The 115,343-nt window shown below is 65.3% G+C and carries 106 protein-coding genes (2 of these 106 cut by a window edge); 45 read left to right on the top strand and 61 right to left on the bottom strand.

Annotated features, from left to right (window positions below; all coding sequences use genetic code 11):
- On the bottom strand, positions 1-1,152 hold the 5' portion of the coding sequence (locus ACZY1G_RS11970; RefSeq protein ID WP_463822493.1) for an APC family permease. 324 nt of this gene lie to the left of the window's left edge; 1,152 of the gene's 1,476 nt are visible here — the first part of the coding sequence; the start codon lies at positions 1,150-1,152; its stop codon lies beyond the left edge, outside the window.
- A 78-nt stretch (positions 1,153-1,230) separates the two neighbouring features.
- Here ACZY1G_RS11970 and ACZY1G_RS11965 point away from each other — a divergent pair, with 78 nt between their 5' ends.
- On the top strand, positions 1,231-2,604 hold the full coding sequence (locus ACZY1G_RS11965; protein ID WP_463822492.1) for an FAD-dependent oxidoreductase: 1,374 nt from the start codon (positions 1,231-1,233) through the stop codon (positions 2,602-2,604).
- On the opposite strand, the gene manA is transcribed toward ACZY1G_RS11965, so the two are convergent.
- The 4 genes from manA to ACZY1G_RS11945 form a co-directional block, all read right to left on the bottom strand.
- Entirely contained in the window at positions 2,549-3,775 is a 1,227-nt protein-coding gene (gene manA / locus ACZY1G_RS11960; protein ID WP_463814502.1) for a mannose-6-phosphate isomerase, class I, read from the bottom strand. The two genes, ACZY1G_RS11965 and manA, sit on opposite strands and share 56 nt — an antisense overlap.
- Before the next feature lie 5 nt (positions 3,776-3,780).
- Positions 3,781-4,884 (bottom strand): TobH protein, encoded by a 1,104-nt coding sequence (locus ACZY1G_RS11955; RefSeq protein ID WP_463822491.1) that lies wholly within the window; start codon positions 4,882-4,884, stop codon positions 3,781-3,783.
- Positions 4,881-6,266 (bottom strand): phosphomannomutase/phosphoglucomutase, encoded by a 1,386-nt coding sequence (locus ACZY1G_RS11950; RefSeq protein WP_463814500.1) that lies wholly within the window; start codon positions 6,264-6,266, stop codon positions 4,881-4,883. Before ACZY1G_RS11950 ends, ACZY1G_RS11955 begins: the two co-directional genes overlap by 4 nt.
- A gap of 87 nt (positions 6,267-6,353) precedes the next feature.
- Positions 6,354-6,773 carry a DUF3499 domain-containing protein gene (locus ACZY1G_RS11945; RefSeq protein WP_463814498.1) on the bottom strand — a complete coding sequence of 140 codons (420 nt, stop codon included), beginning with the start codon at positions 6,771-6,773 and terminating at the stop codon, positions 6,354-6,356.
- 130 nt (positions 6,774-6,903) lie between these two features.
- Between ACZY1G_RS11945 and ACZY1G_RS11940 the strand changes: the two genes are divergently transcribed.
- Positions 6,904-7,326 (top strand): metallopeptidase family protein, encoded by a 423-nt coding sequence (locus ACZY1G_RS11940; protein ID WP_335329349.1) that lies wholly within the window; start codon positions 6,904-6,906, stop codon positions 7,324-7,326.
- Positions 7,327-7,332: 6 nt separating this feature from the next.
- Here ACZY1G_RS11940 and ACZY1G_RS11935 read toward each other — a convergent pair whose 3' ends face one another.
- Positions 7,333-7,596, bottom strand: a complete 264-nt coding sequence (locus tag ACZY1G_RS11935; RefSeq protein WP_463814878.1) for a WhiB family transcriptional regulator — start codon at positions 7,594-7,596, stop codon at positions 7,333-7,335.
- 430 nt (positions 7,597-8,026) lie between these two features.
- On the opposite strand from ACZY1G_RS11935, the gene cofD reads away from it, so the two are divergent.
- The 3 genes from cofD to ACZY1G_RS11920 are packed head-to-tail and all read left to right on the top strand — an operon-like array spanning position 8,027 to position 10,892.
- Positions 8,027-9,013 carry a 2-phospho-L-lactate transferase gene (gene cofD / locus ACZY1G_RS11930; protein WP_463814497.1) on the top strand — a complete coding sequence of 329 codons (987 nt, stop codon included), beginning with the start codon at positions 8,027-8,029 and terminating at the stop codon, positions 9,011-9,013.
- Complete coding sequence (locus tag ACZY1G_RS11925) at positions 9,010-10,353, top strand: coenzyme F420-0:L-glutamate ligase (RefSeq protein ID WP_463822490.1); 1,344 nt, start codon at positions 9,010-9,012, stop codon at positions 10,351-10,353. Before cofD ends, ACZY1G_RS11925 begins: the two co-directional genes overlap by 4 nt.
- Positions 10,350-10,892, top strand: coding sequence for an NUDIX hydrolase (locus ACZY1G_RS11920; RefSeq protein ID WP_463822489.1), 543 nt, complete (start codon positions 10,350-10,352; stop codon positions 10,890-10,892). The genes ACZY1G_RS11925 and ACZY1G_RS11920 overlap by 4 nt, the downstream gene beginning before the upstream one ends.
- On the opposite strand, the gene ACZY1G_RS11915 is transcribed toward ACZY1G_RS11920, so the two are convergent.
- The 5 genes from ACZY1G_RS11915 to rfbD form a co-directional block, all read right to left on the bottom strand.
- On the bottom strand, positions 10,893-11,762 hold the full coding sequence (locus ACZY1G_RS11915; RefSeq protein WP_463822488.1) for a hypothetical protein: 870 nt from the start codon (positions 11,760-11,762) through the stop codon (positions 10,893-10,895).
- Positions 11,763-11,903: 141 nt separating this feature from the next.
- On the bottom strand, positions 11,904-12,980 hold the full coding sequence (gene manB / locus ACZY1G_RS11910; protein ID WP_463814877.1) for a mannose-1-phosphate guanylyltransferase: 1,077 nt from the start codon (positions 12,978-12,980) through the stop codon (positions 11,904-11,906).
- Between the two features lie 16 nt (positions 12,981-12,996).
- Positions 12,997-13,872, bottom strand: coding sequence for a glycosyltransferase family 2 protein (locus ACZY1G_RS11905; protein ID WP_463822487.1), 876 nt, complete (start codon positions 13,870-13,872; stop codon positions 12,997-12,999).
- 49 nt (positions 13,873-13,921) lie between these two features.
- Positions 13,922-16,243: an EAL domain-containing protein gene (locus tag ACZY1G_RS11900; protein WP_463822486.1), complete on the bottom strand. Its 2,322-nt coding sequence runs from the start codon at positions 16,241-16,243 to the stop codon at positions 13,922-13,924.
- Positions 16,244-16,303: 60 nt separating this feature from the next.
- A complete protein-coding gene (gene rfbD, locus ACZY1G_RS11895) occupies positions 16,304-17,158 on the bottom strand; it encodes a dTDP-4-dehydrorhamnose reductase (protein WP_463822485.1) in 855 nt (284 codons plus the stop codon).
- A gap of 68 nt (positions 17,159-17,226) precedes the next feature.
- On the opposite strand from rfbD, the gene ACZY1G_RS11890 reads away from it, so the two are divergent.
- The 4 genes from ACZY1G_RS11890 (at position 17,227) to ACZY1G_RS11875 (ending at position 20,889) form a co-directional block, all read left to right on the top strand.
- On the top strand, positions 17,227-18,696 hold the full coding sequence (locus ACZY1G_RS11890; protein ID WP_463822484.1) for an LCP family protein: 1,470 nt from the start codon (positions 17,227-17,229) through the stop codon (positions 18,694-18,696).
- Positions 18,696-19,406 carry a TIGR03089 family protein gene (locus tag ACZY1G_RS11885; RefSeq protein WP_463822619.1) on the top strand — a complete coding sequence of 237 codons (711 nt, stop codon included), beginning with the start codon at positions 18,696-18,698 and terminating at the stop codon, positions 19,404-19,406. Before ACZY1G_RS11890 ends, ACZY1G_RS11885 begins: the two co-directional genes overlap by 1 nt.
- A 212-nt stretch (positions 19,407-19,618) precedes the next feature.
- Positions 19,619-19,945, top strand: a complete 327-nt coding sequence (locus ACZY1G_RS11880; RefSeq protein WP_463822483.1) for a hypothetical protein — start codon at positions 19,619-19,621, stop codon at positions 19,943-19,945.
- A gap of 146 nt (positions 19,946-20,091) precedes the next feature.
- A complete protein-coding gene (locus tag ACZY1G_RS11875) occupies positions 20,092-20,889 on the top strand; it encodes a biotin--[acetyl-CoA-carboxylase] ligase (protein ID WP_463822482.1) in 798 nt (265 codons plus the stop codon).
- A 62-nt stretch (positions 20,890-20,951) separates the two neighbouring features.
- Here ACZY1G_RS11875 and ACZY1G_RS11870 read toward each other — a convergent pair whose 3' ends face one another.
- The gene (locus tag ACZY1G_RS11870; protein ID WP_463814472.1) at positions 20,952-22,121 is read right to left on the bottom strand and encodes an acyl-CoA dehydrogenase; all 1,170 of its coding nucleotides are present in this window, start codon (positions 22,119-22,121) and stop codon (positions 20,952-20,954) included.
- 606 nt (positions 22,122-22,727) lie between these two features.
- Here ACZY1G_RS11870 and ACZY1G_RS11865 point away from each other — a divergent pair.
- Both ACZY1G_RS11865 and ACZY1G_RS11860 read left to right on the top strand, forming a co-directional pair.
- Entirely contained in the window at positions 22,728-25,532 is a 2,805-nt protein-coding gene (locus ACZY1G_RS11865; protein ID WP_463822481.1) for a helix-turn-helix transcriptional regulator, read from the top strand.
- Positions 25,533-25,542: 10 nt separating this feature from the next.
- A complete protein-coding gene (locus ACZY1G_RS11860) occupies positions 25,543-25,830 on the top strand; it encodes a hypothetical protein (protein WP_463822480.1) in 288 nt (95 codons plus the stop codon).
- Here the strand turns inward: ACZY1G_RS11860 and purE are convergent.
- Both purE and ACZY1G_RS11850 read right to left on the bottom strand, forming a co-directional pair.
- Positions 25,816-26,316: a 5-(carboxyamino)imidazole ribonucleotide mutase gene (purE, locus tag ACZY1G_RS11855; protein ID WP_463822618.1), complete on the bottom strand. Its 501-nt coding sequence runs from the start codon at positions 26,314-26,316 to the stop codon at positions 25,816-25,818. The genes ACZY1G_RS11860 and purE overlap by 15 nt on opposite strands.
- Positions 26,313-27,467 carry a 5-(carboxyamino)imidazole ribonucleotide synthase gene (locus ACZY1G_RS11850; protein ID WP_463822617.1) on the bottom strand — a complete coding sequence of 385 codons (1,155 nt, stop codon included), beginning with the start codon at positions 27,465-27,467 and terminating at the stop codon, positions 26,313-26,315. Before ACZY1G_RS11850 ends, purE begins: the two co-directional genes overlap by 4 nt.
- A 130-nt stretch (positions 27,468-27,597) precedes the next feature.
- Here ACZY1G_RS11850 and ACZY1G_RS11845 point away from each other — a divergent pair, with 130 nt between their 5' ends.
- Positions 27,598-28,212: a GtrA family protein gene (locus ACZY1G_RS11845; RefSeq protein ID WP_463814468.1), complete on the top strand. Its 615-nt coding sequence runs from the start codon at positions 27,598-27,600 to the stop codon at positions 28,210-28,212.
- A gap of 4 nt (positions 28,213-28,216) precedes the next feature.
- Here the strand turns inward: ACZY1G_RS11845 and ACZY1G_RS11840 are convergent, their stop codons facing one another.
- From ACZY1G_RS11840 to ACZY1G_RS11825, 4 genes are all read right to left on the bottom strand, one after another.
- Positions 28,217-29,605 (bottom strand): FAD-dependent oxidoreductase, encoded by a 1,389-nt coding sequence (locus ACZY1G_RS11840; RefSeq protein WP_463822479.1) that lies wholly within the window; start codon positions 29,603-29,605, stop codon positions 28,217-28,219.
- A gap of 2 nt (positions 29,606-29,607) precedes the next feature.
- A complete protein-coding gene (locus ACZY1G_RS11835) occupies positions 29,608-30,261 on the bottom strand; it encodes an undecaprenyl diphosphate synthase family protein (RefSeq protein WP_463822478.1) in 654 nt (217 codons plus the stop codon).
- Positions 30,262-30,340: 79 nt separating this feature from the next.
- Positions 30,341-31,876: a sugar transferase gene (locus ACZY1G_RS11830; protein WP_463822477.1), complete on the bottom strand. Its 1,536-nt coding sequence runs from the start codon at positions 31,874-31,876 to the stop codon at positions 30,341-30,343.
- Between the two features lie 131 nt (positions 31,877-32,007).
- The gene (locus ACZY1G_RS11825; protein WP_463822476.1) at positions 32,008-32,727 is read right to left on the bottom strand and encodes a GAF domain-containing protein; all 720 of its coding nucleotides are present in this window, start codon (positions 32,725-32,727) and stop codon (positions 32,008-32,010) included.
- A 124-nt stretch (positions 32,728-32,851) separates the two neighbouring features.
- On the opposite strand from ACZY1G_RS11825, the gene ACZY1G_RS11820 reads away from it, so the two are divergent.
- Positions 32,852-33,220, top strand: a complete 369-nt coding sequence (locus ACZY1G_RS11820; RefSeq protein ID WP_463822475.1) for a chromosome condensation protein CrcB — start codon at positions 32,852-32,854, stop codon at positions 33,218-33,220.
- The gene (locus tag ACZY1G_RS11815) at positions 33,217-33,588 is read left to right on the top strand and encodes a hypothetical protein (protein WP_463822474.1); all 372 of its coding nucleotides are present in this window, start codon (positions 33,217-33,219) and stop codon (positions 33,586-33,588) included. Before ACZY1G_RS11820 ends, ACZY1G_RS11815 begins: the two co-directional genes overlap by 4 nt.
- Here the strand turns inward: ACZY1G_RS11815 and ACZY1G_RS11810 are convergent.
- The 4 genes from ACZY1G_RS11810 to ACZY1G_RS11795 all read right to left on the bottom strand — a co-directional run bounded on the left by ACZY1G_RS11810 (position 33,581) and on the right by ACZY1G_RS11795 (position 37,231).
- A complete protein-coding gene (locus ACZY1G_RS11810) occupies positions 33,581-34,174 on the bottom strand; it encodes a YdcF family protein (RefSeq protein ID WP_463822473.1) in 594 nt (197 codons plus the stop codon). The two genes, ACZY1G_RS11815 and ACZY1G_RS11810, sit on opposite strands and share 8 nt — an antisense overlap.
- Positions 34,175-34,216: 42 nt before the next feature.
- On the bottom strand, positions 34,217-34,735 hold the full coding sequence (locus ACZY1G_RS11805) for a PH domain-containing protein (RefSeq protein ID WP_463822472.1): 519 nt from the start codon (positions 34,733-34,735) through the stop codon (positions 34,217-34,219).
- A 336-nt stretch (positions 34,736-35,071) separates the two neighbouring features.
- Entirely contained in the window at positions 35,072-36,568 is a 1,497-nt protein-coding gene (locus tag ACZY1G_RS11800) for a sugar transferase (RefSeq protein ID WP_463822471.1), read from the bottom strand.
- Positions 36,569-36,760: 192 nt separating this feature from the next.
- Positions 36,761-37,231: an arsenate reductase/protein-tyrosine-phosphatase family protein gene (locus ACZY1G_RS11795; protein WP_463822470.1), complete on the bottom strand. Its 471-nt coding sequence runs from the start codon at positions 37,229-37,231 to the stop codon at positions 36,761-36,763.
- A 419-nt stretch (positions 37,232-37,650) separates the two neighbouring features.
- Here ACZY1G_RS11795 and ACZY1G_RS11790 point away from each other — a divergent pair, with 419 nt between their 5' ends.
- The 6 genes from ACZY1G_RS11790 to ACZY1G_RS11765 all read left to right on the top strand — a co-directional run bounded on the left by ACZY1G_RS11790 (position 37,651) and on the right by ACZY1G_RS11765 (position 45,596).
- Positions 37,651-38,976 (top strand): UDP-glucose dehydrogenase family protein, encoded by a 1,326-nt coding sequence (locus ACZY1G_RS11790; RefSeq protein WP_463822616.1) that lies wholly within the window; start codon positions 37,651-37,653, stop codon positions 38,974-38,976.
- Between the two features lie 98 nt (positions 38,977-39,074).
- Positions 39,075-40,490: a hypothetical protein gene (locus tag ACZY1G_RS11785; RefSeq protein ID WP_463822469.1), complete on the top strand. Its 1,416-nt coding sequence runs from the start codon at positions 39,075-39,077 to the stop codon at positions 40,488-40,490.
- Between the two features lie 173 nt (positions 40,491-40,663).
- Positions 40,664-41,974, top strand: a complete 1,311-nt coding sequence (locus ACZY1G_RS11780; RefSeq protein ID WP_463822468.1) for a nucleotide sugar dehydrogenase — start codon at positions 40,664-40,666, stop codon at positions 41,972-41,974.
- Positions 41,965-43,218 (top strand): glycosyltransferase family 4 protein, encoded by a 1,254-nt coding sequence (locus ACZY1G_RS11775; RefSeq protein WP_463822467.1) that lies wholly within the window; start codon positions 41,965-41,967, stop codon positions 43,216-43,218. Before ACZY1G_RS11780 ends, ACZY1G_RS11775 begins: the two co-directional genes overlap by 10 nt.
- A 156-nt stretch (positions 43,219-43,374) precedes the next feature.
- Positions 43,375-44,814 carry a lipopolysaccharide biosynthesis protein gene (locus ACZY1G_RS11770; RefSeq protein ID WP_463822466.1) on the top strand — a complete coding sequence of 480 codons (1,440 nt, stop codon included), beginning with the start codon at positions 43,375-43,377 and terminating at the stop codon, positions 44,812-44,814.
- A 128-nt stretch (positions 44,815-44,942) separates the two neighbouring features.
- The gene (locus tag ACZY1G_RS11765; RefSeq protein ID WP_463822465.1) at positions 44,943-45,596 is read left to right on the top strand and encodes a hypothetical protein; all 654 of its coding nucleotides are present in this window, start codon (positions 44,943-44,945) and stop codon (positions 45,594-45,596) included.
- An 832-nt stretch (positions 45,597-46,428) separates the two neighbouring features.
- On the opposite strand, the gene ACZY1G_RS11760 is transcribed toward ACZY1G_RS11765, so the two are convergent.
- The 8 genes from ACZY1G_RS11760 to ACZY1G_RS11725 all read right to left on the bottom strand — a co-directional run bounded on the left by ACZY1G_RS11760 (position 46,429) and on the right by ACZY1G_RS11725 (position 56,589).
- The gene (locus ACZY1G_RS11760; RefSeq protein ID WP_463822464.1) at positions 46,429-47,307 is read right to left on the bottom strand and encodes a glycosyltransferase family 2 protein; all 879 of its coding nucleotides are present in this window, start codon (positions 47,305-47,307) and stop codon (positions 46,429-46,431) included.
- Between the two features lie 14 nt (positions 47,308-47,321).
- On the bottom strand, positions 47,322-48,620 hold the full coding sequence (locus ACZY1G_RS11755; protein WP_463822463.1) for an O-antigen ligase family protein: 1,299 nt from the start codon (positions 48,618-48,620) through the stop codon (positions 47,322-47,324).
- 50 nt (positions 48,621-48,670) lie between these two features.
- Positions 48,671-49,621, bottom strand: coding sequence for an NAD-dependent epimerase/dehydratase family protein (locus ACZY1G_RS11750; RefSeq protein WP_463822462.1), 951 nt, complete (start codon positions 49,619-49,621; stop codon positions 48,671-48,673).
- Between the two features lie 78 nt (positions 49,622-49,699).
- Positions 49,700-50,500 (bottom strand): glycosyltransferase family 4 protein, encoded by an 801-nt coding sequence (locus ACZY1G_RS11745; protein ID WP_463822615.1) that lies wholly within the window; start codon positions 50,498-50,500, stop codon positions 49,700-49,702.
- Between the two features lie 456 nt (positions 50,501-50,956).
- Positions 50,957-52,339, bottom strand: a complete 1,383-nt coding sequence (locus tag ACZY1G_RS11740; RefSeq protein WP_463822461.1) for a right-handed parallel beta-helix repeat-containing protein — start codon at positions 52,337-52,339, stop codon at positions 50,957-50,959.
- Between the two features lie 160 nt (positions 52,340-52,499).
- Positions 52,500-54,005 (bottom strand): tyrosine-protein kinase domain-containing protein, encoded by a 1,506-nt coding sequence (locus tag ACZY1G_RS11735; protein ID WP_463822460.1) that lies wholly within the window; start codon positions 54,003-54,005, stop codon positions 52,500-52,502.
- 250 nt (positions 54,006-54,255) lie between these two features.
- Entirely contained in the window at positions 54,256-56,085 is a 1,830-nt protein-coding gene (locus ACZY1G_RS11730; RefSeq protein ID WP_463822459.1) for a DUF4012 domain-containing protein, read from the bottom strand.
- 84 nt (positions 56,086-56,169) lie between these two features.
- A complete protein-coding gene (locus ACZY1G_RS11725; RefSeq protein WP_463822458.1) occupies positions 56,170-56,589 on the bottom strand; it encodes a hypothetical protein in 420 nt (139 codons plus the stop codon).
- Positions 56,590-56,998: 409 nt separating this feature from the next.
- Between ACZY1G_RS11725 and ACZY1G_RS11720 the strand changes: the two genes are divergently transcribed.
- The 3 genes from ACZY1G_RS11720 to ACZY1G_RS11710 are packed head-to-tail and all read left to right on the top strand — an operon-like array spanning position 56,999 to position 59,570.
- Entirely contained in the window at positions 56,999-58,624 is a 1,626-nt protein-coding gene (locus ACZY1G_RS11720; protein WP_463822457.1) for an acyl-CoA carboxylase subunit beta, read from the top strand.
- 32 nt (positions 58,625-58,656) lie between these two features.
- On the top strand, positions 58,657-58,938 hold the full coding sequence (locus ACZY1G_RS11715; protein ID WP_463822456.1) for an acyl-CoA carboxylase subunit epsilon: 282 nt from the start codon (positions 58,657-58,659) through the stop codon (positions 58,936-58,938).
- Positions 58,935-59,570 carry a nucleoside triphosphate pyrophosphatase gene (locus ACZY1G_RS11710; protein WP_463822614.1) on the top strand — a complete coding sequence of 212 codons (636 nt, stop codon included), beginning with the start codon at positions 58,935-58,937 and terminating at the stop codon, positions 59,568-59,570. The genes ACZY1G_RS11715 and ACZY1G_RS11710 overlap by 4 nt, the downstream gene beginning before the upstream one ends.
- On the opposite strand, the gene ACZY1G_RS11705 is transcribed toward ACZY1G_RS11710, so the two are convergent.
- Entirely contained in the window at positions 59,567-59,890 is a 324-nt protein-coding gene (locus ACZY1G_RS11705; RefSeq protein WP_463822455.1) for a hypothetical protein, read from the bottom strand. The genes ACZY1G_RS11710 and ACZY1G_RS11705 overlap by 4 nt on opposite strands.
- A gap of 325 nt (positions 59,891-60,215) precedes the next feature.
- On the opposite strand from ACZY1G_RS11705, the gene ACZY1G_RS11700 reads away from it, so the two are divergent.
- Positions 60,216-61,418, top strand: a complete 1,203-nt coding sequence (locus ACZY1G_RS11700; RefSeq protein ID WP_463822454.1) for an acyltransferase family protein — start codon at positions 60,216-60,218, stop codon at positions 61,416-61,418.
- On the opposite strand, the gene ACZY1G_RS11695 is transcribed toward ACZY1G_RS11700, so the two are convergent.
- Genes ACZY1G_RS11695 through ACZY1G_RS11685 form a run of 3 tightly spaced genes read right to left on the bottom strand, consistent with a single transcriptional unit; the run spans position 61,415 to position 64,580 of the window.
- Positions 61,415-62,527, bottom strand: coding sequence for a glycosyltransferase family 4 protein (locus ACZY1G_RS11695; protein ID WP_463822453.1), 1,113 nt, complete (start codon positions 62,525-62,527; stop codon positions 61,415-61,417). The two genes, ACZY1G_RS11700 and ACZY1G_RS11695, sit on opposite strands and share 4 nt — an antisense overlap.
- Positions 62,524-63,477: an NAD-dependent epimerase/dehydratase family protein gene (locus tag ACZY1G_RS11690; protein ID WP_463814426.1), complete on the bottom strand. Its 954-nt coding sequence runs from the start codon at positions 63,475-63,477 to the stop codon at positions 62,524-62,526. Before ACZY1G_RS11690 ends, ACZY1G_RS11695 begins: the two co-directional genes overlap by 4 nt.
- Positions 63,478-63,482: 5 nt before the next feature.
- Positions 63,483-64,580, bottom strand: a complete 1,098-nt coding sequence (locus ACZY1G_RS11685) for a glycosyltransferase family 4 protein (protein ID WP_463822452.1) — start codon at positions 64,578-64,580, stop codon at positions 63,483-63,485.
- A gap of 169 nt (positions 64,581-64,749) precedes the next feature.
- On the opposite strand from ACZY1G_RS11685, the gene ACZY1G_RS11680 reads away from it, so the two are divergent.
- Positions 64,750-65,637, top strand: coding sequence for a glycosyltransferase family 2 protein (locus ACZY1G_RS11680; protein WP_463822451.1), 888 nt, complete (start codon positions 64,750-64,752; stop codon positions 65,635-65,637).
- Positions 65,621-66,661, top strand: coding sequence for a cellulase family glycosylhydrolase (locus ACZY1G_RS11675; protein ID WP_463822450.1), 1,041 nt, complete (start codon positions 65,621-65,623; stop codon positions 66,659-66,661). Before ACZY1G_RS11680 ends, ACZY1G_RS11675 begins: the two co-directional genes overlap by 17 nt.
- 6 nt (positions 66,662-66,667) lie before the next feature.
- Here ACZY1G_RS11675 and ACZY1G_RS11670 read toward each other — a convergent pair whose 3' ends face one another.
- Genes ACZY1G_RS11670 through ACZY1G_RS11655 form a run of 4 tightly spaced genes read right to left on the bottom strand, consistent with a single transcriptional unit; the run spans position 66,668 to position 71,724 of the window.
- Entirely contained in the window at positions 66,668-68,182 is a 1,515-nt protein-coding gene (locus ACZY1G_RS11670; RefSeq protein ID WP_463822449.1) for an oligosaccharide flippase family protein, read from the bottom strand.
- Entirely contained in the window at positions 68,182-69,078 is an 897-nt protein-coding gene (locus tag ACZY1G_RS11665; protein ID WP_463814421.1) for a glycosyltransferase family 2 protein, read from the bottom strand. The genes ACZY1G_RS11670 and ACZY1G_RS11665 overlap by 1 nt, the downstream gene beginning before the upstream one ends.
- A complete protein-coding gene (locus ACZY1G_RS11660; protein ID WP_463822448.1) occupies positions 69,075-70,349 on the bottom strand; it encodes an O-antigen ligase family protein in 1,275 nt (424 codons plus the stop codon). Before ACZY1G_RS11660 ends, ACZY1G_RS11665 begins: the two co-directional genes overlap by 4 nt.
- A gap of 13 nt (positions 70,350-70,362) precedes the next feature.
- Positions 70,363-71,724 carry a tyrosine-protein kinase domain-containing protein gene (locus tag ACZY1G_RS11655; RefSeq protein ID WP_463822447.1) on the bottom strand — a complete coding sequence of 454 codons (1,362 nt, stop codon included), beginning with the start codon at positions 71,722-71,724 and terminating at the stop codon, positions 70,363-70,365.
- Between the two features lie 343 nt (positions 71,725-72,067).
- On the opposite strand from ACZY1G_RS11655, the gene ACZY1G_RS11650 reads away from it, so the two are divergent.
- Positions 72,068-74,035: a hypothetical protein gene (locus ACZY1G_RS11650; protein ID WP_463822446.1), complete on the top strand. Its 1,968-nt coding sequence runs from the start codon at positions 72,068-72,070 to the stop codon at positions 74,033-74,035.
- Between the two features lie 81 nt (positions 74,036-74,116).
- Positions 74,117-75,337, top strand: coding sequence for a sensor domain-containing phosphodiesterase (locus ACZY1G_RS11645; protein WP_463814417.1), 1,221 nt, complete (start codon positions 74,117-74,119; stop codon positions 75,335-75,337).
- Positions 75,338-75,401: 64 nt separating this feature from the next.
- Here ACZY1G_RS11645 and ACZY1G_RS11640 read toward each other — a convergent pair whose 3' ends face one another.
- Positions 75,402-77,024, bottom strand: coding sequence for a diguanylate cyclase domain-containing protein (locus tag ACZY1G_RS11640; RefSeq protein ID WP_463822445.1), 1,623 nt, complete (start codon positions 77,022-77,024; stop codon positions 75,402-75,404).
- A 180-nt stretch (positions 77,025-77,204) separates the two neighbouring features.
- On the opposite strand from ACZY1G_RS11640, the gene ACZY1G_RS11635 reads away from it, so the two are divergent.
- From ACZY1G_RS11635 to ACZY1G_RS11610, 6 genes are all read left to right on the top strand, one after another.
- The gene (locus tag ACZY1G_RS11635; RefSeq protein ID WP_463822444.1) at positions 77,205-78,365 is read left to right on the top strand and encodes a beta-ketoacyl synthase N-terminal-like domain-containing protein; all 1,161 of its coding nucleotides are present in this window, start codon (positions 77,205-77,207) and stop codon (positions 78,363-78,365) included.
- Between the two features lie 35 nt (positions 78,366-78,400).
- The gene (locus ACZY1G_RS11630) at positions 78,401-79,288 is read left to right on the top strand and encodes a sulfurtransferase (RefSeq protein WP_463822443.1); all 888 of its coding nucleotides are present in this window, start codon (positions 78,401-78,403) and stop codon (positions 79,286-79,288) included.
- Positions 79,289-79,310: 22 nt separating this feature from the next.
- Entirely contained in the window at positions 79,311-79,724 is a 414-nt protein-coding gene (locus ACZY1G_RS11625) for a SufE family protein (protein WP_463814412.1), read from the top strand.
- Between the two features lie 135 nt (positions 79,725-79,859).
- On the top strand, positions 79,860-82,337 hold the full coding sequence (locus ACZY1G_RS11620; protein WP_463822442.1) for an Ig-like domain-containing protein: 2,478 nt from the start codon (positions 79,860-79,862) through the stop codon (positions 82,335-82,337).
- 133 nt (positions 82,338-82,470) lie between these two features.
- Positions 82,471-83,931 carry a GGDEF domain-containing protein gene (locus ACZY1G_RS11615; RefSeq protein WP_463822441.1) on the top strand — a complete coding sequence of 487 codons (1,461 nt, stop codon included), beginning with the start codon at positions 82,471-82,473 and terminating at the stop codon, positions 83,929-83,931.
- Positions 83,932-84,012: 81 nt separating this feature from the next.
- The gene (locus tag ACZY1G_RS11610) at positions 84,013-84,810 is read left to right on the top strand and encodes an ABC transporter permease (RefSeq protein ID WP_463814409.1); all 798 of its coding nucleotides are present in this window, start codon (positions 84,013-84,015) and stop codon (positions 84,808-84,810) included.
- A 3-nt stretch (positions 84,811-84,813) separates the two neighbouring features.
- On the opposite strand, the gene ACZY1G_RS11605 is transcribed toward ACZY1G_RS11610, so the two are convergent.
- Together ACZY1G_RS11605 and efeU are read right to left on the bottom strand one after the other, a co-directional pair.
- Positions 84,814-86,049, bottom strand: a complete 1,236-nt coding sequence (locus ACZY1G_RS11605; RefSeq protein WP_463822440.1) for a COG4705 family protein — start codon at positions 86,047-86,049, stop codon at positions 84,814-84,816.
- Between the two features lie 10 nt (positions 86,050-86,059).
- Positions 86,060-86,974 (bottom strand): iron uptake transporter permease EfeU, encoded by a 915-nt coding sequence (gene efeU / locus ACZY1G_RS11600; RefSeq protein WP_463822439.1) that lies wholly within the window; start codon positions 86,972-86,974, stop codon positions 86,060-86,062.
- 180 nt (positions 86,975-87,154) lie between these two features.
- On the opposite strand from efeU, the gene ACZY1G_RS11595 reads away from it, so the two are divergent.
- Complete coding sequence (locus tag ACZY1G_RS11595; RefSeq protein WP_463822438.1) at positions 87,155-87,871, top strand: phosphatase PAP2 family protein; 717 nt, start codon at positions 87,155-87,157, stop codon at positions 87,869-87,871.
- Positions 87,872-87,948: 77 nt separating this feature from the next.
- A complete protein-coding gene (locus ACZY1G_RS11590; protein ID WP_463822437.1) occupies positions 87,949-89,394 on the top strand; it encodes a HAMP domain-containing sensor histidine kinase in 1,446 nt (481 codons plus the stop codon).
- On the opposite strand, the gene ACZY1G_RS11585 is transcribed toward ACZY1G_RS11590, so the two are convergent.
- On the bottom strand, positions 89,355-90,044 hold the full coding sequence (locus ACZY1G_RS11585) for a response regulator transcription factor (RefSeq protein WP_463814873.1): 690 nt from the start codon (positions 90,042-90,044) through the stop codon (positions 89,355-89,357). The genes ACZY1G_RS11590 and ACZY1G_RS11585 overlap by 40 nt on opposite strands.
- A 228-nt stretch (positions 90,045-90,272) precedes the next feature.
- On the opposite strand from ACZY1G_RS11585, the gene ACZY1G_RS11580 reads away from it, so the two are divergent.
- Positions 90,273-90,569: a hypothetical protein gene (locus tag ACZY1G_RS11580; protein ID WP_463814404.1), complete on the top strand. Its 297-nt coding sequence runs from the start codon at positions 90,273-90,275 to the stop codon at positions 90,567-90,569.
- A 6-nt stretch (positions 90,570-90,575) separates the two neighbouring features.
- Here ACZY1G_RS11580 and ACZY1G_RS11575 read toward each other — a convergent pair whose 3' ends face one another.
- From ACZY1G_RS11575 to ACZY1G_RS11530, 10 genes are read right to left on the bottom strand one after another with little or no spacing between them, the layout of a single operon-like run.
- Entirely contained in the window at positions 90,576-91,640 is a 1,065-nt protein-coding gene (locus ACZY1G_RS11575; protein ID WP_463822436.1) for an ABC transporter ATP-binding protein, read from the bottom strand.
- A 4-nt stretch (positions 91,641-91,644) separates the two neighbouring features.
- Positions 91,645-92,523 carry a carbohydrate ABC transporter permease gene (locus tag ACZY1G_RS11570; protein WP_463822435.1) on the bottom strand — a complete coding sequence of 293 codons (879 nt, stop codon included), beginning with the start codon at positions 92,521-92,523 and terminating at the stop codon, positions 91,645-91,647.
- Positions 92,520-93,476: a carbohydrate ABC transporter permease gene (locus ACZY1G_RS11565; protein WP_463822434.1), complete on the bottom strand. Its 957-nt coding sequence runs from the start codon at positions 93,474-93,476 to the stop codon at positions 92,520-92,522. Before ACZY1G_RS11565 ends, ACZY1G_RS11570 begins: the two co-directional genes overlap by 4 nt.
- Positions 93,477-93,482: 6 nt before the next feature.
- Positions 93,483-94,763 carry an ABC transporter substrate-binding protein gene (locus ACZY1G_RS11560; RefSeq protein ID WP_463822433.1) on the bottom strand — a complete coding sequence of 427 codons (1,281 nt, stop codon included), beginning with the start codon at positions 94,761-94,763 and terminating at the stop codon, positions 93,483-93,485.
- A 12-nt stretch (positions 94,764-94,775) separates the two neighbouring features.
- Positions 94,776-96,080: an alpha-galactosidase gene (gene melA / locus ACZY1G_RS11555; RefSeq protein WP_463822432.1), complete on the bottom strand. Its 1,305-nt coding sequence runs from the start codon at positions 96,078-96,080 to the stop codon at positions 94,776-94,778.
- On the bottom strand, positions 96,077-97,033 hold the full coding sequence (locus ACZY1G_RS11550) for a DMT family transporter (protein WP_463814397.1): 957 nt from the start codon (positions 97,031-97,033) through the stop codon (positions 96,077-96,079). Before ACZY1G_RS11550 ends, melA begins: the two co-directional genes overlap by 4 nt.
- Positions 97,030-98,025 carry an N-acetylglucosamine kinase gene (locus ACZY1G_RS11545; protein ID WP_463822431.1) on the bottom strand — a complete coding sequence of 332 codons (996 nt, stop codon included), beginning with the start codon at positions 98,023-98,025 and terminating at the stop codon, positions 97,030-97,032. The genes ACZY1G_RS11550 and ACZY1G_RS11545 overlap by 4 nt, the downstream gene beginning before the upstream one ends.
- Positions 98,025-99,158, bottom strand: a complete 1,134-nt coding sequence (locus tag ACZY1G_RS11540) for an SIS domain-containing protein (RefSeq protein ID WP_463822430.1) — start codon at positions 99,156-99,158, stop codon at positions 98,025-98,027. The genes ACZY1G_RS11545 and ACZY1G_RS11540 overlap by 1 nt, the downstream gene beginning before the upstream one ends.
- Positions 99,155-100,480, bottom strand: coding sequence for a D-tagatose-bisphosphate aldolase, class II, non-catalytic subunit (locus ACZY1G_RS11535; protein WP_463822613.1), 1,326 nt, complete (start codon positions 100,478-100,480; stop codon positions 99,155-99,157). The genes ACZY1G_RS11540 and ACZY1G_RS11535 overlap by 4 nt, the downstream gene beginning before the upstream one ends.
- Positions 100,480-101,355, bottom strand: coding sequence for a class II fructose-bisphosphate aldolase (locus tag ACZY1G_RS11530; protein ID WP_463822429.1), 876 nt, complete (start codon positions 101,353-101,355; stop codon positions 100,480-100,482). Before ACZY1G_RS11530 ends, ACZY1G_RS11535 begins: the two co-directional genes overlap by 1 nt.
- A gap of 135 nt (positions 101,356-101,490) precedes the next feature.
- On the opposite strand from ACZY1G_RS11530, the gene ACZY1G_RS11525 reads away from it, so the two are divergent.
- From ACZY1G_RS11525 to ACZY1G_RS11510, 4 genes are all read left to right on the top strand, one after another.
- Positions 101,491-102,270: a DeoR/GlpR family DNA-binding transcription regulator gene (locus tag ACZY1G_RS11525; RefSeq protein ID WP_463822428.1), complete on the top strand. Its 780-nt coding sequence runs from the start codon at positions 101,491-101,493 to the stop codon at positions 102,268-102,270.
- A 13-nt stretch (positions 102,271-102,283) separates the two neighbouring features.
- A complete protein-coding gene (locus ACZY1G_RS11520) occupies positions 102,284-103,372 on the top strand; it encodes a GGDEF domain-containing protein (RefSeq protein WP_463822427.1) in 1,089 nt (362 codons plus the stop codon).
- Between the two features lie 119 nt (positions 103,373-103,491).
- On the top strand, positions 103,492-105,291 hold the full coding sequence (locus ACZY1G_RS11515; protein WP_463814390.1) for an acetyl/propionyl/methylcrotonyl-CoA carboxylase subunit alpha: 1,800 nt from the start codon (positions 103,492-103,494) through the stop codon (positions 105,289-105,291).
- Positions 105,292-105,368: 77 nt separating this feature from the next.
- Positions 105,369-105,686 (top strand): hypothetical protein, encoded by a 318-nt coding sequence (locus ACZY1G_RS11510; protein WP_463814389.1) that lies wholly within the window; start codon positions 105,369-105,371, stop codon positions 105,684-105,686.
- On the opposite strand, the gene ACZY1G_RS11505 is transcribed toward ACZY1G_RS11510, so the two are convergent.
- From ACZY1G_RS11505 to ACZY1G_RS11490, 4 genes are all read right to left on the bottom strand, one after another.
- Entirely contained in the window at positions 105,679-107,163 is a 1,485-nt protein-coding gene (locus ACZY1G_RS11505) for an Ig-like domain-containing protein (RefSeq protein WP_463822426.1), read from the bottom strand. The genes ACZY1G_RS11510 and ACZY1G_RS11505 overlap by 8 nt on opposite strands.
- Before the next feature lie 20 nt (positions 107,164-107,183).
- Positions 107,184-108,731: an Ig-like domain-containing protein gene (locus ACZY1G_RS11500; RefSeq protein ID WP_463822425.1), complete on the bottom strand. Its 1,548-nt coding sequence runs from the start codon at positions 108,729-108,731 to the stop codon at positions 107,184-107,186.
- Positions 108,732-109,035: 304 nt separating this feature from the next.
- Positions 109,036-109,281, bottom strand: coding sequence for a hypothetical protein (locus tag ACZY1G_RS11495; protein ID WP_463814386.1), 246 nt, complete (start codon positions 109,279-109,281; stop codon positions 109,036-109,038).
- A gap of 112 nt (positions 109,282-109,393) precedes the next feature.
- Positions 109,394-109,948 (bottom strand): nucleotidyltransferase family protein, encoded by a 555-nt coding sequence (locus ACZY1G_RS11490; protein ID WP_463822424.1) that lies wholly within the window; start codon positions 109,946-109,948, stop codon positions 109,394-109,396.
- Between the two features lie 234 nt (positions 109,949-110,182).
- Between ACZY1G_RS11490 and ACZY1G_RS11485 the strand changes: the two genes are divergently transcribed.
- Positions 110,183-110,626, top strand: coding sequence for an STAS domain-containing protein (locus ACZY1G_RS11485; protein ID WP_463822423.1), 444 nt, complete (start codon positions 110,183-110,185; stop codon positions 110,624-110,626).
- Here ACZY1G_RS11485 and ACZY1G_RS11480 read toward each other — a convergent pair.
- Together ACZY1G_RS11480 and ACZY1G_RS11475 are read right to left on the bottom strand one after the other, a co-directional pair.
- Positions 110,597-111,322, bottom strand: a complete 726-nt coding sequence (locus ACZY1G_RS11480) for an RNA polymerase sigma factor SigF (protein ID WP_463814383.1) — start codon at positions 111,320-111,322, stop codon at positions 110,597-110,599. The two genes, ACZY1G_RS11485 and ACZY1G_RS11480, sit on opposite strands and share 30 nt — an antisense overlap.
- Positions 111,323-111,384: 62 nt before the next feature.
- Positions 111,385-111,816, bottom strand: a complete 432-nt coding sequence (locus ACZY1G_RS11475; RefSeq protein WP_463814382.1) for an ATP-binding protein — start codon at positions 111,814-111,816, stop codon at positions 111,385-111,387.
- Between the two features lie 315 nt (positions 111,817-112,131).
- Here ACZY1G_RS11475 and mbp1 point away from each other — a divergent pair, with 315 nt between their 5' ends.
- Positions 112,132-112,368 carry a microaggregate-binding protein 1 gene (gene mbp1, locus ACZY1G_RS11470; protein WP_335329323.1) on the top strand — a complete coding sequence of 79 codons (237 nt, stop codon included), beginning with the start codon at positions 112,132-112,134 and terminating at the stop codon, positions 112,366-112,368.
- A gap of 104 nt (positions 112,369-112,472) precedes the next feature.
- Here the strand turns inward: mbp1 and ACZY1G_RS11465 are convergent, their stop codons facing one another.
- Both ACZY1G_RS11465 and ACZY1G_RS11460 read right to left on the bottom strand, forming a co-directional pair.
- The gene (locus ACZY1G_RS11465; RefSeq protein WP_463822422.1) at positions 112,473-112,709 is read right to left on the bottom strand and encodes a hypothetical protein; all 237 of its coding nucleotides are present in this window, start codon (positions 112,707-112,709) and stop codon (positions 112,473-112,475) included.
- A gap of 196 nt (positions 112,710-112,905) precedes the next feature.
- Entirely contained in the window at positions 112,906-113,256 is a 351-nt protein-coding gene (locus tag ACZY1G_RS11460) for a helix-turn-helix transcriptional regulator (protein WP_463814380.1), read from the bottom strand.
- A gap of 169 nt (positions 113,257-113,425) precedes the next feature.
- Between ACZY1G_RS11460 and ACZY1G_RS11455 the strand changes: the two genes are divergently transcribed.
- The gene (locus ACZY1G_RS11455) at positions 113,426-114,763 is read left to right on the top strand and encodes a proton-conducting transporter transmembrane domain-containing protein (RefSeq protein WP_463822421.1); all 1,338 of its coding nucleotides are present in this window, start codon (positions 113,426-113,428) and stop codon (positions 114,761-114,763) included.
- Complete coding sequence (locus ACZY1G_RS11450) at positions 114,760-114,975, top strand: hypothetical protein (RefSeq protein ID WP_463822420.1); 216 nt, start codon at positions 114,760-114,762, stop codon at positions 114,973-114,975. The genes ACZY1G_RS11455 and ACZY1G_RS11450 overlap by 4 nt, the downstream gene beginning before the upstream one ends.
- A 25-nt stretch (positions 114,976-115,000) precedes the next feature.
- On the opposite strand, the gene ACZY1G_RS11445 is transcribed toward ACZY1G_RS11450, so the two are convergent.
- On the bottom strand, positions 115,001-115,343 hold the 3' portion of the coding sequence (locus ACZY1G_RS11445) for a hypothetical protein (RefSeq protein WP_463822419.1). The gene runs 17 nt beyond the window's last position; 343 of the gene's 360 nt are visible here — the last part of the coding sequence; its start codon lies off the right edge, out of view; its stop codon occupies positions 115,001-115,003.

The following is a 115,343-nucleotide window of genomic DNA, read 5'->3' as shown; positions in this document are numbered from 1 at the left end:
CAGCGTGATCCGCACCGGCGTGCCGTGCTTGCCGGTCTTGGCCATTCCCCGGGGCAGCAGGCCGTCGCGCGACATCGCGAAGAGCACGCGGGTCTGCCCCAGCACCAGCACGATCACCACGGTCGTGAGCCCGGCCAGCGCTCCGATCGAAATCACCTTGGCCGCCCAGTCCACGCCGTTCAACGAGAACGCGGTCGCCAGGTTCTGCGTCTCGGCGTCGCGTAGCTCCTTGTAGCTGACCATGCCGGACACGACGACGGTGACGGCGACGTAGAGGACGGTGACGATGCCGAGGGAGGCGAGGATGCCGCGCGGCACGTCGCGCTGCGGGTTCTTGGTCTCTTCGGCCGTGGTGGCGACGATGTCGAACCCGATGAACGCGAAGAACACGATCGAGGCGCCCGCGAGCACGCCGTACAGGCCGTAGTGGCTGCCTTCGGCGCCGGTCAGCAACGAGAACAGCGACTGCTCGGTGCCGGACCCGCCCTCGCCGGCTTCGGTCGGCGGGATGAACGGTGTGTAGTTCTGGGTCTTGATGTAGAACGCGCCGACCATGACGACGAGCAGGACGACCGCGACTTTGATGGCGGTGATCGCGAGACTGACGCCGGCCGAGAGTTTCGTGCCGTAGGCGAGGATCGCGGTGACGAACGCGATGATCAGCAGCGCGCCCCAGTCCACGTCGAACCCGCCGATATCGGCGACGCCGCCTCCGAAGCCGAACACGGTGCCCAGGTAGCTCGACCAGCCCTTGGCGACGACGGCGGCCGCCACCGCGAACTCGAGGATCAGGTCCCAGCCGATGATCCACGCGACGAACTCGCCGAACGTCGCGTAGGAGAACGTGTAGGCGCTGCCCGCCACGGGCACCGTCGAGGCGAATTCGGCGTAGCAGAGCGCCGCGAGCCCGCACGCGACGGCGGCGATGATGAACGACACCGAGATCGCCGGGCCGGTCAGGTTGGCCGCGGTGGACGCGGTGATCGTGAAGATGCCGGCGCCGATGACGACCGAGACGCCGAAGACGGTGAGATCCCACCAGGTCAGGTCCTTGCGAAGCCGGGTGTCGGGCTCGTCGGTGTCGGCAATCGACTGTTCCACCGACTTGATCCGGCGCCTGTTCGTCGTCCGCGCCGCCGACTCCTGCGTCATCAACGTCCTCGTTTCGTCATCGCTTCTGCGGGAATGTACCCATAACCCCTCATAAAATGACCCTCAATGGCACCTCTCATGACACGAACCCGTGCGATCGTCATCGGCGCCAGCCTCGGCGGGCTGTGCGCGGCAAAGGTGCTCTCCGAAGAATTCGAGCGAGTCACCCTTTTCGAGCGCGACGTCCTGCCTGACGGCCCCGCGAACCGACCGGCCGTTCCGCAGGGCCGCCACGTGCATCTGCTCATGGCGCGCGGCGCCAACGAGTTCGAGGCGCTGTTTCCCGGGTTGCTCGACGACATGGTCGCGGCCGGCGTGCCGATCCTCGAGAACCGACCGGACTGCATCCACTTCGGCGCGGCCGGGCACGTCCTCGGCACCCAGCACACGCTGCAGAACGAATTCACCGCCTACGTCCCGAGCCGGCCGCACCTGGAGTGGCAGATCCGCCGCCGCGTGCTCGAGCTGCCGAACGTCACGTTGGTCAACGACAGCGTCGACGAACCCGTCTACGACGGGCACCGGGTCACCGGGGTGACGGTGGGGGGCGACACGTTCGACGCCGATCTGGTGGTCGACGCCACCGGGCGCGGCACCCGGCTGCCGGTCTGGTTGGCGCAGTGGGGGTTCGAACGTCCCCCCGAGGACACCGTCGAGGTGGGCATCGGGTACGCCACCCACCAGGTGCGAATTCCCGACGGTCTCATCGCCGAGAAGGTCGTGGTGGCCGGCGCTTCCCGGGAGCAGCCACTGGGTCTGGGCATGCTCTACTACGAGGACGGCAACTGGGGGCTGACCACGTTCGGCATCGCAAAAGTGCCGCCGCCCAAGGACTTCGAAGGGATGTGCGCGCTCGCCGATGAGATCCTCCCGGCGCACGTGAGCGCCGCGCTGCGCCAGGGCGAGCCGATCGGCGAGGTGGCCTTCCACAAGTATCCGACCAGCCGCTGGCGGCGCTATGACAAACTCGACCGCTTCCCCGACGGCATCATGCCGTTCGGCGATGCGGTGGCGAGCTTCAACCCGACGTTCGGGCAGGGCATGACGATGACGTCGCTGCAAGCGGGTCATCTGCAACGCGCCCTGGCCGAACCGGGTGAGAATCTGGGTCTGACGTTCGCCAAGGCCACCCAGAAGACGACGTGGCCGGTGTGGACGATGAACGCGGTGGGTGACCTGGTGTTGCACCGGGCGGAGGGGCCGATGCCGTGGTGGTACCGGCCGGTCGGATCGTTGTTCGACCAGTTTCTCGGCGCGGCCGAAACGGATCCTGTTCTGGCCGAATGGTTCCTGCGCAGGTTCAGTCTGCTCGACAACCTCTACATGGTGCCGTCGGCGAAGCTGGTGGGCCGCACGGTGCGTCACAACATGCGGTTGTGGGCGGCCGAGAGGAAGACTAGAGGCCGACGGTCACGCGAAACAGCCGCGTCGGCTCCTGCGCCATCAGCCTGATCGGCCCGTCGTCGGCGGCCACCCACGCCGCCGCCCCTCGCTGCAATGTCACTGCCGACGCCTTGGCATGCACCGTTGCGCAGCCCTGCGTGCACAGCAGGATCTGAGGCCCATCGTGAAGGGTGGGCGCGTCGATCTCGTGACCGAGGTGCTCACCGTCGACGGCGAGCACCGACACCGCGAATTCTGGTGCGGGCGTGGGGTAGACGAGCTCCGCGCCGTCGCGGACGGGTTCGGGTGAGACGATGACGTCGACGGCCGGGGCGAAGTCGAGGACCCGCAACAGCTCGGGGACGTCGACGTGCTTGGGCGTCAGACCGCCGCGAAGAACGTTGTCGGAGTTGGCCATCACTTCCACGCCGACTCCCTGCAGGTAGGCGTGCAGGTTGCCGGCAGGCAGGTAGATCGCCTCGCCGGGCTGCAGCGTGAGTCGGTTCAGCAGCATCGAGGCCAGCACCCCGGCATCACCGGGATAGCGCTCACCGAGTTCGAGCACCGTCTTGGCTTCGCGCGCGAATTCCTGTTCACCCGAACGCAGATAGCCGATGGCACCGTCGAGCACGGCGGGCACCAGGACGTCGAGGTCAGGCTGAGGGAACGTGATCCAGGTGGTGAACAGCGCCCGCAGGCCGTCGGCGTCGGACTGCCCGGACAGCAGGTTGATGAACGGGTCGAGTTCGGCGACACCGAGTGCGCGCATCAACCTGACCGATCGCGCCGCCGGAGCGAAGCCGGCCAGCGCCTCGAACGGGCTGAGCGCGACGATGATCTCGGGTTTGTGGCTGCGATCTCGATAGTTGCGGGTGGGTGCATTGACCGGAAGTCCCATCCGATCCTCGCGCGCGAAACCCTCGATCGCCTGCTCGGTGCTGGGGTGCGCCTGCAGCGAGAGCGGTTCGTCGGCGGCGAGCACCTTGACCAGGAACGGTAGCGAGTCGCCGAACCGGCCCCGAACCACCTGTCCCAGTTCACCTTCGGGATCGGCGCGCAGCGCGTCGAGGAGCGAGCGGTCGCCGTCGTCGGTCTGCAGGTGAGCCGGGTCGCCGGGATGGGCGCCGAACCACAGTTCGGCCTCCGGGTGGGGGGTGGGGCTGGGCGCCCCGGTGAATTCAGCTATCGCAGTCCGCGAACCCCACGCATAGGTCCGCACCGCGCCCCTGAGCAGATGCACTCGCCTCAACCTCGAATCAGACGCTGATAGACGGCCGCCATCTCCAAGCGGACCGCCATCAGCGCCAGTTGTTGCTCGGGTCGGCTGATGCCGGGCGTCTTTGTTGAGCCCAGCACCTCCTCCCCGACTCCCCCGAGTTCCGGTACGTCGTTCGCATTGAGCACGGACACGTCGTCGAAACCGCGTAGCCGCGTCGACACTCCCGCCCTGTCCTCGTCCGAGGTCAGCACGATGGTGCGCGCACGTTGCGGCAGCGGGCCGTCGAGTTCCTCGTCATGGAAGATCGACAGCTCCTCGAAACCGGACGAGGTGCGCCCCCATCCTGAGCCCAGCGCCACCAGCACGTCGGCCAGTTCCGCGGCGGCCACGGTCTGCTGGGCCACCCGTAACATCACGGTGCAGGCATGCCGGGCCAGTGTCAGCGTGGCCGGGGTGTCGCCGGCGATCACGACGTCGCGGTCGAGCATGCGCTGGCTCAGCTCTTTGGCGGGGTTGGTGAAAACCTCACGCGCAGCGCTGTTTCGGAATGCTTCGGCGTCGAGGTCGTCGGCGAGGGTGGCGAGGTTCACCCGGACACCCGGTGTGACCGCCTCGAGCGCGGCGAGGCCGGCGGCAAGGTAGCGGGCCAGCGTGAAGTCGTCGGGCACGGGTAGCCGCGGCGGCAGCGCCACCGAGCGTCCGGCGGTCGCGTCGCGCAGGGGTCCCTCGTACGGGGCGACGACGATGACGCGGGCCCCGCGGCGCACTCCCATCGCGGCCGCGGTCACCAGCGCGGGATCGCCGGGGTCGTCACCGGCGATGATCAGGACGTCGAGCGCGCCGATCCACGGTGGCGCCTCGGTGGCGACCACGATCGGGGCGGGCAGGGAACCGCCGAGCACGGCGGCGAGCATCGAGCCCGCGGTCGACGCGGTGCCGCGGCCGGATATCCAGATCACGGTGCGGGGCGGCGCATCGGAGCGCACCGAATCGAGTTCCCCTTCGGACAGCGCCGCCGCGGTGGCCCGCACCTGCGCACCGGCCATCGATGCGGCGCGCAGCAGCCCGTGCCGATCCGCGGCCAGCAGGCCTTCGGTGTCGTCGAGGTCCACCACGACGGTCGCTGTCACGTGAATTCCCCTGCTCCCGCGGTGATCAGCGCACCGATCTCGTCGATCAGCGCGGCCACCTCCTCGGGGGTGCGGGCCTCGGCGTTGAGCCGCAGCAGCGGCTCGGTGTTCGACATGCGCAGGTTGAACCAGCTGCCGTCACCGAGGTCGACGGTGACGCCGTCGAGGTGATCCATGGCGTGCACCCGGGACCCGAACGCGGCGAGTACGGCGTCGACGACGGCGGGGGCGTCGGTGACGGTGTAGTTGATCTCGCCGGAGGCTTCGTAGCGTTCGTAGTCGGCCATGATCTCCGACAGCGGGCGGTCCTGTTCGCCGAGCGCGGCCAGCACGTGCAGCGCGGCGAGCATGCCGGAGTCGGCACCCCAGAAGTCGCGGAAGTAGTAGTGCGCGGAGTGTTCGCCGCCGAAGATCGCGCCGGTCTCGGCCATCAGCGCCTTGATGTAGGAGTGCCCGACCCGCGAACGCACGGGTGTGCCGCCGCGCTCGGTGACCAGCTCGGGCACGGCGCGGGAGGTGATCAGATTGTGGATCACCGTCGCGCCGATCTCGCGGGTCAGTTCGCGCGCGGCGACCAGCGCCGTGACCGCCGACGGGGAGACCGCCTGGCCGCGTTCGTCGACGACGAAGCAGCGGTCGGCGTCGCCGTCGAAGGCCAGCCCGATGTCCGCACCTGTCTCGAGGACGAAGCTCTGCAGGTCGACGAGGTTGGCCGGGTCCAGCGGGTTCGCCTCGTGATTGGGGAACGTGCCGTCGAGTTCGAAGTACAGCGGCGACAGCGAGATCGACGAGATCGGGCCCAGCACCCCGGGGGTGGTGTGGCCGGCCATCCCGTTACCGGCATCGACGGCGACCTTGAGCGGACGCAGCGCGCTGACGTCGACCAGCGAGCGCAGGAAATCGCCGTAGTCGGCGAGCACGTCGCGGTCGGAGATCGTGCCGCGCGGCCCGTCGTGGTCGGGGACGCCGTCGATCACCTCTTGAGCGACGGTGGCCAACCCTGTTTCGCGCCCGACGGGTTTGGCTCCGGCGCGGCAGAGTTTGATGCCGTTGTAGGCGGCCGGATTGTGGCTCGCGGTGAACATCGCCCCGGGGCAGTCCATCAGTCCGGACGCGAAGTAGAGCTGATCGGTGGAGGCCAAACCGATGCGCACGACGTCGAGTCCCTGCGCCATGACGCCCTCGGCGAACGCGCCCGACAGTACCGGCGAACTCTCCCGCATGTCGTAGCCGATGACGACCTGCGTCGCAGTGTCGCGGACCAGGCGGGCGAATGCCGCGCCGACCTCGGCGACGAACTGCTCGTCGATCTGTTCACCCACGAGTCCGCGCACGTCGTAGGCCTTGATGACGCGCTGTACTGCCTCGGCGGGCCGGGACATGGGGCTCCTCACGCTGACGTGCTGACCGGTGGTGCCAGCCTAGCTGCCGGGAGCCGCGTGCAGGGCCTGCACGGCGTCTCTGCGACGTCAGTCCGGCGGGTCGGGAAGAACCCGCAGATGCCCGCGTCGGCGACCGTTGGCCTCGGGCCGGCGCACGGGTGGGGCCATCAGTGCGCCGCTCTGGGTGCCGGTGACGGGGTCGGTGAAGCCGGTGAAGGCAGCAACCGGCCCAGCCGGCGCGTCCCGGCCTTCGCGCACCGCGTCGGCGAGCGCCACGAGGTCGTCGTCGTCGGGGTGGGACGGCAGCGGTCCGGCGTGGCGGACCAGTTCCCAACCGCGTGGGGCGGTGATGCGTCCGGCGTGCATGACGCACAGATCCCAGGAGTGCGGCTCGGAGACAGTGGCCAGAGGGCCGACGACGGCGGTCGAGTCCGAGTAGACGAACGTGAGCGTCGCGACCGCGTAGTGCGGGCAGCCTGGACGGCAGCAGCGACGGGGAACATTCACGAACGGAAGGTTATCGTCTGTGTTCGTCCGCGCCGCGCGGACACGCGAGCCGCGAGGGGCCCGAAGCCCAACCGTTACGATCTTTTTCGTGACCGGGCAGAACCACCGAGGGTCCCGGCGTGGCCGTGGGATGCGAGGGCCGCTGCTGCCCCCCACCGTTCCGGGCTGGCGCACCCGCGCTGAGCGCTTCGACATGGCGGTGCTCGAGGCCTATGAGCCGATCGAGCGGCGGTGGCAGGAGCGGGTCGCGTCGTTGGATGTCGCGGTCGACGAGATCCCGCGGCTGGCCCCCAAGGACCCGGACAGTGTGCAGTGGCCGCCCGAGGTCGTCGCCGACGGGCCGATCGCGCTTGCGCGCCTGATCCCCGCCGGGGTCGATGTTCGCGGCAACTCGACGAGAGCGCGAATTGTGTTGTTCCGCAAGCCGATCGAGCGACGAGCCAAAGACACCGTCGAGCTGACCGACCTTCTGCATGAGCTTCTGGTGGCGCAGGTGGCCACTTATCTGGGCGTCGAGCCGTCCGTCATCGATCCGACGATCGACGAGGACTAGCTGCGCCTAGATGATGCCGCGCTTGATGCGACGGCGTTCGCGCTCAGACAGTCCACCCCAGATGCCGAAGCGCTCGTCATTGGCCAGCGCGTACTCCAGGCAGGCGTCCTTCACTTCGCAGCCCTGGCAGATGCGCTTGGCTTCCCGAGTCGAGCCACCCTTCTCCGGGAAGAAGGCCTCGGGGTCGGTCTGCGCGCACAGCGCGCGCTCCTGCCACTGGTCCTCGTCGGTTGCCAGCTCGTCGTCGATCGGGTCGGGCACCACACTCAATTGCGGGCGTCCCCCGATGCTTGCAGCCATCGGATCGGTCTGGATGTGCGGTGCACTTCCCACCGAGCCGAGGAGCCTGCTGTCGAAATGAACCGAGTTGCCGAAATCGGCCTGTTCAAAAGCCATGTTCCCCTCCTCCACAGGTCTCGTAGATCCGTTGTAGCCAGCCCCACTATTTGCTCTGTGTGGCCACCCAATTCGAACAAGTGATCGAATCTCGGTCTGCGACACCGGAACCGGCCGGAGAACCGCGAATGACACTGCTGTGATTACACACGCGTTAGCTGTCTCGGTCAAGCGCTGGAACAGGAATTCATACCATTCCGTGACTCGATTTCGGCGCGTCGCGTTGTGGCGTGTCTGTCACGTTGCCGATCCGGGCCACCTCCGGGGCACGGTCCGCGGCGGTGTGCGCCTAGTCTCGGTCGGTGTGAAGGTCACTGTTCTGGTCGGCGGCGTGGGTGGCGCTCGCTTCCTCCTGGGTGTTCAACATCTATTGGGGTTGGGGCAGTTCAGTACTCACGATACCGATGAGCACGAAGTGACTGCTGTGGTCAATGTTGGCGATGACGCCTGGATGTTCGGCGTGCGCATCTGCCCCGACCTCGACACCTGCATGTACACATTGGGCGGCGGTATCGACCCCGAGCGCGGCTGGGGGCACCGAAACGAAACCTGGCACGCCAAGGAGGAACTCGCGGCCTATGGCGTGCAGCCCGATTGGTTCGGTCTGGGCGACCGCGATCTGGCCACGCACCTGGTGCGCAGCCAGATGTTGCGCGCGGGCTACCCGCTCTCCCAGGTCACCGAGGCGCTGTGCGCGCGCTGGAACCCCGGCGCCCGGCTGCTGCCGGCCAGCGATGACCGCAGTGAAACCCACGTCGTCATCACCGATCCCGAGGACCACGAGAAGAAGGCCGTCCACTTCCAGGAGTGGTGGGTCAGGTATCGCGCCCAGGTGCCCACCGAGAGCTTCGCGTTCGTCGGCGCCGACAAGGCCACTGCCGCACCGGGTGTCACCGAGGCGATCGAGGGTGCCGACATCGTGCTGATCGCACCGTCGAACCCGGTCGTCAGCATCGGCTCGATCCTGCGGGTCGGCGGTATCCGCGCCGCGCTGCGCGCCACGTCGGCGCCGGTGATCGGGTACAGCCCCATCGTGGCGGGAAAGCCGTTGCGCGGCATGGCTGATGCGTGCCTGTCGGTGATCGGTGTGGACAGCACCTCCGAGGCGGTCGGCGCGCTCTACGGCGCCCGTTCGGGCACCGGCATCCTGGACGGCTGGCTGGTGCACACAGGCGACGACGCGGTGATCGACGGTGTGACGGTGCGGTCGGCGCCTCTGCTGATGAGCGAGCCGGCGGTCACCGCGGAGATGGTGCGCGCCGGTCTGGATCTGGCAGGGGTGAATCTGTGAGAGACCACGGAACGTCGGCTCCCCTGGAACTGCTGCCGGTACCGGGACTTCCGGAGTTCCGGCCGGGCGACGACCTCGGGGCTGCGATCGCCGAGGCCGCCCCCTGGCTGCGCGACGACGACGTGGTGGTCGTCACCAGCAAGGTGCTCTCGAAATGCGAGGGCCGCATGGTCGACGCGCCCGCCGACCCCGAGCTGCGAGACACTCTGCGCCGCAAGTTGATCGACGGTGAGGCGGTGCGAGTGTTGGCCCGCAAGGGGCGCACGCTGATCACCGAGAACGCGCTCGGGTTGGTGCAGGCGGCCGCGGGTGTGGACGGGTCGAACGTCGATTCCCACGAACTCGCACTGCTCCCCGTCGATCCCGACGGCAGCGCGGCCGCGTTGGTGCAGGCGTTGCGGGAGCGGCTCGGCGTGCGCGTCGGCGTCGTCGTCACCGACACGATGGGCCGGGCGTGGCGTACGGGACAGACCGACGTCGCGATCGGCGCCGCCGGCCTGGAGGTGCTGCACGCCTATGCCGGGGAACACGACCAGCACGGCAACGAGTTGATCGTCACCGAGATCGCGGTCGCCGACGAGATCGCCGCCGCCGCCGACCTCGTGAAGGGCAAGCTGACCGCGGTCCCGGTCGCGGTGGTGCGCGGGCTGACGCTGCGTGACGACGGGTCGACGGCGCGCAACCTGGTGCGCGCCGGCGAGGAAGACCTGTTCTGGCTCGGCACCGAAGAAGCCATCGCGCTGGGGCGCTCGCAGGCGCAGCTGCTGCGGCGGTCGGTGCGCAGCTTCAGTGCCGACCCGGTGCCGTCCGAGCTGGTCGAGTCCGCCGTCGCGGAGGCGCTCACCGCGCCTGCGCCGCACCACACTCGGCCGGTGCGCTTCGTGTGGGTGCGCGACATGTCGGTGCGGATCCGGCTGCTCGACGCGATGAAGGAGTCGTGGCGGGCGGATCTGCTGGGCGACGGGCGTGACCCCGCCGCGGTGGAGCGCCGGGTGTCGCGCGGCCAGATCCTCTATGACGCACCTGAATTGGTGATCCCGTTCATGGTGCCCGACGGTGCGCACAGCTATCCCGACGAGCACCGCACCGCGGCCGAGCACACGATGTTCACCGTGGCCGTCGGTGCGGCGGTGCAGGGTCTGCTGGTGGGGCTCGCGGTGCGCGGAGTGGGCAGCTGCTGGATCGGGTCGACGATCTTCGCGCCCGATCTGGTGCGCGCCGAGCTGGATCTGCCCGCGGACTGGGAGCCGTTGGGGGCCGTCGCGATCGGCTACGCGGCCGACGGGCCGGCCGCGCCGCGGGAGCCGGTGCCCACCGACGGCGTGCTGGTCATCCGGTGAGCCTGCACCAGTCGGCCATCGACACGCTCACGCGGTGGCAGCCGGCCGATCAGGGCCAGGAGTCGATGCGGCATGCCGTGCTGGCGTTCCTCGACGCCAATCCGAAGGCATGCCTGCGGGAGTCGGTGTCCGGGCACATCACGGGGTCGGCGCTGGTGCTCAATCACGAGGGCACGCATGCGCTTCTGACGTTGCATCCGCGGTTCGGCCGCTGGTTGCAGCTCGGCGGGCACTGCGAGCCCGAGGATCCCACGCTGGTCGCGGCGGCGTTGCGGGAAGCCACCGAGGAGTCGGGTATCGAGGGGTTGACCATCGACGAGTTGCCGACGGCGATCCACGTGCACCCGGTGACGTGTTCGCTGGGTGTGCCGACGCGGCATCTCGACGTGCAGTTCGTGGTGCGTACGCCACGCGGAGCGCACGCCGAGATCAGCGATGAGTCCCTCGATCTTCGGTGGTGGCCGCTGGACGACCTGCCGGGCGGCAGCGACTTCGGCCTGCGCCACCTAGCGGCCCTCGCGAAAGTGCAGCCACGGTAGTCACCGCGCGCTCGCAGCTACCGTGAGCGCACTTTCGCGAATGCGCCACGCCGCGGCGACCCTCTCGACAATGTCGTCCTCGGTGTCTTCGCTGATCACCTTGATGTGCAGCCACTCCCGAGCGCGGATCAGCCGCAGCCGCTGCTCGTCCCAGACGTACTGATTCCGGTCCTTGCGGTGGTGGTCGCCGTCGTATTCCACCGCGATCTTGGCGTCCTTCCACCCCATGTCGAGAAACGCGAACGGCTTGCCGCGGCTGTTCAGTAGTGGGATCTGCGTCGCGGGCCGCGGAAAGCCACGCCGCACCAGAAGCATCCGCAGCCAGGTCTCCTTCGGCGATTGCGCTCCCCCATCCATGTGCCCCACCGCGGTGCGCAGCTTCTTCACCCCCCGAGCGCCGGGATACACGTCGGCGAGAGCGAGGATCTGCCCAGCAGTGACGTGCGCCGCGTTGGCAAGCGCATCGAGATGCTCGACGGCGCGAGCGAGTGGTAAGTGACGCCCGAGGTCGAGCGCCGTACGGGCACGCGAGCTCACCGACATGCCTCCGATGCGAACCACTTCTTCGGCGGTGATGCGCTCGCTTCGCGAGACGATCCCTGGCGGAGGACGTTTGCAGTCATAGATCAGCTCGATCGGGACGCGGTCGTCGACCCAGCGGGCGCCGTGCAGTGCGGCCGCCGCTCTGCCCGCGATCACCGCACGCCGCTGAGACCACAGCCACGCACCGACGGTGCGGTCGGCGAGAGAGGCTTCGGCATCGCGAGCGATGTAGACGTTGGGGTACAGGCGTCGAAAGCCGTAGCGCAATTCACCGGGAGTCAGCACTCCAGCGGCAATCGCCTCGCTACCGAGAAACACCGTCTGCATGTGCCGAGCGTTCCTGCGCCGTCCGACAGGACACACACCTCGGAGAGGGGTTATCCACAGCCCGTCTTCCGCGAAAGTGCGCTGACGGTAGCTCGGAGACGCTCGGCGCTACCGTGAGAGCACTCTCGCGGCAGACAAGCCTTAGATGTCCGTCGAGAAGCGGATGCCGCCGTCGGGAATCGTGATCCCCGGCCACACCCGTGCCCCACGCAGCAGCTCACAGCGCGCCCCGACGTCGGCGCCGTCGCCGATCACGCCGTCGCGGATCAACGCCCGCGGCCCGATGTGCGCGCCGAAGCCGATGATCGACCGCTCGATCACCGCGCCCGCACCCACTTTCGCGCCGTCGAAGATCACCGCGCCGTCCAACCGCGCCCCGCCGGCGATCTCGGCGCCGCGACCGATCACGGTGCCGCCGATCAACAGCGCGCCCGGCGCGACCGACGCCCCGTCGTGCACCAGCGATTCGCCGCGATGCCCGCCCAGAGCCGGCGACGGCGCGATGCCACGCACCAGATCCGCCGAGCCGCGCACGAAGTCCTCCGGCGTGCCCATGTCACGCCAGTAGGTCGAATCCACGTAGCCGCAGACCTTTCGGCCGTCGGCGAGCAGTCCGGGAAAGACCTCGCGCTCCACGGACAGCGCGCGGCCGGTCGGGATCTGCTCGATGATCGACCGCTTGAACACGTAGCAGCCGGCGTTGATCTGGTCGGTCGGCGGGTCTTGCGTCTTCTCCAGGAAGGCCGTCACGGTGCCGTCGGATTCGGTTGGCACGCAACCGAATGCGCGGGGATCACCGACGCGCACCAGGTGCAGCGTGACGTCGGCCTGGTTCTCGGAGTGCGAATTCAGCAGTGCGCGCAGGTCGCATCCGCTCAGCACGTCGCCGTTGAAGACGACGGCAGTGTCGTGGCGCAGTTTGGATGCGACGTTGGCGATTCCGCCGCCGGTGCCCAACGGCTCGTCCTCGACGACGTAGTCGATCTGCAGGCCGAGTTTCGAGCCGTCGCCGAATTCGGCTTCGAACACGCCCGCCTTGTAGGAGGTTCCGAGCACCACGTGTTCGATGCCGGCGTCGGCGATCCGTGACAGCAGGTGGGTCAGGAACGGCAACCCGGCGGTGGGCAACATCGGCTTGGGGGCCGACAAGGTCAGTGGGCGCAGGCGTGTGCCCATGCCGCCGACAAGGACGACCGCATCGACATCGGCTGGATTCACCGTCACCCCTGCCCTTTCAGCTGCCCCCTCGGGCTTTCAGAGAACTTCGCACCACCAGGCGTGATCGCGCCCCCAGTGCCGCCCGGAACGCCCACCGTAGCGGAGCGTGCCGTCGCTTCGGGTAACGATCCGCGAGAAAAGTGTAAGTGCTCGCGTGGTGGGCGGCGAGGTTGCGGGCGGGATCGCGGCCAGTCGAGTGACCTTTGGCGTGCAGCACCTCCGCTGAGGGGACGTAGACGTTCTGCCACCCGGTGCGGCCGAGCCGATCGCCGAGGTCGACGTCCTCCATGTACATGAAGTAGCGCTCGTCGAAGCCGGCGATCTCGGCGTAGGCGGCGCTGCGCATCAGCAGGCAGGATCCGGAGAGCCAGCCGACGGCGCGTTCGCTGGGGTCCTCTCTCTCCTGGCGGTAGACGGCGGTCCACGGGTTCGACGGCCAGATCGGTCCGACGACGGCGTGCATGCCGCCCCGGATGATCGACGGCAGGTGCCGCGCCGAGGGGTACACCGACCCATCGGGGTCGCGGATCAGCGGGCCCAGAGCGCCGGCCCGGGGCCACCGGCCGGCGGCTTCCAACAGCAGGTCGATGCTGCCGGGTCCCCATTGCACGTCGGGGTTGGCGACGACGAACATGTCGGTGGTCGTGGACAGTCCGTATTCGGTGACGGCCCGGTTGATCGCCGAGCCGTAGCCGAGGTTCGCCCCGGTGCGGAGCAGGCGGGCGTTGGGGTACCGCGCGATCGCTTCCTCGGGTGTGCCGTCGTCGGAGCCGTTGTCGGCCATGATCACGGTCACGGGCCGTTCGGTGGCGTGGGCCAGCGACGCGAGGAACCGATCCAGATGCGGCCCCGGTGAGTAGGTCACCGTGACGACAAAGAGTTCGTCGCTCACGCGGGGACCATCCATCTCACGGCGTCGAGGGTATCGGGCGCGGGCGGCGTCACCCCACCCGGCTGAGGAGACTGCGGGCCACCAGCGTCACGAGCAGACGATCGTGCGTGGCAGCGGCGGCGAACCAGCGTTCGCCGTCGGTTCCCCGCCGCCGCCCGTGGTCCTCGCGGGCGACCATCGCGGTGGCCGTGTCCGGCCCGAGGACGAGGACCACCCATTCGGCGGTCAGGGGGTCCTGCGGGTCGAGAGGCACGCCGCGCAGGGTCCCGAGATCGGCGGGCAGTTTCTCACCGAAGACGACGACCAGCGGCGACACCGCGCCGATGCGCTGGTAGATCCGTCGGGTGCCGGGTGTGAAGTGCTCGGCGCGCTGCAGGGCGGCGAGCACGATGGGCGGGTTGGCCGCCGCGAGTGCAAGGGTCTCGATGTAACGGGACAGGGCGACGAGGGTGTCTCTGCGTTCCACGCGCACGGCGGCGGCGTCGGCGACGATCTCGAACGGGGTCGCCGATCCCAGCGGGGGTAGTTGGTCCATCGGCTCGGGCGCCCACGCGGTGGTGGTGGTGGAGCGCAGGGGGTCCAGGGGCGCCGGCCGGCCGAACCGGTAGCCCTGGCCCAGCTCCGCGCCGATCGCGCGGGCGCGCTCGAGTTGAGCGGTGGTCTCGATGCCTTCCACCAGAATGGTCGCCCCGGTTCGTCGGCGGTGGGCGAGCACCGCGGCAAGGGTGCGCACCGCCTCGTTGTCGGCGCCCTGCTGGATCACACCGGGCTCCAGCTTGATCACCTCCGGACACACGATGTCCAGCAGAGCCAACGAATCCGGTTGCACGCCAACGTCGTCGAGGGCGATGGCGTAGCCCTGCGCGCGCAGCACATCCACTTTGCGCAGCAGCGCACCGGGGTGTTCGAGCAGTCGCCGCTCGGTGAGTTCCACGATCAGCTTCTGGCCGTCGATCGCTGCGATCGCGCTCGCGGACGGTTCGGTGTTGATGAACAACCAGTTGTCGCGGCCCACCCCGGCGTCGAGCGCGCTGCGCAGCGCCGACTCCGTGCAGTGACCCTCCAGTTCCTCGGTGCGCCCGGTCTCGTCGGCCCGCGCGAAGACGTCAGTGGGGAGCGGATCGTCGAGTTCCGGCCAGCGGGTGAGCACTTCGTAGCCGATCACGGTTTCGTCGCTGAGCGACACGATGGGCTGGAAGACCGACGTCAGCCCGATGCCGTCGACGGCGGCATCGAGTCGTCGCGCCGCCGCGTCGACGGGCGTGTCGGCCATCAACTGCGTGGACCGCTGCAGCCACACGTCGAAGGAGTAGTCATCGGGGCCCAGCGGTCCGGTCGGGCAGTGTTGAACCTGGTTGCCGCCCCGGCGTTTCGCCGCATACATCGCACTGTCGGCGCGAATCATCAGCGTGTCGACGCCCTTGGCCTCCGCGCCGAGACCGATGGCGCGCAGCCCGATGCTGGACCATCCGATGCTGGCGGTGAAGGGCACCCGCGACGGGATCGCGGCCAGTCGACGGCACAGCTGCTCGGCGAGTTCGGCGGCCTGCTCGTCGCCGAGAATGCCGGCGACGGCGAATTCCTCACCGCCCCAACGTGCGATGACCGCGCTCGGCGGCGCCTGATCGCGAAGAGTGTCGGCGATCGCGATCAGCGCCTGATCTCCGGCGGCGTGCCCGGCGGTGTCGTTGAGACGTTTGAAGTCGTCGATGTCGATCATCGCGATGATCAGACGTGCGTCCGGGCCGGCCGGCGTGCCGGTGAGCTGAGCGACTTTCCGCAGGAACGCGCGGCGGTGGTAGAGCCCGGTCAGCGCGTCGCACTCGGCTTCCTGCAGGTCCATTCGCACGGTGCGGGCGATGGCGGTGACGGCCAGAGGCAGTCCGATGTTGAGCGCGCTCACCACCGCCACGGCACCGATCGCGAGCACCGGATCGTCGGCGTGGTGGGCCAGTTGGACGCTGAGGACTGCGGTCGCTCCCATCGCGATCGCGATGACGCCGACGACGCCGCGCGTCGAGTGCATCAGAGCGCCGAAGCTGTTGAGCACCGCGATCAGAACGCATCCGGCGAGGCCGAGCAGCGCGTGGGACTGGCTGAGGCTCCCGACGGCCAGCACCGCGGCGCTGAGGACGCCGACCATGTCGGAGTGTGGACGCGCGACCCACATCGTCCCGAGGAGCAAGCAGCCGGCCGACGCCGCGACGGCGAGGACGGTGGCGGCCCCCGGGTCGGGCCCGCGGGAGCTGGACAGGGAGGCGAGGAGGCCGGCGCCGCCCAGCACGAGCACTCCCGCGACCACGTACCGCGCGAGACCCTGTCGGCGCCCGGGTGCCATCGCCGATGGCACCCGGGTACCTCCGACTTTCACCTGTGCTGCGCCCTCATCACCGCAGCTTCCCACCAATCGAGGGACGTTATCGCCGAGTCTTCACATTGGCCGGTCGGCGGAAAGCGCGTCCGCGAGCGCTTCCCGCCACCCGCGCAGGGGTGTGAGGCCTGCCCGCACGGATCCGGCCGCCGACAGCGCCGAATAGGACGGCCGCGGCGCCGGGCGCGGGTGGCGGTCGCTGTCGACGGGTCGGACCCGCGACGGGTCGGCGCCGAGCTCCGAGAACACGGCCTGCGCCTGGTCGAACCGGCTGGCTTCGCCGGCGTTGGAGGCGTGCAGGATCGGCCCGCGCACTCCCCCGTCGGCGATCTGCAGCAGCGCAGCGCACAGGTCGCCCACGTAGGTCGGTGAGCCGATCTGGTCGGCGACGACGTCGACGGTGTCCGATCCGGCGGCTGTGCGGCGCATCGCGGCGACGAAGTCGGTGCCGTCGGCACCTTCGTAGACCCAGGAGGTGCGTACGACGTACGCCGCTGGCAGTGCCGCCAGCACCGCGTGCTCGCCGGCGAGCTTGGTCCGCCCGTACACCGACAGTGGCCCGGTGTCGTCGTCGATGTCGTAGGGCGCGCGCGCCCCGGACGCGCCGAAGACGTAGTCGGTGGAGATGTGGATGAGTGAGGCCCCGGCCCGGGCGCAGGCCGCGGCGACGTTGCCGGCGCCGGTGGCGTTGACGGCGTGTGCGCGGTCGGGGTCGGCCTCGGCCTGATCGACCTGGGTGAAGGCGGCGCAGTTGACGACGACGTCGCCGGCGCGCAGTTCACCGGGGTCATCTCCGGTGATGTCCCACTCGGCCGAGGTGAACCCGAGGACCTCGCGGCCTCGGGCGGCGGCCTGACCTGCGAGAAAGCGTCCGACCATGCCGCCGGCTCCAGTGATCACGATTCGGTCAGCCATAGGTAGCGAGTGTGGCACGCCGAGGACGGCTCCCCCGTCTCGCGCCCGCCCGCCAGTAGCCTGGGCGGATGCCTGCAGCTCAGATGACCCGTGTCATCTCCGTCATCGTGACGTTGGCGATCGTCGTCGGCACCGGCGTCGCGTGGGGCAAGATCCGGTCCTTCGAGTCGGGCATCAACCACGTCAGCCCGGTCGCGCTCGGCGAGGGCGGCGAGGACGGCGCGATCGACATCCTGCTGGTCGGCATGGACAGCCGCACCGATGCGCACGGCAATCCGCTGAGCGCCGAGGAGCTGGCCACGCTGCGCGCCGGTGACGACGTGTCCACCAACACCGACACGATCATCTTGATCCGCATCCCGAACAACGGGCGCTCGGCGACGGCGATCTCGATTCCCCGCGACTCCTACGTCGAGGCGCCGGGCATCGGGAAGATGAAGATCAACGGCGTCTACGGCTCGGTGCATCTGGAGAAGATGAAGCAGCTCGTCGAGCAGGAGGGCGAGGACCCGAAGGTCGCGGAGAAAGAGGCGACCGAGGCGGGCCGCGAGGAGCTGATCAAGACGGTCGCCAATCTCACCGGCGTGACGGTCGATCACTACGCCGAGGTCGGCCTGCTGGGCTTCGCATTGATCACCGATGCCTTGGGCGGGGTCAACGTCTGCCTCAAAAATGCTGTTTACGAACCTCTTTCGGGCGCCGACTTCCCCGCCGGGTGGCAGAAGCTGAGCGGCCCGCAGGCGCTGAGTTTCGTGCGGCAGCGCCATGACCTGCCGCGCGGGGATCTGGACCGGGTGACCCGCCAGCAGGCGTTCATGGCGTCGTTGGCGCATGAGGTGATCTCGAGCAAGACGCTGTCGAGCCCCGCCACGCTGAACCGGCTCGAGGACGCGGTGCAGCGCTCCGTCGTCCTCTCCGACGGCTGGAGCATCATGGATTTCGCCGACCAGCTGAGCAAGCTCTCGGGCGGCAACATCGCGTTCGCCACGATCCCGATCGTCGAAGAGGCGGGCTGGAGCGACGACGGTATGCAGTCGGTGGTGCGGGTGAACCCCCCTGAGGTGAAGGAGTGGGTGAGCAGCCTCCTGCACGACCAGGAGGAGGGAAAGACCGACGAGCTCGCCTACAGCCCTGACAAGACCACGGTCGACGTGATCAACGACAGCGATGTGAACGGCTTGGCCGCGGCGGTGTCGCAGGTGTTGACGGTTAAGGGCTTCGTCGCCGGCAACGTCGGCAACAACGAGGGAACCAAGGTCACGAACAGCCAGGTCCAGGCGGCCTCGAGCGACGACAGGGGCGCCCAGGAGGTGGCCACGCAGCTGGGTGGCCTGCCGGTCATCGAGGACGCGTCGGTGCCCCAGGGTGCGGTGCGGGTGGTGCTGGCGGCTGACTACACCGGTCCCGGTTCGGGTCTGGACGGCACGGACGTCACGCTGTCGGCCCCGGTGGCCAACGCGTCTGGCGGCGGCGAGGCACTGCCGACCGCGTCGCCGATCATCACGGCGGGGTCGAACGACCCGCAGTGCGTCAACTGATGGCGATCAACCTCTCCTCGGCGATTCTCGATCCGCTGCTGGCACGCAATCCGGCTGGGCCGCGTATCACCTATTACGACGACGCGACCGGTGAGCGCATCGAATGTTCGACGGTGACGTTGGCGAACTGGGCGGCCAAGACCGCCAACCTGCTGCGCGATGAGATGGGGGCCGGCCCGGGCAGCCGGGTGGCGGTGTTGCTGCCGGCTCACTGGCAGACGGCGGCGGTGCTGCTCGGCATCTGGTGGATTGGAGCGGAGGCCGTCCTCGGCGACGGTGACGCCGACCTCGCGCTGTGCGCCGAGGGCCGGCTCGATGACGCGGACGCCGCGGTCAGCGGTGGTGAGGTCGCGGTGCTGTCGTTGGACCCGTTCGGCCGCCCGGTGGCGAATCTCCCTGTGGGAGTTACCGATTACGCGACGGCTGTGCGGGTGCACGGTGACCAGATCGTCGCGGAGCGGAACCCGGGTCCGGCGTTGAATGGCCGCTCAGGCGATGACGTTCTCGCCGCGGCTCGTGCCGCTGCCGACGCGCAGGGCTTGAGCGCCGATGATCGGGTGCTGTCCAGCGCACCCTGGGACACCGCCGACGATGTGGTTGCTCATCTGGTCGCGCCCTATGCGGTGGGTGCGTCCCTCGTCTATGTCGCGCATCCGGACGCCTCCGCGCTGGAGCGTCGGCGAGCTACGGAGAAGATCACGCGCGGCTGAGCGCGGAAACCACGTCGAGATCCTTTTGTGACACGGACGTGCCGTTCTGGCGAAGTCGGAAGCCACTGTTACCGAAAGCGGCTTCGAACCCGACATAATTGACAGAATCGTTACTGTGACCTTAATGTTCCCGTAACCACATGCTGTTCACAGGTTGATCGCGCACACTGATCAACGACCGACAGCGGCAGATCTGGCAAAGGACGGCGCCGATGGACACAACCATCACCGCACTGGCAGTCCTGGTGGCGCTCACGCTGTGGCACCTCCGCAACCGCCGGCACGCCGGCTGGTTGGCCAGCGCTGACGGCCGGTTCTTCGTGTTCTGCGGGTATGCGCTGGTCGCGATCGCCGCGTACTGGCTCGAGTCGGCACCCACCGCAACCACCTGGGAATGGGTGTTCGGGAACCTGTGGGCGCTCGCCGCGATGGTCGCCTTCGTGATCGGCTTCGGGCATCTCAACCGGGCGACCACCGAGCATGCGTGGGCGGCGCAGCAGGTCGAGACCATCGAACACTCGGACGCCGCAGCGAAGTAGTTCAGTACGTCGAGCGAAACCACCCGTCATTCGCGGGTCGTTTTCGCGTTCCTGGGGGCGAGTTCCGCCACTCACGGCCAGCAAAGCAGTTGGTGCATAGCCGGCACCCCGGGCCAGCGAGGTCAGGGTGCCTATAGCCTCGATCAATGCCGTCACCTGAACGCGTTGCCCTGAATCGCGAAGTCCTGCACGCCGCGCTCGACGGAACGGGGTGGCGTCGCGTCGACGTCGTCGAGGACACGGGATCGACGAACGCCGACCTGGTCGCTCGTGCTGCCGACGGTGAGGACATCGGCGGGGCGGTGCTGCTGGCCGAGCATCAGTCGGCCGGGCGCGGCCGGCACGGGCGCCGATGGTCGGCTCCCCCGCGCACGCAGATCTCGATGTCCGTCGGCGTCGACACCACGGGCGTCGCGCCGGAGAGCTGGGGCTGGCTGCCGCTGTTGACCGGCCTCGCCGTCGCGACGACGGTGCAATCGTATGGCGTGGACGCGACGGTGAAGTGGCCCAACGACGTTCTGGTCGGCAGCGGAAAGTTGGCTGGCATCCTCGCCGAGGTGGCGGCTCCCGTCGTCGTGGTGGGTGTCGGGCTCAACGTGAGCTTCGACGCGAGCGATGTGCCCGACCCCAATGCCGTGTCGATGACGATGCTCGGTCACGATGTCGACCGCACCGAGCTCGCGGCCGCGCTGCTGCACACTCTCAGCGAGCGGATCCAGCAGTGGCGCGCCGCTGATGCCAGTCTTGCCGCGGACTATCGCGGGATCAGCTCGACGATCGGCACCCGGGTGCGCGCTCTGCTGCCGGGAGACGACGAAATCATAGGTGTCGCAACGGCTGTCGACGACGGCGGACGCTTGATCATCGATCGCGACGGCTCGCTCGTCACGGTCTCAGCAGCCGACATCACTCACCTGCGGCCGGCCGAACCACCCGCGGAATAGCACTCCAGGTTGTGAAAATCGCCCGCCCGGCAGCGACCAGGAATGCTATTCCGCGGCGAAGCTCACTTCAGCAGCGCGCGACTCATCACGACGCGCTGGATCTGGTTGGTGCCCTCGTAGATCTGCGTGATCTTGGCGTCACGCATCATGCGCTCGACGGGGAAGTCGATGGTGTAGCCAGCCCCGCCGAACAGCTGCACGGCGTCGGTGGTGACCTCCATCGCGACATCGGAGGCCAGGCACTTCGAGGCCGCGGAGATGAAGCCGAGGTTGCCCTCGCCACGCTCGGCCCGAGCGGCGGCGCTGTAGACCATCAGCCGTGCGGCCTCGACCTTCATCGCCATGTCGGCGAGCATGAACTGCACCGCCTGGAAGTCCGAGATGCTCTTGCCGAACTGCTTGCGATCCTTGGTGTATTCGATCGCCGCGTCGAGCGCCCCCTGCGCGATGCCGACGGCCTGCGCACCGATGGTCGGGCGGGTGTGGTCCAGCGTGGCCAGGGCGGTCTTGAAGCCGGTGCCGGGGTCGCCGATGATGCGGTCGCCCGGGATGCGGCAGTTCTCGAAGTACAGCTCGGTGGTCGGTGAGCCCTTGATGCCGAGCTTGCGCTCCTTGGGTCCGATCGTGAAGCCCTCGTCGTCGATGTGGACCATGAACGCCGAGATGCCGTTGGCGCCCTTGTCGGGATCGGTGACGGCCATGACGGTGTACCAGGAGGACTTGCCGCCGTTGGTGATCCAGCATTTGGTGCCGTTGAGAATCCAGTCGTCGCCGTCGGCCTTGGCGCGGGTGCGCATCGCGGCGGCGTCGCTGCCGGCCTCGCGCTCGGACAGCGCATAGGACGCCATCGCCTCACCGGAGGCGATCGACGGCAGCACCTTCTTCTTCAGCTCGTCGGAGCCGCGAAGGATCAGCCCCATGGTGCCGAGCTTGTTGACGGCCGGGATCAGCGACGCCGAGGCGTCGACCCGGGCCACTTCTTCGATGACGATGCACGCCGCCACCGAGTCGGCGCCCTGCCCGTCGTACTCCTCGGGCACGTGCACGGCGTTGAAGCCGTTGGACACCAGCGCGTCGAGTGCCTCCTGCGGGAACCGCGAGTTCTCGTCGACGTCCGCCGCGTACGGAGCGATCTCCTTTTCCGCCAGCGCGCGGATCGCCTCGCGGAGCTCTTGGTGCTCCTCGGGCAACTGGAAAAGATCGAACGAGGGATTTCCGCCCCAACCAGCCATCATCATCTCCTTGCTACTCGCCGGTAACTTTACCGTGCTCGCGCGTCGGCGCGAAGTCCGCATGCCCGCGCTCTCAGCCGAACCTCAGCACTAGACGTGGTTAATTCACAACTTGCCTGGCTACTCTCCGAAACATGCAGGTCTTCATCGACGGTCCCGCTTTCCGACGTACCGCTCACTGCGAGTGCGGGTGGAACGGCACTCCCCATGTTCTGCGCGCTTCTGCTGTCGTTGACGCTGGTATGCACGCGGCGCAGACGGGTCACATCCAGGTCGCTGCTCCTGTGCAGAGCGCCGAACCGATCGTCGTGCTCCGCGCATCCTGATCCAGACCCTCCAGCGCAGTGTGTGACCAACATCACACCACAGTATCCGTCGCTCAAAATCAGCGCCGCCGAGCGCGCCTCGGCGAGTTTGCTAAGCAAAACGATGCTTCTCCCACTGACGCCCCCGTCAGCAAACCCTGACATGCAGCATTAGAGGCTCTGACCAAGCACTTCCCCAGCAGCTCCCGCACACGGCGAATATGCCTCCGATTGCTGTCCCGGAAGGCTTGCGCACGCGGCCTATTGTTGGTTCACCACGGTGACCATTCAGGGGAGAACAATGCCGGGCCACGACATCGAAAGCCCGCGCGCGGTCTTTCGTGAGGCCGAAGCCCAGGCGCTCGATGCCCTGTTGACCGCCGCCGCATCTGGTCCGGTCGGGCTGGTCGTCGACGGCGAAGCCGGCATCGGGAAGACGACGTTCACGCTGGAGGCGAGCGACACCGCAACGGCGCGGGGGTTCCGGGTCCTGCTCACCCGAGGCAGTCCGAGCGAGGTCACGCTGGGTTTCGCCGGGTTGGCAGACCTCCTGACCGACGTCGACGAGGCGGTGATCGACCGGCTTGCCGGTGTGCAACGGGACGCATTGAACCGGGTCCTCCTGCGCGGTCACGAGCTTCCCGCGGCCGACGAACGCGCAGCCGGCGCCGCATTGCACTCGGTGTTGCAGCACCTCGCGGCCCGCACCCCCCTGCTGGTGATCATCGACGACCTCCAGTGGCTCGACGCGTCCAGCGCCACCGCCGTTCGTTACGCGTTGCGACGGGTGACTCAGCCGTTCGGAGTGCTCGTCACCGCGCGCACCGGCGAGCGCGACGTACTCGACATGCTGCCGTGGCTGGAGCTCGGGATTCCGGGCGCGGTGCGCCGGATGACGATGTCTCCGTTGACACTCGGCGGGTTGCATATGCTTCTGGCATCTCATTTCGGTCGGGTGCCACCTCGCCCCGTCATGCGCAGGATTCACGACATCTCCGGTGGAAACCCCTTCTACGCATTGGAATTGGCGCGCGCGGTCGATGACGGCGTGCCGATCGATCGCCGCTTGCCCGAATCTCTTGCGGCACTGGTCGAGCAACGGATCAAGCACATCGGTCCCGACGCCGCGGAGGTGCTGCTGGCGGTGGCGAGTACGCCTTTGCCGACGGTGGATGTGGTCGCACGAGCCGTCAGACGGCGCCCGGATCAGGTGATCGATCTGATCGAACGTGACGGCGCGGCTCGCATCGTGGTGCTCACCGGACAGTCGATCCGCTTCGCCCATCCTCTGCTGTCCAGTGGGGTGTACGCCGCGGCGGAACCCGGCCGACGACGGGAAATACACCGCCGCCTCGCCGAGGTGGTCGATCCCCCCGAACTGAAGGCCCGGCATCTGGCCTCGGCGGCCACGAGCGGTGACGAGACCACGCTGACGGCACTCGACGTGGCGTCGTCAGTGGCCCGCGGCCAGGGCGCGCCGGCCACGGCGGCCGAATTGCTGGAACTGGCAATCACTCTCGGTGGTGATACCCCGGTTCGTCGTCTGCTCGCCGCGCGGTATCACTTCGAGGCGGGTGCGATCGACGCGGCACGTCAGCACGCCGAGAAGGCGGACGCCGATCTGGCCCCGGGCGTGATCCGGGGTTCGGTGAGGATGCTCCGAGGAGCGATCGACGGATACGACGGGACGTTCACCGCTGCGGTCGAGGGTCTGTCGGCGGGTGTCGCCGAAGCCGCGGATGTGCCGAGCCTGCGGCTGCAGGGCCTGATGCTGCTCAGCTCCGCGTTCGCAGTCGCCGGCCGGCCCCACGAGGGTGTCGAGTGTGCGCGCCAGGCGGTGGAGTGCGCCGACGGGATCGGCGAGGCTGCCGCCAAGAGTCAGGCACGCTCGGTGTGGGTGATGCTGTCGTTCATGTACGGCAGTGGCCTCGACGCCACAGCACTCGACGAGGCCATTGCCTTGCAGGGCGACAACGGAGCACCGTTCGTGAACATGCGCGCCGATGCTGTTGCTGCCGTGATCAACTCGTGGACCGGCAAGCTCGACGCGGCGACATCGCAGTTCGCCGAACTGCGCGCTATCTGTCTCGAGCGCGGGAGCGAGCTGGATGCGATCTGGGTGAACCAGCACACCACGATGGCGAATGTGTGGGCCGGGGACTATCGCGCCGCTGGGCAGGCAGCTGCCGAGATCGCCGTGCGGGCAGAGCAGATCGGCGGCCATCACGCGCAGCACTTCTCGTTGACCGCCCGGGCCGTCGTTGCCGCACATACCGGCGATGTCGAGGTGACCAGGACGTTGGCGCGCGCGGCAACCGAGTTGGCTGAGCGCACTGGAGGAATCGGGCTGACGGTCACCCCGCGCGCCTGCCTCGCGCACCTGGAGGTCTCGCTCGGTGACTACGGCGCCGCGCTCGCCGCGTGCGAACCTCTGCTGAACGACTTCGATCCCACGTGCGGGACCGAGATCCTGCTTGCCAGTTGGATGCCGGAAGCTATCGAGGCATTGACCGCGGTGCAGCGCGTCGACGAGGCCGAGAAGCTCGTAGACATTCTCTGGGACAACGGACCCCGGACCGATCGAGCGTGGATGCTCGCGTCAGCGGCCCGCGGTCGTGCGCTGATCCACGCGGTTCGGGGCGATCTCGAGCGCGCCGAGGAGGAGGCGATCACCGCGCTGACGTTCCATGAGCGGTTGCCGATGCCGCTGGAGAAGGCTCGCACGCAATTGGTTCTGGGCCAGCTGCAGCGGCGGCAGCGCCGCCGACAGGCGGCCGCCACGACGGTGGAAGAGGCGCTGCGCACCTTCGAGGACCTCGGTGCGCGGCTGTGGCAGCGCCGGGCCGAAGCCGAGCTGAGGCGGCTCACCGGGGCCAGGGAGAGCACGTCGGTGCTCACGCCGGCCGAGATGCGTGTCGCACAGCATGCCGCCGCGGGCCTGTCGAACAAGGAGATCGCGACGGAGTTGTTCCTGTCGCCGAAGACCGTGGAGATGAACCTGAGCAAGGTCTACCGGAAGCTCGGCATCCGGTCCCGCGCCCAACTACACAGGCGACTGCAAGACGGCAGGGAAAACCCTGATTCACAGACGGCGGACGGTCGATAGCGTCGTCTGTGTGGCCAGTCTGGGCGCATCGCGACCGTGCTTTCTCACCGAGTGGTATCAGCCGGTCCCGTCGGATGTCGACGGGATCGTGGCGGCGCTTGTGGCGGTGTGCGCGCAGATGCGGGCCGACGGACGCGCCGTCGACCTCCTCGCTGTGATCGCTGCCGCGGCCGAGGAGGTTCTCTATGGCGTGTTCGCGGCGGATTCCGCGACGGCGGTGACGCTGGCCTGCCGTCTGGCGGGCCGGCCGGTCGACCGCGTCATCGAGGGCGTGCAGGCCCGCCTACTCCCCCAATAGCTTTCGCCGCAGCGCCTCGTCCTTCTCCAGCACCATCTTCTCGAGCCCGGCCTGGAACGCCGACATGCGTTCGCGCAGTCCGGGATCGGAGGCGCCGAGGATGCGCACGGCCAACAGCCCGGCATTGCGTGCCCCGCCGATCGACACCGTCGCCACCGGGACACCGGCCGGCATCTGCACGATCGACAGCAGGGAGTCCATGCCGTCGAGCCGCGCCAGCGGCACCGGCACCCCGATCACCGGCAGCGGCGTGGCCGAGGCGACCATGCCCGGCAGGTGTGCCGCGCCGCCGGCACCGGCGATGATCACCTCTATGCCGCGCCCGGCGGCCTCCTGGGCGTAGGTCAGCATCCGAGCGGGCGTGCGGTGCGCGGAGACGACGCCGACCTCGAACGGCACCTCGAACTCGGCGAGCGCGTCGGCGGCGTCTGACATCACCGGCCAGTCGCTGTCGCTGCCCATGATCAAGCCCACCCGAGGCGTCATGCGTGAGGGTCCCATCCGTCGGTCCATTCGGCGTGCGAGAGCCAGTGTGCCGCCCGCTCGGCGCGCTCGCGCAACGACTCCCAGTCCTCGCCGACGATGTTGACGTGCCCGATCTTGCGACCAGGCCGCTCCTCCTTGCCGTAGAGGTGCACCTTGGCCTCGGGCATCCGGGCGAACAGGTGGTGCACGCGTTCGTCCATCGACATCTCCGGCAGCACCGGCGCTCCGATCACGTTGCCCATCACCGTGTAGGGCGTCAGCGGCGAGGTGTCACCGAGCGGATAGTCCAGCACCGCCCGGATGTGCTGTTCGAACTGTGAGGTGCGGGAGCCGTCCATGGTCCAGTGCCCAGAGTTGTGCGGACGCATCGCCAACTCGTTGACCAGCAGGGAGCCGTCCACGGTCTCGAACAGCTCGACGGCCAACACCCCCACCACCCCGAGCGAGGAAGCCAGCCCCAGCGCCAATTCGGTTGCTGCAGAACCCAACTCCCCGAGAGACGGGGCCGGTGCGATCACGGTCACGCAGATGCCGTCCTCCTGCACGGTCTCGACCACCGGCCATGCCGCCCCCTGCCCGAACGGTGAGCGGGCCACCAGGGCGGCCAGTTCGCGGCGCATGGCCACCTTCTCCTCGACCATGACGGGCACTCCGTCGGCCAGGTAGCGGCCGACGATCTCGCGGGCATCGTCGGGTGAGTCGGCCATGATCACGCCGCGGCCGTCGTAGCCGCCGCGCACGGTCTTGATGACCACCGGCCCGCCCACCTCCATCGCGAAGGCCTCGGCATCGTCAGCGGAGGTCACCTCGGAGAAGCGCGGCACGGGCGCGCCGAGCTCCGACAGCCGCCGGCGCATCACCAGCTTGTCCTGGGCGTGCACCAGCGCCTCGGGCGGCGGGTAGACGGCGACACCGTCGGCGACGAGCTTCTCGAGCAGTTCGGTGGGCACGTGCTCGTGGTCGAACGTGAGGGCGGTCGCGCCCTCGGCGACCCGGCGGAGCGCGTCGTAGTCGGTGTGGTGACCGAGGAGGACGTCGGGTGTCACCTGGGCGGCGGACTCGTCGTCGCGGATCGCGAGCACCCTCAGGGTCTGACCGAGCGCGATAGCCGCCTGATGGGTCATCCGGGCGAGTTGTCCGCCGCCGACCATGGCGACGACGGGACGTGACGTAGCGGTTCGTGGCACGGCATCTATCGTGTCATGACGTAGACCACATCGTTGACCTGCGGTTACCTTGCGCTTGGGTGTTTGGCGGGATGGTTACGTAGACTCGCTCCTTGTGTCCTTTGCCGATGCGACGATCAAGCGTCTCCCCGGGCCGCTCCGTCCCTACGCCGAGCGGCACCACGAGCTGATCAAGTTCGCCATCGTCGGTGCGACGACGTTCGTCATCGACTCCGCGATCTTCTTCACGCTCAAGCTGACCATTCTCGAGCCCAAGCCGGTGACGGCGAAGATCATCGCCGGCATCGTCGCGGTGATCGCCTCCTACATCCTCAATCGGGAGTGGAGCTTCCGCGACCGCGGTGGTCGCGAGAAGCACCATGAGGCGCTGCTGTTCTTCGGGGTCAGCGCCGTGGGCGTGGTGCTGAGCATGGCCCCGTTGTGGTTCTCGAGCTACGTGTTGATGCTGCGGGTGCCGATGGTGTCGCTGTTCACCGAGAACATCGCCGACTTCGTGTCCGCCTACGTCATCGGGAACCTGCTGCAGATGGCGTTCCGTTTCTGGGCGTTCCGCCGCTTCGTCTTCCCCGACGAGTTCGCGCGCAATCCGGAGAAGGCACTGGAGTCGACGCTGACCGGCGGCGGTATCGCCGAGGCACTGGAAGACGAGTACGAGCTGCGGCACGCCACAAAGGCGACGGTCAGGCCTACTCGGTCGTTCCGCCGCTAGCTTCTCAGCGGCGCAGCCCCTGCTCGTGGTAGCTCAGGTCCGTGTTGACCTGCCAGGGGTCGACGTTCTCCCCGAAGCTCTTGCCCACGCTGCGGATCGCGCTGAGCATCGCGTGGTCCTGGTTGTCGTAGTGATGCATGCCGTTGCGCCCGACGGGGTGCAGCGTCGGGTAGTACTCGCGCAGATAGTCGCGAATGCGCACCACGCTGCGGTCGCGGACCGGGTCGTGGATGGGGTAGGCGAACTTGGACCGGGTGATCATCACCTTCTCGATCTCCGGTTTGGCGAAGCCCAGCTGTGCCAGGTCGTGCTCCACGATGGTGCTGAGGCTGTGGGCGTCAGCGAGCCACAGATCCTGGTCGGGCAGCAGGAAGTACTCGAACCCGAGGAACGTGCCGTTCCAGCCTTTCGGGACCAGATCCTGCGACCAGCGTCGGTAGTTCTGGATGCGGCCGGCGTGAAAGTTGGGGCCGGGGGTGTACACCCAGTTGTAGGGAATGTCGTAGTTCCGTGACAGCGCGACCGCCACGGTGATCAGGGACCGGTGCCGCAGGTTCGACGCCACGGTCTGGATGTATTCCGGTGGAGCCGGCCGGAGCGCGTTCACGAGGGTGCGCAGCGGCATGCTGGAGAACAGCGCGTCCCCGGTGACGACGTCGCCGCGGTCCGTCGTCAAGGTCCACGTACCGCGGCGGTACGTGGCGCGCGTGACCATCGCGTTGAGGCGCAGGTCGGCTCCGCCGGCACGTAGTTGATCCGCGGCGGCGTCCCACACCTGTCCGGGTCCGTGGCGGGGGTAGCGGAAGACGTCCTGATCGGCGGTCTTCTCGTGGGACGAGAGCCGCCACCCGATCGGCTTGATGCGCTGGTTGGCCCAGTCGCTGGCGATGTTCTCGGGGTCGGCGAGCCAGGTCTTGCGAACGTAACCGTCGAAGAACAGCTCGTACCAGCGGCGGCCGAACTCCATCCGGCCCCACTCTTTGAAACTTGTCTGCCGCGGCTCGATCTGCGCCTGCCGGCGGAGCCGGGCCCAGGCGTAACTGCCGGCCCCGTACACGCCGTCGCGGAGGCTGAGTTGCCGGAGGAGGTCGCGCCCCATCAGCGGGTAGCGCACGAAGCGGTCGTGCACCAGCATGGCCGAGCTGCGGGGCACCACCAACCACTGGTCTTCCGGGAGCAGGGAGCGCCAGATCTCCGACACTTCCTCGCTGCGGGTGAAGAAGCGGTGCCCACCGGGGTCGATGCGCCAGTCCCCGTCGGTGTGGGTGCGGGCCAATCCGCCGACCCCGCCGGAGGATTCCAGGATCGTCGGCGTGACGCCCCGCCGCAGGAGTTCCAGTCCGGCGGACAGACCGGCCGGTCCCGCGCCGATGATCAGGGGGTGTCGCGTCATGGTCAGCGCCCCCGCAGTTGCGGGACGCCGCGATAGCGCGCGATGAGCTCGCTGACGTGGTCCATCGTCAGATCGTTGAGCGGTGTGGTGAGGAAGTAGAGCTGCGCGTATTGGCTTTGCAGCGGCAGGAATCCGCTCAGTAACGGTTCGGCGGTGGTGCGGATGACGAGGTCGACGTCGCCGATCTCGAAGCACGAGGCGATGTCGCTACCGGTCTGCTGGGCGCGCTGCTGCGCGTCACGCAGTTCGTCGTACGCGTCGTAGGCGGCGAGCAGGTTGATGCGGAACTCGGTGCCGATCATCGCGACCTCGAGATCGTGGGCGGCAGCGACATAGTTGTCGGGCAACGCTTTTCGGTCCCCGTGCAGGCGCAGGCTGCAGGCGTTCGCATCGAATGCCGCCGGGATCAGCGTGGTGAGGAACTGCAGCGACGCCTGATACACCGCGTCCAGTTCCTCGTCGGTGCGCCCGAGGTTCGCTCGGCTGAGGTTGTAGACGGTGACGGTCTGAACGCCGTGACTCTGCAGGCTCAGCAGGATGTCGACGACCTGATGCGCCCCGCGTAGGTAAGCATCGGCCAGCGTGGTTCCGTGAGCCTTGGCCCAACGTCGCAACCCATCGGGTATCAGTCCGACGTGGTTCGGCCCGTGTTCCACACCTCCCCCAACCTTTGCTTCTCTCCCCCAGCAAAGACTATTACAGAACGTGCCGTTGCGAATTCGAATGGCGGAAACACTATTCGGCGCTCTTGAGCACGGCGAGCACAGTCAGCACCAGGATCTTCATGTCGAGCAGGATCGACCAGTTCTCGATGTAGAAGTTGTCGAATTCGGCGCGGTCGGCGATGGAGGTCTGTCCACGCAGACCGTGCACCTGCGCCCAGCCGGTCATGCCGGCCTTGACGCGGTGCCGGTCGCCGTAGCGGCGGATTTGCATCTCGAACAGCTCGACGAATTCGGGGCGTTCGGGACGCGGACCCACCAGGCTCATCTCGCCCTTGACCACGTTGAGCAGTTGCGGGAGTTCGTCCATGGAGGTCTTGCGCATGATCTTGCCGATCCAGGTGCGCCTGTCCTCGCCCTCGACACCACCGGGCGCCGCCCCGTCCTTGACGGTGAACGCTGCGGCGGTGGGATCCGCAGGTCGCATGCTGCGGAACTTCAGGCACTGGAACACCTTGCCGTCACGGCCAATTCGATCCTGCCCGAAGAAGATCGGCCCGGGTGAGCTGAGCCGGACGAGGAGGATGAGCGTCAGGAACACCGGCGAGATCATGACCAAGCCGATCGCGGCGAGCGAGCGGTCCAGCGCATGCTTGACGGCGAACTGCCACCCGGTCGGGTCGGCGTGCGAGAGCGTCATCAACGGGATGCCGCCCATGTGCTCGATGCTGGCTCCGACGCCGACGACGTCCATCATGCGAGGCACCACCCGGACCTTCATCCCTAGGTGGTGCGCGCGCTGGGCCAGCGCCGCGAGTCTCTCGTCGGGCACCGCCGAGTGAGCGATGATCAGCTTCTCCGCACCGGTCTGGACGACGGCGCGCTCGAGATTGTCGGTGGTGCCCAGATACGGCATGCCCTCGGCCTCGATGTTCGCCGGGCGTGAATCGTCGATGATGCCCACGGGACGCAGGCCGTAGTCGGGCACCTGCCGCATCCGCGTGATCAGTTGGTGGGCGATGGGCCCCGCGCCGATGATGATCGTCTTCTTGCCAAAGCGGTACTTGCGCCTGAGATAGCGCTGCGCCAGGGATCGACAGAAGCGGACTGCCGGAACCAGTACGGCGGCGTACATCCAGATGTGCACCATCACGTCGCTAGGGCGGATGTACTCGGGAACCACTGTGCCGGGCGTGAAGGCTGGCACGGCGTACATGATGATCGCGAGTGCCAGAAGCGCCGCCACGGCGACCGACGTTTCGACCGGTTCGAACTCGTCGAGGAACCGATCACCGAGCTTGCGTTTGTAAAGCGACCTGCCGGCCATGAGCACGACCATGAACGGAATGAACAGCCACGTATACGGCAAGACGCCCAGCGCATCGTTGCGGTCAAGCGCCCAATGCGCCAGCTGGACCGCCCAAAACGCGGCCCACACGTCTAGGGACACGGTGAGTGCTACATGGCCGCCCTCGTTACGCACATACTCGAGGACGCGCTGCCGCACAGTGGGTTTGGCGACAACCAAAGGCGGGGGGAGGGCGCGCAGCAGAGGGGTCGTCGGACGAGCGCTCGGCGTCTGTATCGCCTGTTTCGTGCCGAACTGCATGAGGGACCCCCGAAACGCCTCCTGAGAGTCTCACTGTATGTGTGCTGAGAGCCGCGCGCAGTCTATTTGCCATCACGTAATGGCATTTGCCGCCGTGTAACAGCTCACAGTGGCGTCTGGGATAACTGGGCTCAGTACGTGTGGCCGTTGCCCGGCCCGAAGATACGTTCTGAAGCGATGCCGGCCAGGTCGCTGAGCACCTGCACGTGGCCGGTGCCCCACAGGCGCGGCTTGTCGTCATAAACACACAGCGTGCCGATGGAATTGCCATCGTGATCCATCAGTGGGATGCCGAGGTAGGCGACGACGGTGCCGTCTTGCACGGCGGGATGGTTCTTGAACACCGGGTCGAGCCGGGCATCCTCGAGTACGAGCGCTTGGCCATTTGCCACGGCGTACTGGCACATTGAGCGCTCCAGTGGCGTCTGTCGTTCCTCCGGCGTGGAGAGATCCATCCCGGCGGCGCTTTTGAAAAATTGCCGGTCGACGTCCACCAACGACACCAACGCGTGCGGAGCATCCAGCGCATCGGCCGCCGCCCGGGTGATCCGGTCGTAGAGCTCCTCGGGCGGCGAATCCAGCAGCCCGGTGGCGTAGAGCGCCCGCAAGCGGTCGGGGTCGGCGATCACCGTGGACACACTCGGCATATCGGTACCGGCGAACACACCCGATTCCGAGAGGTGCTCCATGATCTGCTCGACGGCCTGGCCGTCGGCCAGACGCCGATCGGCCACCATTTTCGACGCCACCGCGCGGGCAACGTAGGTGTTGACGTCTTCACCGGCATCGCGCGCACACTGCTCGAGCTCTCGGTTCAGCCACTCGTCAAAACGCTTCAGGGAGCCGGTCACCATACAACGGTATCTGACATCGGCGTCAGCGGATGCCGAAGCACCTGAAAGCTGCCAGCACGCCATGGCAACGTCACATTCGCTCACCGCAACGATGTTCTTCCCGCCGCATAGCCTGGGACGCATGCCCGGCCGCCATGCCTCCGACCGCTCTCATGTGGTCGCCCTCGCTGTGGGCGGCACCGCCGGTGCGCTGGTGCGGTACGCGACGGCGACGGCGTGGCCGCTGCCGAAGCAACTGTGGGTGTCGACGACCGTGACTGCGGCACTCGCATTCGCGGTGGCGGGATTCATCGTCGCGAGCGGGACGATGTCGACGGTGCGGGCCGGGCTGTTCGGAATATGTGCCAGCGCAGCGAGTCTCAGCGCATGGTCGGTGCTGACCATCAGCCAGCCGCCGAGACTCTCGATCGCGTTTCTGATCGGCGTGCCGGCGGCCGCACTGGCCGGTCTGCTGTGCGGATTGCTGGCCGCGCGAGTGGCGGCGCGATGACGTGGGTGTTGGTCGCACTCGGCGGTGCGGTGGGGTCGACGATCGGCGCGCTGCTACTCCGCCAGCCGTCCTCCGCGCGGTTGGTGACGGCGACGGCGGTGGTGTGCGGCCTGGCGGGAATGATGTCGGCACTACATGTTTCGTCGAAGGTGACGGCAGTGCTGGGGTACGGCGCGCTGGGTTCGGCGGCGAGTATGGTCGCCTTCGCGTTGGCGTCACCGATGTGGGTGGGTGGGGACGTACCGGTGCGCAGCACGGTGTCGGCCGGCAAGAAGGTGGCGATGTACTGCGCAGTCGGGGTGACGTTCGCTCTCCTGGGTTATCTCTCGGTGCGTGGTGGCGCAACGCTGTACCGCAAGCTCACGTAGGCGAATTGCAGGAGCCCTGGACCTCGGCCTTGACGAAGCCGCCGTACTGATAGAGGAACGTGTACTGCCACTGCGCGACCGAGAACGGGTAGGTGCGGGGCACATCGCGCATGATCACGGAGCGGCCGGGCGCCGCGAAGCAGGTGTCGAAGATCCGCCGGGCGCGGGGCAGGTGGTAGCGCCAGCTGATGACGATCACCGAACGCCAGCCGCGCTGCTCGGCGAGGGCGCGAGTCATCAGTGCCTCACCGCGGGTGGTGCCCGGCACGGGGGGTCGGCAGATGACTTCGATGTCGGCCTGGCGCCGGCAGTAGCGCTTCATCACCGGGTCACGGGGTCCGTAGGGGTCGGACATCAGCACGGTGGGCGCGTAACCCTGCTGGGCGAGTTTCAGTCCGTAGGCTTCGCGACCGTCGTGTTCGCCGCCAAGGACGACGATGGCGTCGGCTTTGGCGAGAGGGTCTGGGCGGGCATGGGCGAAGAACAGCGTGCCAGTCACGCCATTGAGGAAGAGCACCGCGATCAGGGCGTAGACGGCAGCCGGAAGAGGTCCTGCTCGTACGCCGGAGCGTCGCCTCTCCCCCATGCCGTGCACGGTATTGCAGGGGCGCCCGACGTGCAGTCCGGGTCAGCTCGGGGATTCCTCCGAGCCGAGGGTGTCGAACACCTCGTGGTAGAGCAGCGAGTGAACGCGCTCGACCTGCGGAATGTCCTGGAACTCCAGGGGATCCTGGGATGCGGACTCGATGATCAGCGTGCCGGTGCGCAGGATCCGGTCGAGGAGACCGTGCCGGAACTCGACGCTGTTGATGCGGGCGAGCGGGATGTCGATCCCGGAGCGAGTGATCAGGCCATGGCGATACATGACGCGCCGGTCGGTGATGACGAAATGGGTGGTCCACCAGTTGAGGAACGGCCACACCGAGAGCCAGCCGATGAGGATGAGCCAGACGGCCGCGATGACGAGGAAGACAATCCTCTTGGCACTCGGCTCCCATGTAAGGGAATTGACGTAGCCGGCAATGAACGCGGCGGCGGCACTCGCCAGGATGAGCACAAGTGCCGGCACGAGAAGACGCCCCCAGTGCGGATGGCGATGCAGGACGACCTGTTCGTCTCTGGCCAGCACGTTCTCTGGATAGCCCACGGGAGGACTGTACTCAGTGAAGGGTGTTTTGGCGGATCAATGGCGCGCTTCTCGCGGTCGAAAAGGCAGGAGTAGCGACACGCTCAGGAAGTTCTCAGTATTTGCTGACCGCAAGGACACAGAGGCGTATGTTCATGTCGATGTCGGGGGAAATGTGTAGGTGCGGCCACGACGGTTTTGCCCATGAGCACTACCGCGCAGGGACTGATTGCTCGAAATGCGAGTGCCCTCGATACCAGTTGGCGGACAGCACTATTCAGGGCTGGTTCGACCGCATACTCGGACGCTGGCTCAACCGCTGATCTGATGCAGCGTTTCCGCGTCCGCCAGGTGTGGTCAGTACGCCCCAGAATGCCCGAGCATGGCCTTGACGGTCTTGATCGCGATGATGAGGTCCGAAATCATCGACCAGTTCTCGACGTAGAAAAGGTCGAGACGAACAGAGTCTTCCCAAGACAAGTCGGACCGGCCACTGACCTGCCAGAGGCCCGTGATGCCCGGCCGAACGAGCAGGCGCCGCCTGGCATAGTCGTCGTAGGTCGTCACTTCGTTCGCGAGCGGCGGGCGCGGGCCGACCACGCTCATATCTCGCTTGAGCACGTTGATGAATTGAGGCAGCTCGTCGATGCTGTACTTCCGAAGAATGCGACCGACGCGTGTCACGCGCGGATCGTCGCGAATCTTGAACAGCACCCCGCCTTCGCTCTCATTCATCGCGGCGAGCTTGTCGACCATCTTGTCCGCATCGACAACCATGGTGCGGAACTTGATCATCTCGAAGGGGTGACCGTCGAGGCCGATGCGCTCCTGGCGATAGAAGATCGGCCCCTTGCTAGTCAGCTTCACGGCCAACCCGACCGCCAGAAGGATCGGAAGGCCGAACAACAACACCGAACCGGAGAACAGAACATCGAAGAGTCGCTTCTGGAACCGCTTGGCGCCGTGATACTGCGGCTTCTCGACATGGATCAACGGAAGACCCGCGACCGGTCGCATCTGCAGCCGAGGGCCGGCGATGTCGACGACGCCGGGCGCCACGAGCAGATCGATGTCGAGCTTTTCGAGTTCCCACGACAGATCTCGAATACCGCGACCGTCAAGACGCTCTGTAGCGGTCACGGCGACAGCATGGCTGTTAGTCGCGGTTACCGCCCCGACCACGTTGCTCTCGTCGCCGAAAGTCGGGATGGAGCCGACGCCAGGAACATCGATCTTCTTCCGTGGCAACGGGCCGGGAATGCAGGCGCCGACGACCTCGTACTCCGAGCGGGATTCGCGATGCAGAGAAGTCGTCAGGTCACGTACGGCCGACGCGCTACCTACCACTAGCACCCGGGTGATGCAGCGCCCGTACTTCTGCCGCACTCGCACAACAACCTGTCGAGCAACCCACCGAAAAAGGGTCAGGATGATAATTCCAACCGGTAAGGCGATCATCAGGTAGCCGCGTGCAATCTCGAGTTTGAAAAGCATCGAGATGATCGCGACGCCGCCAAAGACGGCGAGTGTAGCCAGCAGTACGCGCCGGTACTCTTCGGCGCCGGACCCTATAACCCGGGTTGAACGCGAATGATTGATGGCGAGTGCAGCGATCCACGCCACCGCGATAGCGATCGACACCAGTGCGTAGTCGAGATTCTTAAAACTCGACGTGGAGACATCCCCGGTGAGAGCTCCGAAGCGCAGCCACTGCGCAAGTCCGACCGCCCCCAGAACACCTACGACATCAACGAAAACAAGCCGCCGGGCATACCCACGCTGCCACGCCGGCATCTTCGTCGGAATCGGGACAATGTTTGCTGCAACATCAAGCCGATCACCAACCGCCGTCACTTTACCCCCCGCATGTTTTCCCCCTTGCGCAGGAACTTTATCCCACTCTTTAGCTACTTCTCAACACAATGTGCGGGTTCGCTCGGCAACATCAGCTCGACGACCTGCGTCAGCAGGTCTTATTAATCTCCCCGTAGCAATGGCCCTGGTCGGCCGGCGCCACTGTGTTGTGGGAGTCGTGCATGACCGGCCCTATGTAAGATCGTGCATCAACAAGAACTCGACCAATGGCAGCAGCAGGTCCGCGATCGTCTTGCCTACGTCTTGGAAAACACCGACATCTTGCCCAATCGGATCTGCGATGTCTCGCGGATGCTCTCGTCCTACGAAGGCGCGCGAAGTATGAAAATCGTAGATGCTCGCAACTTCCTGCCTCCGAGCAAGATGCGAAGCTTCCGCCAGCATAAAGGTGCGTCGCAGAAGACCCGGGGATTGTTCAAGAACGGCGTCTCGGTGCGCTTGAGTCATGGTCAACACCAGGTCGGCGCCCGCCGCGACCCGCGGCGTCAGTTGACGCGCCTCAAATCCCGACGAATCGCCGCCGAGTCCTTCCAGCACAAGAGCCGCACTGGGGTGCATTGGGTGGCCAACTACCGCTCGTGTGCCTGCGCTCGACGCGACCAGGTTTCCGCCACCCTGCTGCTGCGCGCAAGCGGCCAGCAAGCGTTCGGCGCTGGGTGATCGGCAGATATTACCGGTGCATACAAACAGGATGTGCAGAAGTGCTCCTTACCTCCGAGACTCCGAGCCGGGGTCCCGATTTCGGGTATCAAATTTTGCGAGTACCGGAGCCGTCCAATCACCCGCAAGCTACGCAGAGCTTACTTCAGGATCAATGGCGAATCGTTACTCCATCATCGACAGCGAACCCCAGCGCGTTGCGGCACCCGCAGCCTCTCAATTCTGTTGTCGTTTAACAGGATCGGCAGACCAGGACTTTAGCGCCGGAACAGGAGTTAACCTCACAACCGTGGCCCGTCGGCACTAGCCGAGGGCCGCGCAGCCGCCTAGCTCTCACACAGAGCGCATATCGGTAACGGACGGCTACGATGTCCGGACGGAGCCAATCGGAGGGGGATTCAGTGGGCTGCCGAATAGCGGTTTTTGGCACGGGCTACCTGGGCGCCACGCATGCAGCGTGCATGGCAGAGTTGGGCCACGAGGTCGTCGGCGTTGATATCGACGAGGCGAAACTCTCAAAACTTTCGGCAGGAGAACTTCCGTTCTATGAGCCTGAGCTTCCGGAGCTACTTCGTAGGAACATCGACCAAGGACGCCTTCGGTTCAGTTCGTCCTACCAAGAGGCTGCAGACTTCGCGGACATCCATTTTATCGCTGTGGGAACGCCGCAAAAGCCCGGTGAATTGGCCGCGGATCTGCGTTATGTAGACGGAGTCATCGAGATGCTGGGTCCTCTTCTGCAACGACCCGCGGTCATCTTCGGCAAGTCCACCGTGCCGGCTGGAACTGCCCATCGACTCGGCGCTCGGCTGCGAACATTGTCACCCGCGGCGGGATCAGAATTGGCCTGGAACCCTGAGTTTCTACGCGAAGGTTACGCGGTCCGCGACACGATTAGTCCCGACCGCATCGTCCTCGGCGTAGACCGCCAGAATCCTGGTCATGCAGAAGCAGTAGCCCGTGAGGTTTACGCGCCGCTGCTCGACGCCGGTACACCCTTTCTAGTTACGGATCTCCCAACTGCCGAGCTTGTGAAGACCTCTGCGAACGCGTTCTTAGCCACCAAAATCTCCTTCATCAACGCAATCGCCGAAGTATGCGAGGCCACCGGCGCTGACGTCTCAGTCCTCGCTGACGCAATCGGTTACGACGCCCGAATCGGGCGCAGATTTCTCAACGCCGGCATCGGTTTCGGCGGTGGGTGCTTGCCGAAGGACATCCGCGCCTTCATTGCAATGGCCGGAGAACTCGGCGCTGGACAGGCTTTCGCACTCTTGCGAGAAGTGGACAGCATCAACATGCGGCGACGCAACAAAATGGTGGAGATGGCGCGGGAGGCGGCGGGAGGTTCGTTCATTGGCGCACGCGTAGCGGTACTTGGCGCTGCATTCAAACCCGACTCCGACGACGTTCGCGATTCGCCTGCTCTGAACATCGCGGGACAAATTCAGCTGCAAGGCGCAGCCGTCAGCGTGTTCGATCCTGAGGCAATGCAGAATGCTCGACAACTTTTCCCCACTCTTGTATACGCGTCCGATGCATCCGCCGCCTGCGAGGGTGCTGACATGGTGCTAATACTGACTGAGTGGAAAGAGTTCCTCGCGCTAGCGCCATCCGACCTGGAGGGAGTAGTTCGCCAAAAGACGATCATCGACGGCCGCAACTGCCTTAAACCGACGGACTGGCGCAATGCTGGGTGGACGTACCGGGGCATAGGAAAGCCGTAATAAAGATGGCGGGCACCACTAGATTCGATATAGACGCCGCGCACCAAGGTCGTGCACAGATATTTCGCCGCGTCGTGCCCGGCATACTCTTAGTATTAGTGGCGATTGCAGTTTTGTGGCCATACCGTCATTTCGCAGGAGACGACGCATATATCTCTTTCCGGTTCGCAAAAAACCTTGCGGACGGAAGCGGCTTCGCCTTTAACCCTAATGAGCCTACTTACGGCTCAACCGCTCCGTTGTGGGTTTTTATTGTTGCGGGGTTCAGCCGTTTAGGACTTGAGATACCGACGTCCGCGCATGTTCTTAACTGGGTGTGCGTAATCCTACTCGTTCCCGCTTTCCTCGCTTTAGCGAATAGATACCTTAACCCGGGTCCAACCGCATGGTTCGCAACACTCCTTCTCATTATCGACCCATGGTTTGTCAGATGGGCGATGAGCGGCCTGGAGAATGTTTTTACTCTATTACTTCTCGTAGCGGCCCTGTATACTCAAGCCAAATTCCGCAACACAGGATCCGTAAACTTCATCACACCAATTTTTGCAGGATTGGCTGCGTTATGCCGACCCGAGATGCTGCTCTTTTGCATCCTAATCGCCGCTGATAACTTGCTGCTGGAACGGCAGAAGCGCGCCCAAAACCTCGTGGTCATGTCGATCGCATATGGCGCGATCTCGCTGCCGTGGATTCTTTACGCATCGAGTTCCTTTCATACCTTAATTCCGAACACGGTCACAGCCAAGATCAGTTCGAACTACCTACTGACAGTCGAGAAGATCGTGTTTTACTTCGGCAGCTTTTGGGCTCTCCAAGCAATTGCATTGTTGGCTATAGCGACCGTGCCACGACTGAGGGCGGTGGCCGCCCAGTCGTTACGCACAACTTGGACACCATGGGCGCTGCCAGTCGCGTGGGCGGTTGTCCTGCCACTGTTCTACCTCGCAGGCGGCGCTCCAGTCGCCGGTCGCTACATGATGTTTGCGCTTCCCTGTTATCTCCTTGTGGGGGTGGGCGCACTTGCCATTGTCTGGCAGCGATACCGCAAAACAGCCGCAGTGGCGGCGATGGCGACCGTTGTCCTAGTAGTTGGTGTGCAGGCGAAGTACTCGTGGTACGTCACGAAGTGGCCATTGGGCATGGACCCAGCCATGATCGAGGCGGCGGAATACGTTCGATCCATATCTCGCACCGATGACCTCATAGCAGCGAATCAAATCGGTGCCCTTGGTTATTTTTCTGACCGTCGGGTTCTCGACACCTTCGGCTTGGTCTCCCCCGAGGTTTTTCCGTACCTCGAACGCGGTGAAGACGCGCTGTGGACTTACGTGTGCGAGCGCAAAGCGACGTTTCTGTTTTTAAGCGAGACCGAGGACGAACTACAGTCCATATATCCGAGATTCGAGCGTCTCGAGACACTGCGCACTTACGACGTCCGCAGGGAAGGCGCGAGCGCAGCAAATGACACAAGAACGTACCATCTCTATAAACCTGTCTGGCCAACAAAATGCTAAGGACAACGCGGGTGGTATTGGGCTTGAGGCTCGACATAAACGTACGAAAGTTCGGTATCGACCTTTGCGAGACGGCTGCATGTCGTTGATCAAGCATCGAAGCGTCCGCTGCCATCAGGCCAAGCGACTGTCCGCACCGGTCTCCGGTCTGCATTGTGGAGGGTAGGAAGCACATGCGTATTAGTATTTTTGGCCTCGGCTACGTCGGAGCAGTGTCAGCCGGTTGCTTCGCCGCCGACGGACATCAAGTGATTGGCGTCGATCCGAATGAGACGAAGGTCAACCTGATTAATGACGGTATTTCCCCTATCATCGAAGCCGAGATCGGCGAAATGCTGCGCAAAGCTGTCGAGACAAGAAGTTTGTTTGCAACATCAGATGTAGCGGCGGCCGTTGCAGCGACCGATATGTCCCTTGTTTGCGTGGGAACACCGAGCCAAATTAATGGCAATCTGGATCTGCGTTACGTCCGGCGCGTGTGCGAGGAGATCGGTTCAGCACTTCGCGGGAAGCCCTCATACCATGTGATCGTGGTCCGATCGACGATGCTGCCTGGCAGCATGCGCGAAGTCGTGATTCCCACACTGGAGGAGTTCTCGTCAAAGCGCGCGGGCGATGAATTTGGGGTGTGCATCAACCCAGAATTCCTGCGAGAAGGTTCCGCAGTCTGGGATTTTTACCACCCGCCAAAGACCGTTGTTGGACAGATGGACAAAAAATCTGGTGCCGCCGTGGTTTCGCTGTACCGCGAGATGGACGCACCTCTGATTTGCACATCCATCGAAACTGCTGAAATGGTCAAGTACGCCGACAACACGTGGCATGCGTTGAAGGTTGCCTTCGCCAACGAGATCGGCACTATATCGAAAGCCGCCAACATCGATGGACGCCAGGTCATGGAGATTTTCTGTCAAGACACGAAGCTTAATCTTTCGGATAGTTACATGCGTCCGGGCTTCGCTTTTGGCGGGTCCTGCTTACCTAAGGATGTGCGCGCGCTGACCTACAAGGCGCGGAATCTCGATCTCGACGTGCCGCTGTTAAACTCGATACTCCCGTCTAATCAACGGCAAGTCGACCGAGCGTTGGCCATGGTCGTTAATAGGGGGCGGCACAAGGTCGGTATTTTAGGTTTCGCCTTCAAGGCTGGAACTGACGACCTGCGGGAATCACCAATCGTCGAGGTCGTTGAACGGCTGCTCGGAAAGGGATACGAACTCCGCTTATTCGATACCAACGTAAGAATGGCCGCGCTCACCGGGGCCAATCGAGACTTCATCCTGAATCACATTCCTCATATATCCCGACTGATGGTTGACTCGGTAGAAGAGGTGATGGGGTTTGCCGATGTTGTTATCATCGGGAACGGCGACGCCGAATTCAAGTCGGTAGTCGAAAGCCGGAGAAGCGATCAGATCATCATTGACCTAGTACGTATTGCCGATGCCCGCAGCGACGGCATGTACGAGGGAATATGTTGGTGAAAAGGTCGCAGCGCTCCCGCGCTCTCCGCTCGCGCCGACTCCTGATTATTATCGAAAATCTTCCGGCTCCGTTTGATCGAAGGGTCTGGCAGGAAGCAAAATCACTTCTTAGGGATGGTTGGCAAGTCAGCATCATCTGCCCGACCGGCAAAGGCTACGAAGGTCTGCGAGAGACAATCGACGGCATACACATCTACCGATATAATCTTGCGGCCGAGGGAGCCGGCGCCTTCGGGTACCTCCGAGAATACTCTTCTGCAATATGGAACAGCTTTCGGCTGGCATTTGCGGTGCGCCGCGAGCGCGGGTTTGATGTTGTGCACGCGTGCAATCCCCCGGATTTGCTGTTTGTGGTTGCCGGGTTCTTCAAGATGACCTCGGGATGCAGATTTGTATTTGACCACCATGATATCAATCCCGAGCTTTACGAAGCCAAATTTGGTCGTCGCGACTTCTTTTGGAAATTGATGATTTGGCTGGAACGAGCAACATTCCGCACGGCAGACATCTCTATTGCGACCAATGAGTCTTATCGCCAGATAGCGATTGAACGGGGGGGAATGTCGCCAGAGCGTGTTTTCGTCGTTCGGAGCGGTCCAATGCTGGAACGCCTGCAGATCGGTCCGGCTAAGCCAGCTTTGCGGCGAGGACGACAATACCTAGTGGGTTACGTCGGCGTGATGGGCAAGCAGGAGGGAATAGAGCTCCTCATCCAGGCCGCCCATCATCTGATCTATTCAATGAACCGCCGCGATATTCATTTCGGACTTGTCGGCGGCGGGACATCCTTTGACGAGTTGAAAGAGTATGCGGCGGAACAGAAAGTCGCGGAGTACTTTACGTTCACGGGCCGCGTTTCGGACGCGGAACTACTTGACGTTCTCAATACCGCCGACGTATGCGTGAATCCGGATGTCGCCAATGAAATGAATGATAAATCTACGATGAATAAGATTATGGAATACATGGCGCTGGGTAAGCCGATCGTTCAATTCGACCTCGCCGAGGGGCGATTTTCCGCGGGTGAGTCGTCGCTCTATGCGGCAAAAAACGACCCAGTCGATCTGGCCTTGAAGATCGCGCAGCTTCTAGACGATCCTGACTTGCGGAAACGCATGGGCGAGGCCGGACGGCGTAGGGTTGAGGACGAGCTCGCGTGGCAGTACGAGGAGCCGAAACTACTCGCGGCGTATCGGGCGGTAGCCGGCGATCAATTTGATCGACGTGCCACTTCGCTGCCTTGACGCATTCGGGTTGCCAAGTACATCCCAGCCTTCCCGCGAGATTGGCTGCCAGTGACAATGTTCCTAGGGCAGTCGAGTCAATGAGCACAACGTTAGCGTTACTTTGGCCAAATTGGCCCTCGCAGGGCGGGCGATTTCCTCGATCTGTGAGGCAAGGTGGCTGACGCGCGCGGCCGGCTTGGTTGGTCAGCGGCCGCGATATTCGGACCCCAGCTTTTACAGTTCGTCGGACTGCTCGTTCTCGGTCGGATTCTCACACCGGCGGATTTCGGAGCGGTGGCACTTGTCGCAACGATCACCGAATTCGCCACCCTGTTGCTCAACTCAGGCATCAGCTCATACGTTGTCCATATCGACACTGTCGATCAAAAACAGCTGTCAACCGTCTTTTGGGTGAACGCCGGCCTCGGCGCGGCAGTTAGTATTGTCATCGCCTTGCTGTCGTCCCCCATATCGGCGCTATTTCGGAACGAAACACTGCAACCGCTCATTGCCCTGAGTTCCGTCGGCTTCGTCATAAGCGTAGGTGCGACGCACCTAGGTCTACTTCAGCGTGAATATCGATTTCGGGCTATCGCTATGATCGATATCTCGACCATGTTCGCAAGTCAAGCGTTGGCAATCCCATTAGCCCTCGGCGGATATGGCGCCTACTCGATCGTGGTCGCTCGGTTATTTGGTTTAGCGGTGCAAGTTTTGTTGTATTTCGCGACGACTAGGTGGCTGCCGGGCCTCAGCCTTGACCGTCAAGCGCTTGCTGACGCATGGCGATACGCTCGCCATCTTCTCGGTTTCAACGTTATCAACTTTTGGTCGCGCAACCTCGATAATGTGATAATCGGCCGCACGGCCGGTACAGACATTCTCGGATTATATAGCCGGGCTTATTCGCTGATGTTGCTGCCAGTCAGCCTTGTTGCGGGTGCCATCGCAAGGGTCCTGCTTCCCACGATCGCCCGCCAGCAGAACGATTTGAAGCGCGCGATGCGGACGTGGACCAATTACACCGTTGTTTCTGTTTTTTTAGGCATCCCGATCGTGTCTGTATTAGCTGTAGCGTCCGAGCCATTAATCGTCACCCTTCTCGGCAGTCAATGGGCATCGGCAACCCCGTACCTGCAACTTCTCGGGATATCAATACTTCCGCAACTCATTATTCGCCCGTTGGGATATGTGTTCCAGGCAGTGGGAAGAACTCGAGCACAGCTATTCATCGGCATCGGAACAACAGCAATCACGGCCGCCGCCATGCTCGTCGGAAATGCAACCCACGGTGCCGCGGGTGTCGCCGCCGGCTTCACCATCGCCTACTTCCTGCACTTGGTTGTGTACCTCACCTATGCTCGACGCCGCCTTCACCTGGCGTTGGCTCCGCTCATGATAAGAGCCGGCCCCCTGGTCCTCGCCGGTGTCATATCCTCGGCGGCCGGCGCAGCTTGCTCAGGCTTCGTGTCGACGGCACCTGCTCCCGCACAGCTCGCCGTCATTTGCTTTGGTGTCGGCGGTGTATATACAGCGGCCACTGCCGTACTGGCTCGCCGCAGCCTCATGGTGATAATAGGATTACTGCGTGGCCGGGACACTTTGAGTGAGTGAGTTCCAGAAAGCTGTGGAGGACCAACAGGCGACAGCGAGACCATCTAAAGCACTGTATGATTCAACCGCCGTCCGACTGATGAGATAGTTGTTATCACAAACTGCAGCCGGAACAGATTTGGGGGGATATGAACGTAAGGCAACTCAAGTTCTTATATCGCCAGCGCATTCGTGGATTCGACATTCCCGACCAGCCATGGTTTGATTCCGCGGAAACCACTGAGTGGTTCATGCAACAGCTGACTTCTGCGCGCGCATACCTCGAATTCGGCGCGGGCGGCTCGACCTACGCGGCAGCGAAACACGGAGTCGACTTCGTGACTGTTGACTCCGATAGATACTTCTTGAAGGCTGTGCAGGAAAAGATCGCTAATGACGGGTATTCGAGACCAGAAACACAAACCTTCTGGTTTGCCGACATCGGATCGACCGGACCATGGGGACGTCCGGTCGGGAAAGTCGACCGCGAGCGAAGCAACAAATTCGCACGTTACTCCGATCCCCCTCTACCAGCTGTCGCGCAGCTGCCACCCGATCTCGTGCTGGTGGATGGGCGTTTCAGGGTCGCATGCGCCTTGAAAGCTCTCAAACTGCTGTCGGACCGATCAGATTGGACGCTGGTTGTTGACGATTACAAAGGCCGGCCCGAATATAATATTATCGAGACTTTCGGCGTGCTAGACCACTGCGTCGGAAGGATGGGCATCTTCAGGTCGGTCGAAACAAGAGCCATGGCCGATATCGAAGCCGCGATTCGATCCTATGAATCGATAGTCGATTAAGAGTTCGACGGAACGGGATCGCCCAAAGTTTCGGCGGCGCTAGTCGACATGAGCCAATACTTCGCTACCCGCGCACGTTGCGTGTGCAACCTCACCACTCGAGTCGCCGCACGGATTGGAATAAGCTGATGTTGCCTGATGAAGCCCGTTGGATGGGTCGAGCAATGAGCTCGACGGCAGTTGAAGAATTATCGCCCATACTCAACCTCGGCAGTTCCACCGAGGAGTTTCGTACGGTGACCAAACCGCATATCGACCGAGAACTTTTTGCCCCCTTAGCGGCGAGACATGTACGCGTAATTCACTCGGATCTCAAGAAAGACAATGGCGTTGACATCGAAGGGGATATTCTCGATTCACGCGTTCAAGAGCAGCTTCGCGGACTCGGCGTACGTTCCGTTATGTGCAACAATATGCTTGAGCACGTCGCGGACGTCGAAGCAGTATGTTCGGCGTTGAGCGAGATTTGCCCACCAGGCGGGCTATTATTCATGTCGGTTCCGCACAAGTTTCCCTATCATCCTGATCCGATCGATAATGACTTCCGGCCAGACGTAACGCAGCTGGCTGAGATTATGAATAGATGGGGATTCGATCTGCGCATGGGCGAGGTCATTCCTTGTGGAAGCTACTTAAGGAAAGTCCGTCATAAGCCAATCTTGATAGCTCGTGACGTCTATCTACTTGGACGTGGAACCGTCAACGCAGGCAAGCGGAGGATGCTCCGCGAAAACTATAGGCACTTGCGGCGACCGTACGAGGTCGCATGTGCAGTCTTCGTTAGGCGAGCGGAATAACACACCGAGGTACACTATGGGTACGTTGAGGGACTCTATCTGATGTCGGAATAGCGACCGTCGCGCCTGCGCCACTTCGACCCAAGATCATAGACTGAGAGATTTGCGAGAAATCCCAGAGCGTGGAGCATTCTCTCACCCCGACCTTTGGCCGTGCGAAGCCGAATTCGGTGCACACGCTTTTTGAGATAGCGTCGACCGCGACGCGAGAGCAACGCGCGATGCTTCGCCAGATACGCCTCGACGCCAGCAGCTCGACGTTCGTTGCCCGCCGTTAACTGAGGCCCCAGATGGCGTCGGTGTACGGCTAGGTATTCAGGGACCACGACATAGCTGGAGCCCGATAATAAGAACCGAACTAGAAAGTCCTTATCATTTGAGACCGCGAGAGATGGATCGAACCCGTCGATCTTCTCAAACACATCCCGCTTGATGACAAAATTTGAACCCGTAAAGCCAGCATTTCGCGAGACCGCATCGGTGGCGCTAAGACCTGGGGGGATTCGCAACAATGGCGCAACCTCACCATTTAACTCCAACACGCTCAGCCAGGTGACCGCCATATCTGCGTTAGTCTCCAGTAAGGCACTCACTGCATCCTGCAGGAACGAAGGACGCCATAGGTCATCATCATCGAGAAAGGCAAGAAACCTACCCCTTGCCTTCGGCACGGCGTAGTTGCGTGAAGCGCAGGCTCCGCTGGTCCCGCTTCGAGGAAAGTATTGAAGTGAAATGCCGACCATTTCTTCGCGAATCCGCGAAACCGCTTCTTCAGTCTGACTGGATTGGGCATCATCTACGACAAACACCTCGTACGCGAAAGCAGTGGACTGCCGCGCGACGGATAGGAGCGACTCGCGGAGCAGTTCGGGGCGTTCGTGAGTCGGGATGATGCAGGTGACAACGACGTCCATGGCGGTCATTGAATTCAATGCCTCTTCCCCGCGACAATCGGTCTACTCGGCATCCCCGCGGCGGCGGTTCCTTCTTCCGTCTGCGCAGCAGACCGCGTGAGACCCATCATTGCTCCAATTGTGAAAAGCGCCAGGTACTGCGCCGCGCTGTAGTTCAACCAGTTTGCAGCCATGCCGTGGATGAGGATCGTAGCAACGATGGCAAAAACAGCCGCTGCCGTCACAGGGTTCCGCGCGTAGCGCCGATGGATCGATTTAAAGAGAATCGTCAAGAGGTACAGGGCTACCAAAGAACCGATAACGCCCATTTCTACGAGGAGCTGCACGAATATGCTGTGTGGCAATTGACCCAAGGGCCGAACCTCACCGCCCGTCGAGCCGAACCCCAGTCCTAGAAGCGGGGCGCGTGACCACCATATAGACAGAAGTGCCTGCCAGTTGGAGAATCGCCAGTCGAGGCTATTGTCGCTTTCTTGATCGCTGTAATTTGCATTCTCAAGGTCGGCAATTCGACTCGATGCACCGATTGTTATGAATAGCACCATCACGACGCCTAGCCCAAATATGATCAGAAGAAAACGGCGGGCTCCAGAAATGTTGGCATTCAGCGCTAAAAATAGGCAGGCACCGCATCCGACGGCCGCAAGCGCACCAAGGCTTTGGGTGAGCATGATCGCGATCAGACTGAGCAGGGCGACTATCAACGACGTCCTAACACGCGACACCCAGTATCCCCAGAGACATGCGATAGCGCCGACGGCGAAGTACGCTGCAGCCTGGTTGGCTTGACTGAAAGAGCCCGTCGCCCGACCGACCGTGTTGAGTGCCGGCTTCAGCCCAACAACGTAGCCCGCAATGAGGAACACAGCCGGTAGACCTACTAGCCAGTTTATCCACTTCGCCAAGTCGACACCTGCGTCGACCCCGAGGCGATACGCGAGCACGAGCACCGCCACGAAGGAAGCTGCGCGAATGAACTCGTTCAGAAATTCCGCGCTGAAGCCAAAGTTGAAACAAGCGATCAGAGTCCAAAGCGCAATAGCAGCTACCACTAGGGCGGCGCATGCTTTCAGACGTTCGCTCACCTGACCCTGCGTCGGAAAGATAAGTGCTAGTAAGGCGGCAACACCGACTAATCCCGAAATAAGCGTGTTTGGAAGCAGGGGGCCAAGCGACGAAGTATTTCCAATGTCGCACGCACTACGAATGATGACGAGAAGCGCCAGAAATACTGCCCGAGGAAGTACCGCGACGGACGCAATCCCCATCAATGCGGTTACCAAGCCCAGGGGAATGAGGGCAACAGAGGTCATCACATCGTCTTCGAAGGATTGGTTCCAAGTCGTCTAGCAGGTTCCATCGATCAGCCGCCAGCGATCTCAGTACGTACCCACTCGAGCTGCTTCGCCAGACCGTCCTTGATCGGGACTGTTGCAGCCCATCCCAACTCCGACTGAATAAGCGCCGTGCTGCCACCAGTTTGGAAGACGTCCCCTGCGACTCGGCTTGTATTCTCGACCTTAATATCTCCGACGAGACCCTCAATGATCGCCAAAACATCCCGTACGGATACGGTCGAACCGCCAGCGACGTTGTAAACGCGACCTGACTCTACGTCTGACGTCGCGCTGATTATATTTGCGCGGACCACGTCGTCAATAAACGTGAAATCGCGCAGCTGGTTGCCGTCGCCGTAAACCGTGATCGTTTCGCCGAGAACCGCCGATCTGAGGAAACGGGTAAAGGCCATGTCAGTTCTCTGGCGTGGCCCGTACACGGTGAAGTACCTCAGCGACACGGTCGGCACGGAGAAGTTACGGGCGTAAAGGGTACAAAGATGCTCGGCGGCCAGCTTCGTTACACCGTAAGGACTAACTGGTTTTGGAGTGTCCCCTTCCGATGTAGGGTAACGCTCCGCCTCCCCGTAGACGGACGACGATGACGCGTAGACGAGACGTTGCAAGGATGGACTGTTCCTTGCTGCTTCGAGCAATCGTTGAGTGGCACGGATATTCGCATCAATATAGAGATCGAAGTCTGCGCCCCACGACTTTCTTACTCCCGGCTGACCCGCTTGATGGAATACGACGTCTACGTCTTGGATCAGCGCTTCGATGTCGAGGTGATTGAGGTCGCCTTCAAGCAGCTTAAAGCTAGGGTTTCCTAGAAAGGGAGTTATATTCTTTCGCTTGATCGAGGGCTCGTAATAATCAGTGAAACTGTCCACCCCTACGACGGAGTGTCCATCTCGCAGAAGTGCCGAGCAAAGGTTGCTTCCGACGAATCCAGCCGCACCGGTTACCAAACACTTCATCGAAATCCTTCATTCCGGCTCGTCATAGTAGTCCCGTATCCCATCAAGCGTCGCCCCCGATTATGTATTATACGAAGATCAATTGTAAATTGATGCGATTACCTCCGGGGCGCTTAATTGCTGAACACTAGCGCGTGCGCAGCCTCGCGACAGTTGGAACGCGCTAGCGAGGCGTTCCGCGATTTCGCAAACATCACGCGATGTGACATAGCCGTTCTCACCGGTTTGCACGAGCCTGCCTGTGTCTGCGCCATCGGTGACTACCGCAGGCAAACCAGATGCGAGGGCTTCCACAAGCACACGCGGGTAACCCTCGTAGCCGGCATGAGAAGTCATTAGAAACACTCCAGACTGCGCCATCAAATTCGCGACTCGCTCGGGAGTAGTGCGTCCATGCAGCGTAATCCTCGACCGTACATCGTCGGGAAATGCCCCTACGCGCTCCGCCACATTTGAGTCGAGCGTTCCGGAACCGACAAGGTGCATACGCCACGGCTCGGCGGGGCGGCGCTCTACAAGCGTTCTGAACGCCTCAAGTCCGAGTAGTGGGTCTTTAGGAACCTCCAGGCGTCCAACCCAAATTACTGCGTGTCCCTCTCGGTCACAAGACTCATCCGAGCTGATAAGCGCCGGGTCAAACCATGTCGGTGAAGAGTGTGTCAACGAATTCCAGCGGCCGACCGTGCGAGCGTACTCTTCGTTAAACACCACGACCTGCGCCGCTTTGGTAACGACGCGTCGCTCCAATCGTTGATGCAAGGACGAAGCGGCTCGCCAGAACGAATCTGAGGACCGACCTGTCAAACCGTTCTCCTGCGTGTGCACGAAGTAGGCAAGTCTCTTTCCCAAAAGATGGCGAAGAGCCCATGCCGTGTCCATTCGATGCGCTTGAAGCCAAACAGCTTTCGGCATGCGCCTGTAGAAGCGGAGTACGCCGAGCACCAACCGAAATGAGTGCGGAAGGCGTCTGTTCTGATTACCCGGATCAAGACGTGTGACGGGCATGAACCAAACTTCTCTACCGGCAGTCCCGTGCCGCTCCCACCTACCAAGGCGACGTCCGGGGACATCGGCGCCGGCGTCGACTCCGATGAACGCGAAACGACTGCCCTCAGGTATGTAACGCACTATCCCGCGGAGACACGTATCAATCCCGCCCGGCGACGGCCTCGCTGCATCGAATTGATGGACGATCAACCTGTCAATCTGATTGGGGCCGGTGTCGTTGCGGGCCAGCTCGGAACTTTTCGTCTGCTGCTTCACCTCTAACCCCCCTTCCTAGAAAAGATTACTGCCCTCATCTAACTGGCCTAACCAACTTTTTACAACGCGGCGCTACCCAACTGACTGCCTGACCGGATTCGCTATTCCTACGAATTGATTCTTCCGCACCGTCGCGGTGTTAGGCGCCAAGCCTTCTACTGCATGCAAATCAATAGCAGTGTTGGCACCCGAGAATATGTTGTTCGTCACAACCGAGTCTGTGACTCGATGCGAGAGCCTCATTAAAATAGGCATACTCTCGCCAGCCCCCTTAAAGGAGCTGTCGCGAATCGTGCACTGCTCGGCGTTGACGAGTCTTACAACTCCCTCTGAAGATGTAGCAGTCCGATCTTCGATGTCTAGTCTGGCGAATTCAGACTGCGTCGTAGCTATAAGGCTGATGGCATATTCTCCTGCATCGCGGAACACGGTATCGAAGATCTTTAGGTCCCTAGTTGGCGTGCCCTCACGGTCATCACCGATATGAACGCGATTGGTCGCGAAACGGCAATTCTCGATTCGGCCACGGCGCCCGACGCGCAACGTAACACCCTTATTCGTGCAGTTTGTGACCTCCAAGCCACTGAGCGTTACATCATTTGACCTGATTACGACGCCTTCTTCGCATCGATCGACGCTGCCATTAGAGAGCGAGATGGCCGATGAACCGGAGAGTATGTATACGCCGTTATCAATGCAATCTCTAATTTGAAAGTCTGAGATTTTCAGCTCTCGACATCTGTAGACCTCAAGGCCAACATTTCCTTTGGATACAGTCAGGCCACTTAGTCGCGAACTCGTACAGAAAAAAAGTCCGACCGAATACCCCTGCTCTGACTCGCGATCATTCAGGTGTCCATATCCGATGACCTCTAGGTCTGTAGCTTGAAGGCCGATCATGTAGCGGAACTCAACTGCTGAAGTAGCCTTGCGCGAGTCTGCGGTGACACCTCTTCCGACTACCCTCAACCCAGAAACTACACAGTCGGATACAGGGCGTCGTCGCGTGCCACTAATACGCAAAGCACGGTCAACGTTTTTGTTTAAGTCGATAGTCGCGCCGTTTCCGACGATACACACGCCATCTGTGCCATCGGCGCAAAAAAGAGGAGAGTTCATTACACGACCAGCTCTGACAACGGCATGCCGGTTGAATTCGACGGATTGCCCAGCGCGAAGCCGAACTGATGAATCAAGGCGGAAGACTCCACGCGGAATCACAAGCTTTAAATTTTCGTCGGCCGCCCTCTGAAACGCAGCTGCATCGTCTTTTAGGCCATCGCCAACCGCGCCAAAGGCTTTCACGCTTCCGTCCAACGCCTCATCTGGCGGTTGAGCATTTGCGCGGGAGTCTCGAAACAGATTGATCAGCGGTCCGCCAGCAACGCAGAGGGCTAGCAACAGAGCCCGACGGTCAATCTTCGGGTTAAGACGCGGCGCTCCGTAGTCCTTCACCGAGGTCTTCTGGATATCTGTGATAGCAAATGAAGCGAGGTGCGCTCTAGGTAGGCCTCACCCGCGCTACCGCCTCCCCTACAACCAGGATCCCCCGATAAGTCCACCGTAGCCACGTGACAGAGGTGCGCCCTGCGGCCGCAGACGTCGGCGCACCGGCTCATTCAGACCGATCCCTGCCGTGCTGATTAACTCCGCCAGGCGCCTGCGTCATGTCGCTCGGTTCATTCCGGGATATGCCTACAACTGGTTGACGCGATTCTTCCATGGTGTGTGCAGGCGACACCGGCTGAGAAGATCTCTGACCTTGATCCCTGCCGTAGTAGGAGTAGCTGTAGTTCCCGTAAGAGCCGGTTCCTCGCGTCGGTACCATCGTGAACACGGCGCCCAGCAAGGGTGCACCAACGTCCTCAAGACTGCCAGCCGCGTGGCCGAGTTGTTCGCGCCTAGTCTGTCCAAACCTTGCCATCAAGAGCACGCCATCGGCCCCAGCCGCAAGTATCGCAGCATCCGTCACCGCGAGGAGCGGCGTCGAGTCCACGATGACATAGTCGAAAGTTGCGCGCAGTTCGCCCAGCAGCTTCCTAGCCGACTGAGAACCAAGGAGTTCACTCGGGTTAGGCGGAATTGCACCCGAAGTGAGAACTGTCAACCCAGGGAACCGCGTCTTCTGAAGCGCATCCGTTAGCGAAGCTTGACCGCTCAAGACGGTACTAAATCCCACTGGTCCCACCAGGTCTAGATACTTCGCCAAAGTCGGACGCCGCATGTCGCCGTCCACCAGGACGACTGAGTGCTCCGCCTCTGCCAATGCCAAAGCCAGGTTGATCGCGGTTGTCGACTTTCCCTCATGTGGCATCGAGCTTGTCACCACGATCACACGCGGGGGATTGTCGACGGCGAGGAACTGAAGGTTTGTCCGAAGCTTGCGGAATGCTTCGGCTATCGGCGAGTTGTCATGGTCAAAAGGTATCGCGGCTTGCTTTCTGCGGTCTTTATCGAGTGGAATGCTCCCCACCAAACCGACTTTGGTGATGGTCTCGAGGGTCTCCCGATTTTTTACTGTGTTGTCGAGCAAGTCCCGCAGCACGGCTAATGCAACTCCGGCGATTAAACCTAAGGCTGCGCCAGCCGCAATATTCCTCATTGTCTTCGGCACGACGGGTTGTCCGGGTATAGAGGCCCGCTGCTCGACAACCACTCGTGCATCCGGGGCGGCGCCGGTCTCTGGCGTCTCCAACTCTCGGACCAACGTAACGAATTCGTCGGACATCGTGTTGGCGATGTCACGGGCTCGGACTGGGGATGGGTCCATCACACTCACGTCGATCAGCACCGTGTCGGGTTTTGCCGTCGCCGACACATTTTCCAAAAGAGCATCAGCCGTCATACTTAAACCAAGTTTGTCGATCGTTCGCTGAGCGAGGGTCGTACCGGTTAAGAGCTGTGCGTAGGACACAACGCGTTCCTGAGACAACCGGTTTCCCTGATATACATCTGACAGCGATGAACCAGATGTCGTCGATACGAACAAGCGGGTTGTGGCCTGGTAGAGCGGCGTCGTCAATACCGAATATCCGACTGCGCCCAGAACGACTATGAACATAGTTATGCAGATGATCATCCAACGCGCTCGAAGAAGCTTCACAAATTCTTGCAAGGTCATAGCCACTCCGTTACATCAGTGCGCATCAAGCGTCGAAAACAAAATGCTCGAGTCTCCGCGTCGTTACCTCCTGCATTAGGGGCATTGTATGCAGAAATTAATCCTCGAATTTGACGTACAGGCTGACGCGCTCGAGACCGGATAGGTCGAACGTTCCCTAAGTTGCGGACGACTGAGGGACGTCGTCGATAGTCAGAAATACAACGTTGAAATGACGCCCGATATCGAACGCGAATTTTCGTGGCCGCGATCATTTCAGACACTCAGGCACCCGCATACGCGGCTTTACGGTTTCAACTTGGGGCTGCACCAGCATTCGGGGCTGACCGGCCATAGTTGGCTCGGAAAGCTGAAAGTTAATGTCAGCCGACTGCCCAGGAGGAATGATAACTTGAGCTTCGAACACAGGATGTCCGCGTTCATATCCCAGGATAGCGGGCACTCGCTGCCCATTGAGAATCACGGCGGAGAGTTTTGCGTCCTTAGTGGCGAATAGCCGAACGGAGGTGAGATTGGTGCCCCGCGGCACCTGAATCTGCACATCGGGAGAGAGGCCGGCCACGTCTGCCACATAATCCGGCAACGGTTTGTTGGGTACTGTATTCGTCAACTTCACAGTAACAGTGGATGATCGTGTATCGCCCTTGCAGTCATCTGCGGCGTATTCGATTTGCGACCGCAGGTAGTAGTCGAGTTTATTGCCACCTAGGTTATTTATTACTACAGCAGCAAAGGGGGCGGCATCATCAGGCAGATTGTGAGCTAAGGATGTCTGCTCAAGCAGCTTTTGCTCGTCGGGGATCGAACTCCAGACGGCAATACGCCGTTCGCTTACTCCTTTTCCGAGCGCCTCGAGTAATTTTCGGGGCGACTTGACCGGATTGGTCATCTTCGTCACGACCGCATTCGCGATATCTTGCAAATATCTTTTGCGCGCCAGCTGGTCGTCCGGATACCGCTGGTAGGCGGTCGATTCCGTCAATTCGACCACATTGTCCCTCGAGATCGTCTCACCATCGGCGAGAGTCACTGGACCGACCGCGCCCAATATGTAACTTAGAGCGACTGGATCAATGGCGATCACGCCATCCACATTGGTGCCTGTCTCCACAGCCCACATCGACTGCCATATTTGTGCGGTGTAAGGGAAGTGCGGGCTGAGGTTGCTATTACGGAAGTCCGTGAACGCATTGGCGTAGCCATACATCTTGTCGTACTCAGGGCCGAGGTCAACGGGGGCGATTGCATCTGCGAGATCGTTGTTCGACGCCAGCGTATCGACCGTCGGCGTCCCCTTGTCGAATCGAATAATGCCGAAACCGCCGAGTAGTCCGCCTGTTCCTCTTGCTTCGGCGTTCGTCTGGAAACCCATGAAGTAAGTTCTCGGGCCATCGGCCCCCATCATCGACGGGACCAACTTGGCCGCCAACGCGGTGTTCTCTAAGACCGAAGTGAGATCAGCGATCTGGCTCTGCAGCTGCGATCGCGCATCACTCATGAGAGACACATAACGAGGATCGGTGATCGCTCCGGCTTCGGCATTCAACCGTGTCGCATCGGCTGCCAACTTGCTCAGTTGCGGCTCCTGGCTGCGCAGCAAATTTACATCGACGCGACCATCCTTGTACATGCGATCAGGCGAGATTGTGACGCCTACATCGGTCGCCGGCTGTAGTACGTCTGCAGCCAAGCCAAGCACGACGTCGGTGATCTGCTGACCTGCTTTGAACGGACTGCCTAACCACGGCAACGCCGAAACGACGTTCCACCCGAGCGAGTGCGTTGCGTCACGCGCTGCTTGCGCGCTGGATATAGCGTCACCAGCAGAGGCGGCTGCTGCCGTTGTGTCTGCTTCTAACAGCTGATCCTTAGCCGCAGTTGCGCTTTCGCGAGCCGACTCAAGGTGCGATTTAGCTTGAAACGCGCCGACGGCTACCCAGCAGCCGATCCCCACGACGACGAGGCCGAGGAATAAGACGCCCCAGAGAACAACGCGGCGGCGCGGGTGGCTTTCGTATTGCTCGAAGCCGTCGTCAGCGTCCGCGTCGTCGCCGGCTCGTTGTTCAGAAAAAAAGCCCACTCAAAAAGCCCTATGAACGATTGAGGCCCGCACGTCCGGGGACGCGCAGGCCTCAATGCGACGATTGCCCGACAAGTCGAAGGATCAGCAGCTGCCGCTGGTCGTCGTTCCGTAGGGCCCGATGCCGACCGAATTACCACCCAAGCAGACGCTGAAGGTGATGCCGTTCGTTACGGCCTCGTTCTCACGCAACTGGGCGGCGCGAGATGCGGCCAGGTTCCCGAAGAAGGTATCCGGATGCGCAGCAGCGTAGGCCTCGAGGCGGTCAGCCCGGCGATCCTGCGATGCAGCGCTCTGCTGAAGAAAAACAGCGTAGAGCTGGAGTGACGCTGCAGTCAGGAGATAAACGGGCCCCTTGGGCTGCAGCGGCAGGTCGGCAAAGCTCGGCGCAGCCGGGAGCTGAATCTGCGGAGCTGCGTTAGCGGCCACCGGAACGAAGGCCGCACCAGCTGCAACTGCGGCAGCCGCGACCGTCACCTGGAATTTAGTAGCAATGGTGGTCATGTCCCCCCACTTTCTCAAGTCCCCATCTCGGAACAAGTTGCTGGAAGCATTGCAGACTGGGCATCCCCTGTCAATCTGAATCGCGATAGTTCTCACGGTTCCGCCGCAACGTCATAAATGGCGTGTTACCAGCAGATCAACCGCTCTCGGCTAGGCCCTCGCAGCGCTCGAAGGCGTCACATCCGAGCGCGCGGAAACACGGCGCTTCGGCAATCAAGATCGTTTGCTGGGAGCACTGCGCCGATCTGTTTGCACACCATATGACCGAATTGACTGGAATCGAGCCGGTGGCTGACATGTCACGGTCAGTCGACCCCCTGATGACGAGAGGCCCTGTCTGGACGGTTATTAAGGGAGCAATAAGACCCCCGCGCGACTCGTGATGGACCCGCCGCTAGCATCAACGACTATGACGAGCGTGACTGAGCCCTCCGCCGAGCACGAGATCGATATCCACACCACGGCCGGGAAGCTGGCCGATCTGCGCAAGCGCGCCGAAGAGGCTCTGCACCCTGTCGGCGAGGAAGCCGTCGAGAGGGTCCACGCCAAGGGCAAGCTCACCGCGCGCGAGCGCATCCTCGCCCTGCTCGACGACGATTCGTTCGTCGAGCTCGACGCGCTGGCCAAGCACCGCAGCAAGAACTTCGGCCTCGACAAGAACCGCCCCACCGGCGACGGCGTGGTGACGGGCTACGGCACCATCGACGGCCGCGACGTCTGCATCTTCAGCCAGGACGCCACCGTGTTCGGCGGCAGCCTCGGCGAGGTCTACGGCGAGAAGATCGTCAAGGTCCAAGAACTCGCCATCAAGACCGGCCGCCCGCTCATCGGCATCAACGACGGTGCCGGCGCGCGCATCCAAGAGGGTGTGGTTTCCCTCGGCCTCTACAGCCGGATCTTCCACAACAACATCAAGGCCTCGGGCGTCGTCCCGCAGATCTCCCTGATCATGGGTGCGGCGGCCGGCGGCCATGTCTACTCCCCCGCCCTCACCGACTTCGTCATCATGGTCGACCAGACCAGCCAGATGTTCATCACCGGGCCCGACGTCATTAAGACGGTCACCGGCGAGGACGTCACCATGGAGGAACTCGGTGGCGCCCAGACTCACATGTCCAAATCGGGCACAGTGCACTACGTCGCCACCGGCGAGCAGGACGCCCTGGACTACGTTCGGGATCTGCTCTCCTATCTGCCGCCCAACAACTACGCCGAGCCGCCGCGCTACCCGGCTCCCCATCCGGGCCCGATCGAGGAGAGCCTCACCGACGAGGACCTCGAGCTCGACACGCTGATTCCCGATTCGCCGAACCAGCCCTACGACATGCACGAGGTCATCACCCGCATCCTGGACGACGACGAATTCCTCGAAGTCCAGGCCGGTTACGCGCAGAACATCATCGTCGGGTTCGGCCGCATCGACGGCCGGCCCGTCGGCATCGTGGCCAATCAGCCCACCCAGTTCGCCGGTTGCCTCGACATCAACGCCTCGGAGAAAGCGGCTCGCTTCGTGCGAACCTGCGACTGCTTCAACATTCCGATCGTCATGCTGGTCGACGTTCCCGGCTTCCTGCCCGGCACCGACCAGGAATACAACGGCATCATCCGCCGCGGCGCCAAGCTGCTCTACGCCTACGGCGAGGCCACCGTCGCCAAGGTCACCGTCATCACCCGCAAGGCCTACGGCGGCGCGTACTGCGTCATGGGGTCGAAGGACATGGGCTGCGACGTCAACGTCGCGTGGCCGACCGCGCAGATCGCTGTGATGGGCGCTTCGGGCGCCGTGGGTTTCGTCTACCGCAAAGAACTCAAGGACGCGGCCAAGAACGGCGAAGATGTCGACGCGCTGCGGCTGGAGTTGCAGCAGCAGTACGAGGACACCCTCGTCAATCCCTACGTCGCGGCCGAACGGGGCTACGTGGATGCGGTCATCCCGCCCTCGCATACCCGGGGCTACATCGGGACTGCGCTGCGACTGCTGGAGCGCAAGATCACTCAGACGCCGCCGAAGAAGCACGGCAACATCCCGCTGTAGATCAATTCACCTGCGCGACAAGGAGTTCAGCTGTGGACCACAGTGCCGACATCGTCGAGGTGTCCGATCCGCGGGACATGACCATCGATAACCCGCCTCCGCCCGACCCACACTTTCAGATCGTGAAGGGCTCCCCCAGCGCCGAGGAACTCGCCGCGCTGGTGACCGTGCTGGCCGGCACCGCGGGAGCGGGGCACACCGAACCGGGCCCGCAGGAACTCAATCCGTGGGGCCATCCCGTCGACAAACTGCGCTACGACGTAACCAGCTGGCAGCGAGTCACGCTGCTTGAGCGGACGCACATGCGGCACTGATGAGCCGCCTCGTCCTGGGTTCCGCTTCGAGCGGTCGGCTGCGAGTCCTGCGCCAGGCAGGGACCGATCCCTTGGTGGTCGTCTCAGATGTCGACGAGGACGCGCTCATCGCCTCGTTGGATCACGAGACGCCGCCTGAAGCAGTGGTGCTCAAACTTGCCAATGCCAAAGCCCTCAGTGTGGCCGCGCAACTGCCAACAGATGTCGCCGCCGATTGCGTTGTCATCGGCTGCGACTCAATGCTGTACCTGAATGGATCGCTGCGCGGGAAACCCGGAAGCGTGGACGCGGCGCGCGACCAATGGTCCGAGATGGCCGGCTCGGTCGGGCACCTCTTGACCGGACACACGCTGCTGAGACTCACTGACGGTGTCATCACCCACACACAGGGCGAAACCGGCAGCACGGCAGTACATTTCGGAGCGCCAACCCCAACCGAGCTTGACGCGTATCTGGCCACCGACGAGCCAGTGCACGTCGCAGGAGCGTTCACGCTCGGCGGATTTGGCGGATGGTTCATCGACCGGATAGAGGGCGACCCGTCAAACGTCATCGGCATCAGCTTGCCGTTGGTCCGCCAACTCTTGGGAGCGGCGGACCTGTCGATCGAACATTTCTGGAAAGTGACTTAGCACTTCTCGTTCAGGCGACGAATCGCGAAGATGACTCTCTTGGTCTTCTGTGAGATCTCGCGCTCTGCCCTCGGCGACGTCGCGCATACAGCCCAGTTCGAGTAGTTGTAGACAACCTGGTTGACGCTGGGCTGAAATCGAATGTCGAGTTCGGCGTCACCTGTCACAGAGCGCACGTCTTTGATCGCGCTCTCAAGAATCTCACCCCGGACGTCGGGCATCACCCACTGGTCAGCAGCCGCCGCGGGGCCGGCGAGCCCCGTCATCGCGACAACAACAGCAGCAGTGGTCGCTCCTGCCGCAGTGACAATCTTCCGCATCGCCCACCCCTTTGGTCTCGTTGAAGCCAGTAGGACATTAGCCCATCTACAGCTGCGGCGGTGGGCATCGCCTGTGTCGCGGGCGATTTCACAGGTTCCTCCAGCCGGCGCGATTTGCGGCCCTTCCGGGGCACGTCGCGCGGTGACTCACGTCACTGCGCATTGCCCTATGCGGCATGTCGCTAGATCAGCGATCATTGCCCGTAACCGTCAATTGTGCGCCGGGGGGGCAAACATGGTTACTGCGCTGGATCGTTTCCGAGAATCGTCGCTGCGTCGTCGCCGGCGTGCAGAACGAGCAAATTATCGTCTAGACGTACAGGGTTTGCGCGCACTGGCGGTTCTCGCGGTACTAGCGACCCATGTTGTCGGGTGGCCCCGCGGCGGGACCCTCGGCATTGAGGTCTTCTTCGTCATCTCCGGCTTCTTCGTCACCGACATGCTTCTGCGCAGCGCCGAGCCCACCGGTTCGGTATCCCTGGGCCGCTTCTGGCTCGACCGCGCGCGACGCATCCTGCCCCTCGCATTCCTCGTCGTCGTCGCCACCTTTGTCGCGGCGATCATGCTGATTCCCAGCCGCGCCCACGAGACCGGCGTCGACGCGCTGTTCTCTCTCGCGTTCCTCGCCAACTGGCACTTCGCCTCTCGAGGCGCCGATGCATCCATGGCCGCGGACGCCGCCTCCCCGCTGCAGCACTACTGGCCGCTCGCCATCGAGGAGCAGTTCTACATCGTCTGGCCGCTGGTCATTCTCGCGATCACCGCTGTGGTCGCGCGTCGCGCGTGGAGTCGCGAACGCTGGCTCGGCAGCGTCGCAGCCGCATCCGGGCTTGTTACTGCCGCGTCCCTCGCCTGGGCCACCGTCGAGGCGGCCGCTGGGCCGCATGTGGCCTTCTTCAACACCTTCGCCCGCGTCTGGGAACTCGGCGCCGGCGCTCTCCTCGCGACCGCCGTCGGCACGCTGGCGACACTTCCCGTGTGGTTGCGCCCGCTGCTGTCCTGGGCCGGCGTGGGATTGATCGTCGCCAGCCTGTTCCTCATCGACCCCGCGGCTGGCGGCTTCCCCGTCCCGTGGGCTCTGCTGCCCGTCGTCGGAACCCTTCTCGTCATCGCCGCCGGCGTCGGTAGCGAGCCGCTGTTCCAGCCGCTACTCCGCAATCGTGCCGCCACCTATCTCGGCGACCTCTCCTATGCCCTCTACCTCGTTCACTGGCCCGTCATCGTGCTGCTCTCCGCCGCGATGGAAACGACCGTCTACTACTACGGCGCCGCGCTGGCCCTGTCGTTTGGCCTGGCCATCGCCTGCCACCACTTCGTCGAAGAGCCACTGCGCGAGTTCAACTGGGATGCCGTGCGCCAGGCCCGACAAGACATGAAGCACGGTCTCTTCCATGTCCAACGCGCCACCAAGGTGGCTGCCGTCGCCGCGCTGGTCCTGATCACCCTCGCCGTCATCGCGTACGCCGCACGCCCCGACCGCTTCGAGCCCACACAGCATGCCCTGCCGTGTTGCGGCCACGTCGGCTAAGCCAGCGCGTTCGCCACCGCCTCCGCGGCCGGCTTCAGCGAAAGACCGTTCTGCCGCGCGCTCACATGCGCCCAGCCCCGCTCCGCCAACTCGGCACGAGCGACATCGTCACCACACAACCTGCGGAGCAGCGCCCCCAGCTCGCCTCGGTTGGTCGGATCGAAGTAGTCCGCACCGTCCCCGCACGTCTCCCGCAGAGCAGGGATGTCCGCGGCGGCCACCGCCGTGCGCGAGGCCATCGCCTCGATCGGCGGCAACCCCGCGCCCTCGTGCAGCGAGGGCATCACCAACAGATCCGCACCAGCCACCAGCGCCCTCAGCACCTCGAAGTCCAACCGGCCCATCACCTCGACCCGATCCCCCAGCGCCGCTGCCAATGCGGGCACCCGCTCGTCTCCCCCGCGCAGCGCCTCCCCGCTGCCCGCGATCACCAGCCGGTGCGGGACGTCTCCGACGACGTCGCCGAACGCCATCAGGAGCAACGGTAAATTCTTGTGCCACTTGGCGTTCCCCACATACAGCAGGTACGGCTGCGGCACCGGCGACATACCAGAATCGACGGGGTTAAACCACTGCTCGTGCACGGGAATCGGGGTCGCCATCGTGCGCGCCCTGGGCGCGATCGCCGCGAACGTCGCCGACGTCGCCTCCGACGGCGTCAACACCAACGTGGCGAATCGTCCGTCCAACACGAACATCGCACGCGCATACACGCGCCGCGCCGCGCTCTGTCCGCTGATCTGTTGTTCCCGTACATGCATGGTGTCGTGCACCGTCACGAAGAGCTGGGTACGTCGGTGGCGCGGGGACAGCGTCGCGAAGGGGAACGGGTAGTGCGGCACCCAGAAGCCGCGAGGCCGCACCTCGTCGAGCGCGCGGCCCCACACCCGCTGCTCCCCCAGCGTGTACATCGCGGCCGGCGCGGCCGTCACGATGCGCGCGTGTCGCAGCTCCGGCACCGCATGCTCGTTGACCAGGACGGCCAGCGAGAGCCCGCGTTCGGCGAACGTCTCTTCCAGGCTCGGCAACAACGTCGCGATGTAGGTACCGATCCCGCTCTGCCGGATGTGCCGTGCGTCGAACAGCAAGTCGACCCGGCGGTCGGTCAAGTCAATCGGCCTTCCAACTGCGGCAGTAGGTCGGGATTGGCCCACATCCGCTTCAGTGTCTCGTCGAGCTCCCACTTCGGTGACCAGCCGAACAGCTCCCCGATACGCGAGATGTCCGCGCCCAGATAGGGCCGGTCCACCGCACGCATCCGGCTCGGATCCTGGCGCACCTCGAAATCCAAGCCGAGCACCGAGCGCATCCTGTTCACGATGTCGTCCACCGAATACTGCTGTCCGCTGCCGAGATTGACGATCTCGACCCCGCCAGGACCGGGCACGGCCCCCAGCGCCGCCGCCGCGAAGCCACCCGCCGCGTCCTGGACGTCGATGTAATCCCGCTTGGGCCAGGTGTTGCCGAGGTTGATCGCTTCTGGGCTGTCCCGCAGCTGCACGACGATCGCGGGCAGCAGGTGGGGGTTCGTCTCCCCGGGCCCGATGACGTTGAACAACCGCACGATCACGCCCGCGATGTCGCGGTTCGCCGCGAACATGTGCACGTAGTCCTCGCCCTGGTCCTTGGTGAAGCCGTAGATGTCCACCGGCTCGACCACCGACTCGAGTTCGCGGTGCGGCGCCTCGTCCGGGCGATACACCGCGCCGCTGCTCGCGAAGACGAACCGCGTTCCCGGGGCGAGGGCGGAGAGCACGTTCACCATGCCCGTGACGTTCGTCGCGACCGCGTTGGCCGGATCGGCGTCGCACTCCGGGATGTAGTGGATGGCCGCCAGGTGCACGACGACCTCAGGGGCGAAGCGCTCGACGACCGCGGCGGTCGCGGCGGCGTCGCGGATGTCGACCCGCTCGAACGCGAAACCGTCGAGCTCACCGGCCAGCCAGTCCGGTGTGCCGTACCGCAGCAGGTCGGCGACGAGCACGTCGTTACCGTCCTTGAGAGTCTGCACCAACTCCTTGCCGACGAAGCCGGCGCCGCCGGTGACCATGATGCGCATGCGTGCTACCCCCCGAGTTGTTTCTGCTGAGCGTGCTTTTCGAGCTTTTCTGCGATGTGCGTCCAGTCCAGGTCCACCGCGCCGGCGCGCCCGGCCTGCGAATAGCCCTCCCAGCCGGCCTGCGCGTCGAGCAACGCGTCGGCGAACGCCAGCGGCGCGGTGCCGCACACCACGCCCGCGCCGTACTGCTTGACGACGTCCTTGCCCCCGTTCTCGGGGAAATCCGCCGTCACCACCGGCAGCCCGCTCGCCATGGCTTCGGCGATCACCCGGGGGAAGCCCTCGCGCCGGCTCGGCATGCCCAGCACCGACGACGTCGCGAGCAGGTCCAGCTTGCGGGCCTCGTCGACCGACCCCAGCACGCGTACGCGGTCGGCTACGGGACTCTGTCTGACGGTTGCCTTCACATCGTCAAGGGACGGCCCTGCCCCGGCGATCACGAGGTCACCCTGGAAGCCACGGTCGGCGGCCAGTCCGAACGCGTCGATGAGCAGCGGCAGGTTCTTGTGCGGTGCGAGCCGCCCGACGTAGAGCACGCCCGAGCGCTCGGCGCCGGGAGCCGCGCGATACCGGTGGGCCTCGATACCGCTGGGCAGCACATCGCAAGCCCGTCCCGACTGCTGGGTGATCGCGGCTGCCACCGCCTCGCCGACCGCGAAGTTCGAGCCGACCAGCTTCGGGAACTGTGCCTGCAGGGTGCGCAACAACAGATCTTCTCGAATTTCGCACCAGTGCAACGCACTTCGTGCGCGCACCGAGCCCGGGAGCGCCAGCACGTGCATCAGCGGCCACTCGTTGAGCAGGAAGAAGTCGTGATCGCCGCGGGCCGCGACGCGCCGGACGCCCGCGCTGTACTTCGCGATGTCCCACCAGTTGCGGCGCAGTGCCTTGATCCTCGGCGTCTTGTATCGGCCCGAATTCGCTTCCCGGTGGACGGTGACGCCGTTGATGACCTCGACGTCAGGGAGGTCGGGCACATGGCCGATGCAGTACACGTCGACGGTGTGGCCCCGACGCACCATCGCCTCGCCCAACTCCTGGAAGAACACCTCCTGGCCGCCGACGCTCGGAAAATAGAGCTCGGTCAGGAACGCAATCCGCATCTCCGACATCCCCCCGTGCTCAATGCGTGGCTCGGCAATCCGAGATACCACGGCAAAATGGATCGTGAAATTCTTTGACGTGCGACGGAGGCCATCGTATCGGCTACTGCCAGTTCACGATGTTCGTTTGCCCACCGAATACCGGCGCTGCTGGATTACGCTCACGGCCATGGGAGGTGACGCACCGCGGATCGGAGTCGCGGTGACCACGGTGGGGCGCTGGGAGCCCCTGCGTGAACTGCTCGCCGACCTGGCCGCGCAAAGCCGGCCCCTCGCGGCGGTGGTGATCGCCCATCATGATCCGGCGGGCGAGCAAGCACTCGCGGAGGTGGTCGCCGACTTCGCCAACTCCCTGACCATCCGCACCACGCTCAGCGCCCGCGGAATCTCCAACGGACGCAACGCTGCCGTGGCGCTGCTGCCCGCCGACGTCGACTGGCTCTGGTTCCCCAACGACACCAGCCACGTCGAACCCGATTTCGTCGAGCACCTCGCTCGCCACTGCGTGGCGCCTGCCACCGTGTGCGCGGGCCGCCTGCTCGACAGCGAGGGCCCACGCAATCCGCTGCCCGCTCCCGGAACGCCGCTGACGAAGCGCAGCGCCTGGGGTGCCATCGAGCCGGCCACCGTCTTCCGCCGCGACGCCTTCGACGCGGTCGGCGGGTTCGATCCGGGACGCGGTTCCGGAGCCGACACCCCGTGGCAGTCCGCCGAGGGACCCGATCTGCTGCTGCGGATGGCACGTCTCGACGATTTCTCCATCGTCTGGGCCGACGACGTCGTCGTGTGGGCACAGACGGAGTTCGCGCACCTGCCACCCCGCGAACGGCGGCGCAAACTGCGCAACTACGGCCGTGGGGCGGGAAACCTGTTGCGCACGTGGGATTATCCGCTGTGGTACAAGACGGCACACCTCGTCGCTGCGGCGCTGATGCCCGTCCGGAACCCCGCGAAGTTCAGTCCGCGCGACGCGGCGGCGCTGCTGATCGGGCGTGCCGAAGGCTTGGCTGGTCGGCCGTTCACCCGCGAAGCCGATACCCGTGCCGTCCTGCGCTAGCCGACTGCTGCTGAGCCTGATCCTGATCGCTGGACTGATCACCTCCTGCCAATCCCAACCCACGCACGTGCCGATCGGGATGACGGTGCACTATCGCGGCGCCGACAAGCAGTCACTCGACGCGCAATTCGACGCGATGGCCGCCATGAACGTTCGGTGGGTACGCGTCGACGTCGACTGGTCGGTGATCGAACCCGTTCAGAGTCAACTGGATTGGACGTCGGCCGACACGATCGTCGACCGCGCGCTGCGCCGCGGGATGAAGGTGCTGCTCGTCCTCGCCTTCGCCCCGCCGTGGACGAAGGGCATGACGGCATCCAACCGTGACCGCCCCCACGATCCCGCGGCGTTCGCCAACTTCGCCCGCGTCGCAGCGCAGCGCTACGCCGCCCGCGGTGTGCACGACTGGGAGATCTGGAACGAACCCAACACTGGAAAGTTCTGGCCGCCCGACCCCGATGCCGCCGAGTACGGGCGGGTGTTCCGCGCCGCGGCGGCGGCAGTGCGCGAGGTCGACCCGCGCGCCACCCTGCTCATCGGCGGGCTCTCCCCCACCTATGGCAGCCCAGGCCCCGACGTCGACCCGACCACCTACCTGACCCATCTCTACGACGACGGCGTGGCGCAACTCGCCGACGGAATCGCCGTGCATCCCTACACTTTTCCGTCGTACCCGATGGACCGCACCCAGCGCACGACGGGGGGCTTCCGCGATCTGCCGGCGCTGCACGCACTGATGACCCAGCGCGGTGACGGTGCCAAGAAGGTGTGGATCACCGAGTACGGCGCCCCCACCGGGACCGGGCCGAGCGCCGTGTCCGAACAGGACCAAGCCGCGACCCTGTTGCTGGCTCGCCAACAGGTCGACGCCTGGGACTGGGTCGGCCCTCTCATCTACTACGAGTTGGTCGACGGCGGCACCGATCCGAGCGAGATCGAGGAGAACTTCGGGGTGCTGCGCGCCGACAACAGCCGCAAACTCGCCGCCATCGCGTTGACCGACACCGCCGGCGGCTCCGACTAGGCCGAACTAGGACGACGTGTTGGGTGTCGGCAGCTTCAGCAGCTTCCGAACCAGCGTCCGCCGGTGTTCCGGCACCCGCTCGACGAGCCGATTGACCAAGCCCTGGTCGAACATCGAGGCCACCGACAAGGTCCGTAGTACCGCGACGTACACGATGATCGCCGCGGGAATCGAGACGGCCAGCGACAGGGCGGAACCCCACTGCGCGCTGATAAGATCGGCGATCGCCGCCGCCGCCAGCGCCGCGGCCGCGATAGCGCCGAGCACACGGTAGGGCGGACGGAACTTCAACTTGACTGTCACATACCAGGTTTCGAGCAGGACGACGAGTACCTGCGCCGCCCCGCGCGACCACGCCGCACCCATCAGTCCGTAACGCGGGATCAGCAGGAACCCCAGCGCGATGGTGACGACCAGGCCGAGGCCGTTGGAGATCACCAGCAGAGCCGTCTTGCCGGTGCTGTACAGCAGGTAGAGCGTGGTGACCCCCAGCGCCGAGATGGCGGCGGCGATCAGCAGCACCGCCGCAGCCGGTACCGCCTTGGCGTAATCGGCGCCGAACAGGGCCGGGATCAACACCGGTGCGACCGCGGCGAGACCGAGGCACAGCGGGACGATCACCATCGCGATCAACGCGGTGGTGGTGCGGTACAACCGCATCATGTGGTCCTGCGCGCCCATCCCGTGCTGCTCGCTGAACCGCGGCAGCAAGGCCGACAGCAGCAACGGTGGCAACTGCACCGCCATCTCGGCGATCGTCACCGCCGCGGCGAACAATCCGACGGCGGTCAATCCGCTGTAATGCTCGAGGAACACCACCTGCGTGCGGCCGAACACCAGCGTGCCGATGACCCCGACGGCCCAACTGCCCAGCGCGAACTTCCCGACCTCGCGGCGCAGGGCCGGCTCCAGCCGGGGCTTCTTGCGCAGCAGCCGATACACCCTACTCGCCGGCAGGAGACTGCCTGCGATGTAGCCCGCCAACGCTCCGGGGATTCCGAACAGCCATGCACCCGCCGCGAATGTGGAGACCTTCAACAGCGCCGACACTGCCGACAACTGGGCGACCTCGCCGAAGCGCTGCTCACCCCGCAGGTAGAACAGATAGAGATCGCCCAGCTTCCAGGTCACGAACCAGGCGGCCGCGACGACGATCACCACCACCGTCGACGTGCCCTCGAGCGCACCCTTGCCCGGCCAGAGCAGGTATCCGACCAGCACGATCCCGATCACCGTCATCGCCGCTATCGACACCCGGGTGGTGGCCCCGATCAGGCCCTCGGCCTCGTCGCCGCGCCCCTCGGCACGCAGGTTCGGGATGAAACGTTGCTGCACGACGTCGATTCCGAGCGAGGCGATCGTCGCCGCGACCGTCACACACCACACGACGTAGGCGAAGACGCCGAGCCGCTCAGGGCCCAGCAGCCGCGCCACGATCGCATTCCCGACGAAACCGGCCAACGCCACCGCGGCCCCCGACGCGAACCCGAGAAGCGTGTTCTTGGCGAAGCTCGGCGACATCAACCCTCCCCGCGGGGCAGCCGCTGCCTACCGAGGCGCGCCAGTGATTTCGCCGCGCTGGCCCACGCCAACGAACCGGGACGACCGTACCGGACTCCCGCCGCGATCGATCTCGTCACTCCGCGCAGTGAGCCGGCCCCCAACGCCGACCCCACCGCCGAGGTCAGCATGTAATCCCCCCGCACCCGCGGTGACTCCTCGGCCAGTTCGCGTACGCCCCAGTCGATGTACTCCGCGCTGCGATCGATCCCCGCCCGCGACACCGAGACGGCAGTCCACACGATGTCGACCAGCGGATCGGGCAGCTGGATGATCGGCAAGCGCGGGAACGTGCGCCGAACCTCCATCAGCCACTTGGGGTCGTCGTGAATCGACCCCTCCGCCACCGAGAGCGGAACCGACTGCGTCAACGCTCGCGGGAACAGCAGAGTCGAGGTCTGCACCATGTTGAACGCCTGCCGCTCCCGCATCTCGAACAGATAGGGCGCCACCGGTTCGAACTGGTCGAGCAGTGTGCGGGGCCCGATGATCGGTTCACCACCGTCGAGCAGACGCCGGAAGCGGCACGACATGATCCATTCGTCGCCGTCCGGGGCGGCCGCGAGCTGTCGCTCGAGCTTCTCCGGCCGCCAGATGTCGTCGTCGTCGAGCAGCGCGATGACATCGCCGCGCGCCGCCTCGACACCCAGATGCTTGGCCCGGCTGGGGCCTTGCGCACCGGCGGTCGCGATCACCCGCACCTCGTCCGCGTCCGGCAGATCGGGCACACAGTCGCGGTCCAGCACGACGACGATCTCTGCCGGCGGAACCGTCTGCCGCAGAGCCGAATCCACCGCCTGCCGAAGACTCGGCCGCCCGATGGTCGGAATGACCACACTCACCGCGTCGCCGGTCATGCCGGTTTACCGAACCGGTTCAGCACCAGAATCGCGAAGATCAAGCCGCTGATCGGAAACAGCTGCAGATTCGGCAGCAGCCCCCACACCGCCTCCGTGGACGCGGCGACGAAAAAGGCGCCCAGGTAACCGAACAGCGCGATCTGCCGACTCGGCTGTAGCGTCCGCGTGCCCAGGATCGCGATCACCAGCACCGGCGCCAGCACCGCCAGGCCGATCACTCCCGACTTCACCAACGTGTCGACGACGAGGTTGTGCCCCGTACCGACATACGCCCACGCCGCGACGTTGGCGTTGTGCTGGGCGTCGATCAGGAACCAGTTGACGCCGAGACCCACCAGCGGGGAGCTCTGCCACTGGGCCAGACTGGCCGCCCACACCGCGGCGCGATCGGTGAACGCGTGCGGATCCCACGGTAGGAACGGAAGAATCAACATGCCGGACGCCGCGGCACTGACGAACACCGTGCCGGAGAAGCGGACGTTGACCACAGATCGGATGCGGCAGACACCCCACCACAGCAACACCATCGCCGCGGCGATCACCGCGGTACGCGACGCCGACGCCAGGATCGTCGTCAACAGCACGGCACCACAGAACAGCTGCCATCGCCTGCCCGGAACCAGCGGCACAAGCGAAAATGCGACGGCGCAATACATTCCGAGCACATTGCCGTGCCCGAACGGGCCAGCCAGCTCCCAGCCGCCGATGATCGCCTTGATGGAGACGATGTTGTACATCATGTAATCGGGGACGAGCAGTCCACCGATCAACGAGTAGACGCCGATCCCGGTGACCAGGATCGGCAACCACTTCAGCCCCTCGATGGACGCACCCGTCTTCCACAGCGCGATGACGAAGAGATTGGCCAGCAGGATCTTCGGCAGGTCGGCCGGCGGCGGCAACGACGGGCTGATCAGGTAGGGCACATTGACGGCTAACAGCAGGATGAGAACGCCCCCGACCGTGCGGTCCGAGCGTCCGCGGGTCAGCAGCACCACCGCCGACGTGTAGACCAGCAGCACGGCCGAACCACCCAACCGCGCCAGATGGGCCAGCGGAACCTCTCCCGAACCACCCGACTCTTCCAGCGGCGGCAGATCGGGTGCGTGCTTGACGAACACGTGGTTGATGGCCTCGGGAACCACCACGAGGGCGATGGCGAGGATGATCAACCCGGCCAGGGCATGCCGCTCCAACCGCGGATAACGAACGCCGTCGCCCGCGATGCCCACCCCGGTCGGGGCGGGCGCGAACACGGTACGGCGCATCGACAGTGCCTGTTTACTTCTGGTGGCCGCTGAGTCGCCGATCGCCACTCGGCTTTGCGCCCCGCGCGGCCCTGCCGTTCGCCGTCACGACCACTGCACCCGTCAGCGGTGCACCCGCCCGGGTGAGCGCTGCGACAGTGCCGGCCAACTGCTTACGGGTGCTGTGGCCGTACCGCACCACGAGCAACACGCCCTCCATGAAGGGACTGAGCATCACGGCGTCTTTCACCGTCGCCGGCGGGGAGTCCACCACGACATAGTCGAAGCGCTCCCCCAGCTCGGTGAAAACCGTTCGCGCTCGCTGTGTTCCGAGGACCTCTGTCGGGTTCGCCGAGAACTCGCCTGCCGGCAGCGCGGTCACGCCGGCGAACTGCGTCTGCTGCAGGGCGTCCGACAGCTCCGCCGCCCCGGTCAGGACGGTGCCCAGACCCACCGCCCCGTTGATGCCGAGAGCATCCGCGACCCTGGGCCGGCGCAGGTCGGCATCGACGACGACCACCGAGTGGTCCGCCTCGGCCAGCGCGAGGGCGAGGTTCACGGCCACCGACGTGCGGCCCTCCCCTGACACCGAGCTGGCCGTCAGGAGCACCCGCGGGCCGGGCGCCACTTCGAGGGACTGCAGGTTGGTGCGCAACTCGCGGAACGCGTCGGCCAGCGCCGGATCGGCCTGCTCGAACGCAACGACAGGTCCCCCACCACGACCCCCGCCCGCCGGGATCTCGCCGATCACGCCGACTCCGGTGATGCCTTCGACCGACTCAGGCCGCCGAATCGCCGGGTCCAGACGGTCGCGGATCAACGCGGCCAGGATTCCGAGCAGCAGGCCGACTGCGGCCGCCACGGCCAGGATTCGCGACTTCTTCGGCGACACGGGGATTTCCGGCACACCGGCGCGCTGCTGCACCACCACCTGAGCGTTCGGCCGGGCGCCGAGATCCGGGGTTTCCAGCGCGGCCGCCATCACCACGAACTCGTCGGAGAGCGTGTTCGCGATGTCGCGGGCCCGCGTGGGTGAAGAATCCTGCACCGTGACATCGATCAGCACGGTGTCCGTCGGCGCGACCGCGGTGATCTTCTCCTGCAGCTGCGCAGCGGTCATGTCGAGCCCGAGTTTGTCGACCGTGCGCTGGGCGAGCAGACCCCCCTGCAGCAGCTGCGTGTAGGAGAGCACGCGCCGCTGAGCGAACAGACCGCCGTCGTTGGTTTGTGTATTGGTGCCGTCGGACGTCGTCGACACGAACAATCGTGTGTAAGCCACGTACTGGGGAGCCGCGAGCAACAGGTAAACGACGGCGCACGACATCGTTATCAGAACGATGCCGCAAATGATTTTCCAGCGGGTCCGCAGAATCCGCGTGAAGTCATGGACCGTCAATGGTGACCCTTCAACGCAGCGACCTTTCTTGTGTCCATCGTTCGCGCATCACCCGGTGCACCGGTGCGCATACGCTATCTCAGATCCGATGCCGCCGACGGCGTTACGACGGACGGTTGCCCAGGAATTCGCGTCACGAAAAGGTGACATGACGGCCAGGCGATATTCCGTCTAGCCCGTTGATACGCCGGTATAGTCCACCACTGCTGCCATTCCGTCACTCGATTGCGGGAAAGAAGACACGCGTGCGACGACGATCGCCTTCCCTCACCACCGCACGATTTCCGTTGCGCGGCGGTGCAATTGCCAGCGCGAAAAGCGTCGGCCCGGACGGGAAGCGGAAATGAGGAGTTCTTCGCTGTGGCGGATATTCCTGACGACGGCCCTGTGCGTGATGCCAGCAATGTCGGCAGCCATCGAGGTCCCTAACGCAGGCGCTCAACCCAGCAATACCGCAGACCCTGCATCGGTCACGTTGGCGTGGCGCACGCTCGGCGTCAGTGACGGGTTGTACCTCGGTCCGGACAGCCCCACGACCGTCACGGTGCCCGTGCCCGCGGGCCTGCAGGCCACGCGACTGCAAGGCACCATCGCGGCCCCGATGAACGTCGACGCCGGCTTCCTCGAGATCACCGACGGCAACGGCTTCCTGCTGGCCGACATCCCCCTGCCGCCGGCGGCAACGGCTCCGCCGCAGACCCCCCTCGATATCGACATCGCCGCCGCACGCGTCCGCACCTCATCGATGTCGCTGACCTTCAACCTGCGCGCGACCGACAACCGCGACGGCTTATGCGGACCCCTGCAGCAGCTCGCCCTCAGCGGCCTCGGCACCGTCTTCACCGGCGCCGAAGCCCCGGCCACCACCGTCGCGACCTTCTTTCCACCGGTGCTGGAACGGGTGAACATCTACACCCCCACAGATGCCAGCACCGCCGAACAACAGTCGGTACTCACCATGGTCTCGACGTTGACCCGGCTCTATCACTCCCAGCCGCTCGTCGTCGACGTCGTCACGCAGCCGCGCGGCACGCGACCACCACCCGCTGGGCAGTTCGGCCGCACCGTCGTCGTGGAATCCGGCGGACGGGCCGGCCTGACCATCGAAGACCCGGGCGCCGACACCGCCCGGCTCCGGGTGAGCGGTAACGGGGACGAACTGACCACCCAGGTCGGTCTGCTCGTCAATCAGTTGCAATCGTTGGTGCAGACGCCGACGGCACGCATCGACCAGGCCGGCCCCACCTCCATCCCCACCGGCGACACGCTGACCTTCGAGCAGCTGAAGATCACCGGCAAGACCGACGTGCTGCGCACCGGCACCGTCACCGTCGGCGTCGACCGCTCCGCACTCGGCATCGGCCGCGTCGACGGCGCCACCGTGCACCTGCTCGCCGACTACACCCCGGTACCGCCCGATGACGCGGCCAGCGTCATCATCCGGTCCAACGACCGGGTGCTGTATCGGGCCGCACTCGACAACAGCGGGCGCCTGGACGCGACATTCGACATCGGCGGCACAGCGTTGACGCAGTACCTCGGGCTGGACATGGCGCTGACCTACACCCCACATCAGACGTGCGGACCACTCATCGCGCCCATCACCTTCCAGGTCGATCCGCGCTCGACGCTGACGCTGCACCGGGGAGGTGTTCCCGCAGGCGGATTCACCTCTCTGCCTTCGGAATTCAGCCCCAGTTTCATGGTCGCGATGGACGGCAGCAGTCCCGCGCAACTGGTGTACGCAGCACGCACGATCAACGCCATCGCCCGGCTGACCAGTCAGCAGCTGACACCGCAGGTGGTCGACGTCAAGACCGCGGCCGACTCCCGCTCCGGCGCGCTGATCGTCGCCAAATCGGCGGCCATCGCCGACACCACGCTCGACCCGCCGATCGGCGGCGACGCCAACACGGTGGACATCGGCCTCCCCACCGAGCTCCGCGCCGACGTCGCCGACGGGCTCGGTTCGATCCAGGCGTTCGCCGATCAAGCCCGCGATCGCACGGTGGTCCTGATCAGCACCACCAACGACTGGCGGCTGGTGGATCCCCTGTTCGACTACATCGACGGACTCCAGGGCGGCTGGTCGGCATTGACCGGCGACGTCCTGGCCGCGGGTGCCGCAGGCGTCCCGACGAACGTCACCGTCCGCGCGGTCGGCGACAACGGATCCGACGCCCAGGCTGTGACCTCCGGCGAGCAGAAGGGCTGGGTACCCCTGGCCATCGCTGCGGGCGTCCTCGTGCTCGTTGTCGCCGTCATCGCGGCGCTGCTGGCGCGCCGTCGCCGAGCCAAGACGGGTGTTTGAGCCGAGACGTACGCTGGTACAAGGCTTTCATGGGCGCGACAGATTCGGGGGGCGCCGCCACAGCACCGGACTAGGGGACCGATGACCGATCAGCTCACTGCCGCGGCCGCCGGAGTCGGTCTGGTTCCCTCTTTCCAACAGGTGGTGTCGCTACCCGACGGAGCCGTGGTCGGGTACGAGGCGCTGGCGCGGTGGCCCGCACTCAATGGTCTTGGCCCACTGGAGGTCTTTGCCCACGCCGAATTGACCGGCCAACTCGACACTCTTGATCACCAGTGCATCCACACCGCGGCCAGCAGAGCCCTCAACGGCACGTCGAGCCCGGGCATGCTGCTGCTGATCAACTGTGAGCCCACGACCGCGACGATCGAGGTGCAGTCCACTGACGCGCTGGCCACTGCGGCGTCCTCCTTCGATCTGGTCTTCGAGTTCACCGAGCGCGGGTTGCTGACCGATCCCCGTGCGCTGCTCAACAAAGTGGCCGCGCTACGCCACCACGGCTTCAAGATCGCAATGGACGATCTCGGTGCACACACCGATTCACTCGCGCTCCTCGACATCCTGGAACCGGAGTTCCTCAAGCTCGACCTCAACCTGGTGCAAGGCCAACCCGACCGCACGCAGGCACGCACCATCGCGGGCGTCATCGCCCACCACGAACGCACCGGCGCCGTGATCGTCGCCGAGGGCATCGAAACCGAGGAGCACCTCGAACAGGCACTGGCCTACGGAGCGACCCTCGGTCAGGGTTACCGCTTCGGCCGGCCCGGGCCGCTGTCTCATCCCCCAGAGCCTTTTTTCGGGCCGGTCCCCAGCACGACCGTGCCCCTGCCCGACAAACGTTCGACCGTCGAGTTGGTGCACGACCGCATGAGACTCCGCACCGTCCGTCGAGAGACCTTGCATCAACTGTCCCGCCACATCGAACGCCTGGCGACCACTGCCGAGAGCCCCCCGATGGTGCTCTCGACGGTGCAGGACAAAGGCAACCTGACCACCGCGACCATGGGGATCTACAACGAGATCGCCCGACGTGCGCCCCTGGTGGCGCTGTTCGGGCGCGACGTACCGACCAGTCTCGGCAACGGGATTCGCGGCGTCCATCTCGCCGACGACGATCCGCTGCTCGACGAGTGGACCGTCCTGGTGCTCGGCCCGGATATCGCCGCCGGGCTGATCGCCCGCGAGCTCACCGGCCCGAACAACCGGCCCGGCGAGCGGCGCTTCGAAATGGCCATCACGTTCAACCGGTCGATCGTCGCGCTGGGCGCCCGCAACCTGCTTAGCCGGCTGTCCGCCTAGGCGCGACAGTGGGCCGGGTTCCACAGAACCCAGCCCCGCGCTGAGCGAGGCGACTAGGGCTCCATCACCCGAAAGACGTTCCGGCGCGGAGGATTTTGGCCCGATACATCGCCGCGTCCGCGTCGCGCAGAATGTCCTCGACGGTGCGCTCGTCCTCCGCCGACAGCTCGGTGACTCCGATGCTGACGCTGACCCTGCGAAGCCTGCCACCGATGTGAATAGGTTCTGCGAACTCGCCATGCATGCGTTCGGTCAGCGCTTCCAACGCCGGACGGTCCAGAGATCCGTACAGCAACACCACGAATTCGTCGCCGCTGAGGCGGCCGACGAAATCGCTGTCCCGCACACTGTTCCGCAGTCGCCGCGCAGTTTCCCGAAGTGCCCGGTCGCCGGCTTGATGGCCCAGGTCATCGTTGACGGCTTTGAGGTTGTCGAGATCGACGAACAGCACCGCCGCCGGTGACTGGGCGTCCGTCGTCGCGGCCTGCACGAGCCTCAACTCGATCTGAGCCCGGTTGGGTAGCCCCGTCAGCGGGTCGTGATGTGCCTGGTACGCAAGGTGGGCTTTGGCATTGTGCTCTGCAGTGATGTCGGCGAACGACACGAGCAGCGCCGAGGTTTCCGCATCATCCGGGTCGAGCAGACAGCAGTTGACCGACAACCACGCACGTGAGCCGTCCGCCCGTCCGATTCCGACGACCATGTTCTCCAGCGGTGCGTTGGCGAACATCAGCTTGACGGAACCCAGCTCGTTGTCGCCGATCTTGACGCCCCGGCGATTGAACACCGGGAACGTGAGCGCGCCGCTGGTGTAGTCGGCAACCAGTTCGTCATTGGCCAACCGCAAGATCCGACGGGCGGCCGGGTTGATCGACTGGGGTTTTCCACGTCGATCGAGGACGACGACTCCGTCATGCAGGGACCGCACAACGGACTCGAAGTGAACCTCTGCCCGGCGCTGCGCGGTGTAGTCAGAACACAGCACCACGTAACCCTCGCCCATCGGAGTGACCGACAGCCGGACGTTGACCGGAGAGCCGTCTGCCGAGCGGTGCGTGGCGTGCACGACCCCGCCGCCGGCGACGATGCCGGCCAGGTCGACATCGCCGTCGACAGCTTCATTGAGCGGCAGGCCGAGAGCACGCTCGACGGGACGTTGATAGATCGTCGCTGCAGCCGCATTCCAGCTGGCGACGACGCCGTCTGCCGTCGTGGCGATGATGGCGTCACTGACATGGTTCACCAACGCCGCCTGGTAGCGCAGCGTCGCCTCAGCGGCCTTCTGCGCGGTCAGGTCGCGGAAGATGACCTGGTAAGCGGGTTCGCCATTCCAGCTCGTCAACACCGATACCGCCTCAACCTCCAGCGGGCTGCCGTCGAGACGCCGAAGAACGGCTTCTGAGGCCGGTGAGCTGTCGCCTTCTGCCGACAGCGCGAGAATCCGCGTCAGCATCGCGCCGATCGAGTCGGGCTGGACGAAATCAGTGATCGGCCGCCCCACCAATTGCTCGGCGCTGTGCGCCCCGAACCCTCGCACCCCAGCCGGGTTGACGTAGACCACGCGACCATCGGAATGCACGCACATCGGATCGGGGCTGACGTCGACCAGCCGCCGGTAACGCTCTTCCGCCGTGTCGACGTGGCGTCCGCAGTTGCTCCCCGCGCTCGATTCCGACGTTGTACTCACTCTCCCCACGACAGTCCGTTTGCTGCGCAATCACATTCAGCAACTATGGCAGCAGCTGTCACGAAACGCGTTACTCCTGAGTATGGCCGCGACCTGGCCTTTGGGCTAGTGCTCCGCCGCCAATTGGGGACTAATCGAGTCAAGGCCCCCCCGGGGCACCACGACCACGAAGGGAATCACATGAACAGTGCACATATGGGCATCGCAGGAATCGGGGCTGTCACCGGCTACGGCTGGGGCAGGGACATGTTGTGGAACGGGCTGGCCAGCGGGAAGCCGGCCGCCACGCTGTACCCAGGGTTCGGGCCTGGCGAGAACGACGACGCCTGGTTGGCCCGGGTCCGCGACGAGGGCGATCCCCGCGACGGCCTGAGCCGCTTCGCCCAGGCGATGCGCGCCGCGGCGCGCGAAGCCATCACCGACGCCCGCCGCCGCGGCTGGGCACCCGGGCCCAGGGTGGGCCTGTTGCACGCGGTCGTGATCGCCGAGGTCGAGGGCTGGCGCGCGTTCTATCTGGAGGACCACGCCAACCGTCGGATCCGCGACTACCTGGCGTTGATGCCGTCCACCCCGGTGTCGATGTTGATGCAGGAGTACGGGTTTCACGGCCCTGCGATGAACGTGTCGGCGATGTGCGCGTCGGGCAACGCCGCGCTCATCACTGCGAAGATGTGGTTGGACACCGGCATGGTCGACGACGTCGTGTTCGTCTCGACCGACCTGTCGTTGACACCGGAAAATGTCGAGCACTTCGTCCGACTCGGCGTGGGTGTCGTCGACACCGACCCGCTCGACGCCTGCCGTCCGTTCCAGCAAGGCAGCCGGGGGTTCCCGGCCGGCGAGGCCGCCGTGTCCTTCGTAATGTCCCGGCGAAGTGCCGCGCCCTACGTACACGTGCTCGGGGGCGCGATGACTCACGACGCCTTCCACCTCACGTCGGTGGATCCGTCCCGGACCGAGGTGGACCGCTGCGTGCTCGACGCGTTGGCGTCCTCAAGGGTCGATGCAACCGATATCGCTTACCTGAACGCGCACGGACCCGGCACCCAGCAGTGCGACACGGTCGAGGCGGCTGTCCTCGACGAGGTCCTCGGCGGCGCCGCCCAGATCTATTCGGTCAAGCCCCTGACGGGGCACTGCCAGGGCGCCGCGGCTGCCGTCGAGGTCGCCGCGGCGGCACTGGGCTACGCCGAGGAACAGGTACCCGCCCCGCCGACCGTCGCACCCGGCCATCCCCGACTGCTCGACGGCCTCACCCCGATGCGGTCCGGGCTGACCCTGAAGACCTCGCTGGGCATGGGAGGACACAACGCGGCCGTCGTCCTCGCCCCTGTTGCATGAGGATGCCTGCAGCGCCCACCGGTAGGCTGACTGACGTGCCGCTACCGCCTGATCCCAGCCCCGCGCTGCAGTCCTACGCCCACCCCGAACGGCTCGTGACCGCCGACTGGTTGTCGGGCAATCTCGGTCGGCCGGGCCTGGCCATCGTCGAATCCGACGAGGACGTGCTGCTCTACGACACCGGCCACATCCCCGGCGCGGTGAAGATCGACTGGCACACCGACCTCAACGATGCGACCGTGCGCGACTACATCACCGGCGAGCAGTTCGCCGACCTGATGAACCGCAAGGGCATCTCCCGCGACGACACCGTGGTGATCTACGGCGACAAGAGCAACTGGTGGGCGGCCTACGCCCTGTGGGTGTTCACGTTGTTCGGCCACCCCGACGTGCGGCTGCTCGACGGCGGCCGCTCGCTGTGGATCGGCGACCACCGCGACACCACGCTCGACGTGCCGGACAAACAGACCACCGGCTACCCCGTCGTCGAACGCAACGACGCCCCCATCCGCGCGTACAAAGACGATGTCCTGGCTGCGCTGGGTAAGGAGCCGCTGATCGACGTGCGCTCCCCGCAGGAGTACACCGGCGAGCGCACCCACATGCCCGACTACCCCGAAGAGGGTGCGCTGCGCGGCGGTCACATCCCGACCGCGGTGTCGGTCCCGTGGGGCAAGGCCGCCCAGGACAACGGGAAGTTCCGCAGCCGAGCCGAACTCGACGAGCTCTACGGGTTCCTGCCGGACGGCGGGCCCACGATCGCCTACTGCCGCATCGGCGAGCGCTCGAGCCACACCTGGTTCGTGCTGACCCACCTGCTGGGCCGCGAGGGCGTGCGCAACTACGACGGTTCGTGGACCGAGTGGGGCAATGCCGTGCGGGTGCCGGTGGCGGTCGGGGAAGAGCCCGGCGAGGCGCCGTGAGTCGCGAGCGGACGATGCAGCTATGAGCATGCCGGCAGCGCTGGCCGAGGTGGTCTCCGACTTCCAGGAGGTCGAAGGCCAGGACAAGCTCGCCATGCTGTTGGAGTTCGCGAACGAACTTCCCGAGCTCCCGTCGACTTTGGAAGAAGCGGCGATGGAACCGGTGCCGGAGTGCCAGTCCCCCCTGTTCCTGCACGTCGACGCTGACGACCGCGACCACGTGCGCCTGTACTTCAGCGCTCCCGCAGAAGCGCCCACCACGCGAGGGTTCGCCGCGATTCTGGCCGCGGGCCTGGATGGACAGTCCGCCGACGACATCCTCGCCGTGCCCGACGACTTCTACGCCGACCTCGGGCTCGGGGCGCTCATCAGTCCGCTGCGGCTGCGCGGCATGTCGGCGATGCTCACCCGCATCAAGCGCCGCCTCGCGAGTTGACGGGCGATAATCCGCTAGCCGCATTCTCAGCAAATCCGGATTACAAACTAACGGTGTGGTAAATAGATAGAGCCCCGTGCCGGATGTCCTTCCCTGGCTGCAGTCGGGCGCAGGTCTGGGACGGGGGTCCACACCATGGGTGCACATTCGGCGATGCGCAAGAATCGGCGGCGCTGCCAGCCTTACGCGTGGCTTGGCGCCGGAGCAGTCGCGTTCGGCGTCGGTGCCGCCGCCCTGGCGGGAGCCGGTGTCGCCAACGCCGACGATGCCTCGTCGTCATCGTCGGACAACGACAACGCCCGTGTCGGTTCGCCGCGTACGTCCACTGAATCGCATCGCGGCGACCGCCAGATCAGAAGCAAGCGCTCGGTCGATGACAAACAATCCGGCACCGGAACGCGCCGAACCGTCAGAGTCACCAACCCCGAGAGCGCCGAGCGTGTGACGCGGCGTGTTCCCCCGCCCGACTCCGACGGCCCCCTCGACAAGCCCGTGGTGTCGGCCATCCTCGCGGCAGTCCGCCGAAACGTCGACGACAAGACAGCCAATACCGTTGCCACACAGGCTCTGTCGGCGGGAGCGACCAACACGGCGCCGACTTTCACGACGGATGTCCAAGCACCTGACCCCACCACCGGCGCGGTTCGCGTCGTCATGACGGCTGATGACCCAGACGGCGAGCCGGCGGGCTTCTTCGGCAGCAGCTCCACACCGACCGGAACGATCGAGTGGGTCCCCGAAATGATCGTGTCCGGCTCGACATCGTCAGCGTCCTTCATCTACACGCCGAATGCTGCCGCCCGCCACGCAGCAGCCACCCTCGGCGGGCCCACCTCGGCGACCATAGCCATCGAAGTCCAGGACAACTATGGCGGACGAACCCAGGGCTCGGTCACCGTCCCGATCGCGCCGTTCAACACCGCACCGGTGATCACGAACACCACCCCTCGCTCGCCCAACTCCCGAGGAGCCGTCTCCGGCACCGTCGAGGTCCATGATGCAGACGGCGACACCGTCGTCTACAGCGCGTCGCTCGCAGGCAAGGGCACCGTCAGCATCAACCCGAAGACAGGCGCGTACACCTACACACCGTTGGCCACGGCACGCCATGCCGCGTCGTCGAGCACCGCCCCGGGAGCCGACAGGGCCGACATGTTCATGGTGACCGTCGACGATCGACACGGCGGCCTGACCACGCAGATCATCACGGTCGCCGTCAGTCCGACCAACCGCGCGCCGAAAATCAAGGTGACCGTCAAGAACCCCGACAAATCGACCGGCGTGGTGACCGGAACCGCCAGTGGCTCCGACTCCGACAAAGACACCCTGGCGTTCAGCGTGACCGGGGCGACCAAGGGCACAGTGACCCTCGATGCCGCAACAGGCACGTTCATCTACACACCGACGATCACCGCACGGCGGGCCGCCGGCGCGCCCGGGGCCGGCAAGGCCGTCAGAACCGACACGCTCACGCTGACCGTCAGTGACGGGCACGGCGGAGTCGCGACGAAGACAGTCACAGTCACCATCGCGCCGCTCACCGGCAACACCCCACCCATCCTTGGCGCCGTCAACGTCGGCCAGCCGGATGCCATCAGCGGCGTGCTGTCCGGCTCGGTCGGCGCTTCCGACGGTGAAGGCGATCCGCTCACCTTCACGCTCGGGTCGGGGCCGGCGAGAGGCGTGGTGTCCGTGGGCACCGACGGCTCCTTCACCTACACGCCCACCGCCTCGCAACGCCCCACCACCGGCGGCCTCACCGACACCTTCACCGTGGTCGTCTCAGATGGGACGTTGTCGACGGTCGCGACGGTCTCGGTGCCCGTCGCGCCCATCCCGGATCACCTCGACGCCGGACAGTGGCTGCAACCGAACCAATACATCCTGTCGCACAACGGCCGCTACAAGCTGGTCATGCAAGGCGACGGCAATCTCGTCGAATACGACAACCAAACCAACGCCGCACTCTGGTCCTCCGGAACGAACGGACGGGCGGGATTGCGCGCGGCAATGCAGGGCGACGGAAACTTCGTCCTCTACACCCCGGCACCACAGACCGGGGTGTGGAGCACGAAGACCAACGGTTACCCCGGCGCCCGGATCGTACTGCAAGACGACGGCAATCTTGTTGTCTACCAAGGATCTACGGCTCTATGGGATCGCCACGCGGGCCGTCTGAACCCCGGAGGCGGCGGGGGCAATCCCGGCTCCGGTGGCGTCCGCGGCGACGACTATCCGGCCAGCCTCAAAAACGCCGCGTTGGACAGCAAGGTCGATCCGTGGGGGTTCTACAACCGCGAGTGCACCTCGTTCGTGGCGTGGCGCCTCAATTCGGTCAATGGCGCTGCCTTCACCAACACCATGCGCGGGGGCCGCTGGGGCAACGCAACGAACTGGGCCGCGAATGCGCGGGCGCTCGGTTACACCGTGAACAGCACGCCCGCCGTCGGGTCCGTCGGCTGGCTGAGCAGTGGTCACGTCGCGTGGGTCGCCGCCGTGAACGGCGACAGCCTGGTGATCGAGGAGTACAACTACGGCTACACCGGCGTGTACAAGACCCGAACGGTGAGTCGCAGCTACTTCAACGGCTACATCCACATCAAGGATCTGTGAGCTGCTGCAGGTGAAATTGCATTCAGGACGGCCGCCCACGACCGGGAACGCGATCCGGACCGAAGGGACTGGCTGCTTCACTCTGGTTGAAAGTGAGCACTATTCTTGTCGCCACGACCTGAGGGAGTGTGGTGTGACATCCGGTGCGTCGCCCCTCGGGGACCAGCCGCAAGATCCGACCGCTGACGAAGCCCACTATTTCTCGGACGCCGACTATCTGCGGGGGATGACACGGTTGACCGACGTCATCCAAGAGCTGTCGCTGGCGCGGTCATTGGCGCAGGTGCAGAGCGTCGTCGCCACGACGGCGCGCGAACTCACCGGCTGCGACGGCTCCACCTTCGTCCTTCGCGACGGAGGCATGTGTTTCTACGCCGACGAAGACGCGATCACGCCGCTGTGGAAGGGCAAACGCTTCCCGCTGGACGCCTGCATCAGCGGGTGGACCATGCTGCACAAACAGCCCGCGGCGATCTCCGACATCTACAGCGACCCGCGCATTCCCCACGACGCCTACCGGCCGACCTTCGTGAAGAGTTTGGTCATGGTTCCCATCCGCCGGCAGGACCCGGTCGGCGCCATCGGGTGCTACTGGGCTCAGGAACGCCAGGCCTCCGACCGCGAAGTGGCTCTCCTGCAGGCGTTGGCCGACGTGACGTCGGTGGCAGTGGAAAGCGTTGCGCTGCACGCTGCCCTGGAGAACCAGGTGGTCGAGCAGACCGACGGGATCGACTCCACCTTCGCGGCGGCGTTCGCCAACGCACCCGTCGGCATGGCGGTCATCGGCCTCGACGGGAGCTTCCAGCGCGTGAACCGGGAGTTCTGCCGGATCACCGAATACGACGCCGAGGAGTTGATGCACCTGACGTTCCAGGACATCACCCATCCCGACGACCTCGACATCGACCTCGCCGAGGCGTCGCGACTGCTGGCCGGAGAGATCGCCAGCTATCAGATGGATAAGCGCTACTACACCCGAGACGGTCACGTCCTGTGGGTCCGGCTCTCGGTCTTCATGGCACACGACGACTCCGGCCAGCCACGGTCGTTCATCTCCCACATCGAAGACATCTCGGCGCGGCGCCGCGACGAAGAGCGCCTCCGGCGCCAGGCCACCCTGGACGCTCTCACCGGCGTGTACAACCGGAGCAGATTCGACGAAGAGCTGGCGAAGTACGCGGCGACCGCCAGCCGTCACGGGATCTCGGACGAAGCAGCACTTTTCATGATCGACCTCGACGGGCTCAAACAGATCAACGATCACAGCGGCCACGCTGCGGGCGACACCTACCTCAAGACTGTGGCCGACACGATCAAAGCGCGGTTACGCCTCTCCGACGTCGTCGCCCGCATCGGCGGCGACGAGTTCGCCGTCCTCCTTCCCCACACCACGGTCGCGCAGGCTCACCACCTGGCCCAGACGTTGGTCGAGCAGGTCGAGACCCTCTCCCCAGGCGGGGTCTGCATCGGAATCGCAATGGTCACTCCCGACACGGTCGACAGTGCCCTCGAGCGCGCCGACCGGGCCATGTATCGCGCCAAGAGACGGGGCGGCAACCGTTGGTGCGGACCGGAGCCCTACGCCGCGGACTGATTTGGCGTCCCGCCAGGTCGACGACCGAGCCGATAGTGATCGGGAGCGACGACCAGAGATCGAGCGGTGCGACACTTGATCGTGACCAGCAACGAACCGCTACTCGGCCCGGGTCTCATAGTCGTCTGTGTCGTCATGGCAGCGGCGGCAGCACTGGTTTCCAGGTTCGCCCTCCGTGGCTCTGCGTGGACCGTACCGGGCGCCGGCATCCGCGCTGCGGTACAGCTGGCCACGGTTGCCACGGTGCTGGCTGCCGCGATGGCCCGGCTGTGGTCCTCGATACTGGTGCTCGTCGTAATGTACGCAGTGGCCACCGCCACCGCGGCGCGCCGCAGCGAGGCCGATGCCGGCTCGCTGTGGCTGGCCGCGCCACTCGCGACGGGAATGGCCTCCGTGATACCGCTGCTGCTCCTGAGCCATGTGGTGCCGATGACCGGTGTTGCGCTGGTTCCAGTTTTCGGCATCGTCCTCGGCGGCACGATGACCGCCGCGGCGGTGGCTGCCCGCCGAGCGCTCGACGCCTTGACCCTTCGAGCAGGGGAAGTCGAAGCAGCGCTGAGTCTTGGTTTGTCTGAACGTGACTCACGGATGGAAGTGATCGAGCGACCTCTCGGTGATGCTCTGCTCCCGAATCTCGATCAAGCGCGCACCGCCGGTCTGGTGACCCTGCCCGGAGCGTTCGTGGGCGTCTTGCTCGCGACGGGTTCCGCAGCGCAGGCGGGCGCGGTCCAGGTGATGGTGTTGATTTCGCTGATGCTCGCCCAAGCCTGCGCCGTAGCCATCACCGGTGAGTTGATCGCTCGCGGACGCATTCGTCGCTGCGCCTCGGAGACCTCGTCGTCGCGCAGACGCCTCCTACCGTGGACTCGACGTCAGTAGCGGTCAGCGGAGGGCGGAGAGGAGATCGTTGAGGGTCTGCGTCTCTGTGGCCCGGTCGGGGTTGGCGTCTCGGACGGACGAGAGCACAGCGTCGATGCGTCCGTCGATGGCCGACCATGTGCCGCCGTCAATGGTTTCAAGCCTGGATTGCGCATCGTCCCAGGCGGTTTCGAGACGCTTCGCGGCGGAGATCGCGCCAGCCTGGTCGCCGGCCCGAACCTTGGTCAGCGCGTCCTCGGCGATGCTGCGGAAGTTGGCGACGTCGGCCGCGGGGAAGCTGGCCGCCTGACCCGGGGCGATGGCGGTGACGGCTGCAGGAGCCTCCTCGGTTCCCGGAGCAGCCCCGTGCGGTTGGGCGTGTGCCCACGCCATCAGTGCGGCTGTGGCGGCCGCGACGACCACGAAGTACCCCAACATGACCTTCTCCCGACGGGGGTTCTGTGTAGCCGTCGTGTCAGACCGCTCGATGACATCGGCTCGGGTGACAGTCAGGAACACAATTGTGGCCGAGATGGCAGCGAGGAAGACAACACTGGTGACCGCCACCCCAAGACCCAGCCCCTGCTGATCCTTCGGAAAGCCAAGCCAGTCGCCGAGATTGGCTCCCAGCGGCCGAGTCAGGATGTACGCCAGCCAGAACGACAGCACGCTGTTGGCGCCAAGTTTCCAGCCCACGACGACGGCCGCGATCAGTCCAGCCGGTAGCAGGACTGCGACACCAGGGCTCCACCCGGTGAGCTCCAACGTCCAATCCCCCGCCGCTGTTCCGAGTGCGAACGTAACGAGAATCGCCAGCCAGTAGAACAATTCGCGGGGCAGCGTCGTGATGCTGTGGATCGACAGCGTGCGCTCCCTGGCCCACCACACCGCGAAGACGACCGAAAGCAGCACCGCGAACACGCTGGTACTGAGGGCCAGTGGGACGCCGAGGTCGTCGGTGAGGATGTCGGTGTAGAGCGTGCCGGTCACGCTGACCACGACGACGGTGAACCAATACGCGAGCGGCACGTAGCGGTCCAGTGCGAGCTGCCACGCCAGCACGACCGCCAGCACCACCGTGAAAAGCGCCGCGGTGAGGTGTAAGCCGACGCCGAGAGTCATGTTGATCCAGTCAGCAAAGCTCTCACCGACGGTCGTGCACAGAACTTTGATCACCCAGAACCAGACGGTGATCTCCGGCACCTTGCTCAGTGTTTCCCGCCGCGCCGTGACGGTCGCCGAACTCGTTCGCTCACTCACAAGGCGCAACTTACGAAAGCTCCGCTGAGGTCTCGCTGAGAACCGCTCGCGAGGCCTTTCGCGGTTCGTTGGCTGTGGCCGGCGTTGGCCGCGGACGGAGGAACAGGACCAGGACGACAGCGGTGTAGACACACCAAGCGACCGCCTGAAGGACAGTGGGATCCGGACGGAAGTTGAAGATCCCCTGCAGCACGGCGCCGTACCAACTCGACAAATCGAAGTGGACTGACACGTCGAAGGCGTTGTGGGACACGCCGGGAAGCCAACCGACAGTCTGGAGGGCTCGCACTCCGTACGCGAGGATGCCGGCAGCCACGATGACCAGAAGGACGCCCGTGCACGTGAAGAACGTCGCAAAATTGATCCGCAACGACCCGGCGTACAGCAGAACCGTGAGCACGGCAGCGATCAGGATGCCCAGCAGCAGACCCACCAGCGGCCACGAACTCCCTGCAGTGTTCTCGGCGTAGCCGACCATCAGCAGCGCAGTCTCCACACCTTCCCGTCCGACGGACAGGAAAGCCAGGCTTGTCACCGCGATCGGACCAACGGACAGCGCCCGGGTCATTCCGGCGCGAAGGTCACCGGAGATGCCGCGCGCGGCGGTGCGCATCCACAACACCATCCAGGTGATGATCACGACTGCCACCAGCGACGCGAGGCCGGCGGTCAGTTCGGCAGTCGGTCCCGACAGCGTGGACGTGCCGTAGTGAATGCCGACGAAGATGGCGGCCACGAGTGCCACAGCGCTCAGCACGCCCACCGCGACCCACTTGAGCGAGTCTCGACGATCGGACTTGACGAGAAAGGCCACCAAGATCATGACGACGATGCCGGTCTCCAGTCCCTCGCGGACACCGATGAGACCGCTTCCTGCCAGCTGGACGGCGATGGACGGTGCGCCGGCACCGTCAGCGAGATTCACCTCAGGTGATCCCTTCTTGTCGAATTCGGAGAGTTAGGTAAGGCGAGCCTGTGCGAATGGCCTGGCCCACGGTAGGGCTGCTCCGCTGAGAGCACGCTGAGAACTGTCGGGTGCATCCACGGGCGCCGCAGTGTCCGCGCCCTCAGCGCCGTCTCAGCCGATACGACGGAATCTGGTGTCATGGACAGACACAGGACGGCCATGTCGACCCATCGACCGGGCAGGCCCACCACCGTTCTCATCACGCTGCTCGCGCTGGCTTTCGGCGGCCTGGCGGTCGTGGCTCACCACGCCGGTCACGGGACAGCGATCGACCACGCCGTCTTGAACTGGATGATCGAGCACCGGCGGCCCTGGACCACCACCGCTGCGATTGCCATCACCGACGCCGGCAGTCCTGTCGCGATCACGCTGCTGGCGTTGCTCGTCGCCTGCCTGATGTGGTGGCGTCAGTCCTCGCCGAAGTCCGGTCTCGTCGTCATCGCCACGTTGGCGGCGGCCAGCGCAGCGAGCACGCTGGCGAAGTTCGCCGTCGGCGCTCAGCGACCCCCTCGGTCCGTGCAACTCCTGCACGAGGTCGATCACTCATTCCCGTCAGGGCACGTGACCGGCACGTTGGCACTGCTCGGCATCGTCGCCGTCGTGGTGGCGAAGAACCGCAGTCGAGCTATGCGCTTCGCCGTGGCGGGTGCGGTGACGGCGGCGACCATCACGATCGCGATCACACGCTTGTACCTCGGCGTGCATTGGCTGACCGATGTCGTCGCAGGCATGCTGCTCGGCGGCGTCGCCGTCGCTTTCGGGGCATCGCTGTTGGCTACCGTCACGCAATCGGCCGAGCATCAGGGCAGACATCGTGCCGAGTCGCCGATCCCGGCGGCCACGCGGGTGGCATGATTCTCACAGTCGCGTCGCGACGCATGCCTGCCATTCATGCAGGAGGAGATGATGCGGGCCGGTCCCGAGAACAGCCCATGCCTCGACTGAGGCAGCCCGCGACGTGGCTCCGGGCCCGCTACTGGGGTATCTCGGCGAGGTCGGCGTTCGTATCGGCAACGGTTGTGCTGGTGACCTTCGCCATCGCAGGAGCGGGATTGGCCGTCATTCTGTACCGGTCATTCCTCGCCGGGGTCGACGAGGCAGCGGCCACCCGGGTGGGCGACGTGGTGGCGGCATTGGCCTATGACACGCCGGCCCAGCTGGACTCCGCCCTGCTCGATACCGACCAGCGTGTTGTTGCGGTGCAGGTGATCGACTCGCTCGGAGCCGTCGTCAGGCGGTCGGCCTCCGCACCCGATGCTCCGCTCGTCGCACCGTCGACCATCGGCACCGGTGGCCGGATCGGGTTGTCCGACGATGCCTCACCCGACGGCGATATGCGGATCAGCGGCCAGACCGTCGATGCCCGCAGCGGGCCCTACACCATCCTCGTCGGCGCGGGAAGCGAAGCGGTGGAGACGACGGTCGCGACCGTTCTTGTCCTGCTCGCCGGCGCTGCGCCGGTCGTCAGCGTCGTCGCCGGGGCGGTGACCTACTTCCTGGTCGCCAGGTCGCTTCGATCCGTCGACGCGATTCGCGCGCGCGTCGCCGACATCACCACGTCCCACCTCGCCGAGCGGGTACCGGTCCCGTCGCATCATGACGAAATCTCTGCCCTCGCTGTCACGATGAACAAGATGCTTGCCCGTATCGAAGCGGGGCACGACGCCCAGCGGAGGTTCGTGGGTGACGCCTCGCACGAATTGCGGAGCCCCGTTCAGGCCATCTTGTCGGCGCTCGACGTCGCTTCCGTGCACCCCGAGATCCTCGATCGTGAGCTCGCCGAGTCGACTTTGCGACCGGAGGCGCAACGCATGCAATCCCTGGTGGAGGATCTGTTGTTGCTGGCCCGAGCCGACGAGCGGGGACTCGCACTGCGGCACACGGACGTCGACCTCGACGATGTCGCATCCAACGAGGTGGGCAGACTTCTGCGCTGCACCTCGCTGACGGTCGACGCAGAGGTGACGCCGACCCGGCTGATCGGCGATCCGGGAGGCTTGTCCCGCATGCTGCGCAATCTGTTGGAAAATGCGGCTCGCCACGCGATATCTCGGGTGGAAGTGCGGGTCTACCCGGAGGGGTCGACCGCTGTGCTGACCGTCGGCGACGACGGCCCAGGAATTCCGGAAGCCGAACGGGTGCGGGTCTTCGACAGGTTCGTCCGGTTGGACTCCGATCGGTCTCGCCGCGGCGGCGGCAGCGGGCTCGGCCTCGCGATCGTCTCGGAGGTCGTCGCCGCTCATGACGGATGCGTGGGTGTCGGCGAGCGGACCGATGGCGGCGCGTTGTTCACCGTGCGCATTCCCCTGGCGGGATCGGCGAACACACCAGCGATGAGTCAGTTCCCGCTACCGGCCTCGCCGGAATCCAACCGGTAGCCGACACCCCGGATCGTACGAATGGTATCGGTGCCGAAAGGCGCATCTATCTTGCGGCGCACATACCCGACGTAGACCTCGACCACGTTGTCAGGTCCGGCGTAGTGGGCGTCCCACACGTTGTGCAGCATGTCGTGTTTGGTGACGACGGTGTCTTTGTGACGCATCAGATATTCGAGGACGCCGTACTCGCGGGGGGTCAGCTCGATCAGCGTCGTACCGCGCTCGACGACGCGACGCGCAGGGTCCAGACGCAACGTGCCGGCGGTCAACACGGTGGGACGCTGCGGGGCACCGCGACGCAGCAGCGCTCGCAGCCGGGCCAGCAACACGACGAATGCAGCGGGCTTCGAAAGATAGTCGTCCGCGCCGAGGTCGAAGGCGTCTGCCTGGTCGTAATCACCGTCTTTGGCGGTCAGCATCAGCACTGGCGTCCACACTTCCCGCGCGCGCAACGTGCGCAGTACCTCATAGCCATTGAGCCCGGGCAGCATGATGTCCAGCACGATGACGTCGAACGAATGCTCGGTCGCCTCCCACAAGCCGTCGATTCCGTTGTCCGCGTGCACCACGACGAAGCCCTCGGCGCGCAGCCCCATGGCGAGGGTGGCAGCGAACCGCTCCTCGTCTTCGACGATCAGCACCTTCACGAGAGCCATCCTTCACTCGACGCTGCGCTTCGGCCAGCAGGTACGCATCGCGCCAGGTGCAGGTCCCTGGTGTTGTGGGCGAGATTGCACGCAGGGCTGCCGTCACGCCCGTCAGTGCAATCTGGCCTGCAGGCACCGCAACAACACCCCCTCCTGTAACGTCAGGCGCTCGGGGAGCGACGCGTATGGCAACACCTACTGGGGGGCACCTTGACCATGTCACTGAACATGTCTTTGACGAAGCGTTCGGCGTTGGCGCTTGCCGCGCTGGCCGTCGCGATGACGGCGGGCGCCATGAGCTTCGGCACCGCGTTGGCCAAGGCCGACGACATGCGCCCCAGCCCGTGGGTGAAGAGCCCCGGCGCCGGTGAAGTCCGCCGCGACTCCACCCAAGGCGAGGTGCGCGACGGCTACATCCTGGCTCCCGCCGGCGGGGCGATCCGTCAGTCCCCCGTCGCCACCCCCGGCACCAAGGCCGGCGGCTTCAGCGGCGTGCGCGTCGGCCCCGGTATCGGCGGCTGGTAACCCGCTCTACGGCAACGCTTTTCCGGTCTCGGCGTCGAAGAGATAGGTCTTCTCCCGGGGCACGATCAGCCCGATCTGCGCACCCGCATCCCACGACGCGCCCGCCGGCGCCTGCGCGATCACCCGCGTCGGCTCCGGGGTGTCCACCACCGCTGTCACCAACGCGTGGCTGCCCAGCGGTTCGACGAAATCGACACGCGCCGGCACCGCGCCGTCGGCGTGAACGCTGCCCAGCTGAAGATGTTCGGGCCGCACCCCGACCGTCACCGGGCCGTCGGCGCACTGCACCGACGACAGCTCGGCGCCACCGAGCTGCAACATGCCCGAACGTATCTGGCCGGCAACCAGATTCATCGGCGGGCTGCCCATGAACGCAGCGACGAACGTGTTCGCCGGCCGGTGGTACACGTCGTCGGTGCTGCCGATCTGCTGCACCTCACCGCCGGCCATCACACACAGCCGATCCCCCAGCGTCATCGCCTCCACCTGATCGTGGGTGACGTACACCGACGTGACCGGCACCTCCCGGTGCAGCCGTTTCAGATCGCCGCGGACCTGGTTGCGCAGCTTGGCATCCAGATTCGACAGCGGCTCGTCGAGCAGGAAGGCCTGCGGCTCGCGCACCAGCGCCCGGCCCATCGCCACCCGCTGCCGCTGCCCGCCCGAGAGCTGACCGGGCTTGCGGTTCAACAACTCCCCGATCTGCAGCAGCTCCGCCGTGTCCCGAACCCGACGCTCGATTTCCGCCCGCGGCGTCTTACGCTGCTTGAGCCCGTACGCCAGATTCCGGTACACGGTCATGTGCGGGTACAGCGCATAGTTCTGGAACACCATCGCGATGTCCCGCTGCCCGGGGCCCAGTCCGTTGACCACCTGCCCGCCGATGCGGATCTCACCGTCGCTCGGCTTGTCCAGACCGGCGAGCAGCCGCAGCGCCGTGCTCTTGCCGCACCCCGACGGGCCCACCAGGATCAGGAACTCCCCGTCGGCGACGGTCAGACTCAGATCCTTCAGCGCGGCGACGCCGCCGGCGTAGCGACGGGACACATTGCGAAACTCGACCTCTGCCAACGTCCTACCCCTTGATTCCGGTACTGGCGACCGACTGCACGAAATACCGCTGCGCCACGACGAACACCAACAGCATCGGCAACAGGCTCATTACGTTGGCCGCCATCAGCAACGGCCACTGCACGTGATGGGCTCCCTGGAAATAACTGAGCCCCAACGGGATCGTCATCTGATCCTGTGAGGTGATGACGATCAGCGGCCACAGGAAGTCGTTCCACGACGTCAGCACCGTCAACGCGGCCAACGTCGACATCGCCGGCATCGACAGCGGCAGCACGATCTTGAACAGCACACCCAACCGCGACGTGCCGTCCACGCGGGCCGCCTCCTCGAGCTCGACCGGCACGGTCTGGAAGAACTGACGCAGGAAGAAGATCCCGAACGCGGTCGCGAGGTTCGGCAGCATCAACGCACCGATGTGGTCGATGCCCATGCCCTCCCACACGTTGTCGCCGAACCACTTCACGATCAGGAACACCGGGATCATCGTCACCTGGAACGGCACCATCAGTGTGGCCATCAACGTCACGAAGAGCGCTCCGCGGCCGAGGAACCGGATACGTGCGAACGCATAACCCGCGAGGCTGCACACCACGAGATTGCTGACCAACACCACCGCGGTCACCGTCAGGCTGTTGAGGAAGAAGTGCCCGAACGGCGCCTGCGCCCACGCCTCGGTGTAGTTGGCGAACCGCGGACTGGCCGGGAACAGCACCGGCGGGAAGTGGTTGGCCTCCCCCTCGGTCTCCAGCGACGTGATGAGCATCCACAGCAACGGGACGATCAGCAGGAAGCTCAGCGGGATCAGCACCAGATGCCACGGGCTGAACGGCAGCCGCCAGCGATTCGAGGAGGTCCTCGCCGATGGCAATGTGGCCGTCACGGGTGGTGCGCGAATCTGCGAGCCAGCCGGAACTGCACGGCCGTGACGATCAGGATGACGACGAACAGCGCGTAGGCCATCGCCGCGGCGTAGCCGGCGTCGAAATGCACGAACGCCTGGTCCCACAGGTAGTAGACGATCACCGTGGTCGCGCGGAGCGGCCCGCCACGGGTGGTGGCGTACACCTCGTCGAACAACTGCAGCGCGTTGATGGTCAGCCACACCAGCAGGAACAAATTCGCCGGACCCAGCAGCGGCACCGTGATGGTGCGGAACCGGGTGAACGCATTGGCGCCGTCGATCGCGGCCGCCTCATGCAGCTCCCGCGGAACACGCTGCAGCGCAGCCAGATACACGATCACCGAGAAGCCGGTCCAGCCCCAGATCGTCATCGCGACGATCACGTAGATCGCCTGCGACGGCGACGCCAGGAACGGCTGCGACGGCAACCCGGCCGCGTTGAGCGCGGCGTTGACCAACCCGTAGTCACGGTCGGTGAGCCACAGGAAGATGATGCCCTGCGAGATCGTCGACACCGCCATCGTGATGTAGGCCGCGGTCCGGTACACCGAGATGAACCGCACCGAGCGGTTCAGCGCGGCGGCGACCAGCAACCCGACGATCATGGTCCCCGGCACGAACAGCGCCGTGTAGATGATCGTGTGCTTGATCGCGTCGAGGAACACCGGGTCGTCGGCCATCTTGCCGTAGTTGTCGAAACCCACCCACGGCGTCTCCGGCGTCAACAGATCGGATTTCTGGAACGACAGCTGCAGCGACATCAGCACCGGCAGCAGCCCGAAGATTCCGATCAGCACCATCGCCGGTGTGACCAGCGCCCACCCGGTCAGCCCGTCGGTGCCCCCCAGACGCCACCGGCGCCGAGGCCGGGCCGGCGGCGGTGCGGGCGGTGCCGCCACCGCCGCACCGGACCTGGGGTCAGTGGTCACCATCTCCAGCTACTTCTCGGCCAGCTTCGCGTCCGCAGCCTGCGCGGCCGCGTTCAGTGCGTCGGCAGGCTGCTGTTTGCCAAGCATCACCGCGACGATCGCCTGCCCCAGTGCGTCGGAGACGTCGGGGTACTGCTCGACGGTGGGCCGGACCTTCTTCACGTTGTTGAGATTCTCCACGAACACGCCTGTGCCCGGCACGTTTTCATCGAGCTTGTCGAGGACCTGCTGGTCTTTGCCGACCGACTGCCGGATCGGCAGATCGCCGGTGCCCAGCGAGAACGCCTTCACCTGCTCGGGCGCCGACAGCCACTTCACGAAGTCGACGGCCGCCTGCTTCTTCTTGTCACCGTTGTCGAACACCACCCAGTTGTCCGGCCCGGCGATGGTCTGGTGACCACCCGACGACCCGGCGAACGTCGGCATCACCTGCACGCCGTAGTCGATGTCGCTGAGCTGGCTCAGATCCCACGGACCGGTGACGAGCATCGCGACCTTGCCGCTGTTCATCAGTTTCGGACCGTTCTCGTTGGTGGTGTCCAGATACAGCGATTTGTCGTTCACGGCCATCTGCTGCAGCACGGTCAGCGCCTTGACGCCCGCCTCGGAGTTGAACGTCGCCTTCTCGTTGTCCGGCGACAGGATGTCGCCGCCTGCCTCCCACAGCATCGGGATGTAGTGCCATACGGTGTCCTCGCTGCCGTCGGCCGGGATCAACCAGCCGTACTGCCCCTTGCTGGGATCGGTGAGTTTGGCTGCGGCGGCGCGGAAGTCGTCCCACGTCCAGTCCGGGCTGGGCGGCGCGACGCCCGCATCGGCGAACAGCTTCTTGTTGTAGACGATCGCGAGGTTGTCGACCAGCGCCGGCACCCCGACGACCTTCTCGCCGACGGTGGCGGCGTCGCGCTCGGCAGGATAGAAGTCGTCCCACTGCCAGTCGGGCTTCTTCACCTCCTCGGCCATGTCGACCACCTGCGGGATCTGCGCGATGTTGGGCGACCACGAGCCGAACATGTACGCCACGTCGGGCGCACTGCCGCCGCGGACCGCGGTCAGCACCTTCTGCAGCACCAGATCATTGCTGGAGTACAGCTCGTTGACCTTCACGTCGGGATGGTCCTTGTTGTACTGCGCGATCAGGCCTTTGAACACCTCCCCCTCGGTGTCCTGGTAGCCATGCCACACCGCGATCTCGGTGGGTCCCGACGACGACGAACCCCCGCCCCCGCACCCGGCGAGGACGAGCGCGATGACGGCGAGCAGTGCAATGCAGAGGCGGCGTCTGATCACGGTGGACACTCCTTAGTGGTGGGTTCGCAACGATTCGGGCAGCAGATCTGAATGCGCAGCGGTCAGTTCGTCACACAGATCGGCGATCTGATCGACGCTCAGCGACGCGGCGGTGTTCGGGTCGACCATCGCTGCGGCGCGCACCAGCCGAGGGTCGCCTTCGACGGCGGCGCGCACGGTCAGGTCGACGGGGCCGAGGAAGCCCCGGTTGAGCGCGGCGCACTGCGGGGGCAGATCGCCGACCGCCATCGGGTGTGCGCCGAGCGAGTCGAGCAGCGTTGGGACCTCGACGGCCAGCCCGTCGGGCAGGTTGGTGATCAGGCCGGCGTTGGCGATGTTGGCCGAGATCACCCGCGGCGTACCGGTTTCCAGCGAGTGGATGACCTGCGGGGCGTACTCGGTGGACCCGGTGTCGATCGGCAGCGTGTCCGCCTCAGCCAAAGCGGCACGCACACGGCGGTATTCGGCCATGTTGGCCTCGCTGATCGACACGTACTCGCCGATGTTGATGCGCAGCCGGGCCACCTCATCGGGGTTGTGCAGATACCACGGCACGTATTCGCTGCTGTGCTCGCTGGTCTCGGTCGGGTAGTACCCCAGTCGCCGGTACATATCGACCCTCACGCGGCGCTGGAGCTCCCGGTCGGCGGCGATGCGTTCGTCGAGCAGCGGGTAGAGGTTCTGGCCGCCTCGCTCCCAGCGCAGCACCCACGCCTGGTGGTTCACCCCGGCCGACCAGTAGGACACCTCGTCGTAGGGCACGTCGATGAGCTCGCACAGGCCGACCATCGTCCAGTAGACCGAATGGCAGAGCCCCAGCACCTTCAGGTTCGGCGCGACCCGGTGCAGGTAGGTCACGTTCATCGCCATGGGGTTGGTGTAGTTGAGCAGCCATGCGTCCGGGCACATCTCGGCCATGTCGGCGGCGATGCCGGCGAGCACCGGGAAGGTACGAAGCCCGCGGAAGATACCTCCGACGCCGATGGTGTCGGCGATCGTCTGGTTCAAGCCGTACTTCGCCGGGATCTCGAAGTCGCGCACCGTCGCCTCGTGCCCACCGACCGCGATGGTGTTGATGACGTAGTCGGCACCGTCGAGTGCGCGGCGGCGATCCGTCGTGGACACCACCTCCGGTTGGGCACCGGCCGCGCGGGCGGTGGCCCGGGTGATCGCCTCGGCGGTCTCCAACCGTTCGTCGTCGATGTCGTGCAACACGACGCGCACCGAACCGAGTTCGGGGAACGACAGGATGTCGCCGAGGAGTTCCCGGGTGAACTCGACGCTGCCGGCGCCGATGATCGCGATCGTCGGTTTCACTGACGGGTGCCTTTCGTGGTCGGTTCCAGCACGGCCGCGGTCGGCTCCTCGCCGCGCTTCTCGTCGGCGTAGACCATCAGCGTCGAGCCGACGAGTGCCAGCACGATGCCGATGGCGCCGTACGGGCTGGGCAGCGTCTGGTAGGCGATCAGCGACACCACGATGGTCAGCGCGGGCGCGAGTGCGTTGGTGGTCGGCGCGACGATCGAGGCCTTGCCGCGGGCCAGCGCCATCACCAGGAACAGCGCGCCGACCGCGTTGAGCAGCTGGGTCCCGGCCGTCAACAACGGTGCTTTCCAACCGAAGTCGAGCGGCAAGCCACCCATCGAGATGATCGCGACGGGGATCAGCGCGAGTCCGCTGATGGCCATCCAGCCGAACGTGGTGGCCTCGTTGACACCGAGCGTCGCGGTCTTGCGCATGAAGTACGCCTGCACGCCCCACGCCACGCAGATCACGACGGCCAACAGCAGCCACGGTCCCGTCGAGGCGTCGGAGTCGCTGCTGGTGATGCTGAACAGCACGATGGCCGCCAGGGCGCAGATCAAGCCGACGATCGCCAGGCCGCGAATGCGTTCGCGCAGCAGCACCATCGCCATCACCACGGTGATCGCCGGGGAGATCGACACGATCGGGAAGATCAGATACGCGGGGCCGATGGTGAGCGCCTGGAACAGCAGCAGCTGTCCGCCTGCGCCTGTCAGCCCGATCAGCAGACCGTAGATCGTGGCCTGCGGGCGGCGGTCGAACTTCTGCCCCTTGAGCGCGAACGCGGCGGGAATGATCATGGTCAGCGCCCAGATGCAGTAGATCATCTCGTCGGGGTAGCCGTACCAGGTCGCCGGCAAGGCGGAGAACGCGCCCCACACCCCCCAGAACAGGATCAGCAAGGTGGCGTAGAAGATCCAGCTCCGCGCCGGCTTGGCAGTGTTGTCGGTCATGGCTCCAGTCATGGCAGCGTCACCTTCTCGGATGTGGTTGCAGTGTTCGACAATTCGGCGATCGCTGCAGTGCTCAACGAGTGGCCGCCGTGTTTGGCCGCGTACAGCGCCGCGCCGACCGCAGGGTCGAGCAGCGGCTGCCGCAGGTCGTAGTGCACGGGGAGGGCGCGCAGCGCGCTGGTGAACCCCGCGAGGAGCGTGGCGTCGGAGAACATGCCGCCGGAGTACGAGACCGGAACGGTCTCGTCGTCGGTGAAACCGACCAGCGTGCGGGTGGTTTCGATGAGCGCAACGAGTTCGGCGACGGCGTCGTCGATGATCTGCGCGGCTGCGGTGTCGCCGTTCTGCGCGGCCTGGCAGACGGTGGTCGCCAGCGCGGCGATCGAGCCGCGGCTGCCCTTCCAGGTGTCGATGACCAGGCTGACGACGTCGAGGTCGCCCCCGATCTCCAAGCGCGCCTTGAGCAGATCGTAGAGCGGGCCGCGGGGCATGCGGCCGTCGCTCATCCGGCTGAACGCGTTGAGGCCGCGGGTCGCCACCCAGTACGCCGAGCCCTCGTCGCCGAAGAGCTCACCCCAGCCGCCGACGCGATGCCCGACACCCCGACGCTCCCCGTAGGTCATCGAGCCGGTGCCGCTGATCACGTTGATGCCGTCTTCGCCGCCGAGCGAGCCGGCCCAGCCGCACACCATGTCGTTGTCGCAGCTGTACCGGTCGTGGCCGAGGACCCCAGCAGGCACCGAGTCCAGCGCCGAGATGTCACCGCTGGCCTCGCCGTAACCGGGCAGGCCGAAGAACGCGGCGTCGATGCCGGCGGTGTCGATACCGGCCTGGCTGCAGATGTCGGTAACGCCTTGGCGGAGAACGCGTTCGACGACATCGAAACCGTCGTTGAAGTAATACGACGTGGGTGCGGTGGCGCGGGCGAGCACGTGGCCGGCGTCGTCGATCAACGCGAACGCGGTCTTCGACCCGCCACCGTCGACACCGAGATAGCGCGCCATCACCGGGCTCCGGCCATCGGATAGATGGTGACACCGCGGACGACCCGGCTCACTTCTCCGGACGGGAACGGATTGTCCGGTGTCTTGCCGTAGTCCAGCGACGTGAACAGCGCCAGGTACTGGCCGAACACCAGATACGGCAGCGCGACCAGCGCGTCGGGTAGATCGTCGAGCCCGGGCAGCACCAATGCGTCGCCGTACTTTTGGGGGATCGGGACGGCGCTGATCACGCGGACCGCGTCGGCGCCGAGCTGGCTGCGCAACTCGGCGATGATGTCGAGGTCGTAGCGGCGGGTGTAGGAATCGGTGGACACGTAGACCACCGCGAGGGTGTCCTCGTCGAGCACCGACTTCGGGCCGTGCCGGAAGCCCAGCGGTGAGTCGAAGTACGTGACCACCTCCCCGGCGGTCAATTCCAGGAGTTTGAGCGCGGATTCGCGCGCCAAACCCTCCAGCGGCCCGCTGCCCAAATAGACGAAGCGCTGTTTCTTGGAGTGCGCCAGCGCTCGGATGTCGGCTTGGCGGCCGGCCACGTGTTCGGCGGCACGGGCCAGCGCCTCGACCTGGTTCGGCTGAGCGGGACCGAGCATCAGCAGGCAGGTGAGCAGCATCGAGGTGAGGCTCGATGTCATCGCGAAACCGGAGTCGTTGGTGCGGTCGGGCATGTAGACCACCAGCGAGTCCGGCCGGTCGGCGTGCGCGCGGCCCAGCTTGCCCTCGCGATCGCAGGTGAGGACCAGGTGCCAGACCTGGTCGACCAGCTGATCGGCCAGTGCGGTGGTGGCCAGGCTCTCGGGGCTGTTGCCGCTGCGCGCGAACGACACCAGCAGCGTGGGGGTGTTGGGCTCGAGATGATCGAGCGGACTGGCGACAATGCTCGTGGTGGCGATCGGCTCGACGCGGTGGCGCAGATGCCGGCGCAGCAGCGGCGCGGCGATCTCGCCGGCGAACGCGGAACTGCCCGCCCCGGTGAGGATGATCCGCAGATCGGGGCGCGCCAGCAGGTCCCGCACGAAGCCCTCGGCGTGCCCGTCGGACCTGCCTGCCACCTCCCGCCAGGCGTCGGGCTGCTGACCGATCTCGAGAATGGTTGCGCCGCCGTCTTTCTGGTCGGGCACAGACGTCTGGGTCATCGTGGGCTACCTCCGGGGTTGTCGGCGCGGCACGCGGCGGCGTAGGGCCGCAGCGCGTCACGGACGCGGTCGACCACGAGGGCCTCCGCATCGTGGTCGAGCAGACCGGCGCGAATGCGCTCGTATTGCAGGGGCAGGAACTGACTGATCAGCGGCAGTGGGATACCGATGCGATCGAGGTTGGCCAGCAGCATCCGCCGCGCGGCGTCGACCTCCTCGTCGGCCCAGTAGTAGCGCAGCCGGTCGCTGTAGCTGTAGCGGCGGGCGGTGCGCTGAGCGACGGGATCGCCCTCGTAATAGTCCTGCCAGTACCCGGGCTCGGCGAGCATGCGCCGCTCGATCACCTCGATGAGGTTCGAGCGTGCCGGCCGCGGCAGCAGTTCGGTCTCGATCATGGCCAGCGCGAACAGTGCCTCGCGCATCGCGAAGGTCAGTCCAGGTCCGACTTTGAGGACAGCCCAGTGGTCGTCGACGAGTTCGCGGAGCTGTTGGGGGCGTTGGTAATCCGTCGAGTGGGCTTCGAAGACGAGATGGGCCTCGTCGTCGAGCACGCGCCGCAACTCGGCGGTGGCTGAGTGCTCGTAGTCGATCACCTGGAGGTGGTCGAACTCGACGCCAGGCTGGACCACCAGCGCCATCACCCGCGGCCACACGTCGTCGTGGCCGACGGCGGCGAATGCGCTGCGGTGCGCGGCCAGCGTGGCCCGTGCCGCATCGGCGGGCGTGGGGGTGAGCCGGTCCAGCGTCTCGTGTGCGCCGCCGGGAACGGGCACCTCGGTCCCGATCACGTACACCGGCGCGTCGACACCGCTGCGGCGCGCCGTGTCCTCGGCAATCGCCAGCAGCCGCGCACTGCGCTCAGCGACGACCTCGTCGGACAGCACGGCGGGATCGTCGGCGCAGCGCATGCTGCAGTCCAGGTGAATCTTGCGGTAGCCCGCCGCCACGTAGGCCGCGATAAGCGTCTCCGCATGACCCATGGCGACGTCGGCGTTCTCCCGCTGCCACCTGTTGGGGCCGAGATGATCACCGCCGAGCACCACACGGTCGCGGGCGAAACCCTGTGCGTCGGCGATCCCGAACACCAGGTCACGAAAGTCGTTGGGCCGCATGCCGGTGTACCCGCCGAATTGGTCGACCTGATTCGAGGTCGCCTCGATGAGCACGAACCCGCCGTCGGCGGCCGCCTGCACGATCGCCGCCTCCAGCACGGTGGGATGCGCCGAGCACACCGAATACACCCCGACTGGCTCGCCACCCTTGTGCCGGGCCACCATGTCGGCAAGCCAGTCGACCCGCCGCAGCATCTGCGTCCCGGCCATCACGCCTGCACCCCCGCGATCGCGACCACGCGACACAGGTGGGCCACCGTGTCGGCCAACGCCTCTCGCGCCGGGATCAGATACTTGCGCGGATCCGTCAGTGCGGCATCGGAGTCCAGGACGGTGCGTACTGCGCCCGTGTAAGCGATGTTGAGCGCCGTGCCGACGTTGACTTTCCGGATTCCGGCAGCCACCGCCGCGCCCAGGTTCTCGTCGGACACTCCCGACGAGCCGTGCAGCACAAGGGGAATCGACACCGCGGCGGCGATCTCCCGGATCAGCGCCATGTCGAGCTCGGCGTCGCGGGTCGTCATCGCATGCGAGCTGCCCACCGCCACCGCCAGCGCGTCCACGCCCGTGCGCGCCGCGAACGCCGCCGCCTCGCCGGGATCGGTGCGGGCACCGGGCTCGTGGGCGCCGAGGACGCGGCCGTCCTTGCCGCCCACCTGACCCAACTCCGCCTCCACGTACAGCCCGGCATCATGGGCACGCTGGACGAAAGCGGCTGTCTGACCGACATTCTCGTCGGCATCGAGGTGTGCCGCGTCGATCATCACCGAGGTGACGCCGAGGGCGGGCGCGGTGGTGACGACCTCGTCGAGCAGGGCCGAATCCTGGATGTGGTCGAGGTGCACGGCTATCGGTGCGGCCGACGCGGTGGCGATCTGCGCACATGCCGCGGTGATCGGTGCGAGCGCTCCGCGGTGGAATCTCACGGTGTTCTCGCTGATCTGGATCAGCGCGGCGGCTCCGGCACGCTCCACGCCCAGGGCGATCCCTTCGGCGTGCTCGAGGGTGATCGCGTTGAAAGCCAAGACCGCGCAGCGGTTTTCGTTGGCTTCGGCGATGAGATCTGAGGTGGACGCCAGCGTCACGCGATGACCTCCTTCACCAGATGTGTGCGGTGCATCACTTGACTATGAGAAGCTCGCTCAGAACGCGCAATACCAACCGGTCAAACGATCAGGAAAACTGATCGCTCGCCCCGGTCCGACACCCAGGAGTGCCGAATGTCCATCAAGCGCACCGACCGGATGCGGGAGGTGCTGTCGGTCCTGCGGGACCGCGGCGAGGTCGCATCGACGGTGCTGTGCACCGAGCTGCGCGTCTCCCCCGCCACGCTGCGCCGCGATCTGGCCGAGCTCGAGGAGCAGGGCCTGCTGGTGCGCACACATGGTGGCGCCAGGGCCCTCGACCCCAGCGGCAGTGAGATCCCGGTGCGCCTGCGCGACCACCGCATGGTCGCGATCAAGCGCCGCATCGCCCAGCACGCCGCCGCCCTCGTCCCGCCCGGCCCGCAGGCCGTCGCGCTCACCGGCGGCGTCACGTGCGGCGAGGTCGCCCGCGCGCTCAAAGGGCGCCCCCACATCACCGTCGTCACGAACTCGCTCACCATCGCGGCCGACTGCGCCGTCGATGCACACATGAAGGTGATCGCGACCGGGGGCCTGGTGCGTTCCAACTCGCTGGAGGCAGTCGGCCCCATGTCCGAGCACGCGTTCCAGGTGATCACCGTCGGTACGGCGGTGCTGGGCGCCGACGGCATGTCCGCTGAGATCGGCGCCACCACCTATGACGAGGCCGAGGCCCGCACGGCGATCGCGATGGCATCCAACGCCCAGCGCGTCGTGGTCGCCGTCGACGGATCGAAGATAGGCAACGTGACCCTGGCCAAGATGGTGGCGCCGGCGCAGATCCACCACCTCGTCACCGACTCCACCGCCGATCGCGAGCAACTCGATCGCATCGCCGCCGCCGGGGTGCGCGTGCACGTCGTCGACGCTGAGTGACGGAGCGGCTTTCGTGAACGCGGTCAAGCACTGGTGGGCACTACCCGATCAGTACGACTGGCTGTCGGGCTATCTGCACGCGCGCCGGTTCGACCGTCCGGTCCGAATCGGGATGGCGATGATCTCCGCCGCGGCGCTTCTGTTCCCGCTCAACGCCCTCTACGACCCCGGCGAAGTGCACGGCCGCATCTTCCTCGCCGTCAGCCTCGTCGTCGCGGCCCTGCATCTCGGCTGGCTGGTGCTGTGGCTGACGCGCTGGCCCACCCGTAACCAGTCGGTCGCCTACGGCCTGAGCTTCTCGGCCAGCGTCGCCGCATCGACCTGGATCGCCGGCAACCCGAGCATCGGCCTCGTCGGATGCACCGCGCTGGCGCTGCCGGGCATCTACTTCGCGTTCTTCCATTCCAGCCGGCTGCTCACCGTCAACCTCGCCATCGCGCTGACCGTAGCGGGCATCCATTCCGTCGAACTGATCCGCGACGGGCAATCGGTCCTGGCCGCGTCGATGATCGTCCTCGTTCTGCAACTCAATGCCGTGGTACCACTGGTCTTTCAAATCGCCGTCCACGCACTCGGAATCGACCTCATCCAATCCGACCGCGACCCGTTGACCGGCCTGCTCAACCGCCGCTCGTTCGAACGCGAAGTCGTCAGAGCGGTCCTCGACGGTCAGCACGGCGGCACCCACCTCGTCCTGGTGATGATCGACCTCGATCGTTTCAAGGCGCTCAACGACGCCAAGGGGCACAGCGCCGGCGATGACGCGCTGGTCTCGATCGGCCGCGCGCTCACCGCCGGCATGCCGGCATCGGCGGCCATCGGCCGCGTCGGTGGTGAAGAGTTTCTCGTCGCCGACATCGTCGCCGCCATGCAGATCCCCGCCCTCGCCGAGCGGGCCCGCCATGCCGTCACCACGGGAGAGCACTCGCTGACGGCCAGCGTCGGTACGGCCACCACACTCATCACCGGCATCGACGGCACCAACATCGTCGACACCCTGCGGCGGCTCACCGCGCAGGCCGACGTGGCGATGTACCAGGCCAAGCGTGCCGGTGGTAACCGCGTCTACCACCACGCCACCGACAGCCAATCCCGGCGCTGACAGAACCTACTCCGGAGTAACCGATACCGGCGTGGAGTGGGTCGAGCACGGCCGCTTAAACTCCCCCGAGATACATTCTTTAAGACGCTCTTAGAAATGACATGCCATCAGGAGGCGCAGTGGCCACTCACGCCAGCTCAAGGATCTCCAAGGTGCTCGTCGCCAACCGCGGAGAGATCGCCGTCCGGGTGATCCGAGCATGCAAGGACGCCGGACTCGAGAGCGTGGCGGTGTACGCCGAGCCCGACGCCGACGCCCCGCACGTGCGGTTGGCTGACGAAGCATTCGCGCTCGGCGGCCAGACCTCCGCGGAGTCCTACCTGGTGTTCGAGAAGCTGCTCGACGCCGCCGCCAAGTCCGGCGCCAACGCCGTGCACCCCGGCTACGGCTTCCTCTCCGAGAACGCCGACTTCGCCCAGGCCGTCCTCGACGCCGGGCTGATCTGGATCGGACCCAGCCCGCAGTCGATCCGCGATCTCGGCGACAAGGTCACCGCCCGCCACATCGCCGCCCGCGCCGAGGCGCCGCTGGTGCCCGGCACGCCGGACCCGGTCAAGGACGCCGACGAGATCCTGGCCTTCGCCAACGAGCACGGCCTGCCCATCGCCATCAAGGCGGCATTCGGTGGCGGCGGCCGCGGTATGAAGGTGGCGCGGACCCTCGAGGAGATCCCCGAGCTGTTCGACTCGGCCACCCGTGAGGCCGTCGCGGCGTTCGGCCGTGGCGAGTGCTTCGTCGAGCGCTACCTCGACAAGCCCCGCCACGTCGAGGCCCAGGTCATCGCCGATCAGCACGGCAACGTCGTCGTCGCAGGCACCCGTGACTGCTCGCTGCAGCGCCGCTTCCAGAAGCTCGTCGAAGAGGCGCCCGCGCCGTTCCTGACCGACGCGCAGCGCAAGGAGATCCACGAGTCGGCCAAGCGCATCTGCAAGGAAGCCGGCTACTACGGCGCCGGCACGGTCGAGTACCTCGTCGGCCAGGACGGCCTGATCTCCTTCCTCGAGGTCAACACCCGCCTGCAGGTGGAGCACCCCGTCACCGAGGAGACCTCCGGTCTGGACCTGGTGCGTCAGCAGTTCAAGATCGCCAACGGCGAAGCCCTCGACATCACCGAGGACCCGACGCCGCGTGGGCACTCGTTCGAGTTCCGGATCAACGGCGAGGACGCCGGCCGCGGCTTCCTGCCTGCCCCAGGCCCCGTCACCCGCTACGACATCCCCACCGGCCCCGGCGTGCGCCTGGACTCGGGCGTCGAGGCGGGCTCGGTGATCGGCGGCCAGTTCGACTCGATGCTGTCCAAGCTGATCGTCACCGGCGCCACCCGCGAGGAGGCCCTCGAGCGCTCTCGCCGGGCCCTGGCCGAGTTCCATGTCGAAGGCCTCGCGACCGTCATCCCCTTCCACCGCGCCGTGGTCTCCGATCCCGCGTTCATCGGTGACGGCACCAAGTTCGATGTGCACACCCGCTGGATCGAGACCGAGTGGAACAACACCGTCGAGCCGTTCACCGGTGGCGACCCGGTCTCCGAAGAGGACACGCTGCCCCGGCAGACCGTCGTCGTCGAGGTCGGCGGCCGTCGCCTCGAGGTGTCGCTGCCCGGCGATCTGGCGCTCGGCAACGGCGGCGGATCGCCGTCGGGTGCCATCCGCAAGAAGCCGAAGCCGCGCAAGCGTGGCGGTGGCGGCGGAGCGGCCGCGTCGGGCGACTCGGTGACCGCACCGATGCAGGGCACCGTGGTCAAGGTCGCAGTCGAGGAGGGCCAGACCGTGGCTGCCGGCGAGCTGATCGCCGTGCTCGAGGCCATGAAGATGGAGAACCCCGTGACCGCCCACAAGGACGGCGTGGTCACCGGCCTGTCCGTCGAGGCGGGCGCCGCGATCACCCAGGGCACCGTCCTCTGCGAGCTCAAGAGCGAGTGACCTGACGCCGAACGTACGGTTTCTGATGGATTCGCGCCGATTTCCGTCAGAAATCGTGCACTCGGCGCACTGAGCGCATGGAGCCCGTCGAGATCAATGCCGGCGCGTGGTACCTCCGTGCGCTACGTGCCGACGACCGTGTCGACGACCGCCCCGCGCTGGCCGACCTCGGCGAACACCGGGCGGACTACGTCGATCACGCCCTCGCCCACTGGGCGTCGGAGATCCTCTTCACCTGGGCGGTCTGCGAGCCCACGACGGGCGAGCTGCTCGCCGAAGTGACCCTCGATCCGCAGACCCGCGCCGTCTCCACCCGCGCCCGCCCCGGCCACGAGCAGGCAGCTCAGACCGGGGCCGACGCCGTGGCCCGCTTCGCCGAGGCGATGCTCAGCTGATCGGCGCAGGCCGCATCGTGAAGCCGAGATCCTGCAAGATGCCGTACTCGATCGGGCTGATGTACAGCACGTCGTGCCACCCCGGCCCGGGGCTCTTGTCGTTCATCAACTTGAAGTCGTCACCGGAGAACACGAACCGGTCCAGGTGAGACGGCGACCCCGACTTCGAGAGCGGGATCGGCTTACCGCCGTAGGCGGCGACGGCATGCGCACCGCCGAAGTAGGCGCCACCGTTGAGTCCGTCGATGTAGTCCTGTGCGTCGGGGCGGAGCTTGCCATCCGGGCCAAACAGCGAGGTCCCGTCCGCGGTGGTCAGGAAGCTGTCGTAGACGGACCAGTAGCCCAAATCGGAACTGGCCAGCGAGTACATGCCGAACGAGTGGAGGAGCTCGTGGCGCGCGGTGTTCTGGAAGTCGTACTCGTCGTCCGCAACGACGTCACCCGTCGCCCATTCCCACGCGAAGTTCCAGTTCAGGAAAGCCTGGATGGCACCGTTCTCCACGTCGACGCCGGTGAGCACCTCATGCTGGATGGAGGTCTGCAGGAGACCGGGAGGCTCGGTGAAGGCCGCCAGAGTATCGGCGTTCACGAGGTAGTCAGGATCGTTGATCGCGGTGAGCTCGTAGGAGAGCACGATCGGCGTCCTCACGACGAAGAAGCCCGCGATGTAGTCTGCTGCCCGCTGGAACGCTGCCTTGCGGTCCGCCGTCCATTCGTCGCCGACCCAGGTGAAGTCATACGTGATGGCCCGGTGATTGATGATCGATTCGGCGCGGGTGGCGGCCGGGCGGAACCAGTTCAGCAGGTTGACATGCAGACCGAGGTCCCTGGCCGCGACGACGAAGGTGTCCACGCCGGTGAATCCGTCATCCGGGGTGTAGGTGTAGGACCCGTCCTTGTTGACGGTCACCGACCCCGTCGACGGACCTTTGACCAGCCGGTACCGCAACCGGTCGCCGTCGGGGTCCTCCGCGCCGACCGTGCCACTGATCGGCCCGTCCAGCACGCCGGTGACCTGGACGGGGTTGACCGTCGGCGCCTGATTGAAGAACGTCCGACGCGTGTTGGCGAGCCGTTCTTCCAGCTGCTCTTTGCGCTCGTCGCTGATCGGCCGGTCGGCGATGCGTTCGAGCGTCTTCGCGGTCATCTGATTGATCACCGCGGCAGCCCGCTCCTGCCGAGCCTTCCTCGGATTCTCGGCAGGCTCGTCAGCATCGGCTCGGCGGACAGTCCGCTCCTCGCGTGCGTGCTGCGCAGCATTCCTGCGCTCGGCGATCCGTTCGCGGCGATCGGCCTTCGCCGACGGGCCGGCTGTCTCACCCGCCGGCGCGGACACCGACGTCTCGCTATCCGCCGACGCCACCCCGACCTGCGGGCCGGTCAACGACAGACCCCACAGCGCCGCGCCCATCCCCGCCGACGCTGCACCCAGCGTCAGCCAGCGCCGCACCGCGAACTGCTCACACCTCACGCCCATGACATATCCCCCTTGTTCACTTACGCCCACGCCGACACAGCAGTCAGCGGTGGCACGACGATGTAGCCGAGATCGCGCAGGATCCCGATCTCGATCGGGCTGAGCTCACGCACGCCGAGGGCGCCCTGAGCCTTGATGCGGTGGTTCATCAGCTGGTAGTCGTCGCCGGTGAACGTGTCGGTGTCCAGGTGCGAGCCCGAGCTACCGTCCGCCCACTTCGACGGTGAATACACCGGCACCGGCTTGCCGTAAGCCGCCAGCGCATTCGGACCGGCGAGATTCAGGCCGCCGTCGGCGCCGAGCAGATAGCGATCGGAACTCTCAGGCCAGCGGTAGTCGGCTGATACGAGCTTCGTACCGTCGGCCGACACCAGGAAGCTGTCCCACACCGACCAGTTGCGGCGATCGCCATTGGTTCCCGGGGGCCCCGCCACCGAGAGGAACCCGAAGGAATGCATCAGCTCGTGCATCACGATGCTGGTGAAGTCGTAATCCTTGCCCGTGACGACGTCGCCGATCGCGGTCGGAAATGCGAAGTTCCACTCGATGACGCCGTCGACGGCGTCGCCGTTGGAGTCGACACCGGAGATCACCTTGTTCTGTATTACCGTCCGCCAGAACCCGGGGTCCTCACTGATCAGGTCACTGTCAGCGCCGGCAAGCCATGTCGCGAGGGGCTCGTTGGCGCCCTCGACGCGGTATGCGATCGTCACCGGCTTCAGGACCCTCAGGTACTCAGTGATGTTCTCGGCGACCCGGTTGAGCGCCGCCTGACGATCCGGCGTCCAATTCTCGGCGCCCACCTCGTAGCGGAAGTCGAATGTGATGGCGCCGTGGTTGATGAGCATGTCGGCTGCTGTCGCGCCGGGGCGGAACCAGTTCAGCAGGTTGATGTTCGGTCCGATGTCGACAGCGGTGACAGTGAAGGTGTCCACACCGGTGAAGCCTTCGCCCGGCGTATAGGTGTACGTCCCATCTCGGTTGAGCGTGACCTCTCCGGATTTCGGCCGCTCTGCCAGGCGGTAGACGATCCGGTCGCCGTCGGGATCGACTCCGCCGACCGTCCCCGTCACCGGCCCGCGGACGACGCCGGTGACCTGCACCGGCGCGACCGTCGGCGCCTGGTTGAAGAACGTCCGGCGTACTGTCGCCAGGCGCTCCTCCAGCCTCTCCTTCTTGGCGTCACTGACGGGGCGGGCGTCGATCCGGGCCTGCGCCTCGGCCGTCATCTCGTCGATCTTCTTCGCCGCTCGCTCCGCCCGCTCCTGCTGAGCTTGTGCTCTGCGAGCGCGGCGGTCTTCCCGGTCGTCTCGCGGCGACTCGGCATCGTCTCCGGCCTGCTCGTCACGAGCACGCTGCGCCGCACTCCTCCGTTCGGCGATCCGCTCCCTGCGATCGGCCTTCGCCGACGGTCCCGCCGAATCACTGGCCGAGGTCGACACCGACGTCTCGCTCGAGTCGGCTGCCGCTGACCCGATCTCGGGTCCCAGCAACGCGAACCCCAGCAGCCCCGCACCCAGCCCCGCCGACGCCAAACCCAGCCGGACGCTGGCACTGACAGCACTCACCGACAAACCCCCCTCATCCCGATGTTCACCGCACAGTACAGCAAACAGTTAGTTCGCATACAGATTTTGTAGAGCGGACTAAATTAGTCGATTAGTCAGCATTATTCGTCAGAATTTGCCTGGCGCCCCTGATCGCTCAGCAAAGTACAGAGGGAATAGTGGACACGACGAATGACCCACTCGTCAATAAGTACGTAAACCCTACAGCAAATCCGTTTACCATCAGGCTTTCCCGCGAGCAGACGCGAACTCGGGAGAATCGGGCTCGAAACGCGCGAGTTCGCGTCTGCTCGCGCAGGGGACGTCAGTGGCTCTGCTGGATCGACCAGCTGGGCGTCGAGAAGCTCTGCTGCGGCCAGTAGTAGTAGCCATAGCCGACTCGCGGCCAACCGACCCACGGCTGCGCGACGGTGTCGGGAGTCGCGACCATGCTGCCGTCGTCGTTGACGCTCATCGTGGCGCTGGCCGTGCCGGCCAGCCCGAGCGCGGCGCCGCCGATGATTCCAGCCGACAGCAGGGGCAGGGCGAGGATGCGGGTGAAGCGATTCATGGTGAGCTCCTTCGTTGAGTGATGACTCAACTTTCGCCCGCCGCGCGTCCGAAGTCTGTCCGGTGATCAGGCCTTATGCCGGAGGATCGTCATGTCCCCCGATCGGTGGACATCACCGGGTGTCGATGTCGGCGCCCGAACAGAGATCGGCGCAGTCGACCGCCGCGACATCTTCCCGCGTGTGCAGGAACGGCCCGGCACCGTCGTCTCCGGCCAGCGTGTCGAGCAGCGCCGCCCAGTGCCTGCGGGCGATCACCACCGGATGCCCCGGTCTGCCGTTGTAGCTCGCGCGAGCCAGCCCGGTGCCGCGCGCGGCGTCGAGCACCCGCCTGACAGCTGCGGCATTCACGTCGGGAGTGTCGACCGGCAGGAAGACTGCGCGGTCAGCCTCATCGCCCAGCGCGAGCACCCCTGCGCGCACCGATGCGCTGAGTCCGTCGGCCCAGTCGCGCGCGACGACGGCCCGCGCAGGATGAGGGATCGCAACGCCGTCGACGGCGGCACCCAACACCACGACCACGTCACGGCACCCGCCGTCACGGAGAGCAGTCACCGCCGAGACCAACCATCGGCCGGTGTCAGCAAGCACCTTGGGCATACCGAAGCGGGTGCCGGCACCCGCCGCCAGGACGATACCTACATCTGAATACCGTTGAGCGACAGACACTTTCGCGACAGCCCTCCCAAGGTGTGGCAATTTTGACATCTAGATGGTTGGCATTTGTGAACAACTGACCAAACTCATTGTCCAAGATCACTGCGTACGCGTATGGTCAGATCAACGGGTTGATGAACCAGCCCACTTGAGGAAACGTCATCGTCACGCGGGTCTGTAATTCCCGCGCAGGCTTCTTTAGTTCAGCCCCCTTGGCGCGACCACATCACGAAATCCTTTCGACTGATGGAGCCAAGAGTGGCTGAAGCCCCCGTTACACCGCCGGAAGGCACGGAGACACACGTGTGTCACTCCGCGTTCTTCCAGACCCGCCGACCGCAGCCGGCGACCGCCATCGTTTCCGCCCAGGGCGAACTCGACGCAGCGAACGGAAACGCGTTCGTCACGTACGCCCTGAGGGACGCGAAGCAGACCCAATGGCTGGTGATCGACCTGAGCGGATTGAGCTTCTTCGCCACAGCCGGCTTCTCGGCGCTGCACACGCTCAACGTGCAATGCGCCGGCGAGAACATCCGGTGGGCACTGATCCCGAGCCTCGCCGTCGATCGGCTGCTACGGCTGTGCGACCCGGACTCCACGCTGCCGATCTGTGTCGACGTGGCCACCGCGCTGACCACCGTGCACAGCGATCCCCCGCGATTACTGAAGTTGGTCTCGCAGCCGCGTTAGCGACTTCGCCAGCAGCCGGGACACGTGCATCTGCGAGATGCCCACCCGCTCGGCGATCTGCGTCTGGGTCATCGACTCGAAGAACCGCAGCACCAGGACCGTGCGTTCCCGCTCCGGCAGGGCCTCGAGCAGCGGACGCAACGCCTCGCGGTTCTCGATCTGGTCGAGAGTCATGTCGAAATCACCGAGGGTGTCGGCGATCGCCGGGGCGTCCTCGTTGCTGCCGCTGCCGCCACTGTCGATGGACAGCGTGTTGTACGAGCTGCCCGCCACCAGGCCCTCGATGACCTCGTCACGATCCATCTCGAGTTCAGCGGCCAGCTCGGTGGCCGTCGGCGCCCGGCCCAGACGCTGCGACAGGTCCGCCGTAGCGGCGCCGAGCCGCAGGTGCAGCTCCTTGAGCCGGCGAGGCACCTTGACCGACCAGCTGTTGTCTCGGAAATGCCGGCGAACCTCACCCATGATGGTGGGTACCGCAAAGGACACGAAGTCGGACCCTGCGTTGACGTCGAAGCGGATCACGGCGTTGACCAGTCCGACCCGGGCGACCTGGACCAGGTCGTCGCGGGGCTCCCCGCGTCCGTCGAACCGGCGGGCGATGTGATCGGCCAGCGGCAGGCAGCGTTCGACGATGGCGTCGCGCTGACGCTGGAACGCCGCCGACCCCTCCTCGAGGCCTTCCAGCTTCCGGAACATGGCGACCACGTCCGCATATTCAGAGCTCGATCGCGAGGACGAACCCTGGGAGGACGACCGGGTCACTGCAACGAACTCGCTCGCCTTGTCGTCATCGAGATACCGAATACCTGGCCTTCCGGCGACTGACCATCGGAGAACGTGGTCACCTCGTCGGTCAGGGAACTCAGGACGTGCCAGCTGAAGCTCCCGGGTGCGAGAATGTCTGGGCTGTCGCAGGTGGTCGACGCGTGGACTACCAGCGCTTCAGACTGCGGGTCCACGATGAGCAGCAACGTCGAGTCGGGGACGGCGGACCGGATCAGCCGGGTGCAGGCCTCGTCCACGGCGAGCCGCAGGTCAGCGACGGCGTCGAAGTCGAGATCCTCGAAGGTGCCGATCGCCGCGACCAGCGTGCGCAGCACGGCCAGATTCTCCAGCGTCGCCGCGACTCGCAACTCCACGGACTGAGCGCTGTGCCGCTTCCCGTTGACGTGGCTCGCGCCCTGCGCCATCTGACCTCCCGAAAACTTCCCCGAGAGACTACCCCAGGGCGCGTCGCCGCTACCCACGGGTGCTCCGGCCTGTCGCGACGAGCGCCGAATCTGTGTGTGCGTGCCGCCGGTTAACTGTTGATGACATGGTGCGCAACCCATACCCCGGCCCCCAAATCTGCAAACTCGGGGCCGAAAAGCCTTGCGTCAGCGCGCAATTCTGTGTATCCGCGATGAGACGCGCGTCACCCGTTTAGTTCGCGAGGTGCGGGGAAGCCCAGACCGACCGACCACAAGTCGGAGTCAGAGGACGACAACCCCAGCCGAAAGGTCATCATGACTGACAAGAACAGCGGCCCCGCAGAGGGCATCAAAGGCGTCGTCGAGGACGTGAAGGGCAAGGCCAAGGAGACTGTCGGCACCGTCGCCGGACGTGACGACATGGTGGAAGAAGGCAAAGCGCAGCAGGACAAGGCCGAAGCGCAGCGTGAGGTCGCGGAGAAGGAAGCCGAGGCTGAGTCCGCTCGCGCCGGCGCCAAGGCCGCCGAGAAGCGCCAGGAAGCCAACCAATAAGCAGACTCTCGACGGGCCCGACCGGTACGACCGGTCGGGCCTGTCTGTTGCGTCAACACCGATAGCCTTGCCGCTCCAAGGCCAGACCAACACGGCCGAGTACCTCACCGGTCTTCGACGTCGATGCCGATCTTGAGATCTTCGGAGCCGAGATCGGCGTCACCCCAGGCCGCCGATCCGACACGCACACCTGTCCGGGGCACCATGGGCCAGCGCTTGCGCAGAATCAGCCGCACCCGCGTGACTCTCGGCGTGTGTGCCCCGCCGTCCATCAGGTTCACGGTGTCCCGCGCGTAGTCCAGCGGACGCGCTGACGAATAGCGGTCGGCAAGCGCCTGCACCTCGGGGGAAGCGACGGATCATCTCGATCGGTAGGGAAGAGCCCGCGGTATCCGCTCTGTAGAACACGGCGCGTCAGCACACCGGCGGAAGCGCCTCGCTGCCGCGAAGGATGCCTGTCACGAATCGTGGCCCAGAGCACCGACACCGTCGTCTATGAGACGCAGGTCGGGAAGCACCGCTACCAGCTGCTGTGGGTCATGTCAGAGCGTCGATCAACTCTCCGACGGTGTGCGCGGACTCCACCGGATGTCGCATCCGCCCGTCGCGGTTGACCGTGTAGCTGTTGCGGCGGCCGACTTTCGACTTGTCGACGTATCCGTCGGCGATGAGGTCGGCAAGGATCGTCTGGACAGATCGTTCGGTGATCCCGATCAGCACACTCAACTCGCGCGCTGTCAGCGATCGCCCCTGCGCGAGGCACAGCAGCACATGTCCGTGGTTGGTCAGGAACGTCCACGTCCGCGACGTGGACGACACATCGGCTGCCGGAGGGGCTGCCGCCGGGCGCGGTGCCGTTTTGCCAGGGCTTTTGCGTGAGGCGGGCATCGGCGACAGCTTAAGTGATGCGCACAGTCCGGTTCGGGATTTGGTTCACGTCTCGTTTTACGAATTTTGAAACACGAGACGTAATACGCGTAATTCACTTCGCACGTCGAGCGCTTTCGCGACTCCGGTCCTGCCGACGCTGATCGTCGCCCCCGCACTCGTCGGTCTGGTGTCCGCGATCATCGGACGACGAGCCCCGCGCTTCGTCGGCCGCCTCGGAACCGCCACTGCGACGGCCGGACTGCTGATCGCAGTCGTCAACTCGCCGGTGGCACACGACCACCTCGCGGCGGCGCTGCTCGTGCTGATCTTCGGAGTGTCCTCCATCGCACAGGGTTTCGCCGGGCGCTATCTCGCCGGCGATGATCGAGCCGCCTGGTTCAGCAGTGGCGCACTGCTTCTCACGTCGGCAGCCGCGGCCATGGCGACCGCTACCACGCTCGTCGGCCTCGCAATCGGCTGGACCGCAGCCGGCATGGCGTTGTGCCTCCTGCTGTCCACCTATCGCGAGCTGCCCATGGCCCGCGACGGCGTACGGCGCACGGCATTGGCGTTCGCCATCGGCGATGGCGCGCTGTGGATCGCGGTGACGCTGCACGAATTCGGCCGCGAGACAACGCAACCGTTGATCGCAGTCCTCATCGTCGTCGCCGCGCTCTCCCGCTCGGCCCAGATCCCCTTCCATCGCTGGCTGCCCGCCACTCTGGCCGCACCCACGCCGGTGTCGGCGCTACTGCACGCGGGTGTCGTCAACGGCGGTGGCGTGCTCTTGGTGAAGCTGAGTGTGCTCGGCACTCCGCTGGCGTCAGGCATCGTCATCGCCGCCGGAGTGGCGTCGATGGCCTACGGCGCGGTGCTGATGCTCGTTCGCCCCGACATCAAAGGGGCGCTGGCCTATTCGACGATGGCGCAGATGGGCTTCATGATGCTCACCTCCGGGCTGGGATTGTGGGCTACCGCGGTGATCCACCTGATCGGACTTGGCTTCTACAAGGCGACGATGTTCCTGTCGTCGGGATCGGCGATCGCGCGGCACCGCCGCCACCATGTGCTCGCACCACCCCGCGGTCTCTCCCGCGTGCATCTGTGGAGTATCGCCGCCGCCGCGGCACTGCTGCCACCGGCCACCCTCGCCCTCGGCGTCGCGCTGGCGCCGGCCTGGCAGGAAGGCCACACCGCAGACGTCGCCCTGCTCGTGTTCGCCTGGGCCACCGGCTCGACCGCACTGTGGGGGTGGCTGCGCCGGCAGCCCACAGCGGGCGGCGTCCTCGGCGCCATCTCGGTGATGGTGCCCGCCGCGATCGCCTACGTCGCGGTGGTGGGGATCCTCCACCGATACCTGGCCCCGGCGCTGCCGGCCGCGACCGCATCGCCGGCGACGGTGTGGGCCGTGATCGCGGCCGCACTGATGGTGCTGGGTGCCGTGGCGAGCCTGCGGGCATCACCGCGGCTCTACACACACGCACTGTCCGCCGGAACCCTTCACCCGACAGGAGCCCTTCGATGACAGCAGCCGATTCGGTGGACTCGGTCGCCTCCGCGCACATCGTCGAAACAGGACTGGGGCTCACACAGCGCTCCCCCGCGCTGGCCCGCAGGGTCGACCGGGGTCAGTGCGGCATCGTGTGCGCGACCGTCAACCCGCAGGACGGGACGATCCGGGTGCACGCGACGCTCGGCGTCGAGGAGACCAACGGCGTTCTCGTCGAGATGGTCTGACAGAGAACACTTTTCAGCATGCGGTTCAGGGCAGAGCCGGGAGGGCGGCGATTGCCGTCAGGGCGATCAGTAGCCACCCGGCACCCTGCCAGGCCCACCAGGCCGGTGTCTCGCGCTGCATTTTCGCGCCCCGCAGCAGCGACAGCGCTCCGCCCACCAGCAGGATCAGCGGCGCCCCGACCGCAGCGCCCGCGCGCTGCGGGGCCCCGCATGCCAACGCGTCGATGGTGGACCCGGTGCAGGTGCTCATCCACAGCGACGCCGTCACCAGGAACAGCAGCCCCGCGGCGGCGAAACCGACTCCCGTGCGCACGGCATCGCGCACACCCCGGTCGTCGTCATACCCGATGCCCGACCGATGCTCGTGG

Source organism: Mycobacterium sp. IDUB_5, from assembly GCF_055419565.1.
Note: the sequence above shows the minus strand (reverse complement) of the source record. Positions and strands in the feature narration are given on the sequence as shown.

What these genes read in the sequence shown, in the direction of transcription:
- ACZY1G_RS11965 (WP_463822492.1), top strand. Translation starts at nt 1,231, where the DNA reads ATGACACGAACCCGTGCGATCGTCATCGGCGCCAGCCTCGGCGGGCTG.
- ACZY1G_RS11950 (WP_463814500.1), bottom strand. Translation starts at nt 6,266, where the DNA reads ATGTCCCGGCCCGCCGAGGCAGTACAGCGCGTCATCAAGGCCTACGAC.
- ACZY1G_RS11940 (WP_335329349.1), top strand. Translation starts at nt 6,904, where the DNA reads ATGCGAGGGCCGCTGCTGCCCCCCACCGTTCCGGGCTGGCGCACCCGC.
- ACZY1G_RS11915 (WP_463822488.1), bottom strand. Translation starts at nt 11,762, where the DNA reads ATGCAGACGGTGTTTCTCGGTAGCGAGGCGATTGCCGCTGGAGTGCTG.
- rfbD (WP_463822485.1), bottom strand. Translation starts at nt 17,158, where the DNA reads ATGGCTGACCGAATCGTGATCACTGGAGCCGGCGGCATGGTCGGACGC.
- ACZY1G_RS11890 (WP_463822484.1), top strand. Translation starts at nt 17,227, where the DNA reads ATGCCTGCAGCTCAGATGACCCGTGTCATCTCCGTCATCGTGACGTTG.
- ACZY1G_RS11885 (WP_463822619.1), top strand. Translation starts at nt 18,696, where the DNA reads ATGGCGATCAACCTCTCCTCGGCGATTCTCGATCCGCTGCTGGCACGC.
- ACZY1G_RS11880 (WP_463822483.1), top strand. Translation starts at nt 19,619, where the DNA reads ATGGACACAACCATCACCGCACTGGCAGTCCTGGTGGCGCTCACGCTG.
- ACZY1G_RS11875 (WP_463822482.1), top strand. Translation starts at nt 20,092, where the DNA reads ATGCCGTCACCTGAACGCGTTGCCCTGAATCGCGAAGTCCTGCACGCC.
- ACZY1G_RS11870 (WP_463814472.1), bottom strand. Translation starts at nt 22,121, where the DNA reads ATGGCTGGTTGGGGCGGAAATCCCTCGTTCGATCTTTTCCAGTTGCCC.
- ACZY1G_RS11865 (WP_463822481.1), top strand. Translation starts at nt 22,728, where the DNA reads ATGCCGGGCCACGACATCGAAAGCCCGCGCGCGGTCTTTCGTGAGGCC.
- purE (WP_463822618.1), bottom strand. Translation starts at nt 26,316, where the DNA reads ATGACGCCTCGGGTGGGCTTGATCATGGGCAGCGACAGCGACTGGCCG.
- ACZY1G_RS11850 (WP_463822617.1), bottom strand. Translation starts at nt 27,467, where the DNA reads ATGGTCGGCGGCGGACAACTCGCCCGGATGACCCATCAGGCGGCTATC.
- ACZY1G_RS11840 (WP_463822479.1), bottom strand. Translation starts at nt 29,605, where the DNA reads ATGACGCGACACCCCCTGATCATCGGCGCGGGACCGGCCGGTCTGTCC.
- ACZY1G_RS11830 (WP_463822477.1), bottom strand. Translation starts at nt 31,876, where the DNA reads ATGCAGTTCGGCACGAAACAGGCGATACAGACGCCGAGCGCTCGTCCG.
- ACZY1G_RS11820 (WP_463822475.1), top strand. Translation starts at nt 32,852, where the DNA reads ATGCCCGGCCGCCATGCCTCCGACCGCTCTCATGTGGTCGCCCTCGCT.
- ACZY1G_RS11815 (WP_463822474.1), top strand. Translation starts at nt 33,217, where the DNA reads ATGACGTGGGTGTTGGTCGCACTCGGCGGTGCGGTGGGGTCGACGATC.
- ACZY1G_RS11810 (WP_463822473.1), bottom strand. Translation starts at nt 34,174, where the DNA reads ATGGGGGAGAGGCGACGCTCCGGCGTACGAGCAGGACCTCTTCCGGCT.
- ACZY1G_RS11780 (WP_463822468.1), top strand. Translation starts at nt 40,664, where the DNA reads ATGCGTATTAGTATTTTTGGCCTCGGCTACGTCGGAGCAGTGTCAGCC.
- ACZY1G_RS11775 (WP_463822467.1), top strand. Translation starts at nt 41,965, where the DNA reads ATGTTGGTGAAAAGGTCGCAGCGCTCCCGCGCTCTCCGCTCGCGCCGA.
- ACZY1G_RS11765 (WP_463822465.1), top strand. Translation starts at nt 44,943, where the DNA reads ATGAACGTAAGGCAACTCAAGTTCTTATATCGCCAGCGCATTCGTGGA.
- ACZY1G_RS11760 (WP_463822464.1), bottom strand. Translation starts at nt 47,307, where the DNA reads ATGGACGTCGTTGTCACCTGCATCATCCCGACTCACGAACGCCCCGAA.
- ACZY1G_RS11755 (WP_463822463.1), bottom strand. Translation starts at nt 48,620, where the DNA reads ATGACCTCTGTTGCCCTCATTCCCCTGGGCTTGGTAACCGCATTGATG.
- ACZY1G_RS11750 (WP_463822462.1), bottom strand. Translation starts at nt 49,621, where the DNA reads ATGAAGTGTTTGGTAACCGGTGCGGCTGGATTCGTCGGAAGCAACCTT.
- ACZY1G_RS11745 (WP_463822615.1), bottom strand. Translation starts at nt 50,500, where the DNA reads ATGGACACGGCATGGGCTCTTCGCCATCTTTTGGGAAAGAGACTTGCC.
- ACZY1G_RS11735 (WP_463822460.1), bottom strand. Translation starts at nt 54,005, where the DNA reads ATGACCTTGCAAGAATTTGTGAAGCTTCTTCGAGCGCGTTGGATGATC.
- ACZY1G_RS11725 (WP_463822458.1), bottom strand. Translation starts at nt 56,589, where the DNA reads ATGACCACCATTGCTACTAAATTCCAGGTGACGGTCGCGGCTGCCGCA.
- ACZY1G_RS11720 (WP_463822457.1), top strand. Translation starts at nt 56,999, where the DNA reads ATGACGAGCGTGACTGAGCCCTCCGCCGAGCACGAGATCGATATCCAC.
- ACZY1G_RS11705 (WP_463822455.1), bottom strand. Translation starts at nt 59,890, where the DNA reads ATGCGGAAGATTGTCACTGCGGCAGGAGCGACCACTGCTGCTGTTGTT.
- ACZY1G_RS11690 (WP_463814426.1), bottom strand. Translation starts at nt 63,477, where the DNA reads ATGCGCATCATGGTCACCGGCGGCGCCGGCTTCGTCGGCAAGGAGTTG.
- ACZY1G_RS11685 (WP_463822452.1), bottom strand. Translation starts at nt 64,580, where the DNA reads ATGCGGATTGCGTTCCTGACCGAGCTCTATTTTCCGAGCGTCGGCGGC.
- ACZY1G_RS11680 (WP_463822451.1), top strand. Translation starts at nt 64,750, where the DNA reads ATGGGAGGTGACGCACCGCGGATCGGAGTCGCGGTGACCACGGTGGGG.
- ACZY1G_RS11670 (WP_463822449.1), bottom strand. Translation starts at nt 68,182, where the DNA reads ATGTCGCCGAGCTTCGCCAAGAACACGCTTCTCGGGTTCGCGTCGGGG.
- ACZY1G_RS11665 (WP_463814421.1), bottom strand. Translation starts at nt 69,078, where the DNA reads ATGACCGGCGACGCGGTGAGTGTGGTCATTCCGACCATCGGGCGGCCG.
- ACZY1G_RS11660 (WP_463822448.1), bottom strand. Translation starts at nt 70,349, where the DNA reads ATGCGCCGTACCGTGTTCGCGCCCGCCCCGACCGGGGTGGGCATCGCG.
- ACZY1G_RS11650 (WP_463822446.1), top strand. Translation starts at nt 72,068, where the DNA reads ATGAGGAGTTCTTCGCTGTGGCGGATATTCCTGACGACGGCCCTGTGC.
- ACZY1G_RS11645 (WP_463814417.1), top strand. Translation starts at nt 74,117, where the DNA reads ATGACCGATCAGCTCACTGCCGCGGCCGCCGGAGTCGGTCTGGTTCCC.
- ACZY1G_RS11635 (WP_463822444.1), top strand. Translation starts at nt 77,205, where the DNA reads ATGAACAGTGCACATATGGGCATCGCAGGAATCGGGGCTGTCACCGGC.
- ACZY1G_RS11625 (WP_463814412.1), top strand. Translation starts at nt 79,311, where the DNA reads ATGAGCATGCCGGCAGCGCTGGCCGAGGTGGTCTCCGACTTCCAGGAG.
- ACZY1G_RS11620 (WP_463822442.1), top strand. Translation starts at nt 79,860, where the DNA reads ATGGGTGCACATTCGGCGATGCGCAAGAATCGGCGGCGCTGCCAGCCT.
- ACZY1G_RS11595 (WP_463822438.1), top strand. Translation starts at nt 87,155, where the DNA reads ATGGACAGACACAGGACGGCCATGTCGACCCATCGACCGGGCAGGCCC.
- ACZY1G_RS11590 (WP_463822437.1), top strand. Translation starts at nt 87,949, where the DNA reads ATGCCTCGACTGAGGCAGCCCGCGACGTGGCTCCGGGCCCGCTACTGG.
- ACZY1G_RS11580 (WP_463814404.1), top strand. Translation starts at nt 90,273, where the DNA reads ATGTCTTTGACGAAGCGTTCGGCGTTGGCGCTTGCCGCGCTGGCCGTC.
- ACZY1G_RS11565 (WP_463822434.1), bottom strand. Translation starts at nt 93,476, where the DNA reads ATGGTGACCACTGACCCCAGGTCCGGTGCGGCGGTGGCGGCACCGCCC.
- ACZY1G_RS11550 (WP_463814397.1), bottom strand. Translation starts at nt 97,033, where the DNA reads ATGACTGGAGCCATGACCGACAACACTGCCAAGCCGGCGCGGAGCTGG.
- ACZY1G_RS11545 (WP_463822431.1), bottom strand. Translation starts at nt 98,025, where the DNA reads ATGGCGCGCTATCTCGGTGTCGACGGTGGCGGGTCGAAGACCGCGTTC.
- ACZY1G_RS11540 (WP_463822430.1), bottom strand. Translation starts at nt 99,158, where the DNA reads ATGACCCAGACGTCTGTGCCCGACCAGAAAGACGGCGGCGCAACCATT.
- ACZY1G_RS11535 (WP_463822613.1), bottom strand. Translation starts at nt 100,480, where the DNA reads ATGGCCGGGACGCAGATGCTGCGGCGGGTCGACTGGCTTGCCGACATG.
- ACZY1G_RS11525 (WP_463822428.1), top strand. Translation starts at nt 101,491, where the DNA reads ATGTCCATCAAGCGCACCGACCGGATGCGGGAGGTGCTGTCGGTCCTG.
- ACZY1G_RS11510 (WP_463814389.1), top strand. Translation starts at nt 105,369, where the DNA reads ATGGAGCCCGTCGAGATCAATGCCGGCGCGTGGTACCTCCGTGCGCTA.
- ACZY1G_RS11505 (WP_463822426.1), bottom strand. Translation starts at nt 107,163, where the DNA reads ATGGGCGTGAGGTGTGAGCAGTTCGCGGTGCGGCGCTGGCTGACGCTG.
- ACZY1G_RS11495 (WP_463814386.1), bottom strand. Translation starts at nt 109,281, where the DNA reads ATGAATCGCTTCACCCGCATCCTCGCCCTGCCCCTGCTGTCGGCTGGA.
- ACZY1G_RS11485 (WP_463822423.1), top strand. Translation starts at nt 110,183, where the DNA reads ATGGAGCCAAGAGTGGCTGAAGCCCCCGTTACACCGCCGGAAGGCACG.
- ACZY1G_RS11480 (WP_463814383.1), bottom strand. Translation starts at nt 111,322, where the DNA reads ATGTTCCGGAAGCTGGAAGGCCTCGAGGAGGGGTCGGCGGCGTTCCAG.
- ACZY1G_RS11475 (WP_463814382.1), bottom strand. Translation starts at nt 111,816, where the DNA reads ATGGCGCAGGGCGCGAGCCACGTCAACGGGAAGCGGCACAGCGCTCAG.
- mbp1 (WP_335329323.1), top strand. Translation starts at nt 112,132, where the DNA reads ATGACTGACAAGAACAGCGGCCCCGCAGAGGGCATCAAAGGCGTCGTC.
- ACZY1G_RS11460 (WP_463814380.1), bottom strand. Translation starts at nt 113,256, where the DNA reads ATGCCCGCCTCACGCAAAAGCCCTGGCAAAACGGCACCGCGCCCGGCG.
- ACZY1G_RS11450 (WP_463822420.1), top strand. Translation starts at nt 114,760, where the DNA reads ATGACAGCAGCCGATTCGGTGGACTCGGTCGCCTCCGCGCACATCGTC.